The sequence below is a fragment of the Peptoniphilus mikwangii genome, assembly GCF_000468535.1.
In the GTDB taxonomy this organism is placed as follows: domain Bacteria; phylum Bacillota; class Clostridia; order Tissierellales; family Peptoniphilaceae; genus Anaerosphaera; species Anaerosphaera mikwangii.
In genome coordinates this window covers 519,043-634,385 of sequence record NZ_AUQY01000002.1, presented here as the reverse complement: position 1 = coordinate 634,385, position 115,343 = coordinate 519,043, and the positions used below count along the sequence as shown (strand labels likewise).

The following is a 115,343-nucleotide window of genomic DNA, read 5'->3' as shown; positions in this document are numbered from 1 at the left end:
GCAATTTTTTCTTATTTACCTTTACTTTTAATACTGGGGATTTTTACCGGATACTTTGTAGGGCTTTCAAGCGGATATATAGTTGAAAATTTGAATTCTAATTTTAAGGGGAGATTAAATTGATTATACTTGCGTCAAAATCAAGCAGAAGGCAGGAAATTCTTTCGAGATTTTTAAAATTTGAGGTTATAAGTTATGAAATTGAAGAAAATAATTTATATTATAATTCGCCTGAGCAACTTGTAATGGCACTTTCTTTTGAAAAAGGCATAGAAGTTGCCAAAGATTACAAGAATGATATTGTCATTTCTGCAGATACAATTGTCTCGATTGAAAGCTGTGTTTTAGGTAAGCCCCGAGATAGAGAAGATGCTTTTGAGATGATCAGGAAATTGTCAGGGATAGAGCATGAAGTTTTAACCGGATATAGTTTATTTAATTTAAGTAAAAATATTAAGTATACAGATTATGCAGTTTCAAAGGTAAAATTTAAAAATTTAAGTGATAATCAAATAAATGAATATTTAGATACCAATGAATATGTAGATAAAGCCGGCGCTTATGGAATTCAAGGATATGGAAGTGTTCTTGTCGATTATATTATTGGAGATTTTGATAACATTGTAGGATTTCCGATTTCAAAAATTGCAGATGATTTAAGCAGGCTATTTGGCATTTCTGTTTTGAAGGAGGTTATTCACAATGGAGAAGAAACTTAGTAGAACATATAGCATTAAGGATATGCCGATAGATGATAGACCTCAAGAAAAACTTATGAAACTCGGTGCAGACAGTTTGACAAATGCTGAGCTGTTAGCATTGATTATAAGAACAGGGACAAAAACTAAGACATCTGTAGAAATTTCACAAGAAATTTTAAATACTATAAGTATTGGAAGAAACAAAAATTCGAGTGCAATCAGCTTTTTGAAAAATATAAGTATGGCAGATCTTATGGAGGTAAAAGGAATAGGAGAAAGCAAGGCTGCCATGATTTTAGCTGCAATTACTCTTGCAAGTAGAATTAATAGGGAAAGTGTGTTTAAAAAAGAAAAAATATCCTCTCCCGCAATATTGGTGGATTATGTAATGGACGAAATGAGTTCACTACAAATAGAGGAATTTAGGATTGTAGTTTTAAATACTAAGAAAGAAATTGAAAGTATAAAGTGTATTTCAAAAGGAATAATAAATGCAACCTTAGTTCATCCGAGAGAAGTTTTTAAAACTGCAATTGATGAGCGTGCGCATACAATAATATTATTACATAATCATCCTTCCGGAGATCCTACTCCTTCGAGGGAGGACTTTGAACTTACCGACAAGTTAAGCGGTACGGGCAAAGTGATTGGAATAGAAGTTATAGATCATATAATTATAGGAAATAAAAAATATTACAGTTTTTTAGAACATGGGAAAATTTGAAATGGGAAAATATTACATTGATAATGATTTAAAAGTCGCAATTTATTATGATGGTAAAATAAATCGCATTCAGGATCTTGAAGAATCGAGAATAAGAGATATTTATAGAGGACGCGTTGAAAATATTGTTCATTCTATGAATGCGGTATTTGTAAATATAGGAACGGAAAATGGGTATTTGAATTTAGAAGATATAGACGGAGACATAAAAGTCGGAGATGATATATTAGTTCAAATAAAGAAAATACCTGAAGAAAATAAACTCGTAAAGCTTACAATGGAACTTTCTGTTGACGGAAAGTATATTATCTATTTTCCTATGGAAAAATTTGTAAAGTTTTCCAAAAATCTTAATTTTGAAAAGAAAAACGAATTAAAGAAATTTGCTGTAAAAAATAATTTAAGAGGAGTTTTATTTAGAACAAATGCAAATAATGCACAGACAGATGAAATATTAGAAGAATATAGTGAATTATTTGATATAGGAAATAAACTAATAAGAGAAAAAAATTTAAGACCTACTCCGAAACTGATATATTGCAAAAGTGGTGTGGAGGATTTTCTTAGAGATAATGTTGTTGATGAAGATGTTATTATAAATGACATACAATTATATAATACATATAAGAATAAATATAATTTAATCTATGATAAAGATTTTAAAATTATATATAATAGAGAAATTTTAGAAGACTATAAAAAATTATTTTTAAAAACAGTAAAACTTAAAAGCGGAGCCAATATTGTTATTGAAGAAACTGCAGCTTTGTCTTCAATAGATGTAAATACGGCAAATTTTGTCGGAAACTTAGATTTTGAAGATACAATATTTAAAGTTAATGAGGAAGCGGCAGTTGAGATTGCAAGACAAATTATTTTAAGAAATATTTCGGGAATAATAATTATAGATTTTATAGATATGAAAACTTATTCCGAAAAGAAGAAAATATTAAAAATTTTGCAAAGAGAATTTAAAAAGGATTTTTCAAGAACTGTGGTGTATGGATTTACTAAACTTAATCTTGTGGAGATAAGTAGAAAAAATCTTGGAGTTAAGCTTAAGAATAAATTGGAAGTATAGTTATGATAATAAATGCATTTGGCGATTCAGTTGTTGCAGGGTTTGGAGTTGGAAGAGAGAACTCATTTGTAAATATCGATAGGAAGGATATAATCATAAATAATTTCGGAATAAATGGGACAACATCACTTGATGTTTTAAATTTAATTAATAGAGTTGATTTTAAAGATACATTTTTATTGTATGTGGGGATCAATGACTTTTTATCTGAAATAAGTTTTTATGATGTAGAAAAAAATATTGAGAGGATAGCTGACAGTATAACCGGCAGGTGTTCAAAAATAGTTTTGTGCGCACCACATTTTTTGTCTTCTGATGCAACTTACGGTTGGTGCAACAGCTCGATATTTTTATCAGTAAATAGAAAGCTTGAGTTATATCAAGAATTTTTAGTGAATTTAGCAAGGTGTAGAGAATTTAACATAATTAATTATTATAAGATACTGGGAAATTATAAAGATTATGATAGCCTGTTTTTTGACGGAATACATCCAACTATAAGTACTCATAAAATTATGAGAGAGGAATTAAAAAAGGTGGTATTATGAAAATTATCGGCAAATTTAGCTTAAGTAATTTTACAAAGAGGGAAAAGGTTTTGATAGGCATATTTATTGCAATTTTATTGGAACTTATTTTTTATCTTGTATTTATTTCTCCGGTTTTTGTTAAATATAAGTCTATAAATTTCAAAATTGAAGAGACTAAAAACGAAATTTCAACTAAAAATAAAATTATTGAGAATATTAATTTTTTAAATCAGAAAAACGATAGTATGTCTAAAATAGATAGATTTAATTATCATAAGAGTTTTAATGAAGGAAATTCAGATTATATAAATTTGTTGCTTAAAGATATAGCTGAAATTCAGAATGTAAATTCAAATGAAGTAAATCTGACAACCGATAGAAAAAATATAAGTGGAGTTTTAGAAATTTCGAAACAATATCTCGTTGATTCTATTTCGATACAGAGGGAAGATGAAGAGATATATAGCGTTTATATAAAAATTAACGATGAAAAAATGGACACGCAGATGCCTAAAGTAATTAAGAGTGAAAAAAAGATTGATGAGAGTATAAATCTTAAGAAAGAATTTTTAAAGAGCAGAATAGAAAATAAAACCTCATTTTCAAGCGAAGAGCAATTGACCGAAAAGAAAATTGAGAAAATTTCAAATGAGAATAGTGGTAAAAACAGTATATTGGATAATAATATAAAAAATAGCTTGGGAATTGATTATGAAAATGCAACATTATTATATGCTTCTAAAAATAACGGGAGTATGTTTGCAAAAGATAACAAGGATGAATTGGTAATATATTATGAATTACATAATGAAAGTGGAAGTAATGAAATTTTGATTTTATTCAATCAAGAGTTGGAATTAAAAAATTTAAAATTTAAATTATATGCACCGGATAATTTTGACGGTGAATTTGGAATTTACGGAAGAGAAAAGATTTCTTTGAAAGATAAGGTTAAATGTGGAGAAGTTAATGATATAAATATCGAGAATGTCGGTGATTTTGTTGGAATATATTATAAGCTAAATGAAGGAGAACGTGAAAATGGAATTTTTTCTGTCGGTGATTTTGAGGGAATGCTATGAAAAAGGGATTTACTTTAATTGAACTTATACTTACTATTTCAATTATAATCATAATTTTATCTGTTGGTATATATAAAAGCAGCATTGTATCGGACTATGAAGCACTGAAAAGCATGGATGAACTGTTTGAAAATTTAAGATATTCAAGAAATTTAGCAATCTCACAAAAAAATTCATCAAAAATTACATTTTTTGAAGATAACAGCTATGAAATCAAATGCAACAAATTCAGAGAAAAATACAGGCTGTCACAAAAAATTGATATGTCTATGGCTAATGACAAGTACGGAAGAAAAAGTATAACTTTTACAAAAAGCGGTGCCCCAAGTTATTCTAATGCACAAACTATAACTTTAAGGTATGGGAATAAAGAATATTTTATAACAATTGAACCGGTTACAGGTAAGGTGAATTTTAAAAAATGAAAAAGGGTTTTATGTTATTGGATGTCATTCTTTCAATAGCAATCATTGCGATAATTGCATCTGTTTTAATTCCTGCGAGTATAAATTTTATTTCAAGCAGAGAAAAGATCATGGATATTTCCGATTCGTATATGATGCTTAAAAATCAAATGGAGGTAGTAGGAGCGTCTAAATACTATGGCACAGGTACTTATGACATAGTAATTCCAAAAGAGTACAAGTATTATATACAGGAAGATAATATTTCTGATAATTTAACAAAAATTAAAATTATATTATATAGAGATGGGGGAGAAAAAATTGAGGTTGAAGAAATATTTCCGTCAAAAGGGCTTTACTCTAATTGAATTGGTTCTTGCCATAGGTATTTCTATGATTATTTTTTCTGTACTATCATCAATTTTTGGGCTTGTGGCAAAAACAATTACAATCTCATCAAGCGGTAATGAATTTTTAAACAGCTCCTATTTTTCGTCAAATTATATATACAGAGAAGTTGCCTCTGCAGATTATATAATTAAAAATGAAAACAAAAATTCTTTGGGATTTGCACTTGTAAATGTTTTTAATGCTAAAAAAGGAAAGAAATATAGATATGTGTATTATGTTTTTAGTGACAGTTCAATAAAAAGAAAGGCGCTTGTCAGAAATAGTATTTTTGAAGGAAACTTAATCACCGGTAAGACCGGAACAAATATTATAGCAAAGAACATAAAGTCTGTAGACAGCACTGTAAATGATGAGATTATAAAATTGAATATAGAGCATGAATTAAATGGAGTTTCAAAGAAGTATGAAATTGAAATTATAAATAGAACTTTCGGAGAAATCAAATGAGAAAGAACGGATATACATATTTAATAACAATTTTAGTAATAGCTGTTATAGTTATAGCAATAAGTTATATGATTGGAATATTTAATAATAATTTGATAATATATAAAAACGAAAGAGATTCAATTCAAGCTGAAATGCATGCTGAATCAATGATCAATATTTCTATTTCCGACTATGATAAATTGAAAGAGGTATGCAGAAAAATTTATTATGACGGCAAAAATGATTTTTTGAATATTAAACCGGAATACACTGTTGATGATGTTGAAATAAAAAAATTAGAAATTTGTAATGATTCAACATTTTCTAAAAATGGATTTTTGATAACTTCAGTAATAGAATATAATGGAATAGAAGAAAGTTGTTTTGCAAAGGGAGAAATAGTGAATAGTCTTTTCACTATGGAAAAGTCCATATTAAACCCGAGGATATTAGAGGGGGATGAAATTAACAATTTAAAAGAAACAGAAATTGATTTCAACGATGCAAACAAGAGTATAGCAAGAGTAATTGAAATTTCACAAGACTGTTATATGAAAAAAGACGGTTTAAATATAATAATATATACAGAGGAAATAGAGGAAACCGAGTTTGGAAAAACGGTCAAAGAAAATATTTTACATAAGTATTCATGCTATGATGACATATATTTAAAACAAATCGGCGGGACAGTTGCGATTGAAGATGCTGTTAAAATTTATGGCATAGTGGAGTTATCGTCAGTTTATCTTTATAAGGACATTGAAATTCAGGGGATTTTAAATTTAAAGGGGAATATAAATTATATTGATTCCAAAGCGCAGATAAATGTCAAAGGAATAACTATAAATACATGTGGAAATTCTGAAAATAATTTGAATTCAGAATATGATTTTGATTTAGTAAATAGGTATTCAGAGCATATAAAAAATTTTATAAGGCCGAAGATTAATACAATTCAAAAGAGTTTGCCTGAAATATAACATTTGTCTTGATAGGTAGTTCGCATATTGATATAATAAAGTATAGAGATAAATTTAGGAGGTAAATTATGATTACAGCAGGTGATTTTAGAAAAGGTGTTACATTTGAAATGGACGGAGATGTTTATGAAGTAATTGATTTTCAACATGTAAAACCTGGAAAAGGAGCTGCGTTTGTAAGAACAAAAATCAAATCAGTACTTACCGGTGGAATAAAAGATACAACATTTAATCCGTCTGAAAAATATGAAAAAGCAGTAATAGAGACAAGAGAAATGCAATATTTATATAAAGATGGAGACTTATATTATTTCATGGATAATGAAACTTATGAACAAGTTCCTATGGAAGAAGATATGGTAGAAGAGGCTCTTAACTTTATGAGAGAAAATGATGTTGCGGTTATTAACTTTTATCAAGGAAAGCCGTTTAGAGTTGCACCTGCAAACTTTGTTGAGTTGGAAGTTACACAAACAGAACCGGGAGTTAAGGGTGATACTTCATCAGGCGGAACTAAGCCTGCAACAGTTGAAACAGGTTTTACATTGAATGTACCTTTGTTTGTAAATACCGGGGATAAAATAAGAATAGATACAAGAACCGGAGAATATATGTCAAGAGTATAGGAGGATATTATGGAAAATATATTGAACAGAATAGCTTATTTAGAAGGTTTAGCAGACGGATACGGAATTGATGAAAGTTCTAAAGAGGGAAAACTTTTAGTAGAAATCATTGATGTTCTTTCTGAAATGGCAGAAGAAATAAGAGATGCTCAAGAAGATCTTGAAGAGTATGTTGACATTATAGAAGAAGATTTATCGAGCTTAGAAGATTATGTATATGATGAATCTGATGATGATGATTTCGATTTGTATGATGACGATTTCGATTTTGATGATGATTCATATTATGACGAGTTGGACGAATGCTGCAACGGGGATTGCGATTGTTGTGATGAAGTTGAAGACTAATTAATTAAGGTCTCTTGGTATAAGAGACCTTTTTTGTTATAAATTGAATATGAAGGCATTATTTGATATAATTGAATACAGAATACGGAGGTGTTATGATGTCTGAAAAATATTTAGTAGATGCAATGAATGACGGCAATGTCAAAATTGCAGATGATGTAATTGCTACAATAGCAGCTGTTGCAGCTGAAGGTGTAGAAGGTGTAGTTGAAATGCAATCTACATTAAAGGCAAGTGTAACAGATATGCTTGGAGTTAAAAATCTTGCGCGTGGAGTAAAAGTTAGCGTTGGAGAACAAGAAGCAGTTATAGATATGTTTATTACCGTTCTTTACGGAAAAAATATAGTTGAAATTTGTAAAAATGTTCAAGAAAAAGTAAAAGAAGCAGTTGAAAATATGACAGGACTTGATGTAGTAGAAGTAAACATTCATGTAAGCGGAATAGCTTTAACGGAAAAAGAGAAGGCAAGGGCTTAATAATGAGTAGGAAGAAAGCACGTATAGGACAAATGCAAGTTCTATATCAAATGGATATAACAGATGACTTTTCTTCTGACGGATTAAATACTTTTTTAGAAAATTTTGAATTTTCGGAAGAGGAGAAAGATTATATTAACTCCACAATTCCTGAAATTATAAAAAATTTAGAAAATATTGATCAAACTATACAAAGTCATCTTGAAGGCTGGAGTTTAAACAGACTTGCAAAAGTTGATAAGGAAGTATTAAGGATTGCAATATATGAAATTTTATATAGAGATGATATTCCAGAAGAGGTATCAATAAATGAAGCGGTTGAAATATCAAAGCAATTTGGTTCAAGTGAATCTTCCAAGTTTATTAACGGAATTTTAGGTAGCATTTACAGAAGTATGCATGTGGAAAATCAACGAGAGCAGCAGTGAGCCTTGCTCTCGGTTCTCATTTAATGGTGTAGTGGAATGAATGCAATAAAAGTAAGAGAACTTAATAAATATATAAAGAAATATATTGCCATGGACTATCTTTTAGCGGATGTAACTGTTGAAGGAGAAATATCAAATTTTAAGAAGCATACAAATGGAAATTTATATTTTTCATTAAAAGATGATTATGCAAAGATAAATGCAATTATGTATTTTAGTGAAGCTTGTTCGATTAATTTCAGTCCGAAAAACGGAGATAGTGTAATAGTAAAGGGCTCTGTATCAATTTTTGAAAAAGACGGATTAATAAATTTATATGTAAGAGATATGAAGATAGTCGGTCTTGGCGATTTATATGAAAGGTATTTATCATTAAAAGAATCTCTTTATAAAGAGGGGATTTTTGATGAGTCAAAGAAAAAGAAAATTCCATATTTTCCGCAAAGAGTAGGTGTTATAACTTCTCCGACAGGAGCTGCCATAAGAGATATAATAAATGTACTTTCAAGAAGAAACCCTGCTGTCGATATATTGTTGTATCCATCAAATGTACAGGGTGATTTTGCGACAAGTCAGCTTATTGGAGGGCTTAATTATTTTGAAAAAAATCCTGTTGATGTAATTATAATAGGTCGTGGTGGCGGATCTCTTGAAGAACTTTTTTGTTTTAATGATGAAGAACTTGCCAGAAAAATTTATTCTATGAGTATACCGATAATATCCGCTGTAGGGCATGAAATAGATTATGTTATAAGTGATTTTGTAAGTGATTTAAGAGCACCTACTCCATCTGCAGCAGCGGAAATGGTATCTATGAGTAAGGAAGATTTAGAAAATAGATTATATCTTTTAAAAAATAGATTGGATAAAATTTTACAGCAAAAAGTTGAAGATAATACAAGTAGAATTGATTTATTAGGCGAAATTTTAAATATTAAGTTTGAAAAATTTTATGCAAATAAATTAGAAAGCTTAAAAAAACTTGATTTAGAGAACAGTAAATGGAAGCTTATTTATAAAGTGAAATATAAAAAGCAAAATTTAGAATTGACATTTAATAATCTTGATATGAAGTTTAACAAAAAAATTTCAATCAATAAAAATCTTTTGTATAATATTGGAGAAAAGCTTAGGAGCAGTAAGTTTACACAGAGAATTTATTTAAAGAATAAGTTTGGGGCAATAGTGTCTTCTGTTAAAGATTTAAGTGTAGGGGATGAAGTTCTAATAAGCTTTGCTGATGGGACTGCAACTGCAAATATTAGTAAGACAAAAGTTGGGAGTGGTATAGATGAGTGAAAGTTATGAAAGTGTATATTCAAGACTTGAAAATATAGTTAAAGATTTGGAGTCTGATAATATATCACTTGAAGAGTCAATAAGCAAATATGAAGAGGGACTCAAACTTTTTAAATACTGTTCAAAAATATTAAATGAGTATGAGGGAAAGGTAAAAGTACTTATGCAAGAGGGAACAGAAGTAGAGGAAAGAGAATTTAAAAGTGGTGATGATTTGTATGAATAATTACAGTGAAATTATAGAATTAATTAATAATTCAATATATAGGAGCTTTACGGCTGCCGATGAATATCAAAAAAAGGTATATGAATCTATGTCCTATTCTCTTTCATCAGGCGGTAAAAGAGTCAGACCGTTGCTTAGTCTTTTAGCATATAAGTCAGTTAGCGGAAGTGAGGATTTTACAAAGATTCTTCCGTTTGCGACTGCGATAGAACTGATTCACACTTATTCTTTAATCCACGATGATTTACCGGCTATGGATAATGATGATTTAAGAAGAGGAAAGCCTACAAATCACAAAGTATATTCAGAGGCAATAGCTATACTTGCAGGAGACGGACTTTTAAATATGTCTGCGGAAGTTATGTCAAGAGAGCTTGATAAATATGATGAAATGGATGAGTTAAAAAGAGCAATTAAGGCTATGAAGTATATATTTACCGCATCAGGAGTACATGGTATGATTGGCGGCCAAGTAATAGATATGGAATATGGCTATAATATGAATCTTGATATTTGTGAAAGTATGTATAAACTTAAAACTGCCGCATTAATTAAGGCGGCAATTGTATCAGGAGCAATAATTGCAGGTGCAAGTGATGAAGAGATAGCGACATTTGAAGAATATGCAAATTGTATAGGAATTGCATATCAAATAAGAGATGATATATTGGATTTAGAAGCAGACAGTAAAAAAGAAAAGAATACAATGGTAAATTTTAGAAGTAATGATGAGCTTGTATCAAGAATAGAAGGACTTACAACAAGAGCACAGGAACAGATTAATTCTCTTCAATATGATACTTCAGAGTTACAGGAGTTTGCAAAAATTCTTATGAACAGAGGAAGATAATATGGGAAAAATTCGTGCTGATGTATTTTTGGTGGAAAACGGACTTACAGGATCAAGAGAAAAAGCTAAAAGATTAATTATGAGCGGAGAGGTCTTTATCGGAACACAAAGAGTTGAGAAGGCAGGAGAGCTTATAGATAAAGAATCAAATGTAACTATAAAGTCAAATTCTCAGAAATATGTAAGCAGAGGCGGATTTAAGCTTGAAAAAGCAATAGAAATGTACTATATAGATTTGAACGATAAAATTTGTGCAGATATAGGTGCTTCAACAGGCGGTTTTACACACTGTATGCTTTTAAATGGAGCAAAAAAGGTTTATGCAATAGATGTTGGATATAATCAGCTTGATTATAGTTTGAGAGTTGATGATAGAGTTATTTCAATGGAAAAAACAAATATAAGACTTTTTGATACTGAGCTTATAAAAGATGAAATTGATTTTATATCAATAGATGTAAGCTTTATTTCATTAGAACTTGTTCTTCCTAAGGCAACAGAATTATTGAAGAATAACGGGCAACTTGTTGCACTAATAAAACCTCAATTTGAGGCGGGAAAAGGAAAGGTTGGCAAAAAAGGTATTGTAAAAGATCAATCGGTTCATAGAGAAGTATTAGAAAAGATAATTTCCCTTGCAAAAAAATTGGAACTTAGAATTTGCGGTTTGACCTTTTCTCCAATAAAGGGAACTACCGGGAACATAGAATTTTTAATATATTGCGAGAAGTCAAAAAATGAAGATTTAGATTATAATTTAGATGAGCTTTTAAAAGAAAGTACTCAAATATAGGTGAATATATATGTTACTTGAACTTAGTATTAAAAATTTTGCCATAATTGAAGATTTAAGAGTTGAGTTTGAAAAAGGACTAAATGTAATTACAGGAGAAACAGGCTCAGGTAAATCTATAATAATAGATGCACTTTCAATGGTATTGGGCGCAAGAGCAAGTAAAGATGTAATAAAATCGGGAAAAGAATTTGCATTTATAGAGGCTATTTTTTCAAATGACGGAGTTTTAAAAACTGAATTAGAAAAATACGATATAGATAATGATGATTTGATAGTGATATCGAGAGAAATAAGAATAGACAGACCGTCTATTACTAAAATAAACGGTAGAACGATTACGGGTTCTGTTTTAATTCAAATAACATCAAAATTAATAGATATATTTGCTCAACATGAAAATATTTCACTTATGAATAATATAAATCAAAGAAAATTAATAGATTCATTTGGCGATGACAGTCATATTGAACTTTTAAATAATTTGACAATATTAATTGAACAATTACATAAATTAAAAGAGGATTTTAAAATTAAATCATCACAAAATAAAAATAGAGATAGAGAAATAGACCTTTTAAAGTATCAAGCAGAAGAAATAAAAAATGCAAACTTGTCTGAAGAAGATGAGACTATTGATGACAAGTATAAAATAATAAATAATATTTCTGAAATTTCAAGGCAAGCGCAATCTGCAACAGCTATTTTAAATAGCAGTTATGACCAAGCTAATATAGAAGATTTATTCGATAGTGTAATAGGCAATTTGAATTTTATTATAAAATACGATAAAAACATGCAAGATTGTTATGATGAACTTGAAGATATCAGATACAGGATAAAAGATATTTCCTATACAATTGAAAAATATTTAAGTTCTTTGGAATATAGTGAAGAGGAACTTAGATTTTTAGAGAATAGAATTGATACGGTAAATACGTTAAAGAAAAAATATGGAAATAAAATATCGGATATATATTCTTTCCTTGAGGAGGTTGAAAACAGACTTCATTTCCTTGAAAATTTTGATGATGAAATAAAAAAGCTTGAGGATGAAATAAGTTTTGTTAATAATCAAGCACTTGATATTGCAAGAAAAATATCTGAAAACAGAAAAAGTGTATCCAAGTTTCTTGAACATACAGTAGCAGAAGAACTAAAAGAATTAAATATTAAAAATGCAAGGTTCAAAATAGACTTCAGAGAAAAGGAAATATCAAAAGATGGAATAGATGATATTGAATTTATGATAGTTACGAATGCAGGAGAAGATTTTAAATCACTTGCAGATACTGCATCCGGAGGAGAAATGAGCAGGATAATGCTCGGATTTAAGAGTATTATTGCACAAAAAGATAATATACAAACATTGATATTTGATGAAATTGATACGGGAATAAGTGGTCGTACCGCTCAGATAGTTGGAAACAAAATAAAAAAATTAGCAAAAGACAGACAGGTTATCGTAATATCACACTTGCCTCAAATAGTTTCACTTGCAGATACTCATTATTTAATAGAAAAACTTGAGAGAATTAATGAAACCACATCAAGAATAAGGAAGCTGAATTATAATGAGAGAGAGATGGAATTGGCAAGATTAATTGGAGGGTTTATGATTTCCGACGCAACTATCTCAGCTGCAAGAGAAATGCTATTTAATAAGGAGAAATAAGATGGACAAAACTGAAAGAACGATGAAAACTGATAGAATTTACGATGGAAAGATATTATCTTTAAGAGTAGAAACAGTTGAACTTCCGGATAAAAAATATTCTAAAAGGGAAATAATAGAACATCCGCCTGCAGTCGTAATAGTTCCTGTAACTTCAAACAATGAAGTTATAATGATAAAGCAGTTTAGAAAACCGATAGAAAAGGTTATTTATGAAGTTCCGGCAGGACTTTTGGAGATAAATGAGAGCCCCATTGATGGAGCAATCAGAGAATTGAAAGAAGAGACAGGATATCATGCTGATAAAGTTGAATATATGACGGAATTTTATTCATCACCGGGATTTTGTACAGAAAAAATGTATATTTTTTCTGCTGAGAATCTTGAATTTGAGGAACAAAAATTAGATGAGGATGAATTTATAGATTTAGAAATAGTTCCGTTTGACAGGGCTTTAAAGATGATAAAACTTGGAGAAATTATGGACGCTAAAACAATAGCGGGAATATTAATTTATAATGAAATGAGGAATGATGAATAATGTTAGAAAAATCAGTTGAATATATAAAGAGTAAAATTAAAGTTAATCCTGAAATTGCAATAATATTAGGTTCAGGACTTGGAGATTTTGCAGATACAATAGAAAATAAGTTTGCAATAAATTATGAAGATATACCGGGTTTTCCAAATTCAACAGTGGTTGGACACAGCGGAAAGTTGATTTTTGGAAATGTTGGAGATAAGTTTATAGTTGCGATGCAAGGTAGAATTCACTATTATGAAGGACAAGGCATAGATAAAACAGTTTATCCTATGAAGGTATTATGTGAACTTGGAATAAAAAAATTGATAGTTACAAATGCATCCGGTGGAGTAAATAAGAGTTTTAAACCTTCCGATATTATGCTGATAAAAGATCATATAAATTATACCGGTGTAAATCCGTTAATAGGTAAAAATGAAGACGATAAGGGACCGAGATTTTTGGATATGACATATACTTATTCAAAGGAGCTTAGAGATAAAGCTAAAGAAGTTGCAAAAAATATTGACTTAGATATTAAAGAGGGAGTATACATGTGGTTTACAGGCCCATGTTATGAAACTCCGTCAGAAGTAAAACTTGCTGCGATAGTTGGAGCGGATGCTGTTGGAATGAGTACAGTACCTGAAGTTATAATCGCAAGACATAGAGGAGTAGATGTACTTGGTTTTTCATGTATAACAAATATGGCGGCAGGGATATTGGAACAACCGCTTAATCATGAAGAAGTAATAGAAGTGTCTAATAAGATAAAAGATAAATTTGCGCAATATGTAAGAGAAGTGATAAAGGTGATCTAATGAATATATACGATATTATTGAGAAGAAAAAACAGAGTTTAGAGCTCAATAAAGAAGAAATAGAATATTTTATAAATGGATATACTAATGGAACAATACCTGATTATCAAATATCAGCACTGCTTATGGCAATTTATTTCAGAGGTTTGAATATAGAAGAAACGTATTATTTGACAAATGCTATGATTAATTCCGGAGATACTATAGATCTAAGCCCGATAGATGGAATTAAAGTTGATAAGCATTCAACAGGCGGTGTAGGGGATACCACATCTTTAATTTTAGGACCGCTTGTGGCAAGCTGCGGGGTTCCATTTGCAAAAATGAGTGGAAGAGGTCTTGGACATACGGGAGGAACTCTTGATAAACTTGAGTCAATTCCCGGAATGAGTATAGACCTTTCAATTGAAAAATTTATAAATAATACAAATAAAATTAAAATGGCAATTTGTGGGCAGACAAGTGACATAACGCCCGCCGATAAAAAGTTATATGCTCTGAGAGATACAACGGCAACTGTGGATAATGTAAGTCTTATTTCAAGTTCTATTATGAGTAAAAAAATAGCTGTAGGAGCAGATTGCCTTGTACTTGATGTAAAAGTCGGCTCAGGTGCTTTTATGAAAAATGTGGAAGATGCCAGAGAACTTTCAAAAATGATGGTAGACCTTGGAGAGAAATTTAACAGAAAGACAGTAGCTGTAATAACAAATATGGACGAACCGCTTGGACTTGCTGTCGGAAACTCATTAGAGGTAATTGAAGCGATAGATACATTAAAGGGAAGAGGACCTAAAGATTTAGAAGACTTGTGTATAAGCCTTGGTGCAAAGCTTCTTGTATTAGCTAATAAATGCAATGATGAGAAAAGCGCTCGAATTTTATTAGAAGAAAATATCAAAAATGGACTTGCATTTGAGAAATTTAGAGAGTTTATAGAAATGCAAGGTGGAGATGTAAGTTATGTAGATGATACTTCAAAGTTCAAGTTGTCATCTATAAAGAGAGAAGTTTTTTCAGAAAAATCCGGGTATGTGACAAAAATAGATGCTCTTGAAATAGGAGAAATCTCTAAAAATTTAGGAGCAGGGCGTGAAACTAAGGAATCTGAAATAGATCTTGGAGCAGGCATTGTGCTTAACAAGAAGATAGATGACTATGTAGAAGCAGGAGATCTGCTTGCAACAATATATACGGAGAGAAAAGAACAAATAGATAAAGCTGTTGCAGGAATAAAAGAAGCATATAAGCTTGGAGAAAAAAATAGTAAAGCATATAAAATTATAATTGAGGAAATTCAAAAATGTTAAATTTTTCAAATTTAGATTTAAAGAGTGTATTATTTACTATAATAGCTCTTTTAATTGCAATAATACCGCACGAAATAGCGCATGGATATGCAGCATATTTACTTGGTGATGATACAGCTAAAACTGATGGTAGATTATCTCTTAACCCTATAAATCACATAGATCCTATAGGGCTTATTTCGATGATCATTTTAAGATTTGGCTGGGCAAAGGCTGTGCCTATAAATCCGTTTAAATTTAAAATAAATAGAAAAATTGGAACCATTATAGTTTCACTTGCGGGAGTTGCAGCAAATTTTATATTGGCATTTATATTTTCCATACTGTTTGTGGGTGCGGCGATTAATAAAAATTGGCTTGAACCTCTATTTGCAGAAATTTTATGGTACAATGTTATGCTTGGAGTTTTTAATCTTGTACCGCTTCCGCCGCTTGACGGTTCAAAGGTAATTGCAAGTTTGTTGCCTTCTAAATTGGAATATATGTTTTATAAATATGAAAAGTATTTGTATATTATACTTGTAGCATTATTGATGACTGGAGTTGTAAATAAAATAATAGCACCAATAGTGCTGAAAGTTTTAAATGAATTAGTAACAATTGGAATAAATATATGGGATATAATGTAAATTTAAAAGTTTATGAAGGTCCGATGGAACTTTTGCTTGATTTAATCAGAAAAAATGAAATAGATATTTATGATATACCGATTCATATTATTACAAGTGAATTTTTAGCATATATAGCAGCTGTTAAGGAATTAAATATGGAACTCACAAGTGATTTTTTAGTTATGGCATCTACACTTTTAGAAATAAAGTCAAAAATGTTACTGCCCAAAATAAAACTTGATGATGAAGAGATTGACGAGGAAGATCCGAGAGAGCAACTTGTTCAAAAAATACTTGAATATGAAAAATATAAAGAAGTTTCAGAAAAACTTAGAGAGTCTGAAAAATATGAACTTAAGGCATTTTATAAGTTACAGGAAGATTTTTCAAATATAGATAGGTTGGAATTTTTAAATAATTGTAATGTTAAAAATTTACACAAGGCACTTCAAAATATCATAAAGAGAAATAAGACTGCATCTGTTACCAATATAGCACCTGAAGAATTTCCGGTTCAAAGAGCAAATGAAATAATACTTGAATATCTTGAAAGTAAAGACAAATTTTTATTTTCGGAACTTTTGGGAGAATATAGTTTTAAGGCGGAGATAATAGCTTATTTTCTATCGTTGCTTGAATTTATTAAAATTGGCAGGGTGTCGGCAAGACAAACCGGAAATTATTCTGATATAGAAATTATTAGGAGAGATGATTTTGGAAGATGAAAAAATAATTTCAATAATTGAAGGAATTTTATTTGCATGGGCAGAGCCGGTTAGCGTAATAGAGCTGTCAAAAGTTATTGGACAGTCTCAAAATAAAATTAGAGGTTTACTTCAAATTATAAAAGAGAAGTATGAAAAAGCTGATAGCGGACTTAGACTTGTAATTTTAAATGACAGTTATCAAATTAGTACAAAGCCTGAAAATTATGATTATATAAGTGAATTCGTAAGTGGAAAAAATAAAAAGAACTTATCGAATGCAGCACTTGAGACATTATCTATAATTGCATATAAACAACCTGTTACAAAACTTGAAGTGGAAGAAATCAGAGGAGTCAAATGCGATTCTACAATTAAAGCTCTATCTGAACTTGGACTTATAGAAATTTCAGGGCAACTTGAAAAAATAGGTAGACCGAATATATACATTACAACAGATGAATTTTTGAAAAAATTTGGACTTTCATCGTTAGAGGAGTTACCTGAAATAGAGGAAGATGAACAAATTAAGATGACTTTTTTGGAGGAATAATGAGATTACAAAAATATATGGCACATTCGGGAGCTGCATCGAGAAGAAAATCGGAAGAATATATTTTAGACGGTCGTGTAAAAGTGAATGGTAAAATTGTTACCGAGCTTGGATATGTCGTAGATGAAAATAAGGATAAGGTATATCTTGATGATAAAAGGCTTAAAATTATAAAAGAAAATACCTATATTGCATTAAATAAACCTATGGGAATAGTATCCACTGTAAAAGATGAAAAAGATAGAAAAACAGTTGTTGATTTAATAGACGGCTCTACAAGATTATATCCAATCGGAAGACTTGATATTGATACAACGGGACTTATAATATTGACAGATGACGGAGCAATAACAAATAAATTAACGCATCCTAAGAATGAAATAAATAAGACATACATTGCAACGGTTGAGGGTAAGCCGACAAAAACAGAACTTGATATGATTAGGAAAGGAATAAAAGTGGGAGCTGAAAAATTTTCTCCCGCAAAAGTTAAAATATTAAAGAGTTTTGAAGCGGATTCGATCATAGAGGTAATAATTCATGAGGGAAAAAATCATGAAGTTAAATTAATGTTTGACAAGATAAATCATCCCGTAAAAAAATTGAAGAGAATATCAATTGGTGATATAGAACTTGGAGATTTAGAAATAGGAAACTTTAGGTATTTAACAGAGGATGAGATAAATTATTTAAAGAGATTAAAATGAGTTTAGTAAAATATAATTATAGACAGATAGTAGATGATATAATTGAAAATGCAAATATTGTTGGCAAAGTTTGCCTTGATGCCACTTGCGGAAGAGGTAACGATAGTTTAAAACTTCTTGATAAGATAGGTATCAAGGGTTTTTTATATGCATGTGATATTCAAGAAGAAGCAATTAATTCTACAATGGAGCTTTTAAAATCCAAAGGTTATGAGAATTTTAAATTATTTAATAAATCTCATACTGAGGTATTTGATTATATAAAAGAGCCTATTTCACTTATAATATATAATTTAGGATATTTACCTAAATCGGACAAAAAAGTAGTTACAGAGGCGGATAGCACAATATTTTCAATAGAAAGAGGACTTAATAGTATTTCTAAAGACGGAATTATAATTGTTGTATCATATTTAGGTCATGAGGGTTCTTTTGAGGAGAGGGCTGCACTTGAAAAATTTCTCTCTCAGTTGGAACAGAAAGAATATATGGTTGAAAAGAGAGAATTTTTTAATCAACAAAACAATCCTCCGATTGTATATTTAATAGGAGTGAGAAAATGAAAAATATTGCTGTGATAGGTGGAGGCCCTTCAGGAATGATGGCGGCATATTTTGCTGCAGAGGGAAATAATGTAACAATATTTGAAAAAAATGAAAAGCTTGGTAAAAAATTATTTATAACAGGCAAGGGTAGATGCAATATTACTAATGAAAAAGAAATTTCTGAATTTTTTGAAGAAGTACCAAGAAATGAAAAGTTTTTATATTCTGCATTTTATTCATTTTCAAATTTAGATTTAATAAAGCTGCTTAACAGTTATGGACTAAAAATGAAAAGTGAGCGTGGAGGGAGAATTTTTCCAAGCAGTGATAAATCATCTGATGTAATAGCAACCTATATAAAGATGTTAAAAGATAGAAATGTGGACGTCAGATTAAATAGTGAGGTTAAATCAGTTAAAAAAAATTTAGAGTATTTTATAATAAATGATAATTTTGAAGAAAAGTTTGATTCATTAATTATAGCAACAGGTGGATATTCTTATAGGGCAACAGGCTCTACCGGAGATGGATATAAATTTGCAAGAGATTTTGATATTAATGTTGAAAAATTATATCCGGCTTTGATTCCGATTGAATTATCAGACGAATTTTTGGATGACTTGCAAGGTATATCTCTGAAAAATGTATCGTTGTCGGTAAAACAAAATGGCAAAGTAATAAGCGAGGAGTTTGGTGAAATGTTATTTTCTCATTTTGGAATAACAGGTCCCATTGTTTTAAGAACATCAAGTAAAATAAACAGAATGAATAAATTTAAACTCTATTTGGATTTAAAACCTGCGCTTGATTTTGAGACTCTTGATAACAGAATATTGAGGGATTTTGAAAAGTTTAAAAATAAGGAAATAAAAAATGCATTGTTTGAGTTGCTTCCAAAAAAATTAGTTCCTGTGATTTTAAAAATTGCCGATATAGATGAAAGTATGACGGTAAATCAAGTTACAAGAGCAGATAGAAATAAGCTTGTACACAGCATTAAAGAAATGCCGCTTACTTATGAGAGGCTATTGGATATAAATGCAGCTATTATTACAAGTGGTGGAGTTTCCGTAAAAGAAATAGATCCTTCAACTATGGAATCTAAAAAAGTAAAAGGACTTTATTTTTGTGGAGAGGTTTTAGATGTTGAAGCTTTTACGGGTGGCTTTAATATGCAAATAGCAAATTCAACAGGATATATAGCGGGAGTAAATGCAGGAAAAAAATAAGGCACGACAGTGCCTTTTTTATAATTCAGAATCATTAAATATATTTTCGTGATTAATATCACCATATTTTAAACCTTTTTTAAACCATTGTATTCTTTGCTCACTTGTTCCGTAGGTAAATGTATCAGGAATAACACTCTCTACAGTTTGCTGTTGTATTCTATCATATCCGACATACGTTGTGGCATTTATAATATCTTTAATATCATCTTCTTTTAAATATCCTGCATTTTGTACATAGTGTGCAAACACACCTGCAAAATAATCAGCTTGAAGTTCAAGTTTCACAATATATTTATTAAATTCTTTTTCGGGCAGCTGATTTTTCAGTTCATATACTTGTTCCAACGTTCCAAGCTGTTTTTGGACATGGTGACCTACTTCATGAGCAAGAACATATGCAAATGAAAATTCTCCGAGCTTATTGTACTTAGATTTTAAATCATTATAAAAACTTACATCAATATAAATTGATTCATCTTTCGGGCAATAAAAAGGTCCCATATTTGATGTTGAGTTTCCGCATTTACTTTGAATTGAACTATTATATAGTACTAGTTTAGGTTCTCTGTAAGTAAGAGAGTTTCGGTTAAAAATTTCATTCCATATATCTGTTGTATCTGTAAGGATTACACTTAAAAAATTTTCCAACTTTTTATTTACTTCTGTATTTTCCTCAATTGAAATAGATGATGAATCGGTGTTATTTAAAACTTCCAAGGGATTACCTCCAAGTAGATAGAAAATTATCATTAAAATTAAAAGCCCGACGCCTCCAAGCGGTGTTAGAACTCTTGAACCTTTTATTACATTTTTATTTTCTTTTCTTCCCTGCCATTTCATAATAATCTCCTCTTATATTAGTTTACATCATAATATCATAATAGTATTTTAAAATCTATCATTATAAATCAAACGTATATCTTTGCAAAAAAACTTTTAAAAAATTTCAAATTTGTTATACTTATAAGTAGTGTATTGTATTTAAAATAGTATGTTTAAGTGGGGATAAAAAATGATTGAATTGATTAATAGAGCGTCGGAGTTGTTTTCTTATAAGACTCCGTTTGTAATTGCAACTATAATTTATAAAAACGGTTCATCACCGAGAGAAGAGGGAACTTCCATGATAGTTACTGAAAGAGGACTTGACATTGGAACCATTGGTGGCGGAGCGGCGGAATATGAAGCTATTGAATTTTCAAAAAAATTAATTTTAGATGAGAAGAGTGACAATCATAAGTACGTACTCACAAATAATGATGCGGAGAGCATAGGTATGATATGTGGGGGAGTAAATATAATTCACTTTGAATATGTATCACCTGATGATTTTCTTGCAGGAGAATATTTTTTAAAAATAATAGAAGAGTATAAAAATAAAGATGTCAATTTATTATATTCGACTAAGGGGAATGCCGGATTTTCAGTAGAAATTGAAGACGAAGTCTATCAATTTACAAGAAGTGAAATAAATGAGAAAATAGAATGCGATTTCAAAATTAAAATTGAAGACAAATTTAAAGTTTTTATTTTTGGTGGGGGACATGTTTCAAAGGCATTGGTTCCAATTCTAAATTATTTGAATTTGGAGACAATAGTTATTGAGGACAGAGAGGAGTTTTTAAAAGAAGAGGACTTTCCAAATTCAAAAAGGATACTGTTAAATTATTTTGATTTAGAAAATTTAGAAATAACAGAAAATGATTATGTTTGTATATTGACAAGAGGCCATAAGTCGGATAGAGAAATTTTAGTTAAGATGCTTGAAAAAAGACCTTACTATATAGGGATAATAGGAAGTAGGAAAAAAGCGGAAATAATGTTTAACAGTATTAGGGGAAAGTACGATGAATCTTTGATAAATAGAGTACATTCTCCGATAGGATTGAGTATAGGTGCACAAACGCCTGAAGAAATATCAATAAGCATAGCTGCTCAGATAATAGAAAAATTTAGAAACAGATAGTGGAGGGATTAAGATGAAAACTTGTGCCTTAATAAATTCAAGAAGTCCAAAGGGAAGTGAGCTTGCACTTAAGAGTTTAAAAAATATATCAAATATAAGGAAAATTTTATATGCGATAAAATCGGCAGGGGTTGATGATGTATATATATTAGTTGGGGAAAATTATGCAGACATATCATCTGAACTTGAAAAAAGCGATGCAATATTGATATACGATGAAAATTATAAAAAGCATAGTGAATTTGAAAGTGAAATATATGCTATGAAAAATATAAATAAAGAATATGACAGAGTGTTATATACATCTGTACGGTCAAATTTATTCAGTATAGACAGTATAAAAAAATTGCTTAGCTATGGAACTTTTGCAATAGGATACTATAAAAATATGCAGGGGAATGTTGCATTACTTCCGTTAAAAGAATTTCCTAAAATTGATGTAAAGAATAATTTTTTAATAGAGAGTTTTCAAAGAATTAGAGTTGATTGGAATTTTGTTGATTTAGACGATAGGGATATATTGAAAAATCAAAATGATATTGTATTTGAGGAAACACCGCTCAGATGCCAAATAAAGCTTACAATAGCGAGGGATGAGAAGTTCTTCGGACCCGGCACATCAAGACTTTTAAAATTGATTGAAGATACAGGATCTGTGAAGGCTGCTGTAAGTGCAATGAATATATCATATTCAAAAGCATGGAATATGATAAATACTATGGAAAAAGAACTTGGTTTTACGGTTGTAGATAGAAAATCAGGCGGTTCCGGTGGTGGAGAAAGTAAAATTACTGCGCAGGGTAAAGCTTTTTTAAAAAAGTATGAACTGTTTTTAGAGAGAACAAAGCCATATATAATAAATAATTTTGAAGAGATTTTTTACATTTGATGAAAAGAGATGATGGAATGCTAAAACAATTATTTGATGTTGGAAAAAAAGATATAATTTCATTTAATGGTAGCGGCGGGAAAACAACTACTATTTTTAAATTAGCAAGAGAACTTAAAGATAATGGAAAAGTTTTAGTTACAACATCTACAAAAATAGGGGTTCCTGATAATTTGGAGAAAGGTGAAAAGTTTTTTGAAGATATTAGAAATATTTTAAATAATAGAGAAGAATTTAGCCTTGCAGTTGCCGGCAATGGGATTTCAAACGGAAAGATAAATTCCATAGATGAGAAAATGTTAAATCAGGTAGCCGAGCATTTTGACTATATATTAATAGAAGCTGACGGTTCAAAACGTTTACCGCTTAAAGCATGGAGAGATCATGAACCTGTTGTTTTAGCGGGGACTAATAAAACTATAGGAATAATTCCGATAAAATATGTTGATACAGAAGTGGATGATAGTTTAATATTTAATTCCGAGATATTTAAAATGAAATTTGGATTTAAGTCAAAGCTTACATTTAATGTAATAAATAATATAATTCAAAGTAAGGATGGAATTTTTAAAGGAGCTATTGGAGAAAAGTATATATTTTTTAACCAGTGTAATAGTAATGAAAATAGGGATAAAGCAAGAGATTTAATATCTTATTTAGAAAAATATAATAAGGATATTAATTTTAGGTACGGATAAGTTGGTGGTAGTATGAAACTCGGTGCAATAATTATGGCAAGCGGATTTTCACGCAGAATGGGTGAAAATAAGTTGAAATTAAATATAAATAATAAAAAAATTTTTGAATATACAGTTGACTTGATTTATAAATATGACTTTGAAGATAAAATAATAGTCAGCAATGATGAGGAAATTATAAGATATTCTCAAGAAAAAGGTATTAGAGCATATAAAAATAAGAATGCAATTGTGGGCAAGAGCGAGTCTATAAAAATAGGAATAAGTAATACTCAAAATGTAGATGGATATATGTTTTTTGTATGTGATCAACCATTTTTAAGTATTGAGACAATAGATGAAATAGTATCAAAATTCAAAAAAAATAATAAACTCATAACATATCCCGTATATGGGAATAAAATGGGAACTCCGGTTATATTTCCTACAAAATACAAAGATGAATTATTAAAACTTTCTTTTGACGAGGGAGGAGTTAAATTAATAGATAAAGAAAATTCACAAGGAGTATTTATCGAAAGAGAATATGAATATTTTGATATTGATGATAAAGAAGATTATAGGATAGCGGTGAAATATGAAAAATAATATTGTAGTTGTAAGAGGCGGAGGAGATATTGCAACAGGCTCTATACAAAAGTTATATAGAACGGGATTTAAAGTTGTCATTCTTGAGGTAGAAAGACCTACTGCAATAAGAAGAACAGTTGCATTATCAGATGCAATTTATGCAGGAGAACATAGAGTTGAGGATGTTGTTGCGAAAAAAGTTTCAACTATAGAACAGATAGAGGATTGTTGGAATAAAAATATAGTTCCGATAAAAATAGATCCGAATTGTGAAATATTAAGAGAAATAAAAGCGAATTTTTTGGTAGATGCAATTCTTGCTAAAAAGAATCTCGGAACAAATAAAAGTATGGCAGATCGAACAATTGCATTGGGACCCGGATTTTGTGCAGGAGTAGATGTTGATATTGTAGTTGAAACAAACAGGGGGCATAATTTAGGTAGACTTATATTTGACGGATTTGCTGAGGAAAATACGGGGAATCCCGGGAATATAATGGGATATACTACACAGAGAGTGCTATACTCACCCGGAAAGGGAATTATAAAAAACAGATGTGACATAGGAGATGTTGTAAAAGAAGGAGAAATTGTTGCAACTGTAGACGGAAAAGAAATCAGATCTAAGCTTGGAGGAGTTCTTAGGGGGATTATAAGAAATAATTCAATTGTATTTACAGGAATGAAAATAGGAGATGTAGATCCAAGAACGGATACGAATTACAATACAATATCTGATAAGGCAAGAGCTGTAGGAGGAGCGGTTCTCGAAGCTATAATGTTAAATAAAATATAAAAAAACAAGCAAATATATATTTGCTTGTTTTTTTATATTTTATTTCGATTTTTTACCAAATAGATTAAATACAAAAGCTAATACTATTGACGGTAGAATCCAGTTAAATGCTACATATACATCAGGTATTCCGATGAATAATTTTGAAGCTGCATCTGTACTTACTCCAAAGCTTGAAAGTATTGTCAATATTGTAGGATAAAATGCTCCAAGTACTGCACCGTAATAGAAATTCTTAGATTTAATTTTATTTCTAAAGAATTCTGAAATTACAAGAACTATAGAAACCGGATATAGTGCAACAAGAACTGGAGCTGATATTGCGATTATATTTTCTACTCCTTTAACAGCAAAGTAAGCACTGAATAATGTAAATATAATTACAAATGCCAAATAGCTTAGTTTATTTTTTGTAAGCTCTGTAAAATATTGCGCAGATGTACTTAGAAGACCTATAGCTGTAGTTATACAAGCAAGGAGCATTGCAAGAGCAAGAAGTACATTTCCTGTTGTTCCAAGAAGAGTATGAGTTATATAAGTTAACAGTTCTACTTTTGAAAGTTCATTTAGGTTGAGTGAACTTACAGTAGCTCCTATATAAACTAAACCTCCATATACGATACATAATCCAAATCCTGCTATAAAACTTGATTTTATGGTTAAGGTATTTAATTGATTTACTTCTGTTATGCCTTTATTTTCAAACCCTTTTATTATCATTGTAGTAAAAATAAGTGCGGCAAGTACGTCCATTGTTTGATATCCGCCTTCAAATGAAAAGGCAAATGCGCCGGACTTAGAACCTGTAGGAACTCCAAGAGGAGAAATTATTCCCTTGGAAATTATTAAAAACAATACTATTAACAACATCGGTGTTAAAATTTTTCCTATTCTATCAATAATATTCATCGGATTTACAACGAAGAATAATACAATAGCAAAAAATATAATTGAAGATAGTATTGGACTTAGGTTTGGCATCAAAGAACTTTGAATAATTTCATAAGATGTTGCAGCAGTTCTTGGAATAGCAAGTCCGGGTCCTATACATAGTATTATTGCAGTACTGAAAATTTTTGCGAAAAGTGGTGAAACTTTTCCGGCGAGGTTATTAATGCTACCTCCCGCCTTGGTTGTAGCTACAACTGTAATCATAACTAAACCCACACCTGTAGTTAAAAAGCCGATCATTGCGATTATCCAATCTGATGCAGTTGCAAGTCCGATAGTTGGCGGAAAAATTAAATTACCGGCACCAAAGAACATTGAAAAAAGTGCGAGACCAGATACTAACGTTATGTTATTAAGTTTTTTCATAATAACCCCCCTATAATTAAAAATATTTCTTAACATTATAACAGATAATCATAAAAATGGAATAGAAATTTTTGAAAAAAATTCAAAGTTTTAATCATATAAAATCATCTATATGGTATAGATAAAATTAAATAATTCTATTGACTTTGAGTATAAAACTATTTAAAATATAAAAATAAGTTCTTTACTAATTAAGGAATATTAAAAATTAAAAAAATTTATAAAAATAGGGAATGAAAAAGATGAAGAAGATTAAATTTATGGAAACAGTGCTTAGAGATGCACATCAAAGCTTAATGGCAACAAGAATGAGGTATTCTGATTTTGAAGAGATACTTCCTGAAATTGACAAAGCGGGATATTATTCTGTTGAATGTTGGGGAGGAGCAACATTTGATTCTTGTATAAGGTTTTTAAATGAAGATCCTTGGCAACGAATAAGAGATATTAAGAAAAATTTTAAAAATACAAAGACTCAAATGTTACTTAGAGGACAAAATTTGCTTGGTTATAGAAACTATCCGGACGATGTAGTTGAAAAGTTTATTGAGCTTTCTATAAAAAATGGCGTTGACATAATAAGAATTTTTGATGCATTAAATGATTTGAGAAATTTAGAAACTTCAATAAGGGCGACAAAAAAGTTTGGAGCCGAGGCTCAAGCTACAATTTGTTATACAGTTTCAAACGTGCATACAATTGAGTACTATGTAGAACTTTGTAAACAAATTGAAAAGATGGGAGCAGACAGTATTGCAATAAAAGATATGTCAGGAATTTTGACACCTTATGTTGCATATGATTTGATAAGTCAGATAAAAAAGAATGTGGATATTCCGTTGCAACTTCATGTTCATGAAACAACAGGTATAGGATCTTTGACATACCTAAAGGGAATTGAAGCGGGAGTTGATGTAATAGATACTGCTATATCTCCTTTTTCAGGTGGAACATCACAACCGTCTACTGAAGCGTTGCATATGTTAGTAAGAGATGCAGGATATGAGAGCTCACTTGATGTAAAAGTTCTTGAAAAAATCGCAAATCATTTTGTTAAAGTTAAGGAAAAATATATTGCAGATGGGACTCTTCCTGTAAAGATGCTTTCTACAGATCCTAAGGGATTGATTTATCAAGTTCCGGGAGGAATGTTGTCCAACTTATATTCACAGCTTACTCAATTGAAACAAGTTGAAAAATATGAACAGGTACTTGCTGAAGTTCCGAGAGTAAGAGCTGATTTGGGATTTCCGCCTCTTGTGACACCAATGAGTCAAATGGTTGGAACACAAGCTGCATTTAACGTAATTATTGGACAAAGATATAAAATGGTTCCTACTGAAATCAAAGATTATTTAAGAGGACTGTATGGAAGAAGCCCTGTTGAAATAGATGATGAATTTAGAAAATCCATCATAGGAGATAAGGAAGTAATTACAGGAAGACCTGCAGATTATTTAGAAAACGGTTTAAAAAAGGCAAGAGATGAGATAGGTTATCTTGCAAAATGTGATGAAGATGTTTTAACTTATGCTCTATTTCCGGAAGTTGGAAAGAAGTTTTTAGAAAACAAATATGAAAACAATATTGTAAGTTGTATTTCGTAAATTATTCAGTTTAATATTCTCTATTAAAAGAACCCTTCTTGATCAAATTACTTGATAAGAAGGGTCTTTTTTATTTATTTTTATTTCTTTGAGATATTCTTGATGCTAAGAATATAATTCTTGCAATGTGCTTTGGATTTAACTTCCTTTTATTTTTATTGTCCATATTTTTAATTTTGTTTTTTATAGCCTTTGAGGCTGTTTTATATATAAATTTTTTTATCATATCTTATCCTTTCTTAGACGAAGATTTTGAAGATTTGTCCTTTGTTGTCTTTTGCTGTTTTTTAGTTTTTTTCTTTTCTTTGTTTTTATTATACCAATCTTCGTCATGGTAGTTACAATAAAGTTTTGGAACATATTCATAGTCATCAGGATATATACCCCCATGTTCCGAAGCGATGTATGCGGGTTGTCTTTCAAAAAATATTTTATATTCCACATCTTCTTTTGGACAATATTCACTTGCAAGACGATTACTCTTATTGCAAATTAAAAGTTTTATGTGTTGATCACAATATTTTGTCGGTTCGGTTCCTGATTTATATTTTTCAATATATCCGGCATCAACTTCTTCACATAATTTTGTACCGAGATTTCCACTTTTTTGACATATATATTTTTCGACGATATTATCAGGCTTTACAAATTTTGTAGTAGGCAGGTTCTGATTCACATCTTGAGAAATTTGCTTAAATAAATTTAATATAAGTTTTGAATCCGCATCAAGCTCTATTTTAGGAGAGTCGCATCCAATCCAAGTTGATATTGTATATTTTGGACTATATCCTGTAAACCATAAGTCGGAATTAAATTTATTTAATCCGATTTCGCCGGCTATATCAAGTTTCAAAGTTCCGGCTCCCTTTGCAATACCTCTTGTTACATTAGTCCTAAGTGCATCGGTAAGTAAGTAGCAATTTGTAGAGTCAAAGGATTTTTCTGTTTTTTTTGTGGAGTTGTTAATTATTGTAGTTCCATTGGCATCTTCTATTTTGATTACCGAGCTGACATCTTTTGTATCTCCGCCCGTTGCAATAGTTCTGTATATTTGTGCGGCATCAATATTTGTAATACCTCTTTGCATATTTCCGAGAGCAAGAGAATCTAAATTTTCATCTGACTTGTATTTATTTTCAGAAAGAGATATGAAATTATCTTTAGAAGCATTAGCCGAATTTATAATTCCGAATTTTTTTAGGGTATCTTTCATTTTATCAAGTCCCATTTCTTGTAAAAATTCAACCGGAATTACATTTGAGTTATTTTCCAATGCAAGTCTTAATGTCAAAAGTCCGCCAAAACCCGGATAGTCATTAGATGGCCACATATTTCCGTCTATATAAATCGGCACATCATCTTTTACAGAACCCAATGTATATCCATTTTCAAGAGCAGTTAAATAAACTACAGGTTTTATTAAAGAACCCGGAGAACGAACTGAATTAGTAGCCCTATTATAAATTTTTAAGTTTTTACTGTTCACATCAAGGCCGCCAACAATTGCTTTTACATAACCGCTTTCATTATCAAGAATTATTGCACTTGATTGAGGTTGAAGAGTAGGAATACTTTCGTATGAGTAATATTCCTTTGAGATAATGAGATTATTATTTGCATCAATTTTATAAAAATCAGATTTGTTTTTTAAAAAACCGCTGCTTATGATTATATAATCGGTTTTTTCTTCATACACATCTCTTGGTATATTCAAAAAACCTATGTTGTAGGTTTGTAAATTTTCATCTGAGTTTATCTCGTAGATATCAATTATATCCAATTTATTACTTGCAGTATTAAATAGAGAATTTGTAATTGATAAGTCTCCTTTTGAATTTATATTGTAGTTTTCCTTGTCTATTTTAAAATTAAACTCTTCATCAAAAAAATTATATCTTTGAAAATAAACTATATTTCCATTTGCATCGAGTATATTATCAGTTCCGTCAAGAGTAAATGATAAAGCCTTTGCACCGTGATTTGAATTTGTATTTGAATTTAAATAGTCTTTAAAATTCACATATATATTTTCCAAATCGTGTTGTATATTTTCGTCAATTGAGGAGTATATACTATATCCGCCTGTAAATAATTTATGTTCTGCTTCATCTTGAGAAACACTATAATATTTTGAAAGAAGTTTTGCAGCTTCGGATTTGATATAGTCCGTCGAATAGCTACTCATGCTGTGATATTTTTTAATTCCCGGATTTAAAGAGCTCACTATATCAAATTTCAATGCATCATTGTATTCGGTTTCGGTTATGCAACCGAGAGAATACATTTTTTTAAGGACTGTTTTTTGTCTTTCAAATGCTTTTGGATTTAGTACAAGATACATTTGTTCTCCGTTTATATCCATTGTTCCTATAAGTTCACCATCTTTATAGGAATCTTTAGGTATTCTCTTAAATGGAGGATATTCAACGGGAGATTTTGTAATGCCTGCAATTAGAGCACTTTGAGACAAGTTTAAATCCCATACATCTTTAGAAAAATATGTTTGAGCTGCAGCCTCAACTCCGTAAGAACCTTGACCTAAATTAATTCTGTTTAAGTATGCTTCAAGTATTTCGTCTTTTAAAAGTTTTTTATCAACACCTATTGCAAGGTAGGCTTCTTGTACTTTTCTGTTTATAGTCTTTACATTTGAAAGATATACATTTTTGACAAGCTGTTGGGTTATTGTAGAGCCGCCTCTTACAATTTTTCCGGCTTTGATATTATCGATAAATGCACTTGCAATACCTTGAAAATCAATTCCGATGTGTTTATAAAATCTTTCATCTTCTATAGAAATAAAAGCATCTTTTATATGTTTAGGAACTTTTTCAATAGGGACAATAGTTCTGTATTCTAAGGATTCAATTTTTTCAAGTAGCTTTCCGTTTTCATCATAAATGCTTGAAGTTTGGTTAAAGCTGTTTGAAAGATTATTAAGATCCATTTTTGGAACATCATTTAAAATATCTAAAATTGTCACGCTTATAAGAGTAACAAAAAAAGAAATCAAAATTAAAATTGAATATAAGAGTAATTTTAATTTATTTTTTTTATCAAGAGATTTAAATTTTTCCATAAATACCTCCATTCTTATTATATCATTTAATGTTTTTAATTACTATTTTTTAATATCTAAGCTTTTAAAATAAATGTAATATTTAAAATATCAGGTTTTAGTATATAATATAGTTATGGAAAATATAAAAGATAAAGAAAAGGAAAGAGTAATAATAGTCGGTACTGATATAGGAGCATATCCAAATAGTCTTGAGACATCTATTCGCGAATTGGAGGAGCTTGTAAAAGCTGATGGAGCGGAGGTTGTAGGAGTAGTAACTCAAAATATAGACAAATTTTCTCCAAAATATCTTGTAGGCTCAGGTAAAGTAAATGAAATTAATGATATGATACCTAAACTTGAAGCTAATGCGGTTGTATTTAATGATGAGCTGTCGGGAGTACAGCTTAGAAATTTGGAAGATGCTTTTAATAAGGGCTGTGACTTTTTTAATAAAAAGGTAAAGGTCTTAGACAGGACAAATTTAATACTTGATATTTTTGCACTTAGAGCTTCAACATATGAAGGAAAACTTCAAGTTCAGCTTGCGCAATTAAATTATCAGCTTCCAAGGCTCATAGGAATACAAGGATGGTCAAGAACCGGCGGAGGAATAGGAACTCGTGGACCGGGAGAGCAGATAATAGAAACAGATAGAAGAAGATTGCTTCGTGAAATCGAAACTATAAAGGCAAAACTGAAAAAATCTGAAAAGACAAGAGATACAATGAGAAGTAAAAGACTTGAAAATCGAATATCAACAGTTTCTCTTGTGGGTTATACAAATGCGGGAAAATCTACAATATTAAATAGATTAAAAGTATCGGATTCAAAGGATGTATACGTTGAGGATATGTTATTTGCAACACTTGATCCGAATTCAAGAAGAGCAAAGCTTCCAAACGGAATTGAATTTATATTGTCTGATACTGTAGGTTTTGTATCAAAGCTTCCGACTAAACTTATAGAAGCTTTTAAATCAACTCTTGAAGAGATTAAATATTCAGATTTAATTTTGCATGTTATAGATGCATCAAGTGATGATTTGGAAATTCAATACGAAACTACAATGAATATCCTGAAAGATTTAAAAATTGACGGCGATAAGGTTATAACGGTATTCAATAAAATGGATAAGCTTGAAGGCTCGGATATATTAATCAATCCTAAGTATACAGATAAGAGATTATATATTTCTGCAAAATTTGATGATGATATGGATAAGCTTCTTAAATTTATTGAAGAAAATCTTCCGGAGAAATTTAAGCATGTAAAAATGTTGATAGATTACAAAAATTCAGTTGTACTTTCGGAGATACTTGATAATCATAAGTGTGAAGAACTGGAGTATTTAAATGAGGGAGTTTCTTTTAAGGTCATTTTGACTATTGAAGAATATAATAAATATAAAAAGTTTGTGGTAGATTATGTATAAAACATTTTATAGAGACGGAACAGATGAATTTATAGAAAAAAAATCCAAATTTATAGGTTACGGATTTAGAGTTAAAAGTGAGGAAGAAGCCGTAAAGAAAATTGAAGAGATTAAAAAAATTCATAGAGATGCAACACATAATTGCAGTGCGTATATAATCGGTGAAAATAAACTTATACAGAGATACAATGATGATGGGGAGCCGTCAGGAACGGCAGGTATCCCAATGCTTGAAGTATTAAAAAAAGAAGATGTTACAAATGTATTAGTTGTGGTAACAAGATATTTTGGAGGAATACTGCTTGGAGCGGGAGGACTTGTTCGTGCATATACAAAGGGAGCAAAAATCTCAGTTGATTCATCACTTGTAGTTGAGATGAGAGAATATGAAAAGTTGTCATTGAAATATGATTATACTTTTCATGGAGGAATAACAAATTATCTGATAAAAAACGGATACAAGGTTTTAAATGAGGATTATACTGACAAGGTTAAAATAATATTGCATCGTGATTTGAACGACAATAAAATAATAGAAGATCTCATAAATGAAACATCGGCTACAATAGAAATAAAAAAACTCGGAATAGAAAAATTACCATTTAATGACGGAAGAATACTATATTAGAGGGATTAAAATGAAAAGAGAAATAGAAAAACTTGTACTATGGCTTAGGGAAAATGTAGAAAAAGCAGGAGCAAAGGGACTTATATTTGGAATGAGCGGTGGAATAGACTCTGCTGTAATAGCGGCGGTAAGTAAACTTGCATTTCCGGATACATCGCTTGGAATTATAATGCCATGTGAAAGTGCCTATGAAGATGAAGAGGATGCAAGACTTATTGCGGAGGCGCTTGATTTAAAAATTCAAAAAGTGGATTTGACGGACACATATAAAACATATCTTGAAAGTTCATTCTTCAGTTCGAACAGAATGGCACGTTCAAATATAAAGCCAAGGCTTAGAATGCTGACACTTTATTATTATGCACAAGATCTCGGATATTTGGTGTGCGGCTCATCAAATGCATCTGAATTTTATATAGGATATTATACAAAATTTGGTGATAGCGGTGTGGATTTATTGCCGCTTGTGGGATTTTTAAAAGATGAAGTATTTGATCTTGCAAGAGAACTTGGCATACCCGAAAAAATTATAGATAAAAAACCGTCGGCAGGGCTTTGGGAAAATCAAACCGATGAGGATGAAATGGGATTCAGTTATGGAGAATTAAATGCACACATCAGAGGAGAAAAAATAGATTCTGAAATTGCAGATAGAATAGAAAAAATGCACAAAAACTCAGAACATAAAAGAGCATTTGCAGTTAAATACGAAAAATAAAATTATTATAACAAAAGGGAAGGTCAAGACCTTCCCTTTAAAAATAAAATTATTTAAGCATACTTTCCATAAACCAAATTTGTTTATTGTAACCTGTGATGTGATCTTCCATCATATTTGAAAGAACAAAATCATCAGACTCGTCAGAAATAACTTCTGCAAGTTCTCTAATGTGTTTTAAAAGCTTTAATGCTTCTTCAACAGCAGATTTAGCATCTACATCTTTGCTTTCAAGTTCATCTATATCACTAATTTCAAGATATTCTTTTAGACTTGCCTTAGGATATACCCCATTCATTTTTTGGTATTCTGCAATAGCATCATATTTTTCAAAAAAATCATCATATAGAGTTTCTAAATATTCATGAACAGCCTTAAAAGTGAAGCCTGTTACATTCCAGTGTAAATTGTGTAGTTTAATATTACCTACAGCAAGATTTGCTAAATATTTGTCTAAATTTTTCATATATTACCCCCTGTGAAAATTTTATTATTGTTCCTTACAAGCAATATCTACCCGTTAATAAGATTACTAAACATAAATAAATTTATTTATTTAAAATCAGTAGTTGACAATATGGGTTTAAAGCATTAAAATGATAAAAAATATAAAAGCAATGACAGAGAGAAAAATGTAGGAATTTATTTTAGAGAATCGGGGAAGGTGAAAGCCGATATAAAGGAATACATATAATATTCACTCTAAAGCTTAACAGTAGAATTTCAGTAGACTGTTACGGTGGCCTCCGTTATCATGGGATATAAGTTATATGACTTTGAGAGATAATCTTTTGATTATGAAAATAGGTGGTACCACGATCCTTCGTCCTATATGGGCGGAGGACTTTTTTATTTGAGTGAAAAATGCTTTTAAAATCAGGAGGGAAGAAATGAAAAAGATAGTAGTTTTATTATTAATAAGTTTGTTACTTATAGGTTGTAATGGGAAAAACAGTTCAAAGGGAATTGAAAAAGAAACTTCAGACTCAAAAAAATATACAATAGGAATCATAAAATATGTGGATCATATTTCATTAGATGCAGCAAAAAATGGGTTTATTGAAGAACTTAAAAAAAATGATGTAGATGTGGAAATAATAGAAAAAAGTGCGAATGGAGATATGTCTTTGACAACAACATTGGCTCAAGAAATGCTTTCTAAAAAAGTTGATTTGATTTATGCAATAGCGACTCCTGCAGCACAAGCAACAAAAAATGTAGTAAGGGATATTCCTGTAGTATTTAGTGCGGTAACAGACCCTGTCGGAGCGGGAATAGTTAATTCAATAGAAAGTCCGGATGCAAATATAACCGGAGTTTCCGACTATGTAAATCCGAAAATGCAAATTGAAGAATTTTTAAAAATATACCCGAATATAAAAACTTTTGGAGTAATATACAACACATCAGAACAAAATTCACAGGTTCAGGTTGAAAAGCTTGAAAGTGTATTAAAGGAAAAAAATATTTTTCTGGTAAAGGTCGGCATAAATACAGTAAATGACATTCCCGCATCAATAGCATTTATGTCAAATAATATTGATGCACTGTTTGCAATAACAGATAATACGGTTGCAAGTGCAGTTCCGATTTTATCGGAGCAGCTTTTAAAAAATAATATACCAAGCCTGTCATCAGAGGAAGGACAAGTAAAGAGCGGATTGCTTATGAGTGAGGGAATAAATTATGAAAGTCAGGGCGCTCAGGCAGCTAAAATTGCAATAAGGATATTAAATGGAGAAGATATAAAAAATATTCCTGTGGAGTACAATGAGATAAATCATAAAGTGGTAAATGAGAAAACTGCGAAAGCTTTAAAACTTGATTTAAATAATGAAATTTTTAAAGATGCTCAGATAATAAAGTAGGAGGAATAAAATGCTTTTAGGGTTAAATTCTGTATTACTTGCATCAATTGAAGTTGGACTTATATTTGCAATACTTTCAATGGGTGTGGTATTTACATTTAAAATTTTAGATATAGCGGATTTGTCAGTTGAAGGAACATTTCCACTTGGAGCATTTATATTTGCAAAGATGATAACAAGCGGTTTAGGAGTATATATTTCTATGATTTTCAGTTTTATATTCGGTTTAGTTGCAGGATTAGTTACATTTTTACTATATAAAAAACTGAAAATAGCATCAATTCTTGCGGGAATTTTGACAATGACAATTTTATATTCTGTAAATTTAAGGATTATGGGAAAGAGCAATGTAGCACTATTTGATTTTGATAATCTATTTGTAAAATTTGAAAAAATTCCAAAAGGCTTAATATTATTTGCGATAGTCTTGATTATAAAAATAATAATAGACAGTTTTTTAAAGACGGAAAGAGGATATATGTTAGTTATTACGGGAGATAATGAGTCATTAGTCAAATCTCTCGGTAAAAATCCCGATTTGTATACGATGATCGGTCTTATGATTTCAAACGGACTTGTCAGCTTGAGCGGTGCATTGATGTCACAATACCAAGGATTTGCAGATTCACAAATGGGAGCAACAATAATAGTTACAGCTCTTGCATCAATAATAATTGGAGATACATTTCTGAAAAACAGTAGAAAAATAAAAATAACAACAAGAGCTATATCAGGAGCAATAATATATAGAATAATATCCGGACTTGCAATACATGCAGGGCTTGATTCAAGCGATTTAAAGATGGTAACGGCATTTATAGTAATACTTTTTATTACGTATAATAATGTATCAGCAGGTCGGATAAAAAGAATTAAGAAATCGGTTAATAACGAGAGGTAAAAAATGTTAAAAATAAAAAATTTAAACAAGACATTTTATTTGGGTATGCCTGAGGAAAATAGGATATTTGAAAATTTTTCGGTAGAGGCGGAAAAAAATAAATGTACCGCTATATTGGGTGCAAACGGATGCGGGAAAAGTACATTGTTTAATATAATAAGCGGAAGCGTAAAAAGTGACAGCGGAACTATACGGTTAAATGACTTGGAGCTTGAAAAAATGAGTGAACAAAAAAGAGCATTACACATAGGGAAAGTAAATCAAGATCCGTCAAAGGGTGTTTCACCAAGTCTTAGCATACTTGAAAATATGTCAATAGCATTAAAAAAAGGAGATAGACTTTCATTTAAAAGGCTGCTCAAAAATACAGATATAGATTTAATTGTAAAAAAATTGAGGGAATTGGATTTAGGACTTGAGGACAAATTAAATACACAGGTCAGGTATTTGTCAGGGGGACAAAGACAGTCTTTGTCCTTACTTATGGCAACAATAAAAAAGCCGGATTTATTGCTGCTTGATGAACATACAGCAGCTTTAGACCCTAAGACATCAAAAATAGTAATGGATAAAACTGCAGATTTAATTTATAGAGAAAAGATAACAACTCTAATGATAACTCATAATTTAAATCATGCGATTAAATATTCAAGCAGAATAATAATGTTAAACAAAGGTAAGATAGTCTTAGATATAAAATCATCTGAAATAACTGAAGAACAATTAAATAGGTTATACAATGAAAATATAGAGAGAGAATTGAAAACTACAGTATAAAAAATAAGCAATGCATTGCTTATTTTTTTATGTATATAGAAAATAATTAAAAAATGAATAGTAAAAATATAATAAAAATTCTATTTATATAATAGAGGAGGTGAGAAAATGGCTTATACAGAAAAAGCATTTGGAGCAAAGCTGAAAATTGATTTCAACGGCGGTAAGTCTGCAAACGGTAAAGATTTAGTAAAGTCGAAAACATTCAAAAATCTAAATACAGAAGCTGCAATAGAAAATATAGCTGATGTGGCAGATAAGTTAGCCGGACTTGTGAAGTTTGAAAAAACGGCAGTAAAGAAAATAGTTGAAATCGAAATAGTGTAAGGATAACTTTGAGAAAGGAGGAAAAACATGGCTGTTAAAAAGACATTAGAAATTGGATTTTCCGATACAAAAGGGAAAATTTTAAAATTCAGCATTGATGATGTTAGAGATAATATCACAAAATCAGATCTTACAAGTATTGAGCATGCAATAATTGACAGTAAAGTATTTAAAGGGACAGAAGGAGATCTTTTAAAACTTGAAAATGCTCACTACAGAGAGCTTACAACAACTGATTTATTGAAGTAAGCTTTACTCACATAAGGAGGTAAATATGGGTATAGATGAACTTATTTCACAAATTGCAAACACAGGATTTCCGATAGTTGTGTCATGCTATTTGTTAATCAGAATTGAAACTAAAATGAGTGAACTTACAAACAGTATAAATGAGCTGAGTAATAGTATTGAAAACCTTATTAAATGAATGAGCGTAAGCTCTTTTTTTTATACAGAAATTAGAGCATTAATATAGCTTAAATTATACTACAATCAATTTACGATATAAGCTTTTCTACTTTATCATAAAAAATAATAGAATTTTACAGTCGCAAAAAAATAATGCATAATTTCAAAAAAACAGAGATGTATTTGCGAAAAGTATAAATAGTTAAATTTTAAATAACCAAATTTTTTATATTATAATTTAAAATTAAAATTAAGTATATAGTATAAAAACACTTGAAATTTATAAAATGTACACCATATATACATACATTTTTTACTATACTTATATTTTTAATATAATAAATATCTATGATACAATTATAATCTGGAACTTATATTACATAAATAAATGGCTATAATTAGCTGAAAGTGTAAGATTTTTGTTTATTATTGACCCAATTGGACAAATCAAAATATATTAAAATGTAAAAATAAAAACAATAGTTTAATAAATTTACTAATTGAAATTTTATAAAAAGTATGTTAATATTGTAAAAAATAAAACAGGAGGAGATATTGATGAAGAAAAAATTAACCAGTTTAATTTGCTTATTGGTTGTATTTTCATTTTTGCTGACAGCTTGCGGCAAAGGAAATACAGCAGGAGGAGATGATGGAGCAGCTGAGGAAGGTCAAATTTTATATACTGTAAACCACTCAGAACCCGGTTCACTTGATCCTGCACTTGCTCAAGGAACACATGAATCTTGGATTTTAAATCACTTATATACAGGACTTCTTTCTTATGATAAGGAAGGAAAGCTTGTAGATGGTATGGCTGAGATGCCTACTGTATCAGAAGACGGATTAACTTATACTTTTAAAATTAAAGACGGTATGAAATGGTCTAACGGAGATCCTGTTACAGCAGAGGACTTTGCCTATGAGTGGCTAAGGGTATTAGATCCTGAAACAGCTTCAGAATATGCTTATCAACTTTACTATGTAAAAGGCGGAGAAGCGTATAATACAGTTGAAAAACCCGGCGTATATTATGTAAAAGACAATGATGGAAAAGACACAGATATTGTAGACCATGAAGTGAAATTTACAGATGCAGATACACAAGGACTTGATGTTGCAGGAAAATCTGATGATGAAGTTGCACAAATGGTATACGAAAAATGGTTGGAAGAAAAGAAAGCTGAAGTAGGAGTAAAGGTACTTGACGAAAAGACATTGGAAGTAGTTCTTGAAAATCCTACACCTTATTTTGCAGACTTAACAGCATTTTATACTTTATATCCGGTAAATTCCAAGATAGTTAAAGAAAATCCTGACTGGGCAAAGGGCGGTGGAGAACTTTACACATCAAATGGAGCTTTTACACTTAAAACTTGGGAACATGACAGCATTATTGAACTTGTTAAAAATGAAAATTGGTTTAAAGCTGATGATGTTAAACTTGCAGGAATAACATTTGATATTCTTGAAGATATCAATACTTGTTGGCAAAATTATGACAGCGGCAAGTATGCTATGTTAGTAGATCCACCACAAGAAGTAGTAGCACAAAAATTTGAAGAAAAAAATGAAGAACTTGTTATAGGAAAACAAGTAGGAACTTACTATTATAATTTAAACAATATTAAGGAAGCTCCGGGAGCAAAGGTTAATCCTTTTACAAATGTAAATATCAGAAAGGCATTTGTATATGCACTTGACAGAGAATCACTTGTAAATAATATTACAAAGGGTGGACAAATTGCAGCAACAGGATTTGTACCTTATGGATTATTAGATGATCAAGGAAAAGACTTCAGAGAAGAAAACGGAACATTAGTGGAATATAATCCTGAAAAGGCTAAAGAGTTTTTACAAAAAGGTTTGGATGAATTAGGATTAAAAGTAGAAGATCTTGACGGAACAGTTATACTTTATAATACTTCTGAAAGCCATAAGAAAATAGCCCAAGCAGTTCAACAAATGTGGAAAGAAACTCTTGGAGTAGAATTGGGACTTGAAAATGTAGACTTTAATGTAAAAATAGCTCGTGAACATGCTCATGATTTTGAAATAAGCCGTGCTGGTTGGGTAGGAGATTATTCAGATCCGATGACAATGCTTGACTTATTTATAAAAGGCGGAGCAATGAATGACTCAGGTCATGACAATCCTGAATATGATGCTTTGATTAATGAAGCAAGACAATCTGCCGATCAAAAGGTTCGTATGGATGCAATGAAGAAAGCAGAAAAAGTTCTAATGGAAGATATGCCGATAGTTCCGATATACTTCTATACACAACCTTACTTTGTAAAAGCAAATGTTAAGGGAATCTACAAACCTATACTTCAATATCCGGTTCTAACTTTTGCGGAAATTGGTGAATAAAAAAAGTCAATAGAACCCCTAATGGGGTTCTTTACTTTTATAAGAAAGGATTTATTATGCTAAAGTATATATCAAAAAGAATAGGTATGTCCATATTTACCATTTTCTTTATAATAACACTTACATTTTTTCTGATGCATGCCGTACCGGGTAATCCATTGCAAAGAGAAGGTAAGATGCCTGCATCGGTATATAAGAATTTGGAAATAAAATATGGATTGGATAAGCCTATATCACAACAATATCTAATATATATCAAAAATGTCCTAAAATTCGATTTTGGTGACAGTATGAAATCAAAGACGGAAACAGTAAATCAAATGATATCCAGAGGTTTTCCCGTATCTGCAAGACTTGGCTTTCAAGCATTAATTCTTGCATTAATAGTAGGTCCGTTATTGGGATCGCTTGCGGCTTTATATCAAAATAAAGCACCGGATTATATAGCGATGATATTTGCCATAATAGGAATATCTGTTCCGTCATTTATAATGGGCACACTTTTAATACAATATATTGCAAAGGGAGGTTTACTTCCTGTAAGCGGTTGGGGAACATTTAAACATTCAATACTTCCATCTATTGCACTAAGTCTCATGCCTACAGCACAAATAGCAAGACTTATGCGTTCATCAATGCTTGAAGTATTGGGACAAGACTATATGAAGACAGCTAAGAGTAAAGGTATATCAAAAGCGGCTGTATTAATAAAGCATGGAGTTAGAAATTCAATTCTTCCGATAGTATCTGTTCTTGGAACAATAACGGCGGATTTATTAATGGGATCATTCGTAATAGAAAAAATATTTGGAATTCCGGGACTTGGAAGATTTTTTGTAAATAGTATAACAAACAGAGATTACACTCTTATAATGGGTACAACAGTATTTTACGGAATGGTATTAGTTACAATGATACTACTTGTAGATATTGCATATGTACTAATTGATCCGAGAATCAAATTGACGGGAGGAGATAACTGATGACATCAAAAATAGTTGAAAATACATTTACACCTTCTCCTGAAATGTTTGAAAAAGTAGATCGTTCATTACTTGATGCGGAAAGAATAAAAAGACCGACAATTAAATATTGGGCAGATGTATGGAGAAGATTGAAAAATAATAAACTTGCAATGGCAGGTCTTATATTGATAATTTTAATGGTTATATTTTCAATTGTAGGTCCAATGATTAGTGGAACGACTTACGAAAAAATCAATATGTCAAAAATGAATGTAAAACCGAATTCACAATATTGGTTTGGAACAGATTCGCTAGGTAGAGATTTATTTACAAGAGTTACTTATGGAGCGAGATATTCACTTTTAATAGGTTTTCTTGCGGCATTTGTAAATATAACAATAGGGGTATTGTATGGAGGAGTTGCAGGGATGAACTCCGGAAAAATAGATGCAATAATGATGCGTATAGCGGAAATAATATATTCAGTACCGTATCTATTGGTTGTAATACTGTTGTCAGTAGTTTTTTCAAAAAAAGGTTCAGGTACATCACTTAGCGTAATGATACTTGCAATGAGTATATCCGGATGGATACCGACAGCAATATTAGTAAGAGGACAGGTATTATCTCTAAAAGAATCAGAATATGTAATGGCAGCAAGGTCTATGGGTGCAACAAGTAATTGGATATTGTTTAAACACATACTTCCCAATACACTTGGACCTATACTTGTAAATCTTACACTAATTATACCAAGGGCAATATTTTCCGAAGCGACATTATCATTCGTATCTCTTGGCTTACAAGATCCGTTGCCGTCACTTGGTAATCTTGCCAATAGCGGACTTGAAGTATTGGCAATTGGACTTGGATATCAAATATTATTACCGGCATTAATGATTTCACTTATAATGTTCGGATTTAACGTATTAGGTGACGGACTGAGAGACGCTCTAGACCCAAGACTTAGAAAGTGAGGTAGGAAATGGAAAACATATTAGAAGTAAAAAACTTACAGGTATCCTTCAAAACTTTCTTTGGAGAGGTAGAAGCAGTAAGAGGAATATCATTTAATGTTCCAAAATCAAAAACAGTAGCAATAGTTGGAGAATCGGGATGTGGTAAGAGTGTTACAGCAAATTCGATAATGAAGTTACTCCCGGATCCTCCGGCATTTTATAAAGGCGGCTCAATATTATTTGAAGGAGAAGAAATAATAACAAAGACAGAAAAGGAAATGGAAGAACTAAGAGGAAAGAAAATTTCTATGGTATTCCAAGATCCTATGACATCTTTAAATCCTACAATGAAAGTAGGGACTCAGATAATGGAAGGCTTGTTAAAACACGAAAAAATATCTAAAGCAGATGCAAAAAAAAGAGCCATAGAAATACTTGAAATGGTAAGTGTACCTGAAGCGGAAAAGAGAATAAATCAATATCCGCATGAATTTTCAGGTGGTATGCGTCAGCGTGTAATGCTTGCTATAGCTATGGTAATGAATCCGATATTAATGATAGCGGATGAGCCTACAACTGCTCTTGATGTAACAGTGCAGGCACAAATTTTAGATTTGATGAAAAAATTACAAGATGAATTTGGAATGAGTATTATATTAATAACGCATGATCTTGGTGTAGTTGCTGATATGAGTAATAAAGTAGAGGTAATGTATGCCGGACAAATAATGGAAGAAGGACTTACAGAGGATATTTTCTATAATACTAAACATCCATATACTAAAAAGTTATTGGCATCGGTTCCAAGACTTGACATGAATAAAAAAGACAAGCTTCATGCAATTCATGGAACACCACCGGATTTGTACATTCCTCCAAAAGGATGCCCGTTCTATGACAGATGTGATGAAGCGATGAAAATTTGTGATGAACACATGCCGCCTGTAACAGAACATGGAAATGGACATTTTTGTAGATGCTGGTTATATCATGAAATGTGTCCGACACAAAATAAGGAGGGATATAATGACTGAGCCTTTGATAAGTGCAAGAGGAATAAAAAAATACTTCAAGGTAAAGGACGGTATATTAAAGGCTGTAGATAATGTAAGCTTTGACATATATCCCGGAGAAACCTTTGGGTTGGTAGGAGAGTCCGGTTGCGGAAAATCTACAACAGGACGTACAATTTTAAGACTATATAATCCAACTGCAGGAGAGATGTATTTTGATGGGCAGGATATATTTAAATTGTCAGCACGAGAAATGCAAAAGAGGAGAAAGGATTTTCAATTTATATTTCAAGATCCTTATGCATCATTAAATCCTCGTATGACAGTTGAAAGTATAGTCGAAGAACCGCTTTTAATAAATCAAACGTATAAAAGTGACAGTGAAAGAATAACAAGAGTAATTGAACTACTGAGGTTGGTAGGCTTATCTGAAGAACATGCTTCACGTTTTCCACATGAGTTTTCAGGCGGTCAAAGACAGCGTGTCGGTATAGCGAGGGCACTTGCTCTAAATCCGAAATTTATTGTGTGCGATGAACCGATATCGGCACTTGATGTATCGATACAGGCACAGGTAGTAAATTTGTTAATAGAGTTACAAGAAAAAATGAACTTGACATATCTGTTTATAGCCCATGATTTATCAATGGTAAGATATATTTCAGATAGAGTGGGGGTAATGTATCTTGGAAATATGATGGAAGTTGCAAGTTCAGATGAATTATATGACAATCCGCTACATCCATATACTGTAGCATTGCTTTCAGCAATACCGATAGCAGATCCGAATATTCAAAAGGAGAGAAAAAGAATTGTACTTGAGGGAGAAGTACCAAGTCCGATCAATCCTAAGGAAAATTGTCCGTTTGCAGAAAGATGTCCAAGAGCAACAGAGCAGTGTTTTAAAGAAAAACCTGAATTTAAAGAAGTAAAGCCTAACCACTTTGTAGCATGTCACTTAGTGAAATAACTTAATATCTCCTTTTTTAAAGGTTCTATGCCAATCTTAATTGCGTTGGTTTAGAACCTTTTATTTGTAGGTATATTAAAAATATCTCTAATAGAATTTAATATAATTGGAGTAATCCAAAGATTAATGATATAATTTAAGAAAGTATTATAATAACAGATAGAATTACAATCTTAGTTGAAAAATCTTAATGCCATGTATAAAAAATATATAGAGAAAGAGGATGCTTAGATGAAATTAGTTTTAGTAAGACACGGTCAAAGTGAGTGGAATTTAGCTAATCTGTTTACCGGATGGACGGATGTTGATTTAAGTGAAAACGGAGTTAATGAGGCTAAAAGTGCGGGCAGGTTAATTAAAGCGGAGGGAATTGATTTTGATATTGCATATACATCAGTATTAAAACGTGCTATAAAAACTTGTCAATATATTTTGGAAGAGTCTGATCAGCTTTGGATACCTATGGAAAAGAGTTGGAGATTAAATGAGCGTCATTATGGAGCGTTGCAGGGATTAAATAAGGCGGAAACAATTCAAAAGTATGGAGATGAGCAGGTTCATATCTGGCGTAGAAGTTACAATGTGTCTCCACCTGAAATGGAAGTAGAGCAAGCAAAAGCATTTTTATCAGATAGAAGATATAAAATGTTGGATGAAAAACTTATACCGATAACTGAAAACTTAGAGCTTACTTTAAAACGTGTTATGCCGTTTTATGAGGATCACATTGCACCGAATTTAAGGCAAGGTAAGAATGTTTTAGTTGCTGCGCATGGAAATTCATTACGTGCATTATGTAAATATTTGGAAAATATTTCTGATGAAGTAATTCCAAAATTGGAAATCGCAACAGGACAGCCTATAATATATGAACTGTCAGATAAATTAGAAGTAATTAATAAAAAGATATTAACGGAAGATGTATAAATAAAAGCGGTTGTCCTTAAATGTAGGGCAACTGTTTTTTTATAGTATAATAATATTTGATTATTTTCACAGGATAGAAAATGAATATGAAAAGTATCATATTAGAAATGAAAGTTTGATTTTTGATGAAATCATCTATATTCAAAGAATACATTGATTATTAACTTAAACTTTATGTGATTTTAATTAATAAAGCCCCTTCTCTATTCAGTTGAGAAAGGGCTTTATTTTAGTTTTAATTTTCTGATATTACTTTGTCGATAATTTCTTTCCAAGTATTTTTATCTCTGGCTCCGACTAAAACGTCTCCTATTAAGTTTCCGTCTTTGTCTACAAATATTGTAGTTGGTAGACCTTGAACATTATTTAAGTACTTATCGGATAATTCTTTGCTGTTTAAAAGATTAGGGAAAGTAACGTTACTTTTTTCGACAATTTCTTTAGCGTCTTTAATATTAAAATCTTCTCCGTCAGAAGTATCTGCTATTACTCCCAAAATTTGAAACTCTTCTTTTGAATATTCATTACTTAATTCTGCAAGATGAGGAAGCTCCATTTTACATGGTCCGCAAAATGTTCCCCAAAAATTTATCATTGTTACTTTTGAATCTTTGAATATATCGCTTGAAATATCGTCTCCTGTTAAAGTATGTCCTTTAAATTGGAAATTGCTGAATCCAAGTTCTTCATATTGTGAATTCATTTCTACTTTATTTGAATTCTCAGTTTTTGAAGAATTTGTTGTTTTGTTACTGCATCCGCTAACTAACAGCATAACTGAAAGAACACCTATGCCAAAGATTTTTTTGTTCATTTTTTTCATATATACCTCCATTCACTTTTATAGTTATACCCAAAAATTATAATATTAACAATATTTTAATATTTTTAAAGTCTAAAATTTGTTAAAATATTTATGGGGGTATATTTATGAAAGTTTTAATTACAACTGATTTATATAAGTCACAAATAAATGGCGTAGTAACTTCGGTTTTAAATTTATATACAGAACTTAAAGAACTTGGAGTAGATGTTAGAATTTTAACTCTTTCTAAAACTATGAAGTCATATAATGAAGGAGATGTATATTTTATAAGTTCTTTTCCGGTAAATATATATCCGGATATACGAGCATCTATTGCAGTTAAGGATAAATATTTAAAAGAGTTAATTAATTGGGCACCTGATATAATACATACTCAGTGTGAATTTTCAACCCTTATTTTTGCCAAGATTATTGCAAAGAAAGTTAAGTGTCCCATAGTGCATACTTATCATACAATGTATGAAAGTTGTGTTGGATATATTTTTAAAAATGAAAGAATGGGCAAAAAATTAATATCTAAGGTCATGAAACAGCTCCTAAAAAAATGTGATCGTATAATTGCTCCTACTAAAAAGGTAAAGAAAAATCTTGAGAGATATAAAATCAAAAATGACATATCTATTATTCCTACCGGAATAGACCTTTTTAGATTTGAAACGGATTTTAGTAAAGAGGAAATTTTAGAACTTAAATCTGATATAAATATACCTGAGGATGATTTTGTTATTTTATTTTTAGGCCGTATAGCCAAAGAAAAAAATATTGATGAGCTGATCAGACACTATAATAATTTATCTTCAAAGAGAAGTAATATAAGCTTTTTGATTGTAGGAGACGGACCTTATTTAGAAATACTGAGTAATAAGGTCAATACACTTAAAAATAAAAAGGTATTTTTTACAGGTATGGTGGATCCATCGGAAGTGTATAAGTATTATAAGCTTGCGGATGTTTTTGTGTGCGCATCAAAAAGCGAAACACAAGGCCTTACATTTGTTGAGGCTGCCGCAAATTCATTGCCGCTTGTTTGCAAATATGATTCATGTTTGGATGGATTATTAATTAATGGAAAAGACGGATATTTTTTTAATAGTGGACAGGATTTTGAAAAGTCTATATTAAAATTGGCGGATGATGAAAACTTGAGAAGAGAATTTGCTTTAAATGCCAAGGAAATCTCTAAAAAGTATTCTAAAGAATATTTTGCAAAATCAGTATATGATTTATATGAGGAGGTTATTTCAAATTATAGATATATTCCAACTGTAAAAAGAAGGGTCTATAAAGTGAAAAAAGCTACAAAAAGACAATTTAGAAAACTGAAAGGTATTGTGAATAGATATATAAAATAAGGAAGTGCTACGAAAGTACTTCCTTTTAACTATCAAAATAAATTTTGTTAAATTTTGGAAAATAGATAATTATTTTATTTATACGAGATTTATATAATCAATATTTTTTAATGTCAAAATTGACAAAAAAACATTATATAATGATATAATAATGATAGATATTTTCAAAATAACAGAAGGTGATAATTTGAAAAAAGATAGAGAAAAACATTTGCCGGTAATAGGAGTAGGGCCGATTTATGTTTTAATAATTTTATTTGTAACTGTAGTTGGAATTTTGCTTTCTAAATTTAATTATATTAAAGTTATAAGTTTTGGATTTTTTAAAATTCCAAATTTAATTTTAGGAATATTTATGATTTTTATAGGGATATTTATTTGGATTAAGGCGGTTATTGTTGAAAAAATAGATGATGGAATAAAAAACAATAAACTTGTTACAACCGGAATATATGCGTGTGTCAGAAATCCTATTTATTCAGCTTTTATGATAGCTTTTACAGGGATATTATTAACTGTAAACAATGTGTTGCTTTTAGTTTTACCTGTTGCATACTGGTTATTTCTTACAATTTTTATGAAACACACAGAAGAAAAATGGCTTAAAGATTTATATGGGGAAGAATATGAAAATTATTGTAAAAAAGTAAATAGATGTATTCCATGGTTTCCCCAAAAATAAAATTCTTGTAAATATATAGAGATGAATTTAACTTAAATTTCAAATAATTCAGTTGCTGGATATATTTATAAAATAATATATGATTAAATAGATGTTTACAGTAATAGAGTAGAGACTATAAATCCCCTTGAACATATAATTCAAGGGGATTTTATATTAGATAAGTTTTACTTGATGATATACTTTTTTACCTTTTCTTATTAAAATTTTTCCATCTTTAAAATCGGATAAACTTAACATTTGGTCAAAGGTTTTAACTTTTTCATCATCAATTGTAATTCCGTTTTGCTCAATGAGCCTTCTTCCTTCAGAATTTGATTTTATAAGATTAAGTTCCTTTAAAAGCTCGACAATATTTTTTCCGTTTTCAAATTCGGATGAACTGATTTCTGTTGAAGGAATATTTTCACTGTTTATTCCACCGCTAAAAAGACTTTTTGCAGCATCCATTGCTTTTTTGGCTTCTTCTTCTCCGTGAACATCTTTTACAATTTCATAAGCTAATACTTCTTTAGCTGTATTTAATTCAGCACCTTCAAGAGATTCATATTTTGCAATTTCTTCCATTGGGAGCATAGTCAATAATTTCATAAATTTTATTACATCTCTATCATCGGAATTTCTCATATATTGATACATTTCATAAGGAGAAGTTTTTGAAGCATCTAACCAAACAGCGCCTTTTTCAGTTTTGCCCATTTTTATTCCTGCAGCAGTTGTGAGAAGTTTAAATGTCATAGAATATACTTTGTCATCTTCAAGCTTTCTAACAAGTTCATATCCTCCAAGCATATTGGACCATTGATCTGAACCGCCGAGTTCTAATTTACATCCATATTTTCTATATAAAACTAAAAAATCATAAGATTGCATAAGCATATACGCAAATTCAAAGAATGTAAGTCCCTTTTCCATTCTGTTCTTATAGCAATCAAATGTAAGCATTCTGTTTACACTGAAGTGAACACCTATTTCTCTCATAAAATCTAAGAAATTCAAATTTAAAAGCCATTCAGCATTATTTACAAAAATTGCTTTATCATCAGAAAAGTCTAAAAAGTGAGAAAGTTGTTCTTTAAATCTGCTTGCATTATATTCTATAGTTTCTTTAGTCATAATTTTTCTCATGTCGGTTTTTCCGGACGGGTCACCTATCATTGTAGTGCCGCCACCAAGTAGGGCAATGGGTTTATGTCCGGCAAGCTGCATGTGTTGCATAACTCTTACCTGTAAGAAATGACCGAGAGTTAATGAATCTGCTGTTGCATCGAAACCGATGTAGAATGGGACTGATTCTTTGGATAATAATTCTTTAAGTTCTTCGGGGTAAGTTGCTTGATCTATAAATCCACGTTCTTCTAAAATATCATATACGTTTTTCATAAATTCCTCCTTAAAATAAAAATAACTACGAATATTGAAAGGACGCTTTCGTGGTACCACCTTTCTTTGCTCGTAGCCTCTTACTGTTTAAACGCAGTTGTTTAAGACTCAGATATTGTAATTCGGAATAACCTACTGTATATCGTCATCGCCTTTATTAAATTATAAATAATATATACTATTGGAAAAAATTTGTCAATTAATTCAAAAGAAATTGTAAAATTATTTTTAAAAATTGGTTGGTTAATCTATAATATACATAGGAAATAAATTAATTTAAATTGAAATTGTCTAAAGATTTTAAAGGAGTTATAGATGGTAGGAATCGATATTGTAAAAATAAGCAGAGTTGAAAAAATATATTTAAAATATGATGAAAAATTTTTAAATAGAATATTTAACGATGAGGAAATTTCATATATAAAGTATAAAAATAACAGAGTTCAGTCTATTGCAGGTCTTTTTGCGGCAAAGGAAGCCGTATCAAAGGCAGTTGGCACAGGTATAGGTTCTACTTCGTTTAAAGACATAAAAATATACTATGAGAATTCATCTCCATATGCAATATGCAGGGGATATATATATAAGCTGAGCATATCTCATGACGGAGGATTTGCAGTGGCAGTTGCAATAAAAGATAAAGTTGCAATTGATGACGAATTTAAAGGAATTTTAAACAATAGAAATTCGGATACTCATAAGGGAGATTATGGACGTGTTGCAATAGTTGCCGGAAGTATGGGAATGACAGGAAGTGCATTTTTGGCATCAAATGCTGCGTTAAGATGTGGCAGCGGTCTTGTATATAATATAGTTCCAAGAGATATTTTGGAGATTATGAGTATAAAATATGTTGAACCTATTGTGAAGAGTTTTAATAAAAATTCGGATATGTTGGATTTTTTGAATAATATGGATTCAATTTTAATAGGTCCCGGAATCGGACTTGATGATACTTCCGAGAAAAAAGTAAAAGATGTGTTGTCATTGAATAAAAATATAGTAGTTGATGCAGACGGTCTTACTCACTTAGCGAAAAATTTGAGCGTGTTGGAAAACAGAAGAGAATTCAGTACGGTTTTAACACCTCATGTCGGAGAATTCAGCAGACTTACGGGAATATCACATGATGAGATAAATAAGAACAGAGAAAAACTTGCTATGGAATTTGCCAAGAGATATAAGGTTATTTTACTTTTGAAGGGAAACAGGACTGTTGTTACAAACGGAAAAGATATATATATAAATAAAACAGGCAACCCTTCAATGGCAACAGCGGGAAGCGGCGATGTACTTAGCGGGATTTTAGTTTCACTTGTCGGAAGAAAAATTGAATTGTTCAAGGCTTCATCTATGGCGGCAAATATACATGGAGTTGCAGGTGATCTTGCCAGAGATGAACTTTCTGAAGAATCGGTTATTGCAAGTGACATTATACTTTTTTTGTCAAAAGTACTTGTTAATTATTGACATTATCTGAGATTTTAAACTATAATGATTATAGATTCTCTTAATCTATTGAAGGTGTGATGCAATGTTAATAAAGAGAGGGGATATTTTTTATGCCGACCTTTCCCCGGTTATAGGATCGGAACAAGGAGGAGTAAGACCGGTAGTAATCATTCAAAATGACATAGGAAATAAATATTCACCCACATTAATTGTGGCAGCTATAACATCACAGCTCAATAAGGCAAAATTACCTACTCATATAAATGTTGATGCAAAGGGAGTTCCACTACCCAAAAATTCGGTTATACTCTTGGAGCAAATCAGAACAATAGATAAAAAGAGATTAAGAGAAAGAATAGGTAGGTTTGAGGGCAATATTATGAGCGAAATTGACAAAGCTATTAAGGTTAGCTTGAGTATTGTGTAGGTTATGGTACATATAATAGGCTTTTGCGGTAGTAAAAGCCTATTTTGCTGTGTAAAAATTATTAGATTCATAGTATAATTATATAAGACTAAAATTTTAAGGAGTAATTATGTTTAACAAAAAGAATATATGGATATTGTTGATTTTAATTTCAATAGTAAGTTCATTCTACTTTGTATCAGGTAGATTGAAGGCGGAAAGTAATTATAAGAATTACGATATATTAGCTGATTATGATGAATTTTCAAAAATAGGATATGATTATTTTAATACCTCAAGAGAATATTTTACCGCTCTTGCAAAAAATGGAGTAAGCAATGTCACAATTAATGAATCTACAATTAATTCAATGAAGAAAATGCAAGGTTCTAAAATAAAAACAGGACTTGTCGGAAATGATTTAATTGTAAAGGGAAGTGAAGAAGATCTCAAGTTCATAGCAAACGGATTAAAGACATTAAAAAAAGAAGAGCAGAGAAAAATAAAATTTATAGATAATAATACTATGCAAATTCAAGGTAGTCCGAAAGATATAGTAAATTATAAATCGGATGCCTATGATGTTCTTCAAAACAGAATAGGTGATGACGGTATCAGAGGTTCGGTTCTTGAATATATAGGACTTGGCTTTGATACAAGAAAGATTGAAGATGTTAAAGGAATTGAGAATCTTTCGATTAATTTAAGACCTACATTTTATTCAAGATATCAAGATTCAAGAGCGTGTATGAACAGATTTACAGAAGCAGTTGAAAAATACAATAAATCTCAAAGATATGTAGTGTTTTCAGGTAAAGAGTTCTATAAAAATTCTGAAGAAGATCCGAAAGTTCAAGATGATTTTGCATCTTGGTTAAGTAAAAATAAAATAGCTCTGGGAATGATTGAGGCATCAAATCAAAGAGGTCATTTAGCAATTGACGGTATAGATTCAGTTATAAGAAGAGATAGTATAGGTAAAATTAGAGTATTTACTACATGGGATTATATACAAAGAGAATATGACTATGCAATTCCCATGCATCACAATGGAGAAGAACTTACAAATGTGTATTATAGAGCAATATCTGAGAGAAATATTGTTGCTATATTTATAAGACCGTTTATAAAAAATGATTTAGTAATATCGGATCCTGAAAAATATGGAGCCGTTCTTGAAAATTTGCAGGACAGACTTGATAATAAAGGATATGAAGTCGGAAATGTAAATCCTATTGGAAGCTGGAATCCGAATAGAACAATTGGAATGCTTCCTATTGCAATAGGAACGGTAGCTGCAAGTATACTATTATTAAAGCTTGTATTTTCAATATCAAGCATTGCGGCAATAGTGATATTTGTAATAGGTGCTTTACTTTCTGTAGTATTTTTTGTTCTTGGTAAGATGCAATCTACCGGAACTGTTTTGTTTAATCTTGCCGCTATAGTTACCTATCCTTCACTTGCAATATGCACTATACTTGAGAATTACAACAGAATTGCAAGAAGCAGAAGAAAAGCGGGGATTGTAAAAATATTTATACATGGTTCGGCGGTTTTACTGATAAGTATATTAATTTCTATGATAGGCTCGTTTATGGAAGTTTCATTTATGAGCGGGACTAATTATCTTGTAGAATTAAATATATTTAGAGGAGTAAAAATTTCTCAGCTTCTTCCGCTATTAGTATCAATATTTATATATGCGGCATATATCGGATTTGGAAGAGAGAAGGAAACAGATGTTAAGATAAGACCATATGAAATAACAAATATGCTTTCTAAGAATGTAAAGCTTTGGGAAGCTGTTCTCGGAATTATGGTTTTGGGAATGCTTGCTGTATTTATAGTAAGAGGAGGAAATTCAAATACAAAAGTTCCGGGAATGGAGCTGTTATTTAGAAATTTACTTGAACAATACTTACCTGCAAGACCGAGAACAAAGGCAATTTTTATTGGATATCCTGCGGTAATTCTGCTTATGTATATAGCTTATAAAAAAAGAGGAAAGCTTTTAACTATATTATTGACAATTTTTGCGGCGATAGGAATGGCGGATATAGTAAATACTTTTTCTCATATTAGAACTCCGCTTACAATAAGCTTTATGAGAGTTGCAATAGAATTTGTAATAGCTTTAATTGTTTCAATCTTTGTACTTATAGCGGCAGAGCTTGTAAGAAAGGGGTACGACAAATATATTGAGAAATAAAATTTTAGTATCGGGATATTACGGATACAATAATATAGGAGATGAGGCAATATTAAAGGGTCTCGTAGACGGAATATCTTTACATTCTGATGCTGAAATTGTAGTATTGTCGAAAAATCCTGATTGGACAGAAAAAAAATATAATGTGAAAAGCGTAAATCGTTCTAATTTGTTTGAAATAATAAGCGCAGTTAGAAATTGTGATATGGTATTGTCCGGTGGCGGTTCTTTAATGCAAGATATTACAAGTAAAAAATCAATTTTGTACTATCTTGCAATATTAAAACTCGGAATGTTATTTAAGAAAAAGACATTTGTATACTCGCAGGGAATAGGACCGATAAATTTAAAAAGAAATAAATATCTCGCAAGAAACATTCTGAGCAAAGTAGACTTTTTAAACGTAAGAGATAAGGCGTCGGCAAGGGAGTTAAGAGAACTTGGAGTAAATCGAGATATACTTGTGACAACAGATACCGTATTTGGAATTAATAAACCGAATCTTGATTTTGGAAGGGACATTTTAAAAAAACTAAATGTAAGAGAAGATAAAAAGAATATTTGCTTTACAATAATGAACTGGAAGAATTATGGAGATAGGACAATTTCTGAAATAGTTTCTACTATAGAGAAGATTGTTCAAAAAAAAGACGTAAATATTATTTTTGTGCCGTTTTTTTATCATTTAGACCTTGAAATCGAGAGGAAAATTTACAACCTGTTAAAGGAAAAATATGAGAATATTTACTTGGTTGAAGAATATCTACATGTCAAAGAATATTTATCTTTAATCGGAACAATGGATATAATGGTTTCTATGAGATTGCACGGGCTTATATTTGCGACACTTATGGGAGTTTATCCGATAGGAATAAGCTATGACCCTAAAATAGATGGATTTATGAAAGAACTTGAGAGAATTCAGAGGTTTTACGTAGGAGATTTCTGCTCGGAAAAATTATCGGAAGAGGTTTTAAACTCAATAGATAATTTAGATGAACTGAAGAAAGAAACAAGAGAACATCTTAAAAAATTTTATAATTTAACTGATAAACACAATGAGGCGGTTAAGTTTGTTCTTGAGAGGTGAACTATGGATAAGGTAAGTATTTTTGGAGTAAATGTTTTTAATATAAACTTTAAAGAAGCAATAGATATAGTAAGAGGATTTTTGAAAGAAGATAAAATTCACACAATAGTTACTCCGAACACTGAAATAGTAGTAGATGCAAGAGACAATGCAAAACTCAGAGATATATTAAATTCAGCGGATCTTTCAATTGCAGATGGAATAGGACTTATATATGGTTCAAAGATGAGGGGTAAACCTTTAAAAGAGAGAGTTACAGGTTTTGATGTTTCAATGGAGCTTTTAAATATTGCGGAAGAAGAGGGATATTCTGTGTATCTTCTCGGAACTAAGCCCGAAGTTGTAGAAAAAGCATATGAAAATTTAAAAAGTACAAGACCTGAATTAAATGTAATAGGATATCATCATGGCTACTTTAAGGGAACACATCTTGGAATGGCGGGACATGATGAAGAGATGGAAGTAATAGATGAGATAAACAGACTTAAACCTGATATAATATTTTTAGGTCTCGGTTATCCTAAACAGGAACTTTGGATTGAAGAAAACGCAAAAAAATTAAATTCAAAACTGATAATAGGAAATGGCGGAGTGATAGATATAATTGCAGGAGAGGTTAAACGAGCTCCCGATATATTTATAAAATTGAATCTTGAATGGTTTTATAGATTAATTTCAGATCCGTCGAGAATAAAAAGGCAAGTTGCAATACCCAAGTTTTTAATTTCAGTTATGTTAGATAAGAATGCAGTAAAGTGAGGAGGAATATTTTGAATATTGAACAAAAAAGTGTAAATGCGATTAGAATGCTCTCTATCGATCAAATTCAAAGAGCAAACTCAGGTCATCCGGGATTACCGTTAGGAGCAGCACCGGCAGCCTATATGTTATGGAAGACAATGAAGCATAATCCAAAGGATCCGAATTGGATAAACAGAGATAGATTTATTCTATCTGCAGGTCATGGATCATCAATGTTATATTCTTTGCTGCACCTTTTTGGATACGGACTTAAATTAGAAGATTTAAAAAACTTCAGACAACTTGGAAGCAAAACACCGGGGCACCCTGAATACGGCCATACAGTTGGAGTAGAAGCTACAACAGGTCCTCTCGGACAAGGTATATCAATGGCAGTCGGCATGGCAATGGCTGAAAAACATTTGGCTGCAATATACAACAGGGATATTGAAATAATTAATCATAATACATTTGTAATTTGCGGAGATGGAGATTTAATGGAAGGAATTTCTAATGAAGCATCATCTCTTGCGGGAACTCTTGAACTTGGAAAATTAATAGTATTGTATGATTCAAATAAAATCACAATTGAAGGTTCAACTGACCTTGCATTTAGAGAAAATGTATCTATGAGATATAAGGCGCTTGGCTGGCAAACACTTCTTGTTGAAGATGGAAATAATCTGTCTGAAATAAAAGAGGCGATTGAAGAGGCAAAGAGAGAAAAAACAAGACCGACCTTGATTGAAATAAAAACACAAATAGGATACGGCTCTCCGAGAGTCGGATTATCAAAGGCACATGGTGAACCGCTTGGAGTAGATGGTGTTCTTGAAACAAAGAAATTTTTTGAATACCCTGAAGAAGAATTTTATGTAGAAGATGAAGTAAGATTACACTATGAAGATATAAATAAAGACTTAGTATTTGAATATGAAAAAGAAAAACGAGTTGAAAAACTCTATGCAGAAAAATATCCGAAGGAATATAAGGAGCTTGTAGATTCATTTAACGGTAAATTCAATTTAGATTTTCTTGAAACGGAAGAATATTTGAAGTTTGAAAAGGATATGGCTACAAGGGCATCTTCAGGAGAGGCGTTAAATAGAATTGCAAAAGAATTCAATCTTTTATTTGGAGGCAGTGCGGATTTAGGCCCGTCAAATAAATCCGTGATGAATAACTCGGATAATTTCAGCAGTACTAATCCAAAAGGAAATAATATAAACTTTGGAATAAGAGAACATGCAATGGGAGCTATTGTAAACGGAATTATGCTTCATGGAGGACTTAGAGGATACGGAGCTACATTTTTAGTATTTTCAGATTATATGAAACCTGCAATTAGACTAAGTGCACTTCAAAATCTTCCTGCAACATATATTTTAACTCACGATTCAATCGGAGTAGGAGAAGACGGACCTACACATCAACCGATAGAACACCTTGCCATGTTAAGGTCGATACCTAATAATATAGTTTTTAGACCCGCAGATGCAGTAGAGGCGGCAGTCGGCTGGTCAGTTGCAATGAAGTCTAAAATGACACCTGTATGTTTGATTCTTTCAAGACAGACTTTAAAAAATCTTGAAAAATCATCAATAGATGCTGCAAACGGAGCATATATTGTAAAAGCTGAAGAAGATGAACTTGAAAAAATTATAATAGCAACAGGTTCTGAAGTTTCACTTGCAATAGATGCCGCAAAAGATAAAAAGAATGTTCGTGTAGTAAGTATGCCTTCAGTTGAATTATTTGAGGCACAGAGCATAGAATATAGAGAAAATATAATTCCGAGCAGCTGTGAAAAAAGACTTGTTGTGGAAGCTGCAAGTTCATTTGGATGGTATAAATACGCAGGAACAAATGGAAAAATACTTTCGATAGACGAATTTGGAGCATCAGGAGAAGGCTCTAAGGTATTTGAACATTTTGGGATAACAACTGAAAACATTAAAAAAACAATAGAAGAGCTATAAGAAAATTCCTTTGCAATATGTTGCAAAGGAATTTTTTATAAATCATATTAAGTGTGAAAAACTTATTTATTTGAATTTTTTTCTATTAAAAAAGCGGCAATTAAAGCTGTAATCGGGATTGATAAAATAAGACCTATACTACCCGATAGAGAACGTACAATTTCAGTTGCAATTACATCGAGATTTAAAATTTTAAAATTATTTTCCTGATAAATTATTACAAGAAGTATCAGTGGAAGAGCACTGCCCATATATGCAAGGATTAAGGTATTACTCATAGTTGCCATAATATCTCTGCCGACATTCATTCCGGATTTAAAAAGTTCTTTAAATCCAAATGACTCATTTGCTCTTGAGATTTCTTGTATAGAAGATGAAACACTCATTCCAACGTCCATAACAGCGCCTATGGAACCCCAAATTATACCTGCAAATAACAGCTCGCCGGGATCTAAAACAAGATCATCCGGAAGATATAGAAGCATCTGAGTTTCATCTAATGAAAGACCGGTGAGATGAATTTTAGTTCCTACTAAAAATGCAATTACACCGGCAAGAATGGCACCGAAGCTTGTGCCTAAAATTGCACTGATAGTTTTTAAATTAAAACCTCCGACAATTAAGAGGGATATAAATGATATAATAAATGAACTTATTACAGCAATTAGAATTGGGCTGTGACCCTTAATAATAAGAGGAATAGAAACAAAAAATATGATGACAAGAGTTATGATTAAAGATACTATTGTAAGAAGACCCTTCTTTCTTCCGACAAATAATAAGATTAAAATAAAAACTCCCATCAATATATAAATATAATCAGTTCTTAAATAATCACTTACACTATACACATCATTTCCGTCCATGTCCTTATCAATGGATATTAATACTTTTTGATTTACCTTTAAATCTAAATTGGTATTTAAATAAGTGGACATGTAATTTATTACATTTATAATTTTTCCTTTATCATTTCCGGAAAGAAGCTTTACTTTAATATTTTGGGCCATGTTTCCATATTCGTCAGGTTCTTCTTTATCATCAACACTAATTATAATGGCCTTTTCATATCTTGCATCTTCAAAACTCTGTGTGACATCTATATTTTTCATTGCATTAAAAGAATTTGCAAAACTATAGCTTGGAAAAATGAAAACTATAGTTAAGAGTATAAGCAAAAATAAACTTTTGAGCTTCATTTAATCACCCCACAACTATTTTAACATTAATATATAAAAAATACATAAATAGATGGCAAACACATTAAAAAACAATGAAAAAATTTCAAAATTATCATATAATATAAAAAAGGAGGTAGGGTATATGATTTTAGTCGTAGATTTTGGAGGACAATACAACCAATTAATTGCAAGAAGAGTAAGAAATTTGAATGTATATTGTGAGGTTGTACCTTATAATAAAGCTCTTAAGAGTATAGATGAAAAAAAACCGCAGGGAATTATATTTACAGGCGGACCTAATTCAGTATATGAAGAAAAGGCACCGCAAATTGAAAAAGAAATATTTGAGAGAAATATACCGATACTTGGATTGTGCTATGGAATGCAAATAATGGCACATACACTTGGAGGAGAAGTAAAACCGGCAAAGCAAAGAGAATTCGGAAAAACGGTTCTGAATATAAAAGATTCTTTGATTTTTAATGGCATACCGAATGAAAATTACGTTTGGATGAGTCATGTGGATAGAGTGGAAAAATTACCGGAAGGATTTGAAACAATAGCCAATACTGATAATTGTCCTATAGCAGCTATGCAAAATAAAGAAAAGAAACTTTATGCATTACAATTTCATCCGGAAGTAAATCATTCACAGTTTGGCAATGAAATGCTTAAAAACTTTATAACAGAAGTTTGTAAAGTTGAGCAGAATTGGAATATGTCAAACTACGCAAAGATGGCAATAGAAGAAGTTAAAAATAAAGTTGGAGACGGAAAAGTATTACTTGCACTATCAGGAGGAGTAGACTCATCAGTAACAGCGGCATTACTTTCAAAGGCAGTGGGCAGCAAACTTACATGTATATTTGTAGACCATGGCTTAATGAGAAAAAATGAAGGGGATGAAGTTGAAGCTGCATTTAAAAATTCCGGAATGAATTTTATAAGAGTAGATGCTGAAGATAGATTTTTAAATAAGCTCAAAGGAGTAACAGACCCTGAGGCAAAAAGAAAAGCAATAGGCGAAGAATTTATAAGAGTATTTGAAGACGAAGGAAGAAAAATTAAGTCTGTAGATTTTCTTGCACAGGGAACAATATATCCGGACATAATAGAATCCGGACTTGGAGATGCGGCAGTTATAAAATCGCACCACAATGTAGGTGGATTACCGGAAGTAGTGGATTTTAAAGATTTGGTAGAACCGCTTAAAATGTTGTTTAAAGATGAAGTGAGAAATTTAGGTAGAGAACTTGGACTACCGGACTACTTAGTAGATCGTCAGCCTTTCCCCGGACCTGGACTTGGCATAAGAGTAATTGGAGAAGTAACAAAAGATAAGCTTGATATATTAAGAGATGCAGATTATATCTTCAGAGAAGAATTAGAAAAAGCGGGACTCGGAAAAGAAATAAATCAATACTTTGCTGTACTTACAAATAACAGAACAGTAGGAGTAATGGGTGACTTTAGAACATACGATTATACACTTGCACTAAGAGCAGTAAAAACAACAGATTTTATGACTGCTGATTGGGCAAGAATACCTTACGAAATATTGGATAAAGTATCAAATAGAATAGTAAACGAAGTAAATAATATAAATAGAATAGTCTATGATATAACAAGTAAACCACCGGCAACAATAGAGTGGGAGTAACAGCAACAAATATATTTCTGCTATAAAACCCTTGAAAACAGTCAGATTCATCGATTAGGCGTTGCCGAAAACTCCTGAGTGATACTATTTTGATACTAAAAAGTTGAAAAAGTAGGTTCAAAAGGGAGTTGTTGAATTTAGGTGAATTCTTTAGAAAGCCTTCCATCGTTTTGGTGGGAGGCTTTTGTGAAAATAGTGAGTAACAAATTAGAATTTGCAAAGGATGACCGACATGACAATATATGAATTTGGAAAAGGGAATCAAAAGACAATAGTATTAGTTCATCCATCAATGGTGATGTGGGATTATTTTGAGTATGTTATTCCTCTTATGAAGGATAAATATCATCTTATTATACCTGCACTGCCAGGTTATGATACAAAGCAGCGCGGAGATTTTACGAGTATTGAACAGATTGTAGCAAAGCTTGAGGATTGGCTGAAGGCTAACGAATATGCGGAGATTGAGTGTATCTATGGGTGCTCTATGGGAGGAAGTATAGTCACAAAAATTCTTGCTAATGGAAAAATAAAAGTTAATCATGCTGTTGTCGATGGTGGAATCACTCCGTATCAGTTGCCATGGGTGATTACAAGATTCATTGCAGTTAAAGACTTTCTGATGATTTCGATGGGCAAAATAGGTGGGCTGAAAATTCTTGAAAAAGCCTTCGCAACGGATGAGTATTCGAAGGAAGATTTACAGTATGTTGCTAAGGTGATGAAGATGGTTAGTTATAAAACCATCTGGAGAACATTTGATTCTTGTAACAATTATTCTATGCCAAGTTCTATAGATATAGATTGCAATAGTATTGAATATTGGTATACAGATAAGGAAGAAAAAAAGCGCAGGTTGGATATTAAATACTTCAAAGAGAATATCCCACAGACAACATTTAGGCAGTTTAAAAATGTTGGGCATGCAGGTCTTGCTACACTGCATCCGCAGATGTTCGTTGATGGAATAGAAGCGATTTGTAGCAGATAACTCCCGGTTTGTATAAATAATCGAACAGTATAAAATCTAAGCACATAACTTTAAGAGTGAAATCTTTCAGCCATGTGCTTTTTCTTTGCCTATTTTATATCCGGTGGAATCTTAGCGGATATACCCTTTCTATAGAATTTTACATTGCTTTCTTCAGAAGGGACATAATCTTTTTCAGACTGTCAGGATAATTAGCCTTCTAATCCTGCAATGCTTCTTTAGCTGGTGTATTCAGGATCTTCATCATTCAGGATAACAGGTCGTATATTCACTTCAATACTGTCATCCAGCTTAAAAAATTGCATTAAATCATGTCCGTATAGGGATATAAATCTTATGAGTAAATAGATATTTTTCTTAAACAATTTCCACACTATCCGATAAAAATCTTTTTAGGAAAATAAAAGAGTATTCTAAAGCATTGTAAGTTAAATAATATGAGATTGCCAAGAAACATAATTCATTATCGGCGCAGTATGAGGAATTATAACATCTGAAAGTTAATATGAATGATTATTTTGGTAAGGAGAGAATTACAAACAAAAAATCCAAAGAAAGTATTGTTAAGCAAATCAATGATATAAGAGAAATTGAAAATCATAGTTGCAGCAGAAAGGGATATTGAGAGAGAAAAGGAGATTTCATTTCATGAAAAAGAATGCTATAATATTGTATAGAATTTCTATGCAAATAAATAGGAAAGAGGAGTATTATGAAATTCTCATATAACAAGTTATGGAAGTTGTTAATCGACAGAAATATGAATAAAGGCGATTTGCAAAAATTGATAGAGACCGGACCGTCTACAATTTCAAGAATGGGACGTAATGAACCTGTAAGGCTTGAAATATTAGGCAGGATATGTGATAAATTGGATTGCAATATTGAAGATATTATTGAATATGAAAGAGGTCAAAAGGATGTATAAATCAATTGATTTATTTGCAGGTATTGGTGGTATAAGGCTTGGTTTTGATCAGGCATTCGGAGATGATATTAAAACGGTTTTTATAAGTGAATGGGATGAGAAAGCAGTAGAAACTTATAAAGCTAATTTTAATGACGGTATTGATGTAATCGGAGATATTACTAAAGTTAATGAAAAGAATATTCCTGAGCATGATATATTACTTGCAGGTTTTCCTTGTCAGGCGTTTTCTCTTGCAGGGCATAAGAAAGGATTTGAAGATGCAAGAGGCACGTTATTTTTTGATGTTGCGAGAATTATAAAAAGACATAAACCTAAAGTTGTATTCTGCGAAAATGTAAAGAATCTTGTTAATCATGACAGAGGTCGCACATTTCAAGTAATAAAAAATATTTTAGAAGACTTGGGTTATGCAGTATTCTATAAAGTTTTAAACAGCAAAAATTTCGGAGTTCCACAAAATAGGGAAAGAATTTATATTGTAGCTTTCAGAAAAGATATTGCATCTGAAAAATTTATTTTTCCTGAAAAAACGGATGACACTAAAGTTATAAAAGACATAGTTGAAGAAGATGAAGTATCTTCAAAATACTATTTATCCACCGTCTATTTGACATCATTAAAAAGACATAAAGAAAGACATGCGTCAAAGGGAAACGGTTTCGGATATGAAATCAGAGAAATTGATTCTGTAGCAGGAGCTATTGTATGCGGCGGAATGGGAAGAGAGAGAAACCTCATAATAGATGAACGCTTAACCGATTTTACCCCTGTTACCCATATAAAAGGGGAAGTTAACAAGGAATATATCCGTAAAATGACCCCGAGAGAATGGGCAAGACTTCAGGGATTTCCGAATGACTTCAAGCTGGTAGTTGCTGATACACATTTATATAAACAATTCGGTAATTCGGTAACCGTACCGGTTATACGTGCGATTGCAGAACAGATAAAGAAGTATCTTGAAAAAGAAAAGACGGAATCAAAACAAAGAGAAGAAATACATGAACAGGTTGCTACTGTGTGGAGGTAATTATGCTTACAGGAAATAAAGGTGAATGGTCGGAAATATATGTTCTGTTAAGACTTTTGGCTGACGGAAAAATATATGCTGCCAACAGCGAATTGAATAAATTGGAAGATGTGTATTTTCCTATTATTAAAATAATCAGAGAAGAAAATAAAGGTGAAATCAAAGAATATGCTGCCGGAGAAATAGTATCTATATACATTAACAGATCAAAGGTAAAGGAATTGCCTGCAAGTGAATTTGAAGCGGAATCTGAAAACTTATTAAATGAAATAAACAGCAAAGCTTCAAAAGGAGCTTTTTCAGTAGAAAGCACACAGAATTTTATGGATAAAATTTTGTGCTATAAGCTTTCTGCACCTGCAACGGATAAAAGTGATATCACAGTAAAAATAATTGATATAAACACCGGGTATAGTCCGACCGTGGGATTCTCAATAAAATCTGAATTAGGATCATCTCCCACTTTGTTGAATGCGGGAAAAACTACAAACTTTATTTATAAAATAAGCCATAATTATCCTGATTTGGTTAGAGAGACGAACGAAATATGTAAAGTAGCAGGCGGCAAAAATCATACAGATGTCAGAGGACGTATAAATAAAATAATTGAAGAAAACGGAACTTTTAAATATTGGAAAATGAACAATCAAATTTTTGAGGATAATTTGGTGTTGATTGACAGCAATATGGATAAAATTATCGCCGAAACTCTTTTATATTTTTATAAAGACGGAATCAGTAACTGCGATGAGATGGTTGAAAAACTTGAACGGGAAAATCCTATGAACTACGGTAATGTAAATGCTTATAAGTATAAGTTCAAGAAATTTCTGACGGCTGTAGCATTGGGAATGAAGCCTGCTACAGTTTGGGACGGTTTAGATGAGGCTACAGGAGGATACATTGTAGTTACAAAGGAAGGCAATGTTCTTGCATATCATATATATAACAGAAATTATTTTGAAGAATATTTGTTGAAGAATACAAAATATGAGACTGCATCCACATCAAGGCATGATTTCGGGGAAGTATACAGTGAAAACGGAGAAGAATTTATAAAACTTAATTTGCAGGTGAGATTCAGATAATGAAGAAAAATAAGCCTATGACCAGAAGTGAAAACATGGCAAGAGTTAAAAGTAAAAACACAAAGCCTGAAATTTTTTTGAGAAAACTTTTATGGCATAGGGGATTCAGATATAGGGTAAATTATAAGAATTTACCGGGAAGTCCCGATATTTATTTATCAAAACATAAGACAGCTATTTTTGTAAACGGATGTTTCTGGCATATGCACGAAAACTGCAAATACTCATCTATTCCAAAGAACAATCATGAGTTTTGGAAAAATAAGCTTGAAGGAAATGTTAAAAGAGATAAGAAAAACTATGCTAAACTTGAAAGTATGGGCATTAAAGTGATAGTGGTTTGGGGATGTGAAATTAAACAGATGATGAAAGACGAGATAAAAATAGAGAATTTATTACATACTATTTTGTTATAATAAAAACCTCATTTAATGAAGAAGCCAGTGTGATTATAAATAAGATTATTAAAAAAGTAAATTGAAGGAAGGGAAGGCAATTATGACATATGGTGTTATCGATCTGTTCTGTGGCGTGGGAGGATTGACATGTGGGCTTGAAAAAGCAGGTCTAAATGTAGTGGCAGGATATGATTTAGATGCTACGTGTGAATATGCATATAACCATAATAACAATGCAAAATTCATTAACAATGATATAAAAGACGTGTCGGGAAAAGAAATAAAGAAAATATTGCAGGGATACGATATAAAAATACTCGCAGGCTGTGCCCCGTGCCAACCTTTTTCAAGACATCAAAAAGATAAATACAACAGAAAAAAACATAAAGACTGGAAGTTGCTCTATCAATTTGCGCGATTAGTAGAGGAGGTGAAGCCACAGATTGTTTCAATGGAAAATGTACCTGAATTGGTTAAAGAGCAGGTTTTTATGGATTTCATTAATATATTAGAAGAACAGAATTATAATATTACTTATAAAATAGTTAATGCTGCTGATTACGGAATTCCACAAAGACGAAAAAGATTGTTGCTTCTTGCATCAAGTGAAAAACAAATAAAACTTATTGAACCTACGCATAAAAAAGCAGTTACCGTAAGGGAGGTAATAGCTGGTCTTTCTCAAGTTGGAGCAGGTGAACCTAACAATACGGATAAACTTCATGTTGCATCCTCCCTTTCTAAGAAGAATTTGGAGAGAATAAGGCATTCTATTCCAGGTGGTACTTGGAAAAATTGGCCAGAAGAATTGATTTTGAACTGTCATAGAAAAAAATCAGGACAGAGTTATTCTTCTGTCTATGGGAGAATGAGCTGGGATGATGTTGCGCCTACTATTACTACACAATTCATTGGATATGGAACAGGGAGGTTTGGTCATCCAGAGCAAGATCGTGCATTAACACTAAGAGAAGGTGCGATGTTACAGACATTTCCTGTAGATTATTCTTTTATCCCGGAAGGGGAGAAGGTTGTTTTAAAGAATATTGCTCGACATATAGGAAATGCTGTTCCGCCTAGATTAGGAGAAATTGTAGGATTAAGTATAATAGAACACTATGCTAAATGAAGGAGAGAGCCTGATATGGAGAAAAAATTAACATTTAATATCTCGTTAAGTGTATTGAATCATTTGGGGAGAAACCTATATAGAAACGTTATTACAGTATTGGGAGAAGCTATATCAAATTCTTGGGATGCCGATGCTAGTAATGTTTGGATTACAATTGATAAAGAGCATAATTGTATGACAATCGTAGATGATGGAGATGGAATGAATTTTGATGATTTTCAAAATAAATTTTTGAAAATAGGTTATTCAAAAAGAAGGAATGGAAGATATAGAACTCCAAGTGGTAGACCGTTTATAGGAAGAAAAGGGATCGGCAAGTTAGCTTTATTGTCTTGTGCAAAAAAAATTCACGTAGCATCTAAAACAAAGGAAACCGCCCTTGTAGGAGGTATAATTGATAATTCCAGTTTAGACCAAGCGATTACAGATGATTTAAATTCACAGGAATATATACTTGGGAATCTTACATCTAAAGTTTTATTATCTGCAGATATAATAGAAAAGGGAACTTATATTTTGTTTGAAAATGTTAACGAGGGAATTACCAATACTGTAGACTATATTAAAAAATCAGTTGCATTATATTTTAGATTTTCATTAGTAGATAAAAATTTCAATATATTCGTTAATAATGAAAAGATTGATGAAAAAATGCTTGGGGAATTAGCAGAGGGTACTCAATTTCTTTGGAAAATTGATGATATAGAAGATCCGTTTATTAAACAGTTATCTCTTGAAAGCAAGCCCAAAATACTAAAACCAAAGATTAATATAAAAGGTTATATTGCATCAGTTGATAAACCTTCAAAACTTAAAATACGTGGTACTCAAGAGAAGGTAAGTATTGATCTTTTTGTAAATGGAAGACTGAGGGAAAAAGATATACTGAGACACATTCCGACTTCTCGAATTGTTGAAAACTATGTATATGGTCAAATTCATTTTGATGATTTAGACTCAGGGGGTACAAAAGATATATTTACAAGTAGTCGAGAAGGGATTATTTCTGATGATTTATGTTATAGAAAATTTCTTGGTGAGATTGAAAGATTGTTTAAGAATATTATGGATGACTGGGATGAATTAAGACGTAAAAAGGGAGATGATGGCGATCCTGATAATATGAAAATTACCCATAAGGCAAGAAAAGCTCAGGAATTATTTAATACAACTTTTAAGGAAATGAAAGAAAATCATAAAAAAGATGAGAACCATAAAAAGAAAAAAAGTAATTATGTAGATAACTGGATAAAGGAATTATCAGGGGAGGCAGAATACAATATTCCATCATATGTAGAATGCTTTATTGCAGAAAATCTTTTACGAGAGTATATAAAATATAATAAAATGAAGCTCTCACAGGAGGCTGTTAGTGAAGCAAAAAAATGGAAAGAAAAAGAAAATGAAAATAAAGGAAAAGCAAATATCAGTTATGAAATCAGAAAATCAATGGACGATATTTACTATCTGGATATGAAATATTTATCAAATTTTATTGACAAAGCATTAGATAAGAATAAAGATCCAGCTTTGAGTCGTTCATCTGATATATATAAGCCTGTCAGGGATGCTGTTGGACATACTTCAATTATAACATCAATAGCAAAACTGCAATTGTCAATTGAACTAGAAAATATAAAAGCTAGAGTGATGAAATTGATGGATGATGTTGAGTAGTAGTACTTTATAGAATTTATGGCAACCCAAAAAAGAAGTTATTGCATTAGGTCAAACTTATTTTAGCGATACAGGTATATTGAAAAAGAACATGGAAGATTTTAAAAACAAAAATCAAGAGAAAAAATTCTAATACTGGATAAGTAATGCAACATAATGATTAAGTATATCCGTGCTTGCAATATGCTTGCAAAAAATCGGATAAACAGAAATAAACTAGATAATAAGGCTAAATCCGATAACAAAAACCTTGATTTTATGCCATTTATACAAAACAATATCAATGGACATATTGAGTTTGAGTAGAGTATATTTTTTCAAAAATGGCTTATTTTCAAGGCTTGTAGCCCGTTGAAACGAGCGACTGGGACAAAATTGGGTAAAGATTTCAAAAAGAATAAATCTAATAATAGTTTCCAGTGGCTTTACAAGAAAATACAAAAAAATTAGACCGTAGCTTGAGTGCTTCGGTCTTTTTGTGTCTATTTGAAAGGGAGTATTACTTCAATTAATTTGGATTTGTTAGGCAGTATCTCAACTACTTAAGTTCTTATAAGTATGATTAAGTTAAATATAGATAGCGATTGGGATAATCATAATAACCGGTGCATTTATGACGGTCTTAATACCACTTTAACCAACAAACTGAATTAATGATGGATCAGAAAATACATCTTGAAATTCCTTCATTTTATCTAATTGAAGTTTAGAGAAAACAGTATTCCTAAGCAGGCTTATTTCGCCATCATCCATACAAATTTGAATAACCTTACCTAATATTTTGTAGTTCCCATCAGTAACTTCGCTCATATTATTATTTAGAAAGTAATTTTCATCTGTTGGAAGAACGATGTTTGTACCATCCGCTTCGCAAATTATATCTTTTTTTCCATCTGCTTGTAGACCTTTAATCAAAGCGTCTATTTGGGAATTGAATTTGTTATCTGCCATAAACTTATCTTTTTTGCTTTGAGGCTTCTTAGACTTGTTGTCCGTAAATAAATTTGCCAACGCCATAAGTTCTTTCAAAGCAGACAGCATATCAATAACGGGATTATTTTTTAGAGTTCCTTGAACTTCTACAAAATCACCAATGTTTAAATTTTTAATATCGCGATTTATTAACTTCGCATCTTCTAATTGCTCCTTAAGCTGCTGGAACAAAGAAACAGGAGTATGCGTTCTTTCCTCAACAACAGTCTCTCCACTACTTGAATTACCTTTATGATTTCCGCGAATTCCTACATTCAAAAAAGCAAACAGATTATTTGTGCCTATGTTTGCCTCTATATCATCTTCTCGATTTTTGTTTTTTGAAGTTTGAACATTTTTAACCTTTGCAAAACCATCTTCAATTGTCGCCAACATATCAAATACAATTTTTGTATTAAGATATATTGGTATTGTAAGTTTATTCTTTTCTATTTTATTCATCAATATATAACCACCTTCTTTTACTACATTACTCGAAAGATATCTTGCCCCATCCAAAAACTAATTTGATTATTATTTTATCTATGTTTCTTTAAAAACCGCGATTTCTTAGGAAAAGACAACTTTCAATCTTCAAATTTTTCATCGGAGATTTCTCCGTTATAGTGTTTCTTTTTCATTTCGTCCCATTCTATTAAAAAATCATCAAAATGTGGATTATGCGATAGAAATGCAGTAGGCTCGCCATTTCCTACAATGGGACGGAACTTCATTTCCTTTTCATAGTCAAAGATGATATGCATGATTTCAAAAATAGAATTCGGATCGTGGTCGATTAAGGCAGAAATATCACAGTTAAGTGCATCTGCTATTTTTCTTAATTGTTCATTATTTGGAGTTCTGTTTCCAAATTCATAATTACAAATTGCAGCATCAGTCAGTCCGGACATAATGGCAAGTTCTTTTTGTGTTAGTTTCCTAAACAAATGAATTTGCTTTAATTTCTTACCGGAAATTATTTCAGGACTTCTCTCTTTAAAATTCTTATTATATTTTATCATGAATCTACAATAACACAATAGAAGTGTTATGTTTATAATCAAAAATAAGCTTGTAATATCAACTTGTATAGAACTATAAAATTTGTAATGAAACTTGGTAGAACATAAATGAACTATTATAATACGGAAATACAGTTCAAATATGAACTGTTAAAACGCAAGACATTTAGATTGACGCTCATCCTATCTCAAGACATTGATGCAGAACCTTGCAAAATCTATGAATTGAAAGGATGGCTAAAAATGCAAAAGAAGTTCAAGATTTTTTGAAAGTCATCAGAACGATAGCATATCAGTTAATAAACGAAATGAATCAGGAACTTGAGAAATTTATACGAAACATTATTCATTGCTACAAATAACTTAAATCAGATTGTAGAAAATGATGAAATGAAAAAACTATTGATAAAATTTCAAAAGAACAGTGGAAGATATATTAATTATTGTTGAAGAGGAAGAAGTAAATTTTGGTGTTAAGACATACACATTTTAAATTTTGTCACTTTTAAAAGAATTATAAAAATGTTATAATATATAAAATAACTTCATAAACTTATAATTAAGGAGTGAAAATATGAAGGTAAGTTATAATGGATTGTGGAAAATTTTAATAGACAAAAATATGAATAAAAAAGATTTGGCTAATGCTTGCGAATTATCTCCTGCAACCATATCTAAAATGGGCAGAGGAGAGTTTGTTAGCATGGATGTTTTGTATCGTATCGGAACAAAACTGGATGTGGATTTTGGAGATATGGTTTCGATTATAAGCGAATTTAAAGATAAATGACTTTGAAGTTTTCAAAAAAGAGATTAAGTATATATTATTTTGAGGTCACAATATGTGACCTCAAGTTAGATAAGAGGGTTGAGGTCATAAACTATGACCGATTAAAGGATAAAAGCTTTGGTATTACGAAAATATAAGACAAAGGCTTGATTAAAAAGTCTGTTAAATAAAGTTAGGTAGAGTATGGCGAATTTATCCAAAATCAAACGTGAAAAAATGCTTGATTATCTTGAAAAATTAAAAGAAATCAACAACTATGGTGAAAATATTTGTGCTATTACAGAGATAGAAAATGCACTGAATGAAAAGAAATACGGATTAGTATGGTAAGAACATTCCGAAAAAAATCGATGAAATGCTATAACATAATATTCCAATCTTTGTGGAAGAAGAAAGAAAAATCACAACAAATGAAAATGAAGCATATAACTTTTTGCTTCAGAGCGATAATCTCCATTCGTTAAAACTTTTGGAGAAAGCACACAATAGTAAATTATCTTTCAGACATGGAATATTCCTACGAAAATTACCTACTGATTATTGATGAAAGACGTAAATTGCTAAAAGGAAAATTGGTTAATGAACTTATTTAATCTCAGGGGGATAAAATGACACAATTAAGTGAAAGAGAATATGAAAATTTGGCTAATGAAATATTTCCTGGTTTGGCTATGTATGCTCGAGATTTGAATTTAACTGAAAAACAGATGAAGCAGTATAGAGTTGGTGAAATAATCATGGAACGAGGATTTACAGATGCAAGCAATCGTTTCATGGGAATGGTAACTACTCATAGAATTACTATTTTATCAAATCACATGAATGATTTTAGCCGGTTTGAACATGGAACAAATTGGGGTTTGTTTGTTGCCAGAAATAATGCTCATTTTAAAGTATTAGATACATATGAAATTAAAGGGAAAACCCAAATTTTATTATTACATTTGCCGGATGATTATAGATGGAGATATTTTTCTGATATTACTTTTTCGATAGAAGATGATTTGATAAAAGCTTCTAGGAAACGATTTGAAAATAAGGCTTTTTCCATAGTACCGCACGAACTTGCAAGTAAGAATTGGTTAGATAGATGTTGTTTGCCATTAGGGATGAATGAAGATGGAGATCTTTTTGATATTGAAATAAGATTAGAAGACCAAAAAAGAAAATTTACCGGGGCTTCATTTAGAGAGTTTTATCATAAGTTTGTATATGTTGATTGTAGAAAATTAATGGATAAAATTATGCCGGATTTGATTGAAAAAGAGGATACAGGGTTAATTTTATATGGATATATTGATGAGCAATCTGGATTATCATTTCAACCTATATGTATAGCTCAGGAAGGCAAGTATGGATTCATAACTCGATACATAGGTGGTGACATTATGTATGTGATTCATTCGGGAAATTTAGAAAATAATAATTATTGCAGCCTGAATTATATTAATCTAGATAGAAGTAATTTTGATGAATTTGAAAAAAATATAATTGAAATATATGATACTAGAAATTTAAATAAAGAAAAAACAAGAGAGATTTCAGGTCTGGACCAATTTAGAAATAAGGATTATCCGGATAATTTTCCAGTGGTTATATTTAATGAAAATGAAAAACCTGAACAAGTTTGGGTACGAATTTCTAAATTTGATAATGGAATAATGACAGGGACATTACTTAATGAACCATTTGGAAAATTTGATATAAAACTAGGAGATGAAATAAAATTTTATTTTCATGAAATAGAAAAAGATAAGTTGATATTAATATCTCCACAATAGAATATAAGGATTTTTTTATAAGAATTAAAGGAAAAAAATAATAAATTAATTATAAAAATATTTGAAGGCATCTTTGAAGAAGGCACCTTATTTGTTTAAAAATTTCATAAAACTGGTTACAAAAAGAGTCAAATTTTCACTATTAAAGTGTAGGGAGAATTTAATCCTTTAGATTTTGAGATAGAAGAAGCTTCTATTCCACCAATAAGTTAAGATAATAAGAGTATCTATAAAGAATTAAATTAAGAAAAGCAAATTGAAATTGTAAGATAGTATGTAAAAGAAAAAAGTGGTAATTTGTAGAGGTAGATAAATATGGAATTTGAGCAGAAAGATTATAAAGTTTTTGAGATGTTTAATAAGGATTGGGCACTTGTTACTGCAGGAAATAAATCTGATTATAATTCTTGTACGGTTTCATGGGGGAGTCTTGGGAATATTTGGAATCATGTGGAAAAAAACAGGCCGATTGTTACAGTTTATATTCATCCTGCACGATACACCGGTGAATTATTAAAGAAGTATGATATATTTACAGTTAGCTTCTATGGTAAAGAATATAAAAGGGCACTGGCATATATGGGTTCACACTCAGGATACAACGAGAACAAAGTGATAGGGGCGGGATTGACGCCTGTTGCTGTTGGTAAGGGTATAACTTATGAAGAAGCAAAACTTACACTTCTTTGTCATAAATTATATATGCATCAGTTTACCAAGGATGATTTGGCTGATGAGATTAAAGAATATTATGCAGAGCAACCGAAAGTGTATCCCAATGTTACACCTGATGGAACGGAAGATGATTGGGAACCTCATTATATGATTATCGGGGAAATCATTGAAATCAAAGAGTCTATGAAATAAATCTCAGTTTTATGTTATTTGATTTAGGTAAATGACCTGCCTGAACCATAACTATAAATCAAATTCCATTTTGTATAAATAATCGAACAGTATAAAAATCTAAGCACATAACTTTAAGAGTAAAATCTTTTGGCATGTGCTTTTTCTTTGCTTATTTTATATCCGGTGGAATCTTAGCGGATATAGCCTTTCTATAGAATTTTACATTGCTTTCTTCAAAAGGGACACAATCTTTTTCAGGCTGTCAGGGTATTTTTTTCTTCCAATCATGTAATGCTTCTTTAGCTGGTGTATTCGGGATCTTCATCATTCAGAATAACAGGTCTTTTATTCACTTCAATAGGGAGGCATTTATTAATATAGCGAAAAATTTAAAATCTATCAGAATACGACAATAAAATGTCGGTTTATATTATATGAATGCCTCAAATATGATACAATAACTACATTAAAGGATGATTACGATGAACGAATATATCGAATCAGAGATGCCGGAGTTAAAAGAAAGCAGTAAGTAATATTATGTTAGAAGGAATATTTAAATAGTATAAGAAATAATTATTGTCTATACTGTGGAAATTGTTTAACAGTTTGTCCGACAAATGAAGTGAAAAGAAGGTGAAGTTATGAATAAGAATGAACTACAAGAGCAAAGATTAAACTATCTTTTAGAGGAGTTTAAAGCTGACTCGGATAGATATAAGAATATGGAAATTCCGAATAATATAAGTGAGAAACGGAACATTCTCCGTTCTCTTATGAATGTCCGTATGCCGAAAAAAATGTCTGATGAAGTGATAAAAGTGCAAGATGAATATTTATCTTTTTGTGCTAAGGAAAAAGGAATCGTAAAGTTGTCGGATATTCCTGTGATTAGAGAAAATCTATCTATTTGGCAAGGGGATATAACAAGGCTTGAAGTCGATGCAATTGTTAATGCGGCGAATTCACAAATGCTTGGATGTTTTGTTCCGATGCACACTTGTATTGACAACCAAATTCACACTTTTGCAGGGATACAGCTTAGAGAAGAGTGTAATCATCAGATGGATAAGTTAAGAGAAAAATATGGAAGAAATTATGAACAACCCACAGCCATTCCTATGCTTACAGATGCATATAATCTTCCTGCAAAGAAGGTAGTTCATATTGTCGGTCCGATAGTATCACGTGTGCTTACTGAAGATTTAGAAAAAGATTTGGCAGATTGTTATACCAATACTTTAGATATGTGTTTAGAAAATGGGTTAAAAAGTGTTGCATTTTGTTGTATATCAACCGGTGTATTTCACTTTCCGAATAAAAGAGCGGCAGAAATTGCTGTAAAAACAGTTGAAAAGTGGTTGCTGCTGCACCCTAACTCAATGGAAAGAATAATTTTCAATGTATTTAAAGATGAGGACAAGAAATATTATGAAGAATTATTGTGATAAAAAGGATGGGTATAGAGAAACAATTCAGAATGGGTTAATTGGAGTTAGGAGCTTCAGCGGAAGTATATCTATAGGGAAAGGAACAAAAGAAGAACAACTTAAAATATTGAAAAATGAAATTCAAAATGCAGAAGCTGTCGTAGTTGGTGCCGGTGCAGGCTTATCAACTTCTGCCGGTATGATTTACAGCGGTGAAAGATTCGAAAAGTATTTCTTTGACTTTGCGAAAAAATATGGAATAAAAGATATGTATTCAGGAGGATTTTATTCGTTTCCTGATAGTGAAACAAAATGGGCGTGGTGGGCAAGAAATATATACTTCAACAGATATGTTGAGCCGCCAATACCGGTTTATCGAAAGCTGCTTTCTCTTTTGGAAAATAAAAATTACTTTGTGATTACAACAAATGTTGACCATCAATTCCAAAGAGCAGGATTTGATAAAAACAGATTATTCTACACCCAAGGAGATTTCGGCTTATTTCAAAGTATTAATTCCAAAAATCAAAAGACTTATGATAATAAAAATTGGGTTATAAAAGCAATGAAAGCTCAAGGATTTGTTAAAGATCAAAATGGTGTATTCTCAGTACCTGATGATGGAAGAATATCAATGCAAATTCCGGCAAGTCTCATTCCAAAATGCCCTGATGATAATTCAGATGTAACAATGAATCTTCGTGCTGATGACTCTTTTGTAGAAGATGAAGGGTGGCATAAAGCATCTGAAAAATACTACAATTTCCTTGAGAAAAATAGAAACAAACATGTTTTATTCCTGGAATTTGGAGTTGGGTCAAATACTCCTGTTATCATTAAATATCCGTTTTGGCAGATGACAATGACAAATGAAAAAGCTATATATGCGTGTATCAATTGTGGAGAGGCATTTTGTCCGCAAGAAATTGAAGGTAGGAGCATTTGCATAGATGGAGATATAGGAGAAGTATTAAACGATATAGAATAATCCGACTTGAAAAATGATAAAGTAGTGACAGCATGTTAGTATCATGATTGATACTGTTTTGATACTAAAAATAAGAAGAAGTGAGTTGTTGAATTTAGGTAAATTATTTTAAAAGCCTTCCATCGTTTTGCCGGGAGTCTTTGTGCAAATTGTGGTTGGTAAATTAGAGTTTTACAGAGGAGGAAATTTTATGGACATAATTCAGGCGATTCTTGATGGTATTGCCATAGCTGCTATCTTTAACGGAGCAGTGGCCGCTTTGGTACTCATTAATCCAAGATTCTTTTTTGATTCTTACCCAAAGGCCATTCAGAAGGCTGCGCCCGAACAAATGACAAAACAAGAGAAAAATATAAATAGTATAATAACCGTCATTATTGTTGGAATTTGTTTCATTTATTCAATAACAAGTCTTTTACATACGGGAATTATTGGCTTTTGGAACATATTTTGGATGGGATATATTCAGTGGAGCTTATTAAACTTAGGAGATTTTTTATTGTTGGACTGTCTGTTATTTCAGGGGAAATATAAGCAAAAAATTGTCATTCCCGGGACAGAGGGACACAAGGATTATGAATTTACTAATTGGATGAAACATTTGGCGGTTAAGGAACATTTTTTAGCAGCACCTTTTTTACTTATACCTATTGTATCGGCAATTCAGGCTTTGCTTGTCGGATTTTTAGGAAGATAGATTCGGGTTTGTGTAATAATTGAATAGTATAAATAAGGCACATGACTTTAAGATTAAAATCTTTCAGCTATGTGCTTTTTTCATGCAGGTTTTATATCTAGTGAAGCTTTAACACATATACCGTCTTTATAAAATTTCACACTGATTTATTCAAATAATATCTTAATTTTTTCAAATATATTATAAATCGACATTAAAGTATCGGTTTATATTTTATGCATGTTGTAAATGTGATCTTATTGACAGGAAATATAAGAAATATCAATTGTGTAATCTATGGGGATAAATATAGATGTAGCATGGCATCTTGTATTATGAATTTTAACATAGTATAATTAAGTATAATTTTGCATACCTATCATACTATGTATGGAAGGTAAATGTGAAATAAAAAAGATAGAAAATTACATGCGTGGACTACAAAAGTAGGAACTAAGGGACAAATTGTTATTCCGAAAGAGGATAGAGAAATTGTTTCTATAGAACCTGGAGATAATTTGCTCATACTTGGAGATGAAAGAAGAGAGTTGCAATTATGAATGGCGATATTGCAACAAAGTTTTGATTAGTATCCAAGAAGATTTGGGAGATGAAAGACGGTATGCTAAAAATTATTGCTGTATTACTTTTGCTTCTTGTTGTTTTTGTCGTACTCTATGCAATTAGAAATTTAAGTTATGATTATTCCGGAGAGAAGTTTAGAAAAAGCAGAGCTTTCAGTTTAGGGTTAAAAGAAAAACAGTTTTATTTGAATGATGGAAATGTCATAAATTATGTAGAAGGTCCAAACAATGGTTCGGCTATGTTATTATTGCACGGACAAATGGTAGATTGGAAAGATTATCGCTTTGTATTACCTGAACTGATAAAAGATTTTCATGTCTTTGCACTTGATTATTATGGATATGGAAAATCAAGTAAGAATCCTGATTTATATAATATTGAGCGTATCGGGTCTGATATTGCCTTGTTTATACAAGAAAAAATCGGATCAAATGCTATTATTTCGGGACACTCATCCGGTGCGTTGATTGCAGCTTATATTGCTGCTAAATATCCGGAAAATTTAAAAGCGATTATTTTAGAGGACGGACCGTTTTTTGCAACAGAAAAGGGACGTGCAGAGAACACATTTTCTTATAAAACTTTTCAAAATATTTACAATTATTTAGCTGAAAAACCTAATATCACTTACTTTGAATATTACTTAAACAATGATCCGATGCGTGCATTGTTTAACAAGGATGGAAAAGATAATTGGAATAAAATTGTGGCTAAACCTGCAATGAAAATATTTCGAAAGGATATGACAAAGATACCGATTATATGGTACTATACTCCTAAGTTAGGAGTTAATACTTTACTTCAATTGACAGCGAATTTACAGGATAAAACCGGTGATTATGATTTAAGGTTTGGAAGTACATTCTATGATTTTAGTTTTTTTAATTGCATAAAACAAAGAGAATTGTTAAAACAAATTCACATTCCAACTTGTATCTTTCATGTAAAGCCACCAAAAAACACAGCTCCTTCTTATTATAATGAAGAAGGAATTCTGATTTCTGCAATGGATGAAAAAGATGCCAAACTTGTCAAAGAGTTGATTCATGGTAGCATTTTAGTTGAAGGATTTGATTCTATGCACAATATTCATGTTGAAAAACCAAAGGAATATTTAAAAAAAGTAATAGAATTTTTAGATGATATAGATGAATTGAAAATTATAGGAGAAAACACATAAGTGATAGGAATTTATTTAAGTGGAACCGGAAATACGAAACACTGTGTTGAGAAACTGATATATTTGATAGATGATAAATCAAAGTGTCTTCCGTTAGAACATCCACAGATTGTGCATATATTAGAGAAGCATTGCACAATTGTTTTAGGATATCCGACGCAATTTTCTAATGCTCCATTTATGGTACGTGATTTTATTAAGAAAAACAGTTCTTTATGGAAAGGGAAAAAGGTGTTCTGTGTAAATACAATGGGGCTTTTTAGCGGTGACGGAACAGGATGTACAGCAAGAATTTTAAAGAAATATGGCGCAGAAATCCTTGGAGGTTTACAAATAAAAATGCCTGATTCTGTTTGCGATAATAAGTTGTTGAAAAAAGATATTGAAGAAAACAGACAAGTTGTTAAAAATGCAGATAAGCGTATTGAACAAGTTGCAGAACAAATCAGGTGTGGAAAATATCCTCAAGAAGGATTATCGTTCATAGCACATATTAAGGGACTCTTTGGACAAAGATTATGGTTTTATCATAAAACTTTGGGATATACTGATAAATTAAAAATAAGTGATGCATGTATTGGTTGCGGTTTATGCAGTAGAGAATGTCCAATGGGAAATATTAAAATAAAAGATAAGAAGGCAGTTTCAGGAGAACAATGTACAATGTGTTACAGATGTATAAGTTTATGTCCTCAAAAAGCAATCACATTGCTTGGAGATCAGGTAATTGAACAATGTCGATATGAAAAATATAAATGATTAATCTAAAGAATAAAGCAAATTGGAATTTATGGAGATAGAATTATGAAATCTATATGGAATAATTGGTTAAAGCAAGCGGTTTTTATTTATTCTGTTTTATACACAGTTGCAACTATTTCTAATAGTGCATTATATATTTTGAACGGGCAATACGAAGACCCTAATGGTAATTGGCATGAATTGGATAGAGCAATTATTGTATTTATCATGATTTTTGCATACATGTTGATTAAAAATTTGAAATTGAAAAACTATTGGTTTAAGGCTATTGCCGTATATATTCCAACACTACTGCTTGTGTTTGGATATGTTTGGATGACAGGACTTAGGGAACCTTTGTCACCCTCTGCATATAGAGATATATTCATAAATTATACGATGGGTTATGTGGCTGTTTCAGTAGCCGGAAGGATAAAAACTTATATTAAGCCTAAGAACAATGAGAAAAAGCAGGTTTGAAGGAGAATTGTTGGATTTAAGTAAATTGTTTGGAAAGTTTTCCGCCATTTTTTGGAGAAGATTTGTAGAAACACTAATTTGTATAATAATTGAATAGTAAACGAAGCACATGGTTTTAAGGTTAAAATCTTTCAGCTATGTGCTTTTTCTATGTTTATTTTATTTGGATATGAATAATTTGTAAGTAGAATTAAATTAAATTATTGAGAAAAAAAGTAAATAATTATACTCAAAAGTTTTACGATTTATTGCAATAAAGTAAAATGTGTAGTATTATTATAATAGAAAGAGGAATATTGTTTGATTAAAAATTTATATTTTATCTTTAAAAAATATAATATTTATGTGATATGACAATATGAATTTTCAAATTGTAAAAATTTAAACAGATATTATTTAAATTATTGAAAGTTTGTTTTAACTTTTAGTAATGTTCATAAAAGAAAGGAGTGGTTTTATGTTGCGAGGTATTATTGAAGAAAAGGAAATTTCTAAAGAAAGATTTGAAGCAAAACAGAATCAAATTCAGGAGCAGGCTTTAAAGCGATTTGTTGAAAATAATTCTAAAAGTGATACTGATGTTGAAGAGTTGAGTATTAAGAATAATATTTTAAAATCAAGAAGAAAGGTGCTTAATGAATATGATTCAATTGCTATGGAGCGGATTATGGGGAAAAGTGATCTATTTCCGATTTCCTACTTGCAGATGGGAATCAATTCCGGAGATTCTATATGTCGCATTCAGATTCGTGATGATAAAGGGAGTTTTATTGGTTCTGGAACCGGATTTTTAGTTTCGGAAAATGTACTGATGACTAATAATCATGTTATTGATAGCATGAAAACTGCTCTAAATTCCCTCGCTGAGTTTAATTATCAAGATGATGTGAACTTTATGCCTTGTACTACGTGCTCTTTTCGCCTAAACCCTGAACAATTTTTTATTACAGATGAGGAACTTGATTTTACATTGGTTGCACTTAAAAATAATCCTTCAAGTGAGAAAAGTCCTAAAGATTTTGGTCATCTTCACCTTATTTCTGAAGAGGGAAAAGTTCTTGAGGGAGAATATGTTTCCATTATTCAACATCCAAATGGAGGACCGAAGGCTGTCACCATCCGTGAGAATAAGGTCAGTTCTATATTTGATGACTTCATACACTATCTAACCGATACTGAACCCGGATCCTCAGGGTCTCCGGTATTTAATGATCAATGGATTGTTGTAGCTCTTCATCATTCGGGAGTATCTAATCCTAATAAAAAGAATGCATGGATTGCAAATGAGGGAATTCGCATCAGTTCCATTTCAAATTATTTTGCAAAGAAATTTGACACTTTTACTGCAGAAGAAAAGATGTTCATTAGGGAAATTTTCCCAAACTTGGATATTTGCAGCGAGCCGGATTCTACAAAACCTGCTCCTTCTCAAAGAGATATGGGATACGACAGCACGTTTTTTGGATTGGAGCACAGGGTTGAACTTCCGCAACTATCTGACGAGATGAAGAAGGATGTTTCCTGCATGAACAATGGGAGCTATGTTTTAGATTATACACATTTTTCAATTGTAATGTGTCGTTCGCGTTGCCTTGCTTATTTTACTGCTGTAAATATAGACGGAAATCAAGCTAAAAATATTAAAAGAAGTGGAGATAATTGGAACTTCGATCCGAGAATTCCTAAAGAAGCTCAGTATGGAGATGAACTATACGCTAAAAATGATTTAGATCGTGGTCACCTTGTAAGAAGATTGGATCCGGTTTGGGGAGATAATGCTATGCAGGCAAATAGTGACACTTTTCATTTTACAAACAGCTCACCTCAGCACAAGAACTTAAATCAAAAGATTTGGCTTGATTTAGAAAATTATATTTTGCAAAATGCGCAAAATCATAACCTTAAGGTCTCTGTTTTCACCGGTCCGATATTTCGAAGTGACGATATGATCTATCGAGGAAAATTTAAGATACCTGCAGAATTTTGGAAAGTTGCGGTTATGATTAAGGACAATGGAGAGATGTCTGCTACTGCATACCTTCAAACTCAGAAAAATATGATTGAAAATCTTGAATTTGCCTATGGAGAATACAAAACCTATCAGGTTCCCGTTGCTCGCATAGAGGAAATTACAGGATTGGACTTTGGTGAACTGTCAAAATATGATCCGATTGCAAACATTGAATCATCAGGTATGGCAATTAGAGCTCCGGAACATATTAAGCTTTAAAAGGAGGTAATTATATTTATGAAAGTATTTTATAGACAAAGAAGATTTATGATGGGCGATAAGGCCGGTGAACCGCTTACTACAGGTTGGCTACCTCCTCTTCCTGATATGAGAGACTACTCGAATGAACACCCTGTTATATCCGAGCTTTCTATGAAACTTGGTATCAACGGATCAAACAAAACGGAAATCGCAAACAGCCTTCCCGATAGTGTTGATCTTAGAGAATGGTGCTCGCCTGTGGAGGATCAGCTTAGTTTAGGTTCCTGTACGGCAAACGCCGTTGTCGGCATGGTGGAGTATTTTCAAAAGAGAGCATACGGAACCCATATCGAAGGTTCCAGGTTATTCGTATATAAAGCAACGAGAAAGCTCATGCTTTCAACCGGAGATTCGGGAGCTTGGCTTCGTTCGGCGATGGGTGCTCTCGTATTGTTTGGGGTTCCTGATGAAAAATATTTTCCGTACACATTTGACGGAAAAAATGTGAATCCGGATTGGGACAGCGAACCCGATGCTTTCCTCTATTCGCTTGCAAATCATTACTCGGCTATTAATTACTTCTGTCATGACCCGCTTGGTAAAAGAACGTCGAAAAAAGATGTTCTAAGAAATGTAAAGACATATTTAGCCGCAGGTATTCCGTCCGTGTTCGGATTTTTTGGCTTTCCATCTTTTGAGAATTCGGATTCTCCGGGCTCAATTCCATATCCTTGTAAAAATGAACAGGCGGAATGGGGGCATGCTGTGATGGCAGTGGGCTATGATGATGATAAAGTTATTATTAATACAAAGAATAATGAGAAAACAAAGGGAGCTTTGATGATACGAAATTCATGGGGAAAAACTTGGGGACAAAACGGTTATGGCTGGATTCCATATGATTATATATTGGACGGACTTGCAGAAGATTTCTGGTCTATTATTTCAATGGAATGGATAGACACTAAGCAATTCGGCCTATCATGTTGAGAAAGATAAAATATCTATATTTACCGAATAGTATAAGATTAAGTATACAGTGTTAAGTAAAAATCTGCCGGCTTGTGTAGTCGGCAGATTTTTTGTTATAGTTTTAGACACTTGAGTACGAAAAATGCAGAAAATAAAAACCACATACTTTATTATGAAAAATTATATTGCAGAAAAATATTTTTATAAACACAATAGAGTTTCAAAATAAACAGTTATAAGTAATATGCTCTGAACAGACAGAGCAAACAATAAGTCCGTATTTTTTGTTTAAACTTATAAACGAAGCTGAAATATGATATAATACCGGCAAATATTTAGAGAAAAAAATTTCAATTTGAGGTGGAGGAGTATGAAAAAAGGATGTAAGTATGTCGGGATAATTCTCAGTGCTATTTTACCGATAGTAACTCTAATGGATTTTAACGGTATTAATGTCGGTCATTTGTATAACTGGCTGTGGTGTGGCTTTTACGGTTGCATTATAGTTTGTATTTTGTCTAAATCAAAGATTTATAAGGCTGTGGCTATAATTTTGAATTTAATGGTAATTTCATTGTTGACACTCGGAGCTTTGATGGGTGGTATTTATGGATTGTGGATAATTTTACTTCATTTGCTGATTCCATTTTATTCGGCTTTAATTTAGTATTAATTATATCAATAAATTCAAATTTGCAGAGCTGAACAACTTAATAAATATAGTAAGTTTAGGAAACGGTAAATCAAATTGATTTACTGTTTTTGTTGTTTAAAAGCGGAAAGAAAATTGAAATAAACATCAATAAATCGAAAAATGTATACGCTTTGAAAATCTTTACACCTAATCATTTTTGAAAAATATATGATATAATTCGTTTAAGCAGGTGAAAGAATAAAGAGATATAATGAGGAGAAATAACCTATGATGGAAAAGAAAAATATAGAATTAAAAAATATTGTTGAAAAACAGAAAAATTTTTTTAACACCAATACAACAAAGCCTGTTGCATATAGAATCGAGATGTTGCAGAAGTTGAAAAAGGTAATCGAAGACCATGAGGAAGTTATCCTTTCCTCATTATATGAAGATCTTTCAAAATCTAAAGCGGAGGCGTATATGACGGAAATTGCAATGGTATATGGTGAAATACATGAAGCACTGAAAAATGTGAAGAAATGGAGTAGACCACAGAGAGTAAAGGGAACTCTCAGTACATTTCCGGCAAGAAATTATATTTATTCTGAACCATATGGTGTTGTACTTATTATGTCACCATGGAATTATCCGTTCAATCTGGCAATTGCACCATTAGTAGCTGCGATTGTGTCGGGAAATTGTGCGGTTATCAAATGTTCAAAAGAGAGCAGCCATACGTCAAAGGTTATTGAAAAAATTATTAACGAAACATTTGAAGAAAACTATATTTTTTGTGTAGATGCAAATATTGATTATGATGAGGTACTTTATCAGAAGTATGATTACATATTTTTTACAGGAAGCCCGAGAGTGGGGAAAATTATAATGCGTGCAGCAAGTGATAATCTTATTCCTGTTTCCTTAGAGTTGGGCGGGAAAAGTCCATGTATTATTGATGAGACGGCAGATATCGAACTTGCGGCAAAACGTATTGCATGGGGGAAATTATTAAATGCAGGACAGACATGTGTATCAATTGACTATGTTGTGGTGCATAGCAGCATAAAAGATGCATTTATTAAGGTTTTGCAAGAAGAAATCGTATTAAGATACTCTGATGCTGTAAATAATGAGACATATCCGAGAATCATTAATGAGCGTCACTATAAGAGACTATTGAATCTCATAAAAACGGAGAAAAATATAATTGGCGGTCAAAAGAACGATAAAGAGCGAAAGATTGGACCTACTATTTTTCCCGATGTGGATTTCAACCATGAAATCATGAAGGAAGAGATATTCGGACCTTTACTGCCTGTTATTGAGTATGATGATATAAACGAAGTGATTCATACAATTAAAAAACGAGAAAAGCCATTGGCATGCTATATTTTTTCACAGGAAAAGAAAAATTCGGATTATATTATTCACAGTATTTCTTATGGAGGGGGATGCGTGAATGATGTAATTCTTCAGACTGCAAACCATCATATGCCATTTGGTGGCGTCGGTTACAGTGGAATGGGGGCTTATCATGGAAAGAGTGGATTTGACATATTAAGCCATAAAAAAGGAGTTGTAAGGAATAAAACAATCTTTGATTTACCATTCAGATATGCTCCGTTTAATGAAGCAAAGTTTAAAAAAATAAAAGGCATGATGTAATGTATAATATATGGATGTTTTTTATATTGCTCTGTCATCTCTTGAATTGAGATGAGATTTCTCCGTTCCGTCCCTTCGGGACTACAGTCGAAATGACAAAAGAGTAGTGTCATCTCGACCGAAGAGGAGAAATTTATTCCCTCCTGTTATCTCGACTAAACACCGAAGGTGTGCATGGAGAGATCTCTTTCATATCATCATTTACCATACTTACACTTCTTTTATTATTGTGAGGGGGCGAAGGGAGTTGCGATTCTCCCTCTCCCCCATTACACCCTTAAAACGCTTTTGGGTTGTTTTTATAATGCCTTGTCATCTCGACCGGAAATGAACGGAACGTAGTGCAGTGAATTGAAGCGGAGAGATCTTTTCTTTTGTGGCATTGAAATTAAATTTCTCCATTCCAGCTTCGCCTTCAGTCGAAATGACAAGGGTGGTAAGTCAATGGGACTTCAGTCGAAATGACAAAGAAACATTGCCCTACTGACTTTTTAAAAGTGTATCACATGTATTTGATTGCTGTAAAAAAGTATACTTTAAGCGTAAATAATAATAGATTTTGCTGTAATTTTATGATATTATGACTACAATAAAATTGTTGTGCGATTTAATATGGATTTTTGATATGAGGAGGTAATATTTAATTTATAGATTAACTGTAAATTAAAATTTAAGTCTATTTCCAAAATTAAATAGCAAACTTTGAAAAAAACAAGGAAGGAGAATAAAAAATTAATGGGACAGAAAACAAAATTACAAAAAACAATAATTTTTTTCTTGGTTTTTTTAATGCTGTGTGGAGTTTTTGTACCGACACAAACCGGCAGTATGGTATATGCAGGAGAAGTACCGGGGAATGTAATTACCAAGGCATGGATTACAGATGATCAGGGAAACCCTTTTACAGAAGGCGCTGTGATTGGTCCATGGGAATCCTTTCGGATATACGCTGAATATACATTGCCGGACAATATAGTAAAAGAGGGTGATACTACTACGATGACCCTGCCGGTAGGATTTAAGACTGCATCTCCCGATTACTTTGAGATTAAGGATGGCGATAACTTAATTGCCACAGGAAAGCTCTATAATGAAAATCCCGGAAGAATTGTTCTCACATACACGAAATACGCGGAAGAGCATTCCGGTACTCATGGCTCATTTTACTTTAACGCTAACGTTAATATGTATACGCAAACTCAAACAGGTAAAATTCCGGTCACTCTTACGGTTAACGGAACAATCATCCCCGCAGGGAGTGTTAACTATAAACCTCCACAAGTTACCAACCAACCATTAACCAAAACGGGTTGGATGGATCAAAGTGATAAAACCATTGGACATTACGACATACGGATCAATCAAGATAACAATATTCTGGAGAGGGCAAAGCTTGTTGACACAATTCTGTCTCCGGGTGTCCAATATGTTGAAGGTTCCATCCGAATATTGCAGGGTAAGTGGAAAAATCTCGGAAATACTTTTTTGCTTGAAGGTCAAACGAATGTCACTGAAAAATTTAAGAATGAAGGCAGAATCAAATTTACGGGGAACCGTCTTACAATTGATGTAGGTGACGTTCCTGAAACAGAGGAAAAAAGAGGCTTCCAAATTCTCTATGACGTGAAACTGAGCTATCAACCCTTAGCCGGTGAAATAATTAAAAACAAAGCGGAACTTACAACTGGTGGCGGCGATCATGAGATTAGTGCCTCCTATCAAATAAAAGAAGCCGGCGGTGTTGGAGAAGGATATGTATATAAAATCCAGGTGCTAAAGACAGGTAAGGATAATACACCCTTAGCCGGTGCAAAGTTTGATGTTATTCGTGTTCGCAACAATCAAACAGTCGGAACAATTACTACAGATTCAAATGGAAGTGGTGAAATTGGAAATCTACTCAAAGATGAGTACAAGCTTGTTGAGACCGAAGCTCCTAAAGGTTACCAACGTTTAAAAGAGCCTATTGAAGTCAAAGTTAGTGACTTTGGAGATAACAAAATCGCACTCAAAACTATAGAAAATAAACCTGAAGAAAAGGTAGAAGTTTCTGTAGAAAAGAAATGGGTTGGACCTGCCAAAGATTCTGTTCTTGTAGAGCTTAAAAAAGTTGGAAGTAACGATGTTTTACAAGAATATGAATTAAAAGCAAGCGACAACTGGAAACATACATTTACAAACTTACCAAAATATGAAAATGATGGAACAGAAATCAAATACGAAGTAGTTGAAAAAACCGTACCGAATGGATATGAAGTATCTGTTTCAGGTTCAATGGAAAACGGCTTTGTAATCACAAATAAAAATGTAGAGAAAGTCGATGTTTCTGTAGAAAAGAGATGGGTCGGTGCAGTAGGAAATTCCGTAACTGTACAACTTAAGAAAGTTGGCGATGAAACTGTACTTCAAGAAAAAGAACTTAATGCAGCCGGAAATTGGAAACATACATTTAAAGACTTGGATAAATATGCACCGGACGGTTCACTTATTGAGTACAGGGTAGTAGAAAAAACCGTACCGAATGGATATACAGTTAGCTATGGAGTAGATTCAATAGGAACTTGTATAATTAAGAATACACAAAATAAAATAGAAGTAAAAGTAACGAAAAAATGGGAAGGTATAACAGAAAATTATCCTACCATTAAATTACAACTTTTAAAAAATGGACAAAAAGAAGGCGCTCCGGTTGAACTGACAAATGGAACTACAACTCATACTTGGACAAATCTTAATAAAACAGATGAAAATGGAATTGATTATGTTTACACAGTTAAAGAAGTAGGCGAAAACGGAAACAATATACAACTTGAGGGCAACTGGTACAAGGTTACTTACGGTGGAGACCAACAAACAGGATTGACTGTAACTAATAAGAAACTTAAACCATGGACACCGATGGAACCACCTTTTAGAGATTTAAAGGTTACTAAAGTTTGGAAGGATAAGGACAACAATAACCTAAATGCTCCTGTAGAAAAGATAGAAGTAGAACTATACAAGGATGGAGTAGCTACAGGAACAAAGTTAAACCTAACAAAGGCCAACAACTGGACAGGCGAATTCAAGAAACTACCTGTATCAGCAACTTTGGGTGGAGCAATTCATAAATATACAGTTAAAGAAGTTGGAGAAAGTGGTTTTGCAATTCAGTTTGAGGGCAAGTGGTATGGAGTAACTTATGGTGGAACAATGAAAGATGGCCTTACAGTTACTAATAAGGAAAAAACACCATGGACACCGATGATACCGCCTACAAGAGATATCAAGGTAACAAAGCTATGGGTAAACAGTAACGGAAATCCAATAGTTCCGCCGACAAATAAAATTATAGTAGAACTATACAAAGACGGAAAAGCTACAGGAAAAACACTTGAACTAAGCGAAAGTAATAATTGGAGCGGAGTATTTAAGAAACTTGAAGTAGCAAACGGACTTGGAAGTACAGACTACTATAAATACACAGTTAAAGAAGTAGGCGAAACAGCAGGCTCAATAAAATTCGACGGTAAGTGGTTTAACGTAAGTTATACAGGAAACATGAAAGACGGATTCACTATAACTAATCAAAAAGAAAGACCATGGACACCAATGGAACCACCTACAAGAGAAGTCAAGGTAACAAAGCTATGGGTAAACAGTAACGGAAGCTCAATCATTCCGCCAACAAATAAAATCATAGTAGAACTATACAAAGACGGAAAAGCTACAGGAAGAACACTTGAACTAAGTGCAAGCAATAACTGGAGCGGAGTATTCAAAAACCTTGAAGTGGCAAACGGACTCGGAAGCACAGACTACTACAGATACACAGTTAAAGAAATTGGAGAAAACGGCAATACAATTTTATTTGACGGGGAACTGTATAAAGTAGTCTATGGAGGAAATATGATAGACGGCTTCACAATAACCAATGAAAAAGAAGACCCGAAAACACCTCCAACACCGACACCAAACAATCCGACACCAAAAGAGCCCACACCAAAGAATCCTGAAAAACCGAACAATTCGATAATACCGGAAAAGAAAGTACCTGACATACCAAACAACAAACCGAAAGTAAACATAAACAAGACAATACCAAAGACAGGAGATATAACAAACATATCTCTATATATCGGATTGATGTTAGCGGCAGGAACATTACTGGCACTAATCGAATACAGAAGTAAAAAACAATCAAAATAAAAAGGAAAATAACAAATCCTTTTTAAACAATTAAAACAAACCATATAACAGAAAATAATTTCATTGTTGTAATTGGAGGACTATTCATTAAAGTGGATAAGTCCTCCTTTTTCTATGTTTATGTCATCTCGACTAAACACCGAAGGTGTGCATGGAGAGATCTCTTTCATATCATCATCATTTATCATAATTACATTTCTTTTATTATTGTGAGGTGGCGAAGGGAGTTGTGCGATTCTCCCTCTCCCCCTCACGTTCCCCCATTACACCCTTAAAACGCTTTTGAGTTGATTTTATTTGTTATGTATTGATTGGGATATGAACTTCTTTTTTATGACATTTGTATTGGATGAGATTTCTCCATTCCGGCTACGCCTTCAGTCGAAATGACAAGAGTGGTAGGCTAACAGGCCTCCAGTTGAAATGACAAGGGCGGTAAGTCAACGGGTCTCCAGTCGAAATGGCAAGGGCGGTAGACTGACATAATTCCGGTCGAAATAACAAGAAAGTATTATATTCTGCAAAACTATAAAAATTAAATACAAATTTTATTTACTTATCTTAATTACTTTTAAAATTTATTTAATATAATATGTTATAATTATTTTGGTGATTAAATGAGAATTTTACATACTGCAGATCTTCACTTAGGTAGATTTTATAGAGGTGAATTACCTAAAGATATAGCTATTTTAAGACGTGAAGAGCTTTGGAAAAGTTTTGAGAATACAATTGAATATGCAATAGGTAATAATGTGGATGTGCTTTTAATTTGTGGTGATGTGTATGAGAGAGATTTTTTTACCGCTGCAGATATGCTTAGGTTTAAAAAATTACTTGATAAGTTGGAAAATACAGAAACATTTATAATTGCAGGCAACCATGATTATTTAAGTGATAATTCCTTGTTTTTTAATGTCAATTTTTCAGATAAAGTTCACATATTCAAGAACGAGGATTATTTTGAAGTTCCACATTTGAATTTGAGGGTATATGGAAGGTCATGGGACAGACAGTTTGATTTTGATACAAAATTGGATTGGGAACTTGATTTGAATTATACAAATCTGCTTATGCTGCATGGCATGGTAGATGATAAAAACTATTTTGGAATAGATAATACTTTTATTAAAACTTCAAAATTTGATTATATAGCACTTGGACATATTCATGTAATGCAAAAAATGTCGGAGAGATGTTATTATAGCGGAACACCTGAACCTCTCAGTTTTAAAGACATCGGCAAGAGAGGATTTATAATTGCGGATATATCCGGAAAAAATATATCTGTTAGAGAAATAGATAACTCTATCAGAGAATATAGACAATTTGAAATTGATATAGACATGGAAATGAGCGTAACAGATGTAGAAAATAAAGTAATAGAATTATTAAACGGAAGTGAAAATAATTTCAATACGGTTATATTGAAAGGATATTTTAGTGTTCCGGAGTATTTGATTAGTTATTTAGAAGCATCAATTAATTATTTTTATGTAAAATTTTTAGATGAGCTTCATGTTGAGTACAGTATGGAGGAACTTTTAGAAAATAATAGAAACAATTTGATGGGGAAATTTATATTGGAGATGCAATCGGATAAACTTGCACTTGAATATGGTGTTAGAGAACTTTTGGCGGCGAGAAATGAAAATTAAAGAAATAGGATTAGTAGAATTTGGAAAATTTCATAAACATATAATAAAATTAAATGACGGATTAAATCTTATAGAGGGACCGAATGAAAGTGGAAAGTCGACTATATTTTCATTTATAAACGGAATACTTTATGGATTTGCAAAACCGTCAAAAAATAGAAGAAGTTTTGAAGAAGACTTAGAAAAATATAAGCCTTGGGTTGGTGATGATTACAGAGGCTATTTAAAGTTATATGACGACAAAACTAAAATCGAGTATATTGTAGAGAAAGATTTTAACAAAGAGAAACTTTCGGTATTAAACTTAAATACAGGAGAACAATTAGAAAATAGAGATGAATTTACGACATTTTCTAAGGTAAAACAGGCAGGAGCATATTTTTTCAATGTTGACAGCAAAGTTTTTTCAAATACATTTTTTATAGGACAAAAGAACTTAAAAATAAATTCCGATTCTTATGAATCAATAAGAAATGAACTTGAAAAATTTGCTAATGCAGGTGATGAAAAATATGATGCAAATCTTGCAATATCACTTCTTGAAGAAAAATTAAAAACTATTGGAAGAGAAAGTATTTCTAAAAGTGAGATTGGTGTATTAAACTCTAAAATAAATCGATTAAATGCAAAACTGTTAGAGTATGACGGAGTAGAAGATGAATACTTAAAGCTTAAAGAAAGAGAAAAATCAATTGATAGGGAGATAGATTCATCTAAGAAAAATATAAGCGTAGAAAGAGAACTTTCTGAACAAGCAGACTATAATAACATCATATCTATGACAGAAGAGTTAAAACACCTGAAAGAACTCCAAAAAAACAATTCAGGTATTAGTGCGGAAGAATATCAGAAAATAGTTGAAATTGACGAAAAATCAAAGAACTTTAAAGAAAAGCTGAAGGAATTGCAGTTTGAGGATGTTACAGAAGATAAAAGTATAGACGGGAGATATTACAATCAGCTTTTATCGGATTATAACGAAGTAAAAAAATTGAATAAGAGAATTTTGGAATTAAATAGTATAAATTATTCAAAGGAAATGGAAATACTCTCAAGAGATATTATCGTAAGTACTTCAAAAGCCAATAAGAACTTAGCTAAAATAATTTTTTCGATATTTTTAGTAGGTCTAATAGCGGTATCATCTTTGATATTTAAAAAGTATTATATCAATGTAATCAGCATATTTATTTTAATATACACATATCTCAGAATAGCTGAGTATAAAATTTCAAAAGATGTTGTCAAAAGAGTAGAAAGCAGAATAGATGAATACCATAAACTATCTGATGCAAAAACTGCTGAAAAGAAAAAAATGGATGTGGAATTCCAAAAATTTTTAGATAAGTACAATGTAGATGATATAGCCAACCTTGAAGATGAAATATCATCAAAATGGGATGAAGCAAAAAAACACAATATAAGGATAGAACTGAAAAAAACCGAAACTGCTAAAAAACAAAAAGAGATAGAATTTTTAAAAAATGAAATAGAAAAGATAGAAGTTGAAATTCAAAGAATATGTGTAAAAAATAACGTATCTACTATTTTAGAATTAAAAGAAAAATTTAAAAATAATATGGATTCATCATCTATAGAAACAAAAATACAGGGACTTAATAAAATAATAGAGCTTACTCTTAAAGGACGCAATTTAGAAAGTTTAAATCATGGCATAGATGTCTGTGATATTGAAATTAAAGCAGATAAAGACCAACTTAAAGAATTGGAAATAGAACAAGCTAAACTTGAAAAGGAAATTTCAATTTGCGAAGAAAAACTAAAAGAAAAGCAGTCACTGGTTGAGGACTTGAACTATAAAAAAGAAGAACTTTCGGAAAAGACGGAACATAAAAATGCAATAACAAGAGCGATAGAAAAAATAAAAGAACTTTCAGAGAAAAGCAAAGTTGAAATTTTGCCGCAGCTTACAAAAAATATAGCACACTATTTAAAATTAATAACCGATAAAAAATATACGCAGCTAATTGTTGATTATGAATTTAATATAAAAGTCTTTGATGAAGACGTAAAATCATATATAGATGCAAAAAATCTGAGCAACGGAACATTAGATCAGCTATATTTTTGTTTCAGGCTTGCTCTTTTAGATATGATAATAAAATATGCACCTTTATTTTTAGATGATATATTTATTCAATATGATGATGAAAGATTTTTAAATACATTAAAATTTATAGAAGAAGAAAGCAAAAAAAGACAAATAGTAATATTTTCTGCAACAAATAGAGAAAAAAGCGCTCTTGATAAAATCGGAGCAAACTATAATTATATAGAAATGAGGTAACTATGATTTGGGCATTAGGGGATTTACATTTTGATCCGATAGGAGATAAGCCCATGGATATATTCGGAAAGAAATGGATAAATCATGAGGGCAAAATCATTTCCTATTGGAAAGAAAAAGTATCTGATGATGACTTGGTATTATTGCCGGGAGATATAAGTTGGGGCTTAAAATTAAAAGATGCACTGTCTGACTTGCAAAAGATAGACGCACTTCCAGGAAATAAAATAATATCGAAGGGGAACCACGACTATTGGTGGGGTTCATTAAGTAAAATGAATAGCTTGGGATTAAAAACTATAAAATTTTTAAACAATAACAGCTATGTTTATAATGATATAGAAATATTTGGAAGTAGAGGCTGGATGCCAAAAGATTTTCAGGACTTCAGTAAGAATGATGAAAAAATATATCAGAGAGAAGTTCTCAGAATAAAAAATTCTCTTGAGAGCGGAACCGGAGCAAAGAAAAAAATTGCGATGATACATTATCCTCCATTTAATCAAGATTTTACAACGAATGAATTTTCAAACCTTTTTAGTGAATACGGAATAGATATTTGCATCTATGGACATCTTCACGCAGATGGACATAAATATGTTGTAGAGGGAAATATAAACGGAGTAGAATATATTTGTGTTTCCAGCGACTATGTAGACTTTAAAGTGCAGGAGTTAAAAATATGATTGAAAGAGAAATAGAAGTAAAACTGCTTGGACTTGATATATACGAAGTTGAAAAAGAACTTATAAAAAGAGGGGCAACTTTGATAGCAAGAGAATATCAAGAAAATTTGAATATAGACTCAAGTGTAAACCCGATAAAAAATAATGCAAAAGGTTATCTTAGAATAAGATATGTAAAAAATCTTTTAAACAACGAAGAAAATATTTATATAACATTTAAAGAACAAATAACAAGCAAAGGTGTTAGAGAAAATATAGAACATACATCTGAAATAACAGATAAAGAGCAAATGATCAGCATTTTAAAATTGCTCGGTTATGACATATATGATATTGGATATAAAAATAGAGTATCATATATGTATAAAAATAACAGATTTGATATTGACACATGGGATGAAAACACATATCCATATCCATTCGTTGAAGTAGAGTCAAAAAACGAGCAGGAATTATATAGTATAATAGATGAGCTCGGAATAGATAAAGAGGCTATATCTACAAAGTCCATTGCAGAATTAAAAAAATCTGTAAAAATAGTATGACATATTAAATAAATATGATATAATAGTTACAAAGTGAAGGGGGATTAAAATGTCACAATATACTTATATTAAATGGTTTAACGAAATTAACAAGGAAGATATATCTTTAGTTGGAGGAAAAGGAGCCAACCTTGGTGAATTAACTCATATGAATTTACCTGTTCCACCGGGATTTTGTGTAACAGCAGGAGGATATGATAAATTTATAGAATACGCAGAACTTGATGAAGTAGTTAAATTTTTGATGGAATCATTGGATGTTGATAATGTAGATTCTCTTACAGAAGTAAGCAAAGCAATTCAAAAGAAAATCAATGAAAGCAAAATATATCCTAAATTAGAAGAAGAAATAGTTAGTGCATACAGAGAATTTTCACAAAGTATAAATGTAGTAGATCCTGAAGTGGCAGTAAGATCATCAGCAACAGCGGAAGATCTTCCCGACGCATCATTTGCGGGACAACAAGACACATATCTTCATATCAGAGGCGAAGAAGAACTTATAAAACACGTTAGAAGTTGTTGGGCATCACTTTGGACATCAAGAGCAATATATTACAGACAAAAACAAAACTTTGATCACTTTAACGTGTCATTATCGGTAGTAGTACAAAAAATGGTAAACTCTGAAAAATCAGGAGTTATGTTCACAGCAAATCCGATAAATAACAACAAAGACGAAATGATGATTAACGCAAGCTGGGGACTTGGAGAAGCTGTAGTTTCAGGAATAGTAACACCTGATGAATATATAATAAATAAAAAGACCGGAGAAATAGTAGAAAAAAATATTGCCTCAAAGGAATTTATGGTAATAAAAAAATCAATCGGAGTCGGAACAGAACAAGTAGACGTAAAAGAACATCTCGGAGAAGAATATATAAACAAAGAATGTTTGACAGATGAAGAATTGAAGACTCTAATTGAAAGAGGAATAAAAGTAGAAACACTATATGGAAGTGTTCAGGATACAGAATGGGGATTTGACAGAGACACTAAAGAATTCTACTTCTTACAGTCAAGACCTATTACAACATTAAAAGAAGAAAAGAAAGAAGTTTTAAAACCGTTAGTAAAAGGACTTCCTGCATCACCCGGAATAGGCAGAGGACAAGTAAGACTGATAAAAGATATTTCAGAAATAAACTTAGTTCAAGAAGGAGATATACTTGTAACAGAAATGACAAACCCTGACATGGTACCGGCAATGAGAAAAGCGGCAGGAGTAGTAACAGACGAAGGCGGAAGAACATGCCACGCTGCAATAGTATCTCGTGAATTACAAATACCATGTATTGTAGGCTCAAAAAATGCAACAAAGACACTAACAGATAAAATGGAAGTTACAGTAGATGCCACAAGAGGAATAGTTTACGAAGGATATGTTTTAAAAGAAGAAAATAAAGAAGAAACACAATCGACAGGCGGTCAATCAGTATTACAAGTTACAAAAGATTTGACAATGAGTTTAAGAAACTTGGTAGCACCTGTAACAGCAACAAAAATTTATATGAATCTTGGAGAACCTGAGTTGATTGAAAAATATAAGGACCTTCCATTTGACGGAATAGGACTTATGAGAACAGAATTTATATTTACAAATATGATAGGCGCTCACCCTATGTATTTAGTAAAAACAGGCGAACACGATTTAATGATAGATAAACTTGCAGAAGGGATATCAAAAGTTGCACAGGCAATTTATCCGAGAAGCCTTGTAGTTAGAATGAGTGACTTCAGAACAAATGAATTCAGAGGATTAAAAGGCGGAGATGAAGTAGAACCTATAGAAGCAAATCCGATGATTGGTTGGAGAGGAGTTTCAAGATACATTTCGCCGGAATACGAAGAAGGCTTCAGACTTGAATGTAAAGCAATGAGAAAAGTGAGAGAAGAATACGGATTGACAAACGTAATTGCAATGTTGCCGTTTGTAAGAACACCCGAAGAACTTGTAACAGTAAAAGAAATAATGGCAAGTGAAGGATTAAAACAATCAAAGAACTTCAAAATTTGGATAATGGCGGAAATACCTGCAGTAGTATTCCAAGCAGAAGAATTTGCAGAATTGGTTGACGGATTCTCAATAGGCTCAAACGACCTTACACAACTTGTAATGGGAGCAGACAGAGATTCAGGAGTGCTTAATAATATGGGTTACTTTGATGAAAGAAACGAACCGGTTAAGAGAGCACTTAAAATATTAATAGACGCTTGTAACAAAAAAGGAAAAACTTGTTCAATTTGCGGACAGGGACCAAGTCAATATCCGGAACTTGCAGAATATTTAGTTGAATGTGGAGTTACATCAATGAGTGTAAATCCTGACACAGTAGAATACACAAGAAGACTTGTAGCAAGTGTTGAGCAAAAAATGATATTAAAAAAACTTAGAAATATGTAATTAAATAAAAAATAGCAAGAGCTTTTGATATAGCAGCTTTTGCTATTTTTTTATTTCAATATCATTATTCCATTTGTCATTTCGACTGAAGTACCACAAGCCACCTTTCCATGTCATTTCAACTGGAGGCGAAGCCGAAACGGAGAAATCTCATCCCACACAACGTTAGAGAAAAGAGATCTCTCCACTTCAATTCACTGCACTGTGTTCCGTTCATTTCCGGTCAAGATGACATAACTCATTTTGTCATTTCGACTGGAATGCCTTTAGGCATGGAACGGAGAAATCTCATTATATAAATATATAAATGACATAAGAAAAAATATAATATATAATACAATCGTAAATATAAATAAGGGGAAAATATATGGAGTACTATGTCTACATAATTACAAATAGAAATAATACAACACTATATATAGGAATGACAAATAATTTAGAAAGAAGAATTTATGAACATAAAAATCATTTAATGGACGGTTTTAGTAATAAATATAATTTAGAAAAATTGATCTATTATGAAATTTCAAATAATGTTGAATTTGTAATAGAAAGAGAAAAACAACTTAAAAAGTGGTCGAGAAAGAAGAAAGAGAATTTAATTAATACAATGAACCCTGATTGGATAGATTTATCGAAAGAATGGTATGAAAGTTAGAGTTTTTTATGTGAGTTTTATGGTGGTGGAAAGAGATCTCTCCATGCACACCTCTGGCGTTTAGTCAAGATGACAAGAGGGAAAAGATTCGTTCATTTCCGGTCGAGATGACATAACTCATTTTGTCATTTCGACTGAAGTCCTGTTAGCCTTCCTCCTTTGTCATTTCGACTGGAATGTCTTTAGGCATGAAACGGAGAAATTTCACACAATAACAACGCAAAAAAGTATTACAAGATGACAAAAAAGTAAAAAACACTTCAATAAAACAACAGAAAAAACACCTGAAAACATTGAAAAACAGCCAACGAATCACTTTGCCAAATTGATATAAATTTGTAACATAACTGTAATTTTACTTTTATTTCAAGTAGTGTATAATATAACAAAGAGGAACAATGACAACTAAATATTAATTGGCAAAAATTAATGTTTACTTGCCTGCCTCTAAGCTGTTTCGTTCAAACAGCAAGCAAAAGTTTAAGACTTTTGTAGGTCTACAAAATTTTTAAGGAGGTCGAAAGACAAGATGAACAAGAAATTTTTATCACTAGTACTTGCATTAGTAATGGTACTAGGAACATTCACAAGTGTCTTCGCCGCTGAAGAAACAAARMAAGARGAAGTTAAGAAGGTAGAAGGRAAACAACAAAAAATCCAATATCTTGTTGACAACAAATTTGTTGAAGGCGATGAAAAAGGACAACTTAACCTTAGTGATAACATCAAAAGATCAGAAATCACTAAATTATTAGTTTACGGAAACGGTCATAAGGCTCTTTCTGAAAAACTACAAGGCTCAATGAAGCTTTACAAAGACGTAGAAACTTCTCACTGGGCTAACGGAGTTATAACAGTAGGATCAACAGTTCCATCAACAGCTAACGGACAAGCAATGCTTAACGGTTATCCAAACGGAACTTTCTTACCTGACAACAACGTAACATATGCAGAACTTGCAAAAATGTTAGTTGTATTAGTAAAGAAAGACTTAACAGCTGATATGGTTAAAAAAGCTAACGCTAACTGGGCATCTCAATGGATGACTTGGGCAGCTGAACTTGGAATTCTTCAAGACGTTACAGTAGCTAACTCAAACGCTCCTGCAACAAGAGAAGATGCATTCACAATGATGTACAATGCACTATATGCAATGAAATACATCAAGAAAATGCCTGCTAACGAAACAATGGGTATCCTTTCTCAATTAAAGAACAGTGAATTAACACTTAACCAAGGAGACAAGGCTAAGACTGTTAAGRTTACTAACGATACTACATTTGTACTTTACAACCAACACAACACTTTGGATGTAAACGCAGATRYTAAATCAAACGTTAAGAACGTATWYTCAMAWGCAGTAAAAGTAAGTTCTATTTCTAACCCATCTTATTACTACGGTTCACTTGTAAGAGTTCTTGTAAACGATAAGAATGAAGCAACTCATATTCTTGAACTTGGTAACCCAAGATATTTAGCACTTGGTCATAGCGACAATGCAAAATGGCAACACAAAGCAATTACTGACAATGTAATTGATCCTAACAGACGTTGGGTAGATGTTGCTGATGCAACAGTTGAAACTTCTTTAWYTARWGAASTTAMWSMYRRWGSMGGATATGGAATAGCTGCAAAGATTAACTATCATAACGGAAATGCTAAGTCTATAAGCTTTACTAAAGGTACTCTTTCAAGAAAACCACAAAATGAAACAGGTAAAGAAGTATACAACAACAACTTTAACTTTGCAAAAGATGAAAAAGTTCCATTTAACTTAGACTTAAGATTAACATCAACTACAAGATATTTCGTAGCAGATGTATTAAGAAACCAATTAACAGAAGTTAAGAATGTTGATGAAGCTATCAGAATTCTTGGTAACACAACAGCATCTAACTGGTTCCTTGATGTATATGCAGGATATGAAAATCATAGCGGAAGAAAACCATATGAAACATCAACAAACACTGCATTAAACGATTATAACGAAGCTACAGTAGTAGTATTCAATGCAGTTCAAAGAGATAACAACAACGCTCAACTTCTAAGAGTAAAGAACGAAGCAACAACTAAGTATGATATAACTTTTGAAAACGAAAAGGGAGAAGTAGTAGTAAATAACGTAACAACATACAGAAATTACTTCCCATTCAACTTCAATACTCATAACGATTCAGCTAAACTTGACGTAGTAGAGTATACAGTAAACAATGCTTACGGTCTTGAAGCAGAAATGGTAATAGACCACAGCAATACTGGAAGATACCCAATCGTTGAAGTAATCGGAATCCAAGGAAGAGATATAATTGTTAGAGGAGAATTCGGTGAAACTGCAGTTCTTCAATTAGACACAGACTACGCTCTATTCCTAAGAGGACAATTAAAAGTTGGAGCATTAATCCAATTCCATACATTAACAAATAACGTTCTTCCAAAAGACAACAAAGACGTTAATAAGACTAATGTAGTAGACGTAGTATCAGTAATGCCTGCAAATGCCGGTTTCACAGTTAAGGGATCTTTAAGAAAGATTCTTGAAGGAAACCAAGCAAATCAATCAGCAGGAGTAGTAGCACTTAAAGACTTTACAGATTACGGTGCACAATATCAAAAAGTAATTTTAAGCGAAATCAGAAACCTATATGTTGCAAGTCAATATAACCAATTAGGATATTTCGTATTAAATAACACAGAAGCAAACAGCTTAAAACTATGGTTAGAAGCTAAGGCGGATAAAAAAGATACAATCAGATTCAAAGTTAAACCATTCAACGGATATGACAAAGAATTTGAAATCTATGATATTGAAGTATTAAAGAACGGTAACTGGGTAGAAGTAAGAGTTGAATGCCCTGTAGTTGATAAAGTAGAACATGTTAAAAAGTTAATTGACGCTGCTGATAAGCTATATAATCCAAATAAAGTAGATGTTACAAATGTAGCACTTGCTGACAAAGCGGTTAAAGATATTGATGCAGAAATAGCTAAATTAACATTAGAAGAAAAAGCAAAATTACCTCAAGAGTACAAAGATGCATTAGAGGCTATTAGAAATCAACTTGCTGCTCCTTTAGCTGAATTAGCAGCAGTAGAATTTTTCAAATTAGGATTTACGGGATTAAAGACTGTTGAACAAATTAATGCGATGGTAGAACAAGCGGACCTTGATGCTGCAGCTAATGCATTAATTCCATGTATAAATGCATATAACGGATTTAATGCAAAACAAAAATCACTTCTATCAGAAGAAAAAGGTAAAATGATAGGAATGAAGAATGCTATAATAGCAAGAGATGCTTTAGTAGATGCTGGCACTAATGTTCCTGCAATACCTGCAATTAACTAATTAGCTTAAATTAAAGATTAAACCTGAGAGAGAAATCTCTCGGGTTTTTCTTTTTGCCTTTTATTATTTACATATTGTTTTTTCCCTTGCCATTTTGATTGAAGTCCCGTTAGTATTTTTCCTTTGTCATTTCGACTGTAGGCGAAGCCGAAATGGAGAAATCTCATATAATGACAAAAAAGGTTTTGTATATTAAAATTGAGTTGAGGTGATTTTATGATTTTTAGGCGTGCTAATAATGACGATATTGTTTTTATAAATAAAATGTATGGCGACGGGTCGAAATTGCTTGGAACTCTCGGGGTTGACCAGTGGCAAAATGATGAGATGCCAAGTGCTGATTTAAATGATGATATTTATGTTCTTGATGATGAGGGTATAGTTGCTACTGCTGTTTTAATGGAGCATGATAAACAGTATGATGTCATTTATGAAGGAAAATGGATTTCTGATGATTCGTATTTTGCGATACATAGGGTTGCAACGTCCGAGGATAAAAGACAAATGGGTTATGCAAAGATTTTGTTTGATGAGATTGAAAAGTTTGCTATTTTAAGTGGAAAGAAGAGTTTAAAGGTTGATACTCACAGGGATAATATTCCGATGCAAAATTTTCTGAAGAAGATGGGCTATGTGTATTGCGGAGTTATTATTTTGGATATATTGAAGGAAAGGCTTGCTTTTGAAAAGATTTTAAAATAAAAATTCCCTTAATTTTGTTAAGGGAATTTATAGTAGTTTTGATAAAAATACTGTCGCAAGTCCAAGGAATATGAAAAAACCGCATGTATCTGTAAAGGTTGTCAGTATTATTGATGATGATACCGCCGGGTCAATATTTGCTCTGTCAAGTATTAACGGTATTAAAAATCCGGTTACTCCTGCAACTATCATGTTTAATATCATTGAAAAGAACATTATCACTCCCAAGAATATGTTTTTATACATAATTGTAAGTGTTATTCCTGTTATTATTCCTATTATTGCTCCGTCGAGCAGACCGAGTCCGATTTCTTTAAATATGAGTTTCCAGTCATCTTTCAGGTTCATTTCACCTCTTGCAATTGAGGTTAGGACTATGGATAGTGTTTGTGTTCCCGCGTTGCCTCCCATTCCGGTTACGATTGGCATTGCTGCGGATAGTGCAACTACTGCTGCTATTGTGCTTGAGAATGCACCTACTACCGATGATGCCAAGAATGCGGTAAACATATTTATTATCAGCCACGGTATTCTGTTTTTGAATGATTCGAAAAATCCGGAGTCAAATTCTTCGTCTTTGCTTACCCCGCTCATTGCAAGTATGTCTTCCGAGTATTCTTGGTCAATTACCGAGATTATATCGTCAGATGTTATAACTCCAAGTATTGCCATGTTTTTATTGACTACCGGCAAAATTGTAAGGTCGTATTTTGTAATTATATTTGCGGCAAGTTCCTGGTCGTCATCTGCGTATACATAGAATGGAAATTCTTCCAACAGGTCTTTTAAAAGTGTGTTGTCATTTGCCACCAATATTTTTCTCAAGTCTACAAGGCCTTGTAATCTGTGTAGCTTGTCAGTTATCAAAAGGTATTCTATTATTTCTGTTTCAGGTGCTATCTGTTTTATTTTATTTATTGCTTCTCGTACGGTGAGGGTTTCTTTCAGTGCTATAAATTCTGTGGTCATAATACCGCCGGCGGATTCTTCATCAAATGATAAGATGAGCTTCAAGATGTTTGAGTCTGATTTTTTCATAAATCTCAAGATGTCTTTACGTCTGTATGTCGGGAGTATACCGAGCAAATCGGCGGCATCGGCATTTGTCATATAGGAAAATATATCTATAAGTTGATCGTTTGTATAGAATGAACAAATTTTTTGTTGCAATTCTTCCCATGCGCTTTCAAGTATTCCGGCGACGTCTTCTTCCGGCAGTAGAAACATAAATTGTTTAAGTTCATCTTCGTCCAGGTCGTCCAATCCGTTTGCTATGTCTACATAGTGAACATCACGACACAGTTCTTCTGCGGCTTCTTTGTCATTATCTTTTAATATGTCTTTGAGTTTTTCTTCTATACCTTCTGTTTCAAATTCATATTTTTGTGCTGTTTCATATTCTTTTTGGATGTCAGTTTCTTCTGTTTCCGTATCAGGCATTTTTTTAGGCTCAAATTCCATAAGTCACCTCCTATAGTTTAGAAAGCTCTGTTAAAAAGCTGCTTATTTCACATTCGTTGTTGTTGTGATATTTTGGATATATTAAATATAATTTGTTTTTTGCTCTTGTCATTGCAACATAAAAGAGTCTTCGTTCTTCTTCAAACAGCATATCGTCCAAGTGTGATTTATTTGAGGGAAGAACTCCCTCTACTAAGTCTATTACAAATACTGTATTAAATTCAAGTCCTTTTATTGAATGTATGGTTGAAATTGTGATGTTTGATTTTGAATTTTTAGGTGTATTTGTTATATGTTCAAGATATTTTAATCTTGCAAGAAGTGTATCTAAATTTTTTTCAAATGTCGCTATATATTTTAGGTAGTGTGCGAATTCTCTCAGTGATTCATAGCTGAATCCGAATTTTTTGGCATATTCTCTTAGATAGTTGTCATATCCGAGTTCATTTAATATATATTCTATCTGATATTTAAAGTCTAAGTTTTTTAAGGTTTTAAATTCCGACATAAGTTTAAATATGTTTTCCCTGTAGTATTCGGGAAGTAACGGATAGTCTAAAAGAGTTTTAAATAAATTTTTTCCACCGTTCTTTTTCAGATAATCTATGTGTTTTTTAGATATATAGCCGTTTAGTTTATAATATATTTTTGAATATATTTCTATATCTGATAAGTTATTTGAAAATTCTAAAATCAAAAGTATGTCCTTAACTACAAAGTGGCTGAAGAATTTCAACTTTGCTCCTTTGATATTAAAGCTTATATTTTTGCGTTCCAAGAATTCTATGAGTCCTAAGCTGCTCAAATTGTTTCTGTATATTATTGCATAAGATTTTAACGGCTCTGATGTAATTTTATCATATATATAGTTATATTCATCATCATTTGTAGATAATTTTATAATATTTACAGGTTCTAAATAATCGTTTTGAGTTATTATATTTTTGTCAAATCTGTTGAAATTGTTTTTTATAAACAGGTTTGATGTATTTACTATATTTTTTGATGATCTGAAGTTGTTTTGTAAATAATAAGTTTTTAAATTTTTATAGATTTTATTCAGATTTAAAAGATAGTTCGGTTCCGCACCTCTAAATGCATAAATTGATTGGTCGTCATCTGCGACTATAAATATGTTGTTTTTAGGTGCACACAGATATTTTATAAGTTCGAATTGTGCAAATGATGTATCTTGACCTTCATCGAGTTGATAGTAGTCAAATTTATTTTTATATTTTGCTCTGATGTAGTCATCCGTCTTTAAGATTTTCAGTGCTTCTGTAATCATATCATCAAAATCGATTAGTCCATTTTTAAGCTTATATTGTTCGTAAAAATTATATAGTTTGACAAAGTTTGGAATATCGGTGTTAGTTTCGTTTGGGGTTAGCAGAGTGTTTTTGAAGTAAGATATTTTATTTATTATTGCTTCAAGGTTTTCTTCTGTTACTGTTTTTTTATTTATCTCATAATAGATTTTGCTGAGCAATTCAAATTTTGATATTGAGTTTTCTTCGATAAGTCTGTATGTCTTTCCTCTAAGTTTTGAGTATTCACGGATTATTCCATAGCAAAATGCATGTATGGTAGAAAAGTTAAGCTCTCGTTTGAAGTTTGGAAAGAGTTTTTTAAATCTGCTTTTCATATCAAGAGATGCTGATTTTGAAAAAGTTATTGTAAGTATTCTGTCGGAGTTTATTCCATTTTGTATAAGTTGCATTGTTCTATACAGGAGCATTGTGGTTTTTCCGGCTCCCGGAACTGCAAGTACAAGTGCGGGTCCGTCCATGTGGTATGTTGTTTTTAGTTGTTCGTCAGAAAGCTTCATCTCTATACCCCCATAACTATTTTATATTGTAAAAAGTTATTTTTCAATTACAATAAGCTTTATAATTTTTAATTAATTTATAAACTACTTTATAAAAGTAATTCGTTGTTATATAATTAATATATGGTATGGATTATTATAAAATAATTTTAGAATATATCGGAGAATTATATTCTGTATTTATTGAAGTTTTATGATTAATTTTTTGTAGGGGGTAAATTTTTATGGTGATGACAAATTTTTTGCAAAAGAGAAAATCTGTAAGAGAGTTTAAAAACAGTGCTATATCAAGTGCGGAGCTTGAAAAGATAAGAGAATATATGGAAGTTATTACAAAGGAAGAGGCTTCTGTTGATTTTGTGTTATATGAAAACGGGAAGATTATTTACGAGGGATTAATAGGTAAGGCGGGATATAGCGGAGTTATGATAAATTCTCCTCACTATATTGCTCTTACAATGAGGGACACTCACAGATCTACGCTACTACATGCGGGATATTATCTTGAAAAACTGAATACCAAGTTAATTGATATGGGTCTTAATACTTGCTGGATAACTGTTGATAAAGTTGATAATCATACTATGAAATCTATCTTTGGAGCAGAAGGAGAGTATATTGATTATTTAATTGCATTCGGATATGAAAAGGAAAAGAAATTTTATGAGCGTGAAATATTTAGTGCAAGATATGAAATAGATGAGATAGTTTTCTTTAATAAGATTGGACAAAATATTGATATAGAGGAACTTGAAAACAGAGGATTACTTGAAATATTTTCATCAGTCAGATATGCACCGAGCCATAAAAATTTTCAACCATGGAGATTTGTTGTTAAAGATTCGGATGTCTATGTGTATATGGTTAAATCTGACGAAGATAGTAGAAGTTTGATAGATATCGGAATTGTGATGTTCTATTTCGAGGAAATGGCAAAGACGATAGGTAAGTATGGAAAGTGGAGCGTTATTTTAGAAGATGAGGAAGCATACTTAAAGATTGCAAAATTTACAATGTAATAAAATTATAAGAGCCGAAAGGCTCTTTAATTAAAAATTCCCCGTTTTAAACGGGGAATTTTTATTAACTCATAAATATGGTTGAAAAGATAAATACAAATTTACTTACAAATTCTAAGATTATGAACGGTATTATATACCATGCGATGAAGTCAACTTTACTTTTATTTCTAAGTTGCGGCCAATATTGAGCCATTGCGATTAGTGTAGACAGTAAAAATAATATGACTGTCGCAAGAGGCAGTGGAGTTAAGGCTGCAAGCAGTTCAAACTTAAACATTCCATTCCATGGAGAGAATATATAGGCAATGAATAAGAAAATTTCACAGAACATCCAGTTTACAATTGAGAATTTTTTTACTTCATCAAAGCTCGATTCTATCCAGGCTTTATCGGTTGTTATATTTAATGAAATGTAAAATTGACTCAGCTTTAAAAGAATTTTCATTATAATTACTACAATAAGTGATATTGAAAATGCCCTTAAGCTTATTATAACGGGAAGTGCAGTCAATATCATTGCTATAAGTGCAATTATCTTATATGAATTTTTGCCGCTCATCTTAGAATTAAATTTTTCTATCATTGAGCACAGTTTATCTTCTATTGAATATAATTGTTTGACAATACTGTTTTTTTCTCCCGCAGATTTAGGAATATCGGAAACATTTTTAACAATATCCGCTTTTTGCTTTTCTTCCAGTTTCTTTTGTTCCTTTGGAATATTTATCTTTTCCGTCTTAGTAGTTGTTGTGTTTGCATCATTCTTTTCTTTTTTGAAGTCGAAAATATTTTTTAGTCCTTTTTTATCTTCGGGATTTTTTTCTGTTTTATTTTTAGTGAAATTTGAAAATAATGTTTGTTTTTCGGGTTCAACATTTGATTTTTTAATTTCTGCATTTACAAGATCCGTAAGATTTTTATAGCTTAATGATTGCGGTTTTTCATTTTCAGATGAAGATTGCTCATTTTTAGAAGTAGTTTCTTTTTTTTCAGATTCTGATTTCTGAATGTGTTTATCTTTTTCCGCTTTTTCACTTCTTGCAATAGCTTCTTCGATTTGAACTTTTGAAAGTCCCATTGTATCTTCCATTGATATGCTTGTATCAGATGAAGATGCAACGCCGACACTTTCTTTTTTCACGGCATTTGTTTCTTTGTCAAACGATGAAAAAATGGAAAATTCATCATCATCTTCATTTATAAATTTATGCCACATATCTTTTAAACTGCGTTTTTTCGGTTCTTCTTTTTTTATGTTATCTGCAGGTTTATCTTCTGGAGGAAGTTTTTTTACCTTAGGAGTAACTTTTGCCACTTTTGCAGTTTCTTCTTTTTTATAGTCTGTCTTTGCTTTTTCTGTAAAATCTACAATTTCATCTGCGTGATTTCTTTTTGGACCTAAAGTATTTTCGCTTTCTATTTTTGATTTTTTTTCATAATCTGAAATATTTTCTGAAATCTTTTTATCTACAGCACGTATTATATTTTTAAGTTCATCTGTAGAATCAATCCCATTTATATTTGACAGTGGTTTAAATATTCTGGTAACATCATCTGTCTGTAATTCTTTTTTTTGGTCTTTCGGGTCATTTGATATTATTGATACCTTAACATTTTTAATATTTTTACCACAGTTAGGGCAATAGTTATCAAATTCAGAAATTTTATTTCCACAATTTGGGCAAAACAATGAACTCACCTTCTTTATATTTAGATAAATTTATTATAACACAAAAGATTTTTAAAAACTAATTAATATTAATCCATATACAGCTTTTTCTTAGTCAGCTTTATCAAAAGCAGTGTATTTATTATACTTATTACGATGAATATCATAATTGAACTGTTTAAATTAAATTTTCTTGACACAAAGTATGTTATAAGTAATGGTATTGCCAAAATTATTTGTATGAGTATCATAGAAAATCTCTGTTTTACAATTTCGTTTTCATTGTTCCATGAGTAGTTTGCGGTTTTAATATCATATAACAGGCCTAAAATATTTCCGAATAACGAGTAGGAGATAGGTGTAAGAATAAACATTACTATATCAAAAACAGATAATTTATATTTTATTCCGAAAACTATTGCACAAAAGATTATTGGAAATATTATAATACTCATTCCGACCTTTATTTTAGAAATGAATATTTTTTTATTTTCTATCGGAAGACTTAGTGTAATCCAAATATTTTTTCCTTCTATTGACATAGAGCAATAGGTAGTTTGAGATATGGCGGCGAATGAACACAGTATAAATATTATATTGAGTCTTACTATTTCGCCTAAATTTTTATATCCGCTTAGAGAGTTAAGTGAATTATCATCTAAGAATATTGATATGATTCCGATTATTGTTAAAAACATCGGAGCAAAAATAGTATTCATCAGATAAATTGAACTTGAAAAATAAGTCCTGAGTTCTTTTTTAAACAGAGTTTTACTTAAGCTTGATTTTTTAAAATCAAGTGTCTTTGATTTTTTATATTTAGCGGTATTATTATTTTTATAGTGAATTTTAAAATAATTTTTAGATATATAAATAGATACAATTGCTGCAACAGCTATTGAAATTACAGAAAACAACAGCGTTTCAATTATACTGTTTTTGATTACTGCATTTTCAAAAAATTTATATGGAAATAAAACTGTCGTAAAAACTCGGGATACATTTACTGCGGCTAAATATAAATTATCATAAAACAGTTTTCTAAATACATATATCAGTGCATAGAGCAATACTATAAGCAGTGTTAACAGTATAGAAAAAAATTGTCTTGCATATTTGAACTTAAAGTTTTTTGAACCTAAAGATGCTATTAACAAAGCTAAGGAAACGGGTATTGCGGGAAAAAACACAAGGGACAAAAGTCCGTTTATTGTTGCTATAATTCCATATGCCTTAAACAGAACATACAGTACGGGAAAACTCAGCATAATTAGAACATAGTAGTAGGAACTTAGGTATATTCCTGCAAGCTTTGAAAGTATAATTTCAAGATCGGTAAATGGAAGCGGAAATATGATATTATATTCGCTTTTACCGAATAAATTTGAATAGCCGCTTCTTAACGTGGATACAAAAATTCCTATGAAACCGATAATTGCAAAAGTTGTTATGAGTATTTGTCTGTATGAGTTATATAAAAATACAGTAATGGATACTACATATATACTTATAAAAAATCCGAGTATAATAAGAGCTGTTATTCCCGTAAACAGTTTTTTTCTATTTGAGTTGGAATTTAGAAATCTTCTTTTTTCAATGTTAAGTAATAATTTAAGTTTATCTAATCTCATCTTTCATCAACTCCAAAAAGATATCCTCAAGAGAGGATTTTTTAGTAACCTCATTTGTAAGTCCTGCTTCAATAATATTTCCGTCTTTTATTATTGCAATTTTATTGCACAAATTTTGAGCTACTTCAAGGACGTGCGTAGAGAAAAATATCGCAGTTCCCCTTTGACACATATTTTTAAACTCTTCTTTTAAATAGTGAGTGGCAGTAGGATCAAGTCCGACAAAGGGCTCGTCTAAAATTAACAGCTTCGGTTCATGAATCAGAGCTGAAATTATTGCAAGCTTTTGTTTCATTCCGTGAGAATAAGTGGAAATTGATTCGTTTAAATTATTGTGTATGTCAAATATTTTTGAATATTTTACAATTCTTTCCATTCTGATATCCTGTTTTACATCAAATGCATCTGCTATGAAATTTAGATAATCTATGCCGTTCATAAATTCATAGAGTTCGGGATTATCCGGAATATAAGCGGTTATTTTTTTGCATTCAAGAGAATTTTCCAAGTTGTCCATTCCGTTTATAAGAATATTTCCGCTATCGTATTCGATGAGTCCGACAACACATTTTATAGTAGTTGTTTTTCCGGCACCGTTTTTGCCGATAAATCCAAATATATCTCCGGATTCTATTTCTAAGTTTATTCCATGTAAAATTTCTTTATTTCCATATTTTTTAACTAAGTTTTCGATTTTTAACATATTATCACCTATTTAGAAAAAATTCTAATTAGATTATACTATAAGTTTAAAATAAATCAAATATAAACTATGCATTGCATAGTTTATATTATCTTACATATTAAAATTTTACAGTATTTTAAAATTATTTTATTCAATTACTCCGTTTCGGATTTATCTGTATCTAAAACTTCTGTAACTTCAGTTTTTTCAACTTCTTTAATTTCAATATCTTCTATATTTTCATCTGTAATTTCATTTGCAGTTTCTTTTTTATTCTCAGTATTTTCAGAAACCTGTTCAGGCTTATAATTTAGATTTTTTAAATAGGTATCTAATGTAAGTTTTTCTTTATCATATAATTCTCTTATTATTTCGTCAGTATTGGGAGAATTCTTTCTGATTAATTCCGTCCTTATTTTGTTTAGAATTTTGATTTTTTCACTGCTGTATTTTTCAAGCATAGCAGAGATGTCTTCATATAAGATACCGGTTATAGTCGGATTTAATTTACTGCTTGATATTCCGACTGTCAAACCGTCTTTTTCTATAACCTTATTTAAAAGCATAGTCGATTCTGATGTTATATCGCATCTTTCATAGAGTATTTTTGATTTTTGAGCACGTTTTTCAAATGCTGCATTAAGTTCAAAATTGTTGGTAGCTATCAATAAATAGTCATAGGCAAAGAAAATAAAATTTTCAGTGAGTTTTTCTTCTTTTGTAAAAAGTCTGTCACTGTTAGTTTGTGCCAATTTTTTAATTTCATCTACAAAACTGTCTGCTATTACATAAATTTTAAATTCTGTGTTTAATAATTCTTTAATTTTTGAAAGGGCAAGAAGTCCGCCGCCCAATATAAGTACATTTTTATTTTTAGTATCGTAATTAACGGGTAAATAACGCATAGTATCCCTCCTTAAATTTATTATACATCAAATAGTACAAAATAGTAAAATAAAACTATAAAATTGTATGATAAATATAAATTTTGCAATAAACTTGTAACACGATTTTAGAGGTTAATGTGATATAATGTAGGTGTATTAACTAATGGAGGTTATGTAAAATGAACAAGAGAATAGTTAAGGCACTTACAATTGGACTATGTACTGTTATGTTGGTACCGAATATTGTTCTTGCCAAAGAATTTAAGGATGTAAAGAAAAACGGTCCTTATGGATGGGCTTACAGTTATATAGACGAATTGAGTGATAAGGGAATAATTGAGGGCTATCCAAACGGAAATTATGAACCTGACAAAGCGGTAAGTTTTGAGGAAGTACATCAGCTTATAAAGGGAATAATAAATCCTACAAGAGATGAAATTAATAAGGCTGTTGAAAAATATGGCTCCGATATAGAAAAAAGCGGGGTTGCATCTTGGGCTAAGGAGGCAATTGCCATTTCTATTGACAGAAGCATAATAACAACAGACACTCTTAAAGAAGCTAAGCAAAACGGATTTCTTTCTAAGGGAGTTAAAGAAAAAGATTTAGTTTATCCTAATAGAAATACGATAGCGGTATATTATGCAAGAGCACTTAAACTATCAGCTAAGGGAGATGAATCTTTATTAAAACATACTGATAAGGATGATATTCCGACAAGTACAAGAGGATATTTAGCATCTTTAGTTAAAGAAAACATATTTTCATCAACAGGTTCTGATGGAAAATTTGAAGGAAAGAGATATATCAGAAGATCTGAAATGGCTAAGATAACAAAATTATCTTATGATTATGCAAAATCTGAGTCTTTAAATACACAAACATTAACAGCAACGGGAAAAGTGGTTCTTGCAACTACTCTTAACAATCTCGATACTGTAATCATAGAAAAAGATTCCAAGAGATCTCAATTTAGAGTAAATGCAAGTACAACATATAAGATTAACGGACAAGCAGCAACATTTAAAGATATTAAGCCTGAACAGGAAGTTAAGATAACTTATGTTACAGGAACAGATTCCACAGTAACGGGAATTGCAAAAACAGTTGAAGTAATAAATAGCGCTAAAAACTTGATCGGATATGTTACAAACACACATATAACAGGATTTACAGCTAAATATAGAACAAATGATTCAAGTGTTGACACTACAAAAGCTGATATGTTTAACACTACTGACAATGCTATGTTTACTCTTGCAAACGGAGCTAAAATTTATGAGCTTGGATATGAAATAAAACCTGAAAAACTTTCATTTGATGAGCTTGTCGAATTTAAGACGGATTCTTCAGGAAAGGTAACAGAGGCTGTTGCATATCCTAAGACCGGATCAGTTACAGGATATATAACAAAAATTAATTCAGCTACTTCCACAACAAAGAGCAATATAGTTTTAAGACTTGCAGATGGAAAGGAATATACTTTCTATGAAAATCAAACTTCTAATTTCAGCAGTATTTTCACAGATCTTAGAATAGGACAAAATGTTACTTTCACTACAAATTATAAAATTGCAGTCAGAACCAACCAAAATCAAAGTCAAAATATTGAAACGGGAAGAGTTATAAATGTTAGACCGAGATATTCATATGAAAATCAGGTAACTCCTGATTTAGAAGTTGTTATCAGAACTGCAAATAAGGATTTGACATTGTATACGGATAAAAATACAGGATTGAAAGTTGCAACCGGAGGATATTTATCATTAAATCAAAATACCCTTTATAATCAATATGTGCGAGCTGAAGTTAACGGAAACTATATAAGGGCAATTGAAATAATAGATCCTAAGGCAAGCTTTGATGCAGTAGCTCAAGTCATATCGGTTAAAAATGACAACGCTTTTGGCGGGGCACTTTACAATACAATTTATACTGTAAGAATAATAGAATCAAATAATCCTTATTTAAAATTGGGTTCTGAAAAGGAAATTTCTATCGGAACTTCAAATACATTAAATAGACTTGCTGTAATCAGGATGATGGGAACAGTTGATCAAAATGGAGATATAGGAAATGGAGCTAATGTTCAGTTTTTAAGAAACGAAAATTATGAATTAACGCCTGCAAGCAGTTATACCAACAACAATGTTCCTGTATTAAATTTTAATTAGATTTAAAAAAGTGCATTAGAAATTTCTAATGCACTTTTTTGTATCAATGGTATTAAAAAAGAGTTGAGATTTAAATCTCAACTCTTTTTATGGAGGCGACAACCAGATTTGAACTGGTGATAAGGGTGTTGCAGACCCGTGCCTTACCACTTGGCTATGTCGCCATAACTTCTTAATTATGATAACATATGAATTGAATTTTATCAAGAATAAATTATGAATTAAATAAATAATAATTTTTAATGAGTAAAGACAATACAGCTCTAACATTGATAATGTAGAGACTTAATGCTATAATACTCTTATGAATGAGGACTCGGGAGGATAAGATGAAAGAACAAATTTTAGATATTAAAAGAAGAGCATTAGAAAATTTAAAGCTTGCTTTAGATGTTAAAGAAATAGAGAATATAAGAGTGTCATATTTAGGGAAAAAAGGAGAGTTGACACTTGTACTTCGTGAAATGGGAAAACTTTCTGCAGAAGAAAGACCTGTTATGGGAGCTCTTGCAAATGAAGTAAGAGCTGAAATTGAAAGTGAATTAAATAAAAAAACAAGTGAATTAAATAAAGTATTGTTGGAGAAGAAGCTCATAGAAGAAAGAGTGGATATTACTCTTAATAGTGACAAGTTAATAGTCGGACATGAACATCCTCTTATAAAAACTTTAGAAGAACTTGAAGATTTATTTATAAAGATGGGATTTAGAGTGTATGACGGACCTGAAGTGGAGTCTGTAGAGAATAATTTTGACTTGTTAAATGCTCCCAAAAATCATCCGTCAAGGGATTTGAGCGACACTTTCTATATAAATGAAAATACACTTTTGAGAACTCAAACGTCCCCGGTTCAAATTAGAGCGATGAAGGAATACGGTGCGCCGCTCAGAATGGTATGTTCAGGTAGAGTATTCAGATCTGATGAGGTTGATGCTACTCATTCACCGATGTTTCATCAATTAGAGGGGCTTATAGTGGATAAAAATATTTCGCTTGCAAATCTTTTTGAAACTTTGAATATTTTTGTAAAGACCCTTTTTGGAGATGATATGAAGACAAGATTCAGACCTCACTATTTTCCGTTTACAGAACCAAGTGCAGAAGTTGATGTAACTTGTACTGTATGTGGCGGAAAGGGATGTTCTGCATGTAATCATACAGGATGGAGTATGGAGCTTTTAGGATGCGGAATGGTTCACCCTAATGTTCTTAGAAATTGCGGAATAGATCCTGAGGTTTACAGCGGATTTGCCTTTGGAATGGGAATAGATAGAATTGCGATGGTTAAATACGGAATAAGTGATATAAGAATGTTGTTTGACAATGACAATAGATTCTTAAATCAATTTTAGGGGGTTAAAATGTTATTACCGGTAAAATGGCTTAGAGATTATGTAAATATAGATAAAGATGTAAAAATTATTGCAGATGAGATAACAGCGACCGGTTCTCATGTTGAATCTATTGAGAATAGAGCTGAAAATTTAAGCAAAGTTGTAGTGGGAAAAATTGAGAAGATAGAAAAACATCCGGATGCGGAAAAACTTGTAGTTTGTTCTGTTAATGTCGGAACTGAAATACTTCAGATTGTAACAGGAGCAAAAAATGTATATGAAGGAGCGGTAGTTCCGGTAGCTCTTGTAGGGGCACATTTGAGCGGCGGAGTTAAGATAAGCAAGGGAAAACTCAGAGGCGTTGAGTCTTATGGTATGCTTTGCTCTTTAGGTGAACTTGGATACGATAACAGTGTAATTTCAAAAGAGGCAAAAGATGGAATTTTTCTATTTCCTGAAGGTACGGAAATAGGCAAGAGTGCAATTTCGGTTCTTGACCTTGACAAGGAAATAATAGAGATAGAAATTACTCCAAACAGACCTGATTGTTTGAGCATTATAGGAATGGCAAGAGAAACTGCCGCGACTTTTGATATGGAGTTATCGGAACCTGAAATTGATATATTAAATGAAGTTGATGATATAGCGGATTATTTTAATACGGTCGATATTGAAACTGAAAATTGTGACAGATTTTATGCGAGAGTTTTAAAAAATGTCAAGATAGAAACATCACCGTTGTGGTTACAAAATTATCTTGTATCCGCAGGTGTAAGACCTGTAAATAATATAGTCGACCTTACAAATTTTGTTATGCTTGAATATGGGCAACCGTTGCATGCTTATGACCTTGATGATTTACACGATAAAAAAATTGTCGTAAGACAGGCAAAAAACGGCGAGGTTATAAAGACATTAGATGATGAGGACAGACTTTTAGAAGAAAAGGATATAGTAATAGCAGACGGTAAAAGAGCAATAGGTCTTGCAGGAATAATGGGAGGATTTGATTCTGAAATTAAGGATAATACGGTTAATGTATTACTTGAAGGAGCAAATTTCGACGCTGACAGTATAAGAAAAACATCAAAGAGATTGCAACTTCGCTCTGAGGCATCTGCAAGATTTGAAAAGGGAATAGACATAAATGCTCCTAAAATTGCAGTTGATAGAGTTTGCCAATTAGCTGAGAAAATTAATGCGGCACAAGTCGTAAAAGGTTCTATTGACAATTATAGAAAAGTTAGAGATATAACAGACTTAAATTTAAGAGTTGAAAAGTGTAACAGATTAATAGGATTTGAGCTGAGTGCGGAAGAAATAGCGGGTTTATTGAACAGACTTCAAATTAATACGGATATTAACGGAGAAGTGATTACAGCACATATTCCTACATTTAGACTTGATATTGAAATTGAAGAAGATTTAATTGAAGAAGTTGCAAGAATTTACGGTTATCATAATATAATTCCGAAGCCGCTTGAAGGTTCGCTTACAGTTGGCGGAAGATCTGAGCTTAGAAATTTAGAGGATAGAATAAAAAAAGTTTTACTCAGCATAGGGTATAGTGAATTTATGACGTATTCATTTGTAAGCCCGTCAAACTTTGACAAGCTTATGTTAGATGAAACTGATGATAAGAGAAAAGTTGTAAAAATAATTAATCCTTTGGGCGAAGAATATAGTATTATGAGAACTACATTAGTTTCCAATATGTTAGA

The 115,343-nt window shown here is 31.6% G+C and carries 110 protein-coding genes, 1 tRNA gene, 1 pseudogene and 1 other annotated feature (2 of these 113 only partly in view); of the genes and pseudogenes, 95 read left to right on the top strand and 17 right to left on the bottom strand.

Features of this window, described 5'->3' with window-relative positions; all coding sequences use genetic code 11:
* The 28 genes from M915_RS03425 to M915_RS03290 form a co-directional block, all read left to right on the top strand.
* Positions 1–123, top strand: the 3' portion of a protein-coding gene (locus M915_RS03425) for a Gx transporter family protein (protein WP_036729355.1). It extends 390 nt beyond the left edge of the window; the window shows 123 of its 513 coding nt (coding positions 391–513); its start codon lies beyond the left edge, outside the window; the stop codon is at positions 121–123.
* Positions 120–719: a Maf family protein gene (locus M915_RS03420; protein WP_081689733.1), complete on the top strand. Its 600-nt coding sequence runs from the start codon at positions 120–122 to the stop codon at positions 717–719. The genes M915_RS03425 and M915_RS03420 overlap by 4 nt, the downstream gene beginning before the upstream one ends.
* Positions 703–1,425, top strand: a complete 723-nt coding sequence (gene radC, locus M915_RS03415; protein ID WP_036729350.1) for a RadC family protein — start codon at positions 703–705, stop codon at positions 1,423–1,425. Before M915_RS03420 ends, radC begins: the two co-directional genes overlap by 17 nt.
* A 1-nt stretch (position 1,426) precedes the next feature.
* Complete coding sequence (locus M915_RS03410; protein ID WP_162799486.1) at positions 1,427–2,506, top strand: ribonuclease E/G; 1,080 nt, start codon at positions 1,427–1,429, stop codon at positions 2,504–2,506.
* A 2-nt stretch (positions 2,507–2,508) separates the two neighbouring features.
* Positions 2,509–3,054, top strand: coding sequence for an SGNH/GDSL hydrolase family protein (locus M915_RS03405; RefSeq protein WP_036729348.1), 546 nt, complete (start codon positions 2,509–2,511; stop codon positions 3,052–3,054).
* Complete coding sequence (locus M915_RS03400) at positions 3,051–4,118, top strand: hypothetical protein (protein WP_036729345.1); 1,068 nt, start codon at positions 3,051–3,053, stop codon at positions 4,116–4,118. The genes M915_RS03405 and M915_RS03400 overlap by 4 nt, the downstream gene beginning before the upstream one ends.
* Positions 4,115–4,543 carry a prepilin-type N-terminal cleavage/methylation domain-containing protein gene (locus M915_RS03395; protein WP_036729342.1) on the top strand — a complete coding sequence of 143 codons (429 nt, stop codon included), beginning with the start codon at positions 4,115–4,117 and terminating at the stop codon, positions 4,541–4,543. Before M915_RS03400 ends, M915_RS03395 begins: the two co-directional genes overlap by 4 nt.
* Entirely contained in the window at positions 4,540–4,890 is a 351-nt protein-coding gene (locus tag M915_RS03390; protein WP_009221986.1) for a hypothetical protein, read from the top strand. The genes M915_RS03395 and M915_RS03390 overlap by 4 nt, the downstream gene beginning before the upstream one ends.
* Positions 4,850–5,380 (top strand): PilW family protein, encoded by a 531-nt coding sequence (locus M915_RS03385; RefSeq protein ID WP_162799485.1) that lies wholly within the window; start codon positions 4,850–4,852, stop codon positions 5,378–5,380. Before M915_RS03390 ends, M915_RS03385 begins: the two co-directional genes overlap by 41 nt.
* A complete protein-coding gene (locus tag M915_RS03380; protein ID WP_036729337.1) occupies positions 5,377–6,342 on the top strand; it encodes a hypothetical protein in 966 nt (321 codons plus the stop codon). The genes M915_RS03385 and M915_RS03380 overlap by 4 nt, the downstream gene beginning before the upstream one ends.
* Before the next feature lie 68 nt (positions 6,343–6,410).
* Positions 6,411–6,968, top strand: coding sequence for an elongation factor P (efp, locus tag M915_RS03375; protein WP_009221989.1), 558 nt, complete (start codon positions 6,411–6,413; stop codon positions 6,966–6,968).
* Between the two features lie 9 nt (positions 6,969–6,977).
* Positions 6,978–7,316: a CD1247 N-terminal domain-containing protein gene (locus tag M915_RS03370; protein WP_009221990.1), complete on the top strand. Its 339-nt coding sequence runs from the start codon at positions 6,978–6,980 to the stop codon at positions 7,314–7,316.
* A 98-nt stretch (positions 7,317–7,414) separates the two neighbouring features.
* Positions 7,415–7,795, top strand: a complete 381-nt coding sequence (locus M915_RS03365; RefSeq protein WP_036729335.1) for an Asp23/Gls24 family envelope stress response protein — start codon at positions 7,415–7,417, stop codon at positions 7,793–7,795.
* Between the two features lie 2 nt (positions 7,796–7,797).
* Positions 7,798–8,223 (top strand): transcription antitermination factor NusB, encoded by a 426-nt coding sequence (gene nusB, locus M915_RS03360; protein WP_009221992.1) that lies wholly within the window; start codon positions 7,798–7,800, stop codon positions 8,221–8,223.
* 36 nt (positions 8,224–8,259) lie between these two features.
* Entirely contained in the window at positions 8,260–9,522 is a 1,263-nt protein-coding gene (xseA, locus tag M915_RS07280; protein WP_051259777.1) for an exodeoxyribonuclease VII large subunit, read from the top strand.
* Complete coding sequence (xseB, locus tag M915_RS03350; protein WP_036729332.1) at positions 9,515–9,748, top strand: exodeoxyribonuclease VII small subunit; 234 nt, start codon at positions 9,515–9,517, stop codon at positions 9,746–9,748. Before xseA ends, xseB begins: the two co-directional genes overlap by 8 nt.
* Entirely contained in the window at positions 9,741–10,598 is an 858-nt protein-coding gene (locus M915_RS03345; protein WP_036729329.1) for a polyprenyl synthetase family protein, read from the top strand. Before xseB ends, M915_RS03345 begins: the two co-directional genes overlap by 8 nt.
* Before the next feature lies 1 nt (position 10,599).
* A complete protein-coding gene (locus tag M915_RS03340) occupies positions 10,600–11,391 on the top strand; it encodes a TlyA family RNA methyltransferase (RefSeq protein WP_036729327.1) in 792 nt (263 codons plus the stop codon).
* A 10-nt stretch (positions 11,392–11,401) separates the two neighbouring features.
* Positions 11,402–13,066, top strand: a complete 1,665-nt coding sequence (gene recN, locus M915_RS03335; protein ID WP_036729324.1) for a DNA repair protein RecN — start codon at positions 11,402–11,404, stop codon at positions 13,064–13,066.
* A 1-nt stretch (position 13,067) separates the two neighbouring features.
* A complete protein-coding gene (locus M915_RS03330; protein ID WP_036729321.1) occupies positions 13,068–13,607 on the top strand; it encodes an NUDIX hydrolase in 540 nt (179 codons plus the stop codon).
* The gene (locus tag M915_RS03325; RefSeq protein WP_036729319.1) at positions 13,607–14,410 is read left to right on the top strand and encodes a purine-nucleoside phosphorylase; all 804 of its coding nucleotides are present in this window, start codon (positions 13,607–13,609) and stop codon (positions 14,408–14,410) included. The genes M915_RS03330 and M915_RS03325 overlap by 1 nt, the downstream gene beginning before the upstream one ends.
* The gene (locus M915_RS03320; protein WP_036729317.1) at positions 14,410–15,720 is read left to right on the top strand and encodes a pyrimidine-nucleoside phosphorylase; all 1,311 of its coding nucleotides are present in this window, start codon (positions 14,410–14,412) and stop codon (positions 15,718–15,720) included. Before M915_RS03325 ends, M915_RS03320 begins: the two co-directional genes overlap by 1 nt.
* Positions 15,714–16,349 carry a site-2 protease family protein gene (locus M915_RS03315; RefSeq protein ID WP_036729315.1) on the top strand — a complete coding sequence of 212 codons (636 nt, stop codon included), beginning with the start codon at positions 15,714–15,716 and terminating at the stop codon, positions 16,347–16,349. Before M915_RS03320 ends, M915_RS03315 begins: the two co-directional genes overlap by 7 nt.
* Entirely contained in the window at positions 16,334–17,056 is a 723-nt protein-coding gene (locus M915_RS03310; RefSeq protein WP_036729312.1) for a segregation and condensation protein A, read from the top strand. Before M915_RS03315 ends, M915_RS03310 begins: the two co-directional genes overlap by 16 nt.
* The gene (scpB, locus tag M915_RS03305; protein WP_009222003.1) at positions 17,040–17,588 is read left to right on the top strand and encodes an SMC-Scp complex subunit ScpB; all 549 of its coding nucleotides are present in this window, start codon (positions 17,040–17,042) and stop codon (positions 17,586–17,588) included. Before M915_RS03310 ends, scpB begins: the two co-directional genes overlap by 17 nt.
* Positions 17,588–18,295, top strand: coding sequence for a pseudouridine synthase (locus M915_RS03300; protein WP_009222004.1), 708 nt, complete (start codon positions 17,588–17,590; stop codon positions 18,293–18,295). Before scpB ends, M915_RS03300 begins: the two co-directional genes overlap by 1 nt.
* A complete protein-coding gene (locus M915_RS03295; protein ID WP_036729309.1) occupies positions 18,292–18,858 on the top strand; it encodes a tRNA (mnm(5)s(2)U34)-methyltransferase in 567 nt (188 codons plus the stop codon). Before M915_RS03300 ends, M915_RS03295 begins: the two co-directional genes overlap by 4 nt.
* Positions 18,855–20,069: a BaiN/RdsA family NAD(P)/FAD-dependent oxidoreductase gene (locus M915_RS03290; protein ID WP_081689731.1), complete on the top strand. Its 1,215-nt coding sequence runs from the start codon at positions 18,855–18,857 to the stop codon at positions 20,067–20,069. Before M915_RS03295 ends, M915_RS03290 begins: the two co-directional genes overlap by 4 nt.
* Positions 20,070–20,087: 18 nt before the next feature.
* On the opposite strand, the gene ypfJ is transcribed toward M915_RS03290, so the two are convergent.
* On the bottom strand, positions 20,088–20,912 hold the full coding sequence (gene ypfJ, locus M915_RS03285; protein WP_036729307.1) for a KPN_02809 family neutral zinc metallopeptidase: 825 nt from the start codon (positions 20,910–20,912) through the stop codon (positions 20,088–20,090).
* Positions 20,913–21,084: 172 nt separating this feature from the next.
* On the opposite strand from ypfJ, the gene M915_RS03280 reads away from it, so the two are divergent.
* Genes M915_RS03280 through yqeB form a run of 5 tightly spaced genes read left to right on the top strand, consistent with a single transcriptional unit; the run spans position 21,085 to position 24,991 of the window.
* On the top strand, positions 21,085–22,038 hold the full coding sequence (locus M915_RS03280; RefSeq protein ID WP_036729304.1) for an XdhC family protein: 954 nt from the start codon (positions 21,085–21,087) through the stop codon (positions 22,036–22,038).
* Positions 22,039–22,051: 13 nt separating this feature from the next.
* On the top strand, positions 22,052–22,927 hold the full coding sequence (locus M915_RS03275) for a winged helix-turn-helix domain-containing protein (RefSeq protein ID WP_009222009.1): 876 nt from the start codon (positions 22,052–22,054) through the stop codon (positions 22,925–22,927).
* Complete coding sequence (yqeC, locus tag M915_RS03270; protein ID WP_036729302.1) at positions 22,927–23,625, top strand: selenium cofactor biosynthesis protein YqeC; 699 nt, start codon at positions 22,927–22,929, stop codon at positions 23,623–23,625. Before M915_RS03275 ends, yqeC begins: the two co-directional genes overlap by 1 nt.
* A gap of 12 nt (positions 23,626–23,637) precedes the next feature.
* On the top strand, positions 23,638–24,213 hold the full coding sequence (locus M915_RS03265) for an NTP transferase domain-containing protein (protein WP_036729301.1): 576 nt from the start codon (positions 23,638–23,640) through the stop codon (positions 24,211–24,213).
* The gene (yqeB, locus tag M915_RS03260) at positions 24,203–24,991 is read left to right on the top strand and encodes a selenium-dependent molybdenum cofactor biosynthesis protein YqeB (RefSeq protein ID WP_036729299.1); all 789 of its coding nucleotides are present in this window, start codon (positions 24,203–24,205) and stop codon (positions 24,989–24,991) included. Before M915_RS03265 ends, yqeB begins: the two co-directional genes overlap by 11 nt.
* 39 nt (positions 24,992–25,030) lie before the next feature.
* On the opposite strand, the gene brnQ is transcribed toward yqeB, so the two are convergent.
* Complete coding sequence (gene brnQ / locus M915_RS03255; RefSeq protein ID WP_036729298.1) at positions 25,031–26,308, bottom strand: branched-chain amino acid transport system II carrier protein; 1,278 nt, start codon at positions 26,306–26,308, stop codon at positions 25,031–25,033.
* A 242-nt stretch (positions 26,309–26,550) separates the two neighbouring features.
* On the opposite strand from brnQ, the gene M915_RS03250 reads away from it, so the two are divergent.
* The gene (locus tag M915_RS03250) at positions 26,551–27,915 is read left to right on the top strand and encodes an oxaloacetate decarboxylase subunit alpha (protein ID WP_036729296.1); all 1,365 of its coding nucleotides are present in this window, start codon (positions 26,551–26,553) and stop codon (positions 27,913–27,915) included.
* 70 nt (positions 27,916–27,985) lie between these two features.
* Here M915_RS03250 and M915_RS07505 read toward each other — a convergent pair whose 3' ends face one another.
* Both M915_RS07505 and M915_RS03245 read right to left on the bottom strand, forming a co-directional pair.
* The gene (locus tag M915_RS07505) at positions 27,986–28,141 is read right to left on the bottom strand and encodes a hypothetical protein (protein ID WP_009222015.1); all 156 of its coding nucleotides are present in this window, start codon (positions 28,139–28,141) and stop codon (positions 27,986–27,988) included.
* Between the two features lie 3 nt (positions 28,142–28,144).
* Positions 28,145–30,994: a transglycosylase domain-containing protein gene (locus tag M915_RS03245; protein ID WP_036729294.1), complete on the bottom strand. Its 2,850-nt coding sequence runs from the start codon at positions 30,992–30,994 to the stop codon at positions 28,145–28,147.
* A gap of 115 nt (positions 30,995–31,109) precedes the next feature.
* Between M915_RS03245 and hflX the strand changes: the two genes are divergently transcribed.
* From hflX to nadE, 3 genes are read left to right on the top strand one after another with little or no spacing between them, the layout of a single operon-like run.
* The gene (hflX, locus tag M915_RS03240; RefSeq protein ID WP_009222017.1) at positions 31,110–32,411 is read left to right on the top strand and encodes a GTPase HflX; all 1,302 of its coding nucleotides are present in this window, start codon (positions 31,110–31,112) and stop codon (positions 32,409–32,411) included.
* Positions 32,404–33,039, top strand: coding sequence for a YigZ family protein (locus M915_RS03235; protein WP_036729292.1), 636 nt, complete (start codon positions 32,404–32,406; stop codon positions 33,037–33,039). The genes hflX and M915_RS03235 overlap by 8 nt, the downstream gene beginning before the upstream one ends.
* Before the next feature lie 10 nt (positions 33,040–33,049).
* On the top strand, positions 33,050–33,757 hold the full coding sequence (nadE, locus tag M915_RS03230) for an NAD(+) synthase (RefSeq protein WP_036729289.1): 708 nt from the start codon (positions 33,050–33,052) through the stop codon (positions 33,755–33,757).
* A 49-nt stretch (positions 33,758–33,806) separates the two neighbouring features.
* Here nadE and M915_RS03225 read toward each other — a convergent pair whose 3' ends face one another.
* Positions 33,807–34,223, bottom strand: a complete 417-nt coding sequence (locus M915_RS03225) for a Dps family protein (RefSeq protein ID WP_036729286.1) — start codon at positions 34,221–34,223, stop codon at positions 33,807–33,809.
* Between the two features lie 142 nt (positions 34,224–34,365).
* Positions 34,366–34,591 (top strand) — a binding site (T-box leader).
* 56 nt (positions 34,592–34,647) lie between these two features.
* On the opposite strand from M915_RS03225, the gene M915_RS03220 reads away from it, so the two are divergent.
* The 12 genes from M915_RS03220 to gpmA all read left to right on the top strand — a co-directional run bounded on the left by M915_RS03220 (position 34,648) and on the right by gpmA (position 45,245).
* Positions 34,648–35,625 (top strand): ABC transporter substrate-binding protein, encoded by a 978-nt coding sequence (locus M915_RS03220; RefSeq protein ID WP_036729284.1) that lies wholly within the window; start codon positions 34,648–34,650, stop codon positions 35,623–35,625.
* 10 nt (positions 35,626–35,635) lie between these two features.
* Positions 35,636–36,526 carry an ABC transporter permease gene (locus tag M915_RS03215; protein WP_036729281.1) on the top strand — a complete coding sequence of 297 codons (891 nt, stop codon included), beginning with the start codon at positions 35,636–35,638 and terminating at the stop codon, positions 36,524–36,526.
* Positions 36,527–36,529: 3 nt separating this feature from the next.
* Positions 36,530–37,303, top strand: coding sequence for an ABC transporter ATP-binding protein (locus tag M915_RS03210; protein WP_036729277.1), 774 nt, complete (start codon positions 36,530–36,532; stop codon positions 37,301–37,303).
* Between the two features lie 108 nt (positions 37,304–37,411).
* Positions 37,412–37,630: a DUF1659 domain-containing protein gene (locus M915_RS03205; RefSeq protein ID WP_036729274.1), complete on the top strand. Its 219-nt coding sequence runs from the start codon at positions 37,412–37,414 to the stop codon at positions 37,628–37,630.
* 27 nt (positions 37,631–37,657) lie between these two features.
* Entirely contained in the window at positions 37,658–37,879 is a 222-nt protein-coding gene (locus M915_RS03200) for a DUF2922 domain-containing protein (RefSeq protein ID WP_009222023.1), read from the top strand.
* 25 nt (positions 37,880–37,904) lie between these two features.
* Entirely contained in the window at positions 37,905–38,057 is a 153-nt protein-coding gene (locus M915_RS07400) for a YvrJ family protein (RefSeq protein ID WP_009222024.1), read from the top strand.
* Between the two features lie 539 nt (positions 38,058–38,596).
* Positions 38,597–40,411, top strand: coding sequence for a peptide ABC transporter substrate-binding protein (locus M915_RS03195; RefSeq protein WP_036729272.1), 1,815 nt, complete (start codon positions 38,597–38,599; stop codon positions 40,409–40,411).
* 56 nt (positions 40,412–40,467) lie between these two features.
* A complete protein-coding gene (locus tag M915_RS03190; RefSeq protein WP_036729269.1) occupies positions 40,468–41,394 on the top strand; it encodes an ABC transporter permease in 927 nt (308 codons plus the stop codon).
* Positions 41,394–42,353, top strand: a complete 960-nt coding sequence (locus tag M915_RS03185) for an ABC transporter permease (RefSeq protein ID WP_036729266.1) — start codon at positions 41,394–41,396, stop codon at positions 42,351–42,353. The genes M915_RS03190 and M915_RS03185 overlap by 1 nt, the downstream gene beginning before the upstream one ends.
* A gap of 8 nt (positions 42,354–42,361) precedes the next feature.
* Complete coding sequence (locus M915_RS03180; protein ID WP_036729264.1) at positions 42,362–43,369, top strand: ABC transporter ATP-binding protein; 1,008 nt, start codon at positions 42,362–42,364, stop codon at positions 43,367–43,369.
* Complete coding sequence (locus M915_RS03175) at positions 43,362–44,318, top strand: ABC transporter ATP-binding protein (RefSeq protein WP_036729261.1); 957 nt, start codon at positions 43,362–43,364, stop codon at positions 44,316–44,318. Before M915_RS03180 ends, M915_RS03175 begins: the two co-directional genes overlap by 8 nt.
* A 231-nt stretch (positions 44,319–44,549) precedes the next feature.
* Entirely contained in the window at positions 44,550–45,245 is a 696-nt protein-coding gene (gene gpmA / locus M915_RS03170) for a 2,3-diphosphoglycerate-dependent phosphoglycerate mutase (RefSeq protein WP_036729260.1), read from the top strand.
* A gap of 235 nt (positions 45,246–45,480) precedes the next feature.
* Here the strand turns inward: gpmA and M915_RS03165 are convergent, their stop codons facing one another.
* On the bottom strand, positions 45,481–46,068 hold the full coding sequence (locus M915_RS03165) for a TlpA family protein disulfide reductase (protein ID WP_009222029.1): 588 nt from the start codon (positions 46,066–46,068) through the stop codon (positions 45,481–45,483).
* A gap of 107 nt (positions 46,069–46,175) precedes the next feature.
* Between M915_RS03165 and M915_RS03160 the strand changes: the two genes are divergently transcribed.
* Positions 46,176–47,423, top strand: a complete 1,248-nt coding sequence (locus M915_RS03160) for a glycosyltransferase family 4 protein (RefSeq protein WP_051259776.1) — start codon at positions 46,176–46,178, stop codon at positions 47,421–47,423.
* A 187-nt stretch (positions 47,424–47,610) separates the two neighbouring features.
* Entirely contained in the window at positions 47,611–48,105 is a 495-nt protein-coding gene (locus M915_RS03155) for a methyltransferase family protein (RefSeq protein ID WP_036729804.1), read from the top strand.
* 156 nt (positions 48,106–48,261) lie between these two features.
* Here M915_RS03155 and tyrS read toward each other — a convergent pair whose 3' ends face one another.
* Positions 48,262–49,488: a tyrosine--tRNA ligase gene (tyrS, locus tag M915_RS03150; RefSeq protein WP_036729257.1), complete on the bottom strand. Its 1,227-nt coding sequence runs from the start codon at positions 49,486–49,488 to the stop codon at positions 48,262–48,264.
* Between the two features lie 315 nt (positions 49,489–49,803).
* Between tyrS and M915_RS03145 the strand changes: the two genes are divergently transcribed.
* From M915_RS03145 to tkt, 6 genes are all read left to right on the top strand, one after another.
* The gene (locus M915_RS03145; protein ID WP_036729255.1) at positions 49,804–50,958 is read left to right on the top strand and encodes an NAD(P)H-hydrate dehydratase; all 1,155 of its coding nucleotides are present in this window, start codon (positions 49,804–49,806) and stop codon (positions 50,956–50,958) included.
* Positions 50,959–51,022: 64 nt separating this feature from the next.
* The gene (locus M915_RS03140; RefSeq protein WP_009222034.1) at positions 51,023–51,367 is read left to right on the top strand and encodes a type II toxin-antitoxin system PemK/MazF family toxin; all 345 of its coding nucleotides are present in this window, start codon (positions 51,023–51,025) and stop codon (positions 51,365–51,367) included.
* A gap of 109 nt (positions 51,368–51,476) precedes the next feature.
* A complete protein-coding gene (locus M915_RS03135) occupies positions 51,477–53,558 on the top strand; it encodes a DUF5693 family protein (RefSeq protein WP_036729252.1) in 2,082 nt (693 codons plus the stop codon).
* Positions 53,548–54,648, top strand: coding sequence for a polysaccharide pyruvyl transferase CsaB (csaB, locus tag M915_RS03130; protein WP_036729250.1), 1,101 nt, complete (start codon positions 53,548–53,550; stop codon positions 54,646–54,648). Before M915_RS03135 ends, csaB begins: the two co-directional genes overlap by 11 nt.
* 3 nt (positions 54,649–54,651) lie before the next feature.
* Entirely contained in the window at positions 54,652–55,407 is a 756-nt protein-coding gene (locus M915_RS03125; protein WP_036729247.1) for a WecB/TagA/CpsF family glycosyltransferase, read from the top strand.
* Between the two features lie 11 nt (positions 55,408–55,418).
* Complete coding sequence (gene tkt, locus M915_RS03120) at positions 55,419–57,368, top strand: transketolase (protein ID WP_036729245.1); 1,950 nt, start codon at positions 55,419–55,421, stop codon at positions 57,366–57,368.
* Between the two features lie 62 nt (positions 57,369–57,430).
* Here tkt and M915_RS03115 read toward each other — a convergent pair whose 3' ends face one another.
* On the bottom strand, positions 57,431–58,567 hold the full coding sequence (locus tag M915_RS03115; protein ID WP_036729242.1) for a YibE/F family protein: 1,137 nt from the start codon (positions 58,565–58,567) through the stop codon (positions 57,431–57,433).
* Positions 58,568–58,691: 124 nt separating this feature from the next.
* Here M915_RS03115 and guaA point away from each other — a divergent pair, with 124 nt between their 5' ends.
* The 8 genes from guaA to M915_RS03075 all read left to right on the top strand — a co-directional run bounded on the left by guaA (position 58,692) and on the right by M915_RS03075 (position 67,456).
* Positions 58,692–60,209 (top strand): glutamine-hydrolyzing GMP synthase, encoded by a 1,518-nt coding sequence (gene guaA / locus M915_RS03110; protein WP_036729238.1) that lies wholly within the window; start codon positions 58,692–58,694, stop codon positions 60,207–60,209.
* Between the two features lie 232 nt (positions 60,210–60,441).
* A complete protein-coding gene (locus tag M915_RS03105) occupies positions 60,442–61,200 on the top strand; it encodes an alpha/beta fold hydrolase (RefSeq protein WP_036729235.1) in 759 nt (252 codons plus the stop codon).
* Positions 61,201–61,912: 712 nt separating this feature from the next.
* Positions 61,913–62,128, top strand: a complete 216-nt coding sequence (locus M915_RS03100; protein WP_036729232.1) for a helix-turn-helix domain-containing protein — start codon at positions 61,913–61,915, stop codon at positions 62,126–62,128.
* Positions 62,121–63,161: a DNA cytosine methyltransferase gene (locus tag M915_RS03095; RefSeq protein WP_036729229.1), complete on the top strand. Its 1,041-nt coding sequence runs from the start codon at positions 62,121–62,123 to the stop codon at positions 63,159–63,161. The genes M915_RS03100 and M915_RS03095 overlap by 8 nt, the downstream gene beginning before the upstream one ends.
* A gap of 2 nt (positions 63,162–63,163) precedes the next feature.
* Positions 63,164–64,249 (top strand): HpaII family restriction endonuclease, encoded by a 1,086-nt coding sequence (locus M915_RS03090; RefSeq protein WP_036729227.1) that lies wholly within the window; start codon positions 63,164–63,166, stop codon positions 64,247–64,249.
* On the top strand, positions 64,249–64,665 hold the full coding sequence (locus M915_RS03085) for a very short patch repair endonuclease (protein ID WP_036729224.1): 417 nt from the start codon (positions 64,249–64,251) through the stop codon (positions 64,663–64,665). Before M915_RS03090 ends, M915_RS03085 begins: the two co-directional genes overlap by 1 nt.
* Positions 64,666–64,747: 82 nt before the next feature.
* Positions 64,748–65,776 carry a DNA cytosine methyltransferase gene (locus tag M915_RS03080; protein WP_036729222.1) on the top strand — a complete coding sequence of 343 codons (1,029 nt, stop codon included), beginning with the start codon at positions 64,748–64,750 and terminating at the stop codon, positions 65,774–65,776.
* Positions 65,777–65,791: 15 nt separating this feature from the next.
* Entirely contained in the window at positions 65,792–67,456 is a 1,665-nt protein-coding gene (locus tag M915_RS03075) for an ATP-binding protein (protein WP_036729220.1), read from the top strand.
* A gap of 633 nt (positions 67,457–68,089) precedes the next feature.
* Here M915_RS03075 and M915_RS03070 read toward each other — a convergent pair.
* Positions 68,090–68,890 (bottom strand): DUF6414 family protein, encoded by an 801-nt coding sequence (locus M915_RS03070; RefSeq protein WP_200860575.1) that lies wholly within the window; start codon positions 68,888–68,890, stop codon positions 68,090–68,092.
* 125 nt (positions 68,891–69,015) lie between these two features.
* Positions 69,016–69,450: a helix-turn-helix domain-containing protein gene (locus M915_RS07275; protein WP_235043755.1), complete on the bottom strand. Its 435-nt coding sequence runs from the start codon at positions 69,448–69,450 to the stop codon at positions 69,016–69,018.
* 108 nt (positions 69,451–69,558) lie between these two features.
* Here M915_RS07275 and M915_RS07500 point away from each other — a divergent pair, with 108 nt between their 5' ends.
* The 26 genes and pseudogenes from M915_RS07500 to M915_RS02945 all read left to right on the top strand — a co-directional run bounded on the left by M915_RS07500 (position 69,559) and on the right by M915_RS02945 (position 100,931).
* Positions 69,559–69,720: a hypothetical protein gene (locus M915_RS07500; RefSeq protein ID WP_162799483.1), complete on the top strand. Its 162-nt coding sequence runs from the start codon at positions 69,559–69,561 to the stop codon at positions 69,718–69,720.
* A gap of 304 nt (positions 69,721–70,024) precedes the next feature.
* Positions 70,025–70,240, top strand: a complete 216-nt coding sequence (locus tag M915_RS03055) for a helix-turn-helix domain-containing protein (protein WP_036729217.1) — start codon at positions 70,025–70,027, stop codon at positions 70,238–70,240.
* Positions 70,241–70,423: 183 nt separating this feature from the next.
* The gene (locus M915_RS07550; protein WP_200860574.1) at positions 70,424–70,570 is read left to right on the top strand and encodes a hypothetical protein; all 147 of its coding nucleotides are present in this window, start codon (positions 70,424–70,426) and stop codon (positions 70,568–70,570) included.
* Positions 70,571–70,848: 278 nt separating this feature from the next.
* Positions 70,849–72,021, top strand: a complete 1,173-nt coding sequence (locus M915_RS03050; protein WP_036729214.1) for a DUF2314 domain-containing protein — start codon at positions 70,849–70,851, stop codon at positions 72,019–72,021.
* Between the two features lie 315 nt (positions 72,022–72,336).
* Entirely contained in the window at positions 72,337–72,888 is a 552-nt protein-coding gene (locus M915_RS03045; RefSeq protein WP_036729211.1) for a flavin reductase, read from the top strand.
* Between the two features lie 547 nt (positions 72,889–73,435).
* A complete protein-coding gene (locus tag M915_RS07630) occupies positions 73,436–73,510 on the top strand; it encodes a 4Fe-4S binding protein (protein WP_081689744.1) in 75 nt (24 codons plus the stop codon).
* Between the two features lie 4 nt (positions 73,511–73,514).
* Positions 73,515–74,318, top strand: a complete 804-nt coding sequence (locus M915_RS03040; protein WP_036729208.1) for a protein-ADP-ribose hydrolase — start codon at positions 73,515–73,517, stop codon at positions 74,316–74,318.
* Positions 74,302–75,288 (top strand): SIR2 family NAD-dependent protein deacylase, encoded by a 987-nt coding sequence (locus tag M915_RS03035; protein ID WP_036729205.1) that lies wholly within the window; start codon positions 74,302–74,304, stop codon positions 75,286–75,288. The genes M915_RS03040 and M915_RS03035 overlap by 17 nt, the downstream gene beginning before the upstream one ends.
* A gap of 190 nt (positions 75,289–75,478) precedes the next feature.
* A complete protein-coding gene (locus tag M915_RS03030) occupies positions 75,479–75,985 on the top strand; it encodes a hypothetical protein (RefSeq protein WP_036729203.1) in 507 nt (168 codons plus the stop codon).
* A gap of 443 nt (positions 75,986–76,428) precedes the next feature.
* Complete coding sequence (locus tag M915_RS07625) at positions 76,429–76,524, top strand: hypothetical protein (RefSeq protein WP_407636002.1); 96 nt, start codon at positions 76,429–76,431, stop codon at positions 76,522–76,524.
* A 50-nt stretch (positions 76,525–76,574) separates the two neighbouring features.
* Positions 76,575–77,729, top strand: a complete 1,155-nt coding sequence (locus M915_RS03025; RefSeq protein ID WP_036729200.1) for an alpha/beta hydrolase — start codon at positions 76,575–76,577, stop codon at positions 77,727–77,729.
* Positions 77,730–78,488 carry an EFR1 family ferrodoxin gene (locus tag M915_RS03020; protein WP_036729197.1) on the top strand — a complete coding sequence of 253 codons (759 nt, stop codon included), beginning with the start codon at positions 77,730–77,732 and terminating at the stop codon, positions 78,486–78,488.
* A 45-nt stretch (positions 78,489–78,533) separates the two neighbouring features.
* Complete coding sequence (locus M915_RS03015; protein ID WP_036729195.1) at positions 78,534–78,950, top strand: DUF6608 family protein; 417 nt, start codon at positions 78,534–78,536, stop codon at positions 78,948–78,950.
* A gap of 457 nt (positions 78,951–79,407) precedes the next feature.
* Entirely contained in the window at positions 79,408–81,180 is a 1,773-nt protein-coding gene (locus M915_RS03010) for a DNA/RNA non-specific endonuclease (RefSeq protein WP_036729192.1), read from the top strand.
* 18 nt (positions 81,181–81,198) lie between these two features.
* Positions 81,199–82,152 carry a C1 family peptidase gene (locus tag M915_RS03005; protein ID WP_036729190.1) on the top strand — a complete coding sequence of 318 codons (954 nt, stop codon included), beginning with the start codon at positions 81,199–81,201 and terminating at the stop codon, positions 82,150–82,152.
* A gap of 352 nt (positions 82,153–82,504) precedes the next feature.
* Positions 82,505–82,801: a hypothetical protein gene (locus tag M915_RS03000; protein ID WP_009222054.1), complete on the top strand. Its 297-nt coding sequence runs from the start codon at positions 82,505–82,507 to the stop codon at positions 82,799–82,801.
* A gap of 255 nt (positions 82,802–83,056) precedes the next feature.
* A complete protein-coding gene (locus M915_RS02995; protein ID WP_036729187.1) occupies positions 83,057–84,436 on the top strand; it encodes an aldehyde dehydrogenase in 1,380 nt (459 codons plus the stop codon).
* Positions 84,437–85,171: 735 nt separating this feature from the next.
* Positions 85,172–88,624 carry a Cna B-type domain-containing protein gene (locus M915_RS07370; protein WP_081689729.1) on the top strand — a complete coding sequence of 1,151 codons (3,453 nt, stop codon included), beginning with the start codon at positions 85,172–85,174 and terminating at the stop codon, positions 88,622–88,624.
* A 617-nt stretch (positions 88,625–89,241) separates the two neighbouring features.
* Positions 89,242–90,282: a metallophosphoesterase family protein gene (locus M915_RS02980; RefSeq protein ID WP_036729184.1), complete on the top strand. Its 1,041-nt coding sequence runs from the start codon at positions 89,242–89,244 to the stop codon at positions 90,280–90,282.
* Entirely contained in the window at positions 90,272–92,590 is a 2,319-nt protein-coding gene (locus M915_RS02975; RefSeq protein ID WP_036729181.1) for an ATP-binding protein, read from the top strand. The genes M915_RS02980 and M915_RS02975 overlap by 11 nt, the downstream gene beginning before the upstream one ends.
* Positions 92,591–92,592: 2 nt before the next feature.
* The gene (locus M915_RS02970) at positions 92,593–93,276 is read left to right on the top strand and encodes a metallophosphoesterase (RefSeq protein WP_009222059.1); all 684 of its coding nucleotides are present in this window, start codon (positions 92,593–92,595) and stop codon (positions 93,274–93,276) included.
* Positions 93,273–93,821 (top strand): class IV adenylate cyclase, encoded by a 549-nt coding sequence (locus M915_RS02965; protein WP_051259774.1) that lies wholly within the window; start codon positions 93,273–93,275, stop codon positions 93,819–93,821. The genes M915_RS02970 and M915_RS02965 overlap by 4 nt, the downstream gene beginning before the upstream one ends.
* A gap of 49 nt (positions 93,822–93,870) precedes the next feature.
* A complete protein-coding gene (gene ppsA, locus M915_RS02960; protein WP_036729179.1) occupies positions 93,871–96,225 on the top strand; it encodes a phosphoenolpyruvate synthase in 2,355 nt (784 codons plus the stop codon).
* Positions 96,226–96,592: 367 nt separating this feature from the next.
* Complete coding sequence (locus tag M915_RS02955) at positions 96,593–96,883, top strand: GIY-YIG nuclease family protein (protein WP_036729176.1); 291 nt, start codon at positions 96,593–96,595, stop codon at positions 96,881–96,883.
* Between the two features lie 529 nt (positions 96,884–97,412).
* A pseudogene (locus M915_RS02950) lies at positions 97,413–100,229 on the top strand (S-layer homology domain-containing protein).
* Positions 100,230–100,445: 216 nt separating this feature from the next.
* On the top strand, positions 100,446–100,931 hold the full coding sequence (locus tag M915_RS02945) for a GNAT family N-acetyltransferase (protein WP_009222064.1): 486 nt from the start codon (positions 100,446–100,448) through the stop codon (positions 100,929–100,931).
* A 27-nt stretch (positions 100,932–100,958) separates the two neighbouring features.
* Here M915_RS02945 and mgtE read toward each other — a convergent pair whose 3' ends face one another.
* Together mgtE and M915_RS02935 are read right to left on the bottom strand one after the other, a co-directional pair.
* Positions 100,959–102,392, bottom strand: coding sequence for a magnesium transporter (gene mgtE, locus M915_RS02940; RefSeq protein WP_235043754.1), 1,434 nt, complete (start codon positions 102,390–102,392; stop codon positions 100,959–100,961).
* A 10-nt stretch (positions 102,393–102,402) separates the two neighbouring features.
* Positions 102,403–104,220, bottom strand: a complete 1,818-nt coding sequence (locus tag M915_RS02935; RefSeq protein ID WP_036729173.1) for an ATP-dependent helicase — start codon at positions 104,218–104,220, stop codon at positions 102,403–102,405.
* Positions 104,221–104,444: 224 nt separating this feature from the next.
* Between M915_RS02935 and M915_RS02930 the strand changes: the two genes are divergently transcribed.
* Entirely contained in the window at positions 104,445–105,239 is a 795-nt protein-coding gene (locus M915_RS02930; RefSeq protein ID WP_009222067.1) for a nitroreductase family protein, read from the top strand.
* Between the two features lie 64 nt (positions 105,240–105,303).
* On the opposite strand, the gene M915_RS02925 is transcribed toward M915_RS02930, so the two are convergent.
* The 4 genes from M915_RS02925 to M915_RS02910 all read right to left on the bottom strand — a co-directional run bounded on the left by M915_RS02925 (position 105,304) and on the right by M915_RS02910 (position 110,132).
* Positions 105,304–106,932 carry a zinc-ribbon domain-containing protein gene (locus M915_RS02925; RefSeq protein ID WP_036729170.1) on the bottom strand — a complete coding sequence of 543 codons (1,629 nt, stop codon included), beginning with the start codon at positions 106,930–106,932 and terminating at the stop codon, positions 105,304–105,306.
* A 68-nt stretch (positions 106,933–107,000) separates the two neighbouring features.
* Positions 107,001–108,542, bottom strand: a complete 1,542-nt coding sequence (locus tag M915_RS02920) for a hypothetical protein (protein ID WP_036729168.1) — start codon at positions 108,540–108,542, stop codon at positions 107,001–107,003.
* Complete coding sequence (locus tag M915_RS02915) at positions 108,529–109,245, bottom strand: ABC transporter ATP-binding protein (protein ID WP_036729165.1); 717 nt, start codon at positions 109,243–109,245, stop codon at positions 108,529–108,531. Before M915_RS02915 ends, M915_RS02920 begins: the two co-directional genes overlap by 14 nt.
* 137 nt (positions 109,246–109,382) lie before the next feature.
* Entirely contained in the window at positions 109,383–110,132 is a 750-nt protein-coding gene (locus M915_RS02910) for a precorrin-2 dehydrogenase/sirohydrochlorin ferrochelatase family protein (RefSeq protein ID WP_036729162.1), read from the bottom strand.
* Between the two features lie 161 nt (positions 110,133–110,293).
* On the opposite strand from M915_RS02910, the gene M915_RS07270 reads away from it, so the two are divergent.
* Complete coding sequence (locus M915_RS07270; RefSeq protein WP_051259773.1) at positions 110,294–112,288, top strand: S-layer homology domain-containing protein; 1,995 nt, start codon at positions 110,294–110,296, stop codon at positions 112,286–112,288.
* A gap of 90 nt (positions 112,289–112,378) precedes the next feature.
* Here the strand turns inward: M915_RS07270 and M915_RS02900 are convergent.
* Positions 112,379–112,452, bottom strand: a tRNA-Cys gene (locus M915_RS02900).
* Between the two features lie 165 nt (positions 112,453–112,617).
* Between M915_RS02900 and pheS the strand changes: the two genes are divergently transcribed.
* Entirely contained in the window at positions 112,618–113,640 is a 1,023-nt protein-coding gene (gene pheS / locus M915_RS02895) for a phenylalanine--tRNA ligase subunit alpha (RefSeq protein ID WP_036729160.1), read from the top strand.
* Between the two features lie 9 nt (positions 113,641–113,649).
* Positions 113,650–115,343: the 5' portion of a phenylalanine--tRNA ligase subunit beta gene (gene pheT / locus M915_RS02890; RefSeq protein ID WP_036729157.1), read on the top strand. 688 nt of this gene lie beyond the right edge of the window; the window shows 1,694 of its 2,382 coding nt (coding positions 1–1,694); it begins with the start codon at positions 113,650–113,652; its stop codon lies beyond the right edge, outside the window.

What these genes read in the sequence shown, in the direction of transcription:
- M915_RS02995 (WP_036729187.1), top strand. Translation starts at nt 83,057, where the DNA reads ATGATGGAAAAGAAAAATATAGAATTAAAAAATATTGTTGAAAAACAG.
- M915_RS07550 (WP_200860574.1), top strand. Translation starts at nt 70,424, where the DNA reads ATGGCGAATTTATCCAAAATCAAACGTGAAAAAATGCTTGATTATCTT.
- M915_RS03405 (WP_036729348.1), top strand. Translation starts at nt 2,509, where the DNA reads ATGATAATAAATGCATTTGGCGATTCAGTTGTTGCAGGGTTTGGAGTT.
- M915_RS07500 (WP_162799483.1), top strand. Translation starts at nt 69,559, where the DNA reads ATGAACTATTATAATACGGAAATACAGTTCAAATATGAACTGTTAAAA.
- xseA (WP_051259777.1), top strand. Translation starts at nt 8,260, where the DNA reads ATGAATGCAATAAAAGTAAGAGAACTTAATAAATATATAAAGAAATAT.
- M915_RS03005 (WP_036729190.1), top strand. Translation starts at nt 81,199, where the DNA reads ATGAAAGTATTTTATAGACAAAGAAGATTTATGATGGGCGATAAGGCC.
- M915_RS03220 (WP_036729284.1), top strand. Translation starts at nt 34,648, where the DNA reads ATGAAAAAGATAGTAGTTTTATTATTAATAAGTTTGTTACTTATAGGT.
- guaA (WP_036729238.1), top strand. Translation starts at nt 58,692, where the DNA reads ATGATTTTAGTCGTAGATTTTGGAGGACAATACAACCAATTAATTGCA.
- hflX (WP_009222017.1), top strand. Translation starts at nt 31,110, where the DNA reads ATGGAAAATATAAAAGATAAAGAAAAGGAAAGAGTAATAATAGTCGGT.
- M915_RS03275 (WP_009222009.1), top strand. Translation starts at nt 22,052, where the DNA reads ATGAAAACTTGTGCCTTAATAAATTCAAGAAGTCCAAAGGGAAGTGAG.
- yqeB (WP_036729299.1), top strand. Translation starts at nt 24,203, where the DNA reads ATGAAAAATAATATTGTAGTTGTAAGAGGCGGAGGAGATATTGCAACA.
- M915_RS03410 (WP_162799486.1), top strand. Translation starts at nt 1,427, where the DNA reads ATGGGAAAATATTACATTGATAATGATTTAAAAGTCGCAATTTATTAT.
- tyrS (WP_036729257.1), bottom strand. Translation starts at nt 49,488, where the DNA reads ATGAAAAACGTATATGATATTTTAGAAGAACGTGGATTTATAGATCAA.
- M915_RS03200 (WP_009222023.1), top strand. Translation starts at nt 37,658, where the DNA reads ATGGCTGTTAAAAAGACATTAGAAATTGGATTTTCCGATACAAAAGGG.
- M915_RS07400 (WP_009222024.1), top strand. Translation starts at nt 37,905, where the DNA reads ATGGGTATAGATGAACTTATTTCACAAATTGCAAACACAGGATTTCCG.
- M915_RS03390 (WP_009221986.1), top strand. Translation starts at nt 4,540, where the DNA reads ATGAAAAAGGGTTTTATGTTATTGGATGTCATTCTTTCAATAGCAATC.
- M915_RS03295 (WP_036729309.1), top strand. Translation starts at nt 18,292, where the DNA reads ATGAGTTTAGTAAAATATAATTATAGACAGATAGTAGATGATATAATT.
- M915_RS03100 (WP_036729232.1), top strand. Translation starts at nt 61,913, where the DNA reads ATGAAATTCTCATATAACAAGTTATGGAAGTTGTTAATCGACAGAAAT.
- M915_RS03045 (WP_036729211.1), top strand. Translation starts at nt 72,337, where the DNA reads ATGGAATTTGAGCAGAAAGATTATAAAGTTTTTGAGATGTTTAATAAG.
- M915_RS03320 (WP_036729317.1), top strand. Translation starts at nt 14,410, where the DNA reads ATGAATATATACGATATTATTGAGAAGAAAAAACAGAGTTTAGAGCTC.
- M915_RS03365 (WP_036729335.1), top strand. Translation starts at nt 7,415, where the DNA reads ATGTCTGAAAAATATTTAGTAGATGCAATGAATGACGGCAATGTCAAA.
- brnQ (WP_036729298.1), bottom strand. Translation starts at nt 26,308, where the DNA reads ATGAAAAAACTTAATAACATAACGTTAGTATCTGGTCTCGCACTTTTT.
- M915_RS03345 (WP_036729329.1), top strand. Translation starts at nt 9,741, where the DNA reads ATGAATAATTACAGTGAAATTATAGAATTAATTAATAATTCAATATAT.
- M915_RS03180 (WP_036729264.1), top strand. Translation starts at nt 42,362, where the DNA reads ATGGAAAACATATTAGAAGTAAAAAACTTACAGGTATCCTTCAAAACT.
- M915_RS03145 (WP_036729255.1), top strand. Translation starts at nt 49,804, where the DNA reads ATGGTAGGAATCGATATTGTAAAAATAAGCAGAGTTGAAAAAATATAT.
- M915_RS03400 (WP_036729345.1), top strand. Translation starts at nt 3,051, where the DNA reads ATGAAAATTATCGGCAAATTTAGCTTAAGTAATTTTACAAAGAGGGAA.
- M915_RS03075 (WP_036729220.1), top strand. Translation starts at nt 65,792, where the DNA reads ATGGAGAAAAAATTAACATTTAATATCTCGTTAAGTGTATTGAATCAT.
- M915_RS02945 (WP_009222064.1), top strand. Translation starts at nt 100,446, where the DNA reads ATGATTTTTAGGCGTGCTAATAATGACGATATTGTTTTTATAAATAAA.
- M915_RS03395 (WP_036729342.1), top strand. Translation starts at nt 4,115, where the DNA reads ATGAAAAAGGGATTTACTTTAATTGAACTTATACTTACTATTTCAATT.
- M915_RS03160 (WP_051259776.1), top strand. Translation starts at nt 46,176, where the DNA reads ATGAAAGTTTTAATTACAACTGATTTATATAAGTCACAAATAAATGGC.
- pheS (WP_036729160.1), top strand. Translation starts at nt 112,618, where the DNA reads ATGAAAGAACAAATTTTAGATATTAAAAGAAGAGCATTAGAAAATTTA.
- yqeC (WP_036729302.1), top strand. Translation starts at nt 22,927, where the DNA reads ATGAAAAGAGATGATGGAATGCTAAAACAATTATTTGATGTTGGAAAA.
- M915_RS03105 (WP_036729235.1), top strand. Translation starts at nt 60,442, where the DNA reads ATGACAATATATGAATTTGGAAAAGGGAATCAAAAGACAATAGTATTA.
- M915_RS07275 (WP_235043755.1), bottom strand. Translation starts at nt 69,450, where the DNA reads ATGATAAAATATAATAAGAATTTTAAAGAGAGAAGTCCTGAAATAATT.
- M915_RS03380 (WP_036729337.1), top strand. Translation starts at nt 5,377, where the DNA reads ATGAGAAAGAACGGATATACATATTTAATAACAATTTTAGTAATAGCT.
- M915_RS03090 (WP_036729227.1), top strand. Translation starts at nt 63,164, where the DNA reads ATGCTTACAGGAAATAAAGGTGAATGGTCGGAAATATATGTTCTGTTA.
- M915_RS03175 (WP_036729261.1), top strand. Translation starts at nt 43,362, where the DNA reads ATGACTGAGCCTTTGATAAGTGCAAGAGGAATAAAAAAATACTTCAAG.
- M915_RS03050 (WP_036729214.1), top strand. Translation starts at nt 70,849, where the DNA reads ATGACACAATTAAGTGAAAGAGAATATGAAAATTTGGCTAATGAAATA.
- M915_RS02930 (WP_009222067.1), top strand. Translation starts at nt 104,445, where the DNA reads ATGGTGATGACAAATTTTTTGCAAAAGAGAAAATCTGTAAGAGAGTTT.
- M915_RS03015 (WP_036729195.1), top strand. Translation starts at nt 78,534, where the DNA reads ATGAAATCTATATGGAATAATTGGTTAAAGCAAGCGGTTTTTATTTAT.
- M915_RS03040 (WP_036729208.1), top strand. Translation starts at nt 73,515, where the DNA reads ATGAATAAGAATGAACTACAAGAGCAAAGATTAAACTATCTTTTAGAG.
- recN (WP_036729324.1), top strand. Translation starts at nt 11,402, where the DNA reads ATGTTACTTGAACTTAGTATTAAAAATTTTGCCATAATTGAAGATTTA.
- M915_RS02970 (WP_009222059.1), top strand. Translation starts at nt 92,593, where the DNA reads ATGATTTGGGCATTAGGGGATTTACATTTTGATCCGATAGGAGATAAG.
- M915_RS03215 (WP_036729281.1), top strand. Translation starts at nt 35,636, where the DNA reads ATGCTTTTAGGGTTAAATTCTGTATTACTTGCATCAATTGAAGTTGGA.
- M915_RS03125 (WP_036729247.1), top strand. Translation starts at nt 54,652, where the DNA reads ATGGATAAGGTAAGTATTTTTGGAGTAAATGTTTTTAATATAAACTTT.
- M915_RS03025 (WP_036729200.1), top strand. Translation starts at nt 76,575, where the DNA reads ATGAAAGACGGTATGCTAAAAATTATTGCTGTATTACTTTTGCTTCTT.
- M915_RS03035 (WP_036729205.1), top strand. Translation starts at nt 74,302, where the DNA reads ATGAAGAATTATTGTGATAAAAAGGATGGGTATAGAGAAACAATTCAG.
- M915_RS03195 (WP_036729272.1), top strand. Translation starts at nt 38,597, where the DNA reads ATGAAGAAAAAATTAACCAGTTTAATTTGCTTATTGGTTGTATTTTCA.
- mgtE (WP_235043754.1), bottom strand. Translation starts at nt 102,392, where the DNA reads ATGGAATTTGAGCCTAAAAAAATGCCTGATACGGAAACAGAAGAAACT.
- M915_RS03095 (WP_036729229.1), top strand. Translation starts at nt 62,121, where the DNA reads ATGTATAAATCAATTGATTTATTTGCAGGTATTGGTGGTATAAGGCTT.
- M915_RS03225 (WP_036729286.1), bottom strand. Translation starts at nt 34,223, where the DNA reads ATGAAAAATTTAGACAAATATTTAGCAAATCTTGCTGTAGGTAATATT.
- M915_RS03300 (WP_009222004.1), top strand. Translation starts at nt 17,588, where the DNA reads ATGAGATTACAAAAATATATGGCACATTCGGGAGCTGCATCGAGAAGA.
- ppsA (WP_036729179.1), top strand. Translation starts at nt 93,871, where the DNA reads ATGTCACAATATACTTATATTAAATGGTTTAACGAAATTAACAAGGAA.
- M915_RS03010 (WP_036729192.1), top strand. Translation starts at nt 79,408, where the DNA reads ATGTTGCGAGGTATTATTGAAGAAAAGGAAATTTCTAAAGAAAGATTT.
- gpmA (WP_036729260.1), top strand. Translation starts at nt 44,550, where the DNA reads ATGAAATTAGTTTTAGTAAGACACGGTCAAAGTGAGTGGAATTTAGCT.
- M915_RS03310 (WP_036729312.1), top strand. Translation starts at nt 16,334, where the DNA reads ATGGGATATAATGTAAATTTAAAAGTTTATGAAGGTCCGATGGAACTT.
- M915_RS03080 (WP_036729222.1), top strand. Translation starts at nt 64,748, where the DNA reads ATGACATATGGTGTTATCGATCTGTTCTGTGGCGTGGGAGGATTGACA.
- M915_RS03070 (WP_200860575.1), bottom strand. Translation starts at nt 68,890, where the DNA reads ATGAATAAAATAGAAAAGAATAAACTTACAATACCAATATATCTTAAT.
- M915_RS03055 (WP_036729217.1), top strand. Translation starts at nt 70,025, where the DNA reads ATGAAGGTAAGTTATAATGGATTGTGGAAAATTTTAATAGACAAAAAT.
- M915_RS02935 (WP_036729173.1), bottom strand. Translation starts at nt 104,220, where the DNA reads ATGAAGCTTTCTGACGAACAACTAAAAACAACATACCACATGGACGGA.
- M915_RS03265 (WP_036729301.1), top strand. Translation starts at nt 23,638, where the DNA reads ATGAAACTCGGTGCAATAATTATGGCAAGCGGATTTTCACGCAGAATG.
- M915_RS03250 (WP_036729296.1), top strand. Translation starts at nt 26,551, where the DNA reads ATGAAGAAGATTAAATTTATGGAAACAGTGCTTAGAGATGCACATCAA.
- M915_RS03205 (WP_036729274.1), top strand. Translation starts at nt 37,412, where the DNA reads ATGGCTTATACAGAAAAAGCATTTGGAGCAAAGCTGAAAATTGATTTC.
- M915_RS02980 (WP_036729184.1), top strand. Translation starts at nt 89,242, where the DNA reads ATGAGAATTTTACATACTGCAGATCTTCACTTAGGTAGATTTTATAGA.
- M915_RS02920 (WP_036729168.1), bottom strand. Translation starts at nt 108,542, where the DNA reads ATGAGATTAGATAAACTTAAATTATTACTTAACATTGAAAAAAGAAGA.
- M915_RS03370 (WP_009221990.1), top strand. Translation starts at nt 6,978, where the DNA reads ATGGAAAATATATTGAACAGAATAGCTTATTTAGAAGGTTTAGCAGAC.
- xseB (WP_036729332.1), top strand. Translation starts at nt 9,515, where the DNA reads ATGAGTGAAAGTTATGAAAGTGTATATTCAAGACTTGAAAATATAGTT.
- M915_RS03030 (WP_036729203.1), top strand. Translation starts at nt 75,479, where the DNA reads ATGGACATAATTCAGGCGATTCTTGATGGTATTGCCATAGCTGCTATC.
- M915_RS03000 (WP_009222054.1), top strand. Translation starts at nt 82,505, where the DNA reads ATGAAAAAAGGATGTAAGTATGTCGGGATAATTCTCAGTGCTATTTTA.
- M915_RS02965 (WP_051259774.1), top strand. Translation starts at nt 93,273, where the DNA reads ATGATTGAAAGAGAAATAGAAGTAAAACTGCTTGGACTTGATATATAC.
- M915_RS03235 (WP_036729292.1), top strand. Translation starts at nt 32,404, where the DNA reads ATGTATAAAACATTTTATAGAGACGGAACAGATGAATTTATAGAAAAA.
- M915_RS03325 (WP_036729319.1), top strand. Translation starts at nt 13,607, where the DNA reads ATGTTAGAAAAATCAGTTGAATATATAAAGAGTAAAATTAAAGTTAAT.
- M915_RS03245 (WP_036729294.1), bottom strand. Translation starts at nt 30,994, where the DNA reads ATGGAAAAATTTAAATCTCTTGATAAAAAAAATAAATTAAAATTACTC.
- M915_RS07370 (WP_081689729.1), top strand. Translation starts at nt 85,172, where the DNA reads ATGGGACAGAAAACAAAATTACAAAAAACAATAATTTTTTTCTTGGTT.
- ypfJ (WP_036729307.1), bottom strand. Translation starts at nt 20,912, where the DNA reads ATGAAATGGCAGGGAAGAAAAGAAAATAAAAATGTAATAAAAGGTTCA.
- M915_RS03115 (WP_036729242.1), bottom strand. Translation starts at nt 58,567, where the DNA reads ATGAAGCTCAAAAGTTTATTTTTGCTTATACTCTTAACTATAGTTTTC.
- efp (WP_009221989.1), top strand. Translation starts at nt 6,411, where the DNA reads ATGATTACAGCAGGTGATTTTAGAAAAGGTGTTACATTTGAAATGGAC.
- M915_RS03280 (WP_036729304.1), top strand. Translation starts at nt 21,085, where the DNA reads ATGATTGAATTGATTAATAGAGCGTCGGAGTTGTTTTCTTATAAGACT.
- M915_RS03340 (WP_036729327.1), top strand. Translation starts at nt 10,600, where the DNA reads ATGGGAAAAATTCGTGCTGATGTATTTTTGGTGGAAAACGGACTTACA.
- M915_RS02910 (WP_036729162.1), bottom strand. Translation starts at nt 110,132, where the DNA reads ATGCGTTATTTACCCGTTAATTACGATACTAAAAATAAAAATGTACTT.
- M915_RS03135 (WP_036729252.1), top strand. Translation starts at nt 51,477, where the DNA reads ATGTTTAACAAAAAGAATATATGGATATTGTTGATTTTAATTTCAATA.
- M915_RS03140 (WP_009222034.1), top strand. Translation starts at nt 51,023, where the DNA reads ATGTTAATAAAGAGAGGGGATATTTTTTATGCCGACCTTTCCCCGGTT.
- M915_RS03290 (WP_081689731.1), top strand. Translation starts at nt 18,855, where the DNA reads ATGAAAAATATTGCTGTGATAGGTGGAGGCCCTTCAGGAATGATGGCG.
- M915_RS03165 (WP_009222029.1), bottom strand. Translation starts at nt 46,068, where the DNA reads ATGAAAAAAATGAACAAAAAAATCTTTGGCATAGGTGTTCTTTCAGTT.
- M915_RS03330 (WP_036729321.1), top strand. Translation starts at nt 13,068, where the DNA reads ATGGACAAAACTGAAAGAACGATGAAAACTGATAGAATTTACGATGGA.
- M915_RS03210 (WP_036729277.1), top strand. Translation starts at nt 36,530, where the DNA reads ATGTTAAAAATAAAAAATTTAAACAAGACATTTTATTTGGGTATGCCT.
- M915_RS02915 (WP_036729165.1), bottom strand. Translation starts at nt 109,245, where the DNA reads ATGTTAAAAATCGAAAACTTAGTTAAAAAATATGGAAATAAAGAAATT.
- nadE (WP_036729289.1), top strand. Translation starts at nt 33,050, where the DNA reads ATGAAAAGAGAAATAGAAAAACTTGTACTATGGCTTAGGGAAAATGTA.
- M915_RS03085 (WP_036729224.1), top strand. Translation starts at nt 64,249, where the DNA reads ATGAAGAAAAATAAGCCTATGACCAGAAGTGAAAACATGGCAAGAGTT.
- radC (WP_036729350.1), top strand. Translation starts at nt 703, where the DNA reads ATGGAGAAGAAACTTAGTAGAACATATAGCATTAAGGATATGCCGATA.
- M915_RS07505 (WP_009222015.1), bottom strand. Translation starts at nt 28,141, where the DNA reads ATGATAAAAAAATTTATATATAAAACAGCCTCAAAGGCTATAAAAAAC.
- scpB (WP_009222003.1), top strand. Translation starts at nt 17,040, where the DNA reads ATGATTTTGGAAGATGAAAAAATAATTTCAATAATTGAAGGAATTTTA.
- M915_RS02955 (WP_036729176.1), top strand. Translation starts at nt 96,593, where the DNA reads ATGGAGTACTATGTCTACATAATTACAAATAGAAATAATACAACACTA.
- nusB (WP_009221992.1), top strand. Translation starts at nt 7,798, where the DNA reads ATGAGTAGGAAGAAAGCACGTATAGGACAAATGCAAGTTCTATATCAA.
- M915_RS03190 (WP_036729269.1), top strand. Translation starts at nt 40,468, where the DNA reads ATGCTAAAGTATATATCAAAAAGAATAGGTATGTCCATATTTACCATT.
- M915_RS07270 (WP_051259773.1), top strand. Translation starts at nt 110,294, where the DNA reads ATGAACAAGAGAATAGTTAAGGCACTTACAATTGGACTATGTACTGTT.
- M915_RS03315 (WP_036729315.1), top strand. Translation starts at nt 15,714, where the DNA reads ATGTTAAATTTTTCAAATTTAGATTTAAAGAGTGTATTATTTACTATA.
- M915_RS03185 (WP_036729266.1), top strand. Translation starts at nt 41,394, where the DNA reads ATGACATCAAAAATAGTTGAAAATACATTTACACCTTCTCCTGAAATG.
- M915_RS02975 (WP_036729181.1), top strand. Translation starts at nt 90,272, where the DNA reads ATGAAAATTAAAGAAATAGGATTAGTAGAATTTGGAAAATTTCATAAA.